This window comes from Acidovorax sp. GW823-FHT05D11 (assembly GCF_058795695.1).
This window is the reverse complement of record NZ_CM179502.1, coordinates 5357108-5469927: the sequence shown is the minus strand read 5'-3', so window position 1 is coordinate 5469927 and position 112820 is coordinate 5357108. Positions and strand designations below refer to the sequence as shown.

The window sequence follows — 112820 nt, the reverse complement described above, 5'->3', positions numbered from 1 at the left end:
TCCCGCGACGGACAGCCCGGCGGTCAGGATGCGCAGGCCGACCACGTTGCCGTTGGCGTCGAACTGCGCAGCCGCTGAACCGGACTGCGGCGGGCCGGACGACAGGCCGCAGGTGATGGGGGCATTCGGGCTGTTGAGGTAGCCGAACGCCTCCACGCGGTACAGGTTCAGGCCGCTGCCGAGTTCGCCCAGGAGCTTGCCCGCGACCTCGCAGCCGCTGGTGGTCAGGCCCGTGATCGCGCCATCGGCGAAGACCGTGAGCGTCGTGGTGTCACCGCCAAAGCCGGTGCCTGCCATCTTGTAGGTGCCGACGATCAGGGCCGTGGTGGGCACCTTGCCGGCGGGCAGCGCATACAGGGGGTCGGGCTGGACGCTGAAGCGGGTCGGGGCGCCGCCGGGCTGGGTGGGGTAGCTGAAGGTGCCGGTGAACAGGCTGGCGGTGCTGGAGCCCGTGGCGCTCTGCAGCGTGCCGTCGATCAGCACGGACTCGTTGTAGGCGCCCGTGTTGGCCAGCAGCCGGTTGAAGAACACCCCGTCGTTCGCGGTCACGAAGCGGTTGTTCGTCGCATTGTTCGCGTAGCGGATGAGCCGGCCGTACAGCGCATTGTGGTCCAGGCTGCTGTTGGTGTAGAAGAACAGGCCGCCATCCGGGAGCACGCTGCCCCAGACGGACGTGTCGCCAATCACGCCTGTGGGCAGCGTGAAGGCGCCCTGCCAGTTGCCCGCCACGGACAGCGGCGTGGCCGAGGGCGGCGTCGTGGTGCGCGGGTCGGCGATGCCGTTGAGGGTGTAGGTGTTGTCGGGGCCCGTTGCGTTGCGCGTGAACGCCCAGATGCCGTTGGGTACGCCCGCCGCGTCGAAGCGCAGCACGGCGATGCCGGACTGCTGGGTGCCGCTGGCCCCGCAGGAGGTCGTGTCGCCGGAGAGGTTCAGCGTGAGCGAGTACAGGGGCGAGCCCGCGGCGCGGGGCGTTGCCGAGCCCGTGACCAGGCAGCCGCCAATGCGGCCCGAGAGCTGGCCCTGGGGAGTGACGGTGAGCACCCATCCGCCGCCAAACAGGCCCGTGCCCCGGTAGGTGCCCTCGATCAGCGTGGCGGTCGCGGTGTGGAAATTGAGGCTGCTGTACGAGAGCTTCAACGGCACCACGGCGCCGGAGGCGGCCGCCGTCTGCACCGGATCGCTGTAGTTGCCGCTGATGCCGTCGGTGCGGCCGATCTTGCCGCTGTTCGATGCCGTGCCGCGCAGCGTCAGGCCGGTGGCGAATTTGCCGTCCTGCACCGAGAAATACGTCACGCCGGTGGCCAGCACCGCGGTGACGTTGACATTCAGGCGCCCGTAGAGCGCATCGAAGCCCGCCGCGCCAGGAGCTTCGCGCGCCAGGTAGAACTCCCCGCCGGTACCCATCGGACCCGGATCGATGTAGCCCACGACCTGGCGCTGCGCCGCGCCCGTGCCCACCGTGCCTTCCCACACGCCGCCAGGGAACTGCTGAACCCCCGGGGCGGGGCCCACATCCGCTCCATCGGAGGAGCCGCCGCCGCAACTGGCGAGCAAGGCCGCACAGGACAAAGAAAGCCAAAGAGATTTGCGCATGATGGACAGAAAGAAAGATCAGTGGGTGGCAGGTGGGTGGCGCGGGTGCGCAAGCACGGCACCTGCCGCAGTGCTGGAGACCTCCGCACCGGGGCATGGCGCAAGGCGCACTCGGCGCGCCAGCCGGCGCGCATGCGCGGCATGCAGGCTGGCTGGCGGTGTCCAATTGTGCCAGCAGCAGGCCCAAAGGACGATGGAAAATGGGGCACCGCAAGGGGCTGCGGGCTTGCTGGGCGGGGCGCGGCGGCCCGGCGCATCCCGCTGCCGGCAGTGTCCTGGCGTCCCGGCCGGCAGGGGCACGGCGTGGCGCGCACTGGTTTGCTATTATTTTTGTAGCTTCTTGCGCTTTGCCACCAAGGGGTAGAGCGGTTTTCTTGCCCCATCTGTGGCCGCTCAACAAAAAAGGCCGGACTCCGGGCGGGAGTCCGGCCTTGCGGGCCGCGCGGGCGGCTCGGCTCAGTCGTCGTTGGTCGCCAGGCTGATCAGGATGCGCAGCACGTACCAGAGCATCAGCGCGATCGAGGCGAACAGGTGCAGCGCGGCGCCCGCAGGGCGGTCGGCGGGGTAGTCGTGGATGATGCGCGAGGTGTCGTACAGCACGCAGGCGCCCGCGAACAGCACCATGATCCCGGAGAACCAGATGCCCAGCTTGAAGCCGAAGATGGCGCCGGCAATGATGGTGCCCAGGGCCACCAGGCCCCCCACCTTCAGGATGCCGCCCAGGAACGAGAAGTCGGTCTTGGTGGTGAACGCCGTCCAGGTGAGCGCGCCCACCAGCAACAGCGTGATGAAGGCCGCCGCCCCGATGGCGCCGGGGGCCACGATCTGCGCGATGCCGAACATCGGCGCGAAGATTAGGCCTTCGGCCAGCACGTACAGGCCCAGGCCCATCAGCTGTGTTTGCGGGTTTTCAGAGTTGTCGGCCATGTACGAGGCCAGCCAGCCCACGAGCATGAACGCGCCCATGACGCCCAGCCACAGGAACTTGTTGCCGCTGCCCAGCAGCATCTTGGCCGTTGCGCCGGAAAAGCCGGTCGCCATCAGCACGGCGGAAAGCACCACGAAGGCCAGCATGGCGGCGCCCAGGTGCTTGTAGGTGGAGACGATGAAGTCGCGCCGTTCAAACGGCGCGCCCTCGGGCGTCGAAGGGGTCAGTGCATTGGGGTTCATGGCGCATTCCTCCATTGGATCGTTGTGAAAACAGGGGAAGGGCATGGCCACAGCGCCCCTCCCTCCCTCTCTGTGAAAAATTCTCAGGCAGCGCTGAGCTGCTGCTCCTGGTCGGCGGCGCGCAGCTTGCGGTTGCACCACACGCCCAAGGCGCCCAGCAGGGTGAGCACAATCGCGAAGATCCAGGTGCCCGCGCCGCTGAAGGACCGTGCGGAGGAGGCCGCCTCGGCCTGCAGGCGCTGCCGGGTCGCCTCGTAGCTGATCACGGGCTTGCCATCGACCGCCACTTCGTACACCAGGTCGCTGTCGCTCTTGTCCACCAGGGCGGTGATCTTCTCGTCAATGAGGTTGCCAACCAGCTGCTGGGGCGTGCTGTAGTCGATGCGCAGCTTGCGCTCCTCGGCGCCCGCGGCATCGGGCTTCACGCTGATTTCGTAGTACTTCTTGGTGGAGCGGCGCTTGCGCTTGATCGTCACCTCGGACGCCTGCGTCACGGTGCCTGCCACGGACTGCAGGCTCTCGCGCGCCGCGTAGGCATGGTCGCCCTCGGCCTTCCAGCCGCTGTACAGCGACAGGCCGATCAGGCCCGGGCCGGCCAGCAGCAGCAGCCATGCGTAGCCGGTGATGAAAATCAGAATCTTGCGGACGAATCCTGGCATGACGTTCCCTCTCTCTCGTTCTTGCTTGAATGTTGTGGATACAGGCTGAAATTGCCGCCGCTGCTGGATGCAGCGGCCGGCAAGGACGAGATGATCTTCGAGTTGGGCGCGCCGGATGTAAAAAAGTGTTGGCCCCGTTGCGGCGGTGCCGCACTGGACAAAGTGGCGGGGTGGGCGGCGCCGCGGCCGGTGTAAAAGCGCCGCGCGGCGCCCGCCGGGGCAAAAAAAAGGGCCCGCAGCGTCCGTGCTGCGGGCCCCTGGCCGGGTCATTGCAAGAGGGGTGGGTCCATCAGAACGGGATGTCGTCATCCATGTCGTCAAAGCCCGAGGCCGCGCGCGGTGCCTGGGCCGCGGGTGCGGGGGCAGGGCGCTGGGCGGGTGCCGCCATGGGGCGCGGCGCGGGCGCGGCGCGGCGGGGGGCCTGGTCATAGCCGCCGCCCTGGTCGCCGCCGCCGTAGCCGCCATCGTCATAGCCGCCGCCCTGCTGGCCACCACCACCCTGGCCGCCCATGCCCTGGCGGCTGCCCAGCATCTGCATCTGGTCGGCGCGGATTTCGGTGCTGTACTTTTCCACGCCGCTCTGGTCGGTCCACTTGCGCGTGCGCAGGGAGCCTTCGACGTACACCTGCGAGCCCTTGCGCAGGTACTGGCCGGCGATCTCGGCGAGGCGGCCGTTGAAGACCACGCGGTGCCATTCCGTGGCTTCCCGCATTTCGCCAGACTGCTTGTCTTTCCACTTGTCGGTGGTGGCGATCGTCACGTTGGCCACCTGGTCGCCACTGGGGAAAGTGCGCATTTCAGGGTCGCGGCCCAGGTTGCCGACGATGATGACTTTGTTTACGGATGCCATGGTGCTGTCTTTGCCTTAAGGAAGTAACAAAGCGCCGGATTTGGAGAGAGTTTCCGGGCGCCAAACGCGCCATTGTGCCGCAAGCGGGGGGCAATGGAAGCCCCCACCCGGCAGCGCCCGGCCGTGCCCAGGCCCGCCGCCGCTTGTTGTGCTCAATGGCCGCCGCGGCCCACGGGCCGCAGCGGCCAGGTCAGCGCCAGCCACAGGGCCGTGAGTGCGGCGGTCGCCGCGAACAGGCCCGGAGCCCCGGCCCATTTCACCAGCGCGCCGCCCAGCGCGCCGCCGGCGAACAGCCCCAGCGACTGCAGCGTGTTGTAGCTGCCCAGCGCGGCGCCACGCAGCTGGGGCGGCGCCATGCGCGAGACCAGGCTGGGCTGGCTGGCCTCCAGCGCGTTGAACCCGCAGAAGAAGACGAACAGCAGCGGCCCCAGCACCCACAGCGTCGGCGGCGCGGCGCTGGACGCCAGCGTGCCCAGGCCCACCTGCACGAGCAGCACCAGCGCGATGGCGCCCAGCAGCGCCGCGCGCAGCCTGCCGGCGCGTTCCAGCGCGAAGAGCCCGCCCATGGCCCCGAACGACAGCACCACGGCGGGCAGGTAGACCTGCCAGTGGTGGTCCTTGGCGAGGCCGGCCTGCACCAGCAGGGCCGGCACGGCCACCCACATCGACAGCTGCACGGTGTGCAGAACGAACACGCCCAGGTTCAGGCGCAGCAGATCCGGGTGGCTCCACACGTCGGCCAGGCGGCCCCGCGCGGCATCGCCGTGCCGCGCGGGCTCCGCAGGCACCCACCAGATCACCACCGCCACCCCGGCCAGTGCGAGGGCGCAGGTCAGGCCGAACAGGCCCGCCAGCCCGATGTGGGCCGCCAGCACGGGGGCCGCCACCAGCGCCACGGCGAACATCAGGCCGATGCTGCCGCCCACCAGCGCCATGGCCTTGGTGCGCACGGCGTCGCGCGTCTGGTCGGCCAGCAGGGCGGTCACGGCGGCCGACACGGCCCCCGCGCCCTGGAGCGCGCGGCCCGCGAGCAGGCCCGTGAGCGAATCGGCCAGCGCCGCCAGCAGGCTGCCGGCGGCGAACACCAAAAGCCCCAGCACGATCACGCGCTTGCGCCCGAACCGGTCGGAGGCCATGCCCAGCGGCAGCTGCAGCAGCGCCTGCGTGAGACCGTAGATGCCCATGGCCAGTCCCACCAGCGCCGGATCGTCCCCGCCGGGGTACTTGCGTGCCTCCAGCGCGAAAACCGGCAGGACCAGGAACAGGCCCAGCATGCGCAGCGCGAAGATCAGCGCCAGACTCACGCTGGAGCGGCGCTCCAGCGGTGTCATTGCGTTGTCGGAAGGCGGCGGGGACGGGGGCTGCGGGGCGGCGCCCAAAAAAGAAGGGGAAGAGGATTCCGGCACGGTGGTGCCCTATGGGGCGGGTAAAGCGGGGATTTTCGCCCATTGCGCGCAAGCGCCTGTCCGCGGGGGCGAGCGAAGGGGGCCGAAGGCCTCTGCGGGGGCGGCGCCTGGCGGCAGGCCCCTGCCGGTGCGCGGGCGGCGCGGTGCCGGTTCAGCGGACCATGGCGGTGCCCTGCCGGACGGCGGCGGCAGGCTCACAGCAGGCCGCAGATCCGCTGCACGCACTCGCGGGGCGTGAGCTCGGCGGTGGGCAGCACCAGCTCCGGGGCCAGCGGCGCCTCGTACGGGGAATCAATGCCGGTGAACTGGCGCAGCTCGCCCGTGCGGGCCTTCCGGTACAGGCCTTTGGGGTCCCGCTGCTCCGCGAGCGCGAGTGGAACGTCGACGAAGATCTCCACGAAATCCCCCGCCGCGAACAGGTCCCGGGCCGCCTGGCGTTCGGCGCGAAAGGGCGAGATGAAGGCCACCACGACGATCACCCCCGCATCCACGAACAGCCGGGCCACCTGCGCGATGCGGCGGATGTTCTCCGCCCGGTCCGCGTCGGAGAAGCCCAGGTCCCGGTTCAGGCCCTGCCGGATGTTGTCGCCATCCAGGATGTAGGTGCGTTTGCCCTGGCGATGGAGTTCGCCTTCCAGCGCGTTGGCGATGGTCGACTTGCCGGCCCCGGACAGGCCGGTGAGCCAGATGACCCGTCCGGGGTGGCCGCCGAGCTGTTCGCGCTCCTTGCGGGTGACGGTGAGCGCCTGGGCATGGATATGGGGGGTGGGATCGGACACTGGGGTGGAATGTGCGGATGAACTTGGCGCCATGTTAATGGCATGACGGCCGCCACCCACCGGCGCGGCGGGCCTGGCCTATCATGGTGGGTTTCCCTGCACAGAGCCGCGCCCACCGTGAACCCCCCTTCCGCCCCGCTCCCCGAGCCCGCTGCCCCGTCCGACGCTGGCCGTTACCTCGCCCATGCCCTGCGCGAGCAGCGCATCAGCATCCGCGGCGCGCGCACGCACAACCTCAAGAACATCGACCTGGACATCCCGCGCAACCAGCTCGTGGTGATCACGGGGCTGTCGGGCTCGGGCAAGTCGAGCCTGGCGTTCGACACGCTGTATGCAGAGGGCCAGCGGCGGTATGTGGAGAGCCTGTCGGCCTATGCGCGGCAGTTCCTCGGGCGGCTGGACAAGCCCGACGTGGACCTGATCGAGGGCCTGTCGCCCGCCATCAGCATCGAGCAGAAGGCCACCAGCCACAACCCGCGCTCCACCGTGGGCACGGTGACCGAGATCCACGACTACCTGCGCCTTCTGTACGCCCGCGCGGGCACGCCCTACTGCCCCGACCACGGCCTGCCGCTGGCCGCGCAGACCGTGAGCCAGATGGTGGACGCCGTGCTGGCGCTGCCCGAGGACACGCGCCTCATGCTGCTGGCCCCCGTGGCACGCGAGAAGAAGGGCGAGTTCACCGAGCTCTTCACGCAGATGCAGGCGCTGGGCTACATCCGCTTTCGCGTGGACGGCACCATCTACGAATACGAGAGCCTGCCCGCGCTCAAGAAGACCGAGAAGCACAGCATCGACGTGGTGATCGACCGCCTGAAGGTGCGCCCCGAGATGCAGCAGCGCCTGGCCGAGAGCATCGAGGCCGTGCTGCGCGTGGGCGGCAACGACGGCAACGGCCGCGTGCTCGCGCTGGAGATGGACACGGGCCGGGAGCACCTGTTCAGCAGCAAGTTCGCCTGCCCGGTGTGCAGCTACTCGCTGGCCGAGCTGGAGCCGCGCCTGTTCTCGTTCAACTCGCCCATGGGCGCCTGCCCGGCGTGCGACGGCATCGGCCAGCGCGAGGTGTTCGATGCGGCGCGCGTGGTGGCCTTCCCCGGCTTGAGCCTGGCCAGCGGCGCCATCAAGGGCTGGGACCGGCGCAACGGCTACTACTTCGCGATGCTGGAGAGTCTGGGGCGGCACTACGGTTTCGACGTGGAGGCGCCGTTCGAGTCGCTGCCCGCCGCCGTGCAGCATGCCGTGCTGCACGGCTCGGGCGAGGACGAGATCGCGTTCAGCTACATCCTGGACAGTGGCGCCAACAAGGGCAAGGTCTACACCAAGAAGCACCCGTTCGAAGGCATCCTGCCCAACATGGCGCGGCGCTACCGCGAGACCGATTCGGTCGTGGTGCGCGAGGACCTGGCCCGCTACCGCAGCAGCCAGCCCTGCCCGGAATGCCACGGCACCCGCCTGCGCCGCGAGGCGCGCCACGTGAAGGTGGGCGAGGGCGCGCAGGCCCGCGCGATCTTCGAGGTGAGCCACGCCACGCTCAGCGCCGCGCACGGCTGGTTCCAGGCGCTCACGCTCACGGGCGCCAAGGCCGAGATCGCCGACAAGGTGGTGCGCGAGATCACCACGCGGCTGCAGTTCCTCAACGATGTGGGCCTGAACTATCTGAGCCTGGACCGCAGCGCCGAGACGCTGTCGGGCGGCGAGGCGCAGCGCATCCGCCTCGCGTCGCAGATCGGCTCGGGCCTCACCGGCGTGATGTACGTGCTCGACGAGCCCAGCATCGGCCTGCACCAGCGCGACAACGACCGGCTCATCGCCACCTTGCAGCACCTGCGCGACATCGGCAACAGCGTGATCGTGGTCGAGCACGACGAGGACATGATGCGCGCGGCCGACCACGTGATCGACATGGGCCCGGGCGCCGGCGTGCACGGCGGCCGCGTGATGGCGCAGGGCACGTACGACGCGGTGCGCAGCCACCCTGAATCGCTGACCGGCAAGTACCTGTCGGGCACGTTGTCCATCGCCGTGCCGAAGCGGCGCACGCCCTGGCTGCCGGTGGTGGAGCAGGCGGCGCCGGTGGTGGAGGCCAAGGGCAAGTCGCGCTTTCCGCAGACCGAGGCCAGCAAGCGCCGCGCCGAGCGCATGGCCGAACACCACGCGCGCCAGGGCGCGGTGCAGGCGCTGCGCGTGGCGGGCGCCACGGGCAACAACCTCCAGAACGTGACCGTGGACTTCCCCGTGGGCCTGCTCACCTGCGTGACGGGCGTCTCGGGCTCGGGCAAGAGCACCCTGGTCAACGACACGCTGTACGCCGCCGTGGCGCGCCAGATCTACCGCGCCCACGAAGAGCCCGCCGCGCACGAAGAGATCGTGGGCATCGAGTACTTCGACAAGGTCATCAACGTCGACCAGAGCCCCATCGGCCGCACGCCGCGCAGCAACCCGGCCACCTACACTGGCCTGTTCACCCCCATCCGCGAGCTGATGGCCGAGGTGAACACCGCCAAGGAGCGCGGCTATGGCCCCGGGCGTTTCAGCTTCAACGTGGCCGGGGGCCGCTGCGAGGCCTGCCAGGGCGATGGCGTGGTGAAGGTGGAGATGCACTTCCTGCCCGACGTGTACGTGCCCTGCGACGTGTGCCACGGCCAGCGCTACAACCGCGAGACGCTGGAAGTTCTGTGGAAGGGCAAGAACATCGCGCAGATCCTGGAGCTCACCGTGGAGGACGCGCACGCGTTCTTCAAGGACGTGCCGGCCATCGCGCGCAAGCTGCAGACGCTGCTGGACGTGGGGCTCTCCTACATCCGCCTGGGCCAGGCCGCCACCACGCTCTCGGGCGGCGAGGCGCAGCGCGTGAAGCTGGCGCAGGAACTCTCCAAGCGCGACACGGGCCGCACGCTCTACATCCTGGACGAGCCCACCACCGGCCTGCACTTCGCGGACATCGACCTGCTGCTCAAGGTGCTGCACCAGCTGCGCGACGCGGGCAACACCATCGTCATCATCGAGCACAACCTGGACGTCATCAAGACCGCCGACTGGCTCATCGACATGGGGCCTGAAGGTGGCGCCGGCGGCGGCACCGTGGTGGGGGTGGGCACGCCCGAGGACCTGGCGGCCAACCCGGCAAGCCATACGGGGCGGTATCTGGCGCCCTACCTGCGGGCGAAATCTGAGTGAAAATGGCTGCTAGCGCTTATCTATCAAGCGCTAGCAGCTATTGATTTGGTAGCAAATTGCCGCTGCATCACTGCAGGCGGCGGGCCACCTCGGCGTCCAGCGATCCCATGAAGGTCTCCACGGCCCGGGTGTAGTCGCTGTCCAGGCCCAGTTGGGCGTTGATTTCGCCATGGTCCAGGTCCTGCGGCAGCACCTCGGCGCGGCCGCCCTGGTGGCGCACATGGCGGGCCATGGCATCGGATTGCCGGCAGGGGTCGTCCGCACGCTGGGCCGAGCACACCATCTGCATCGGCGGGGCGCCCGCCGTCCATTGGTGCAAGGGCGACATGGCCACCCAATACGCAGGGTCAGCGCCGAATGCGTCGTCATACAGCGGCAGGTGCGGGGCGCGCATGCGGGCGGGCACGTTCATCATGGCGCTGTCGAGTGACACCGTGCCCAGCCACGGCCAGGCGCCTTCGCGCAGTGCCTGCGGGGCGCGGGCATTGAGCAGGGCAACCAAGTGCGCCCCGGCCGAGTGGCCCATGAGGATGAAGCGGCTCGGGTCTCCGCCCCAGGTGCCCGCGCGCTGCTGCGCGGCCATGAGGGCGGCCTGCACATCGCGCTCCTGCACGGCCACGGGGGCATCGGGCAGCATGCGGTAGTTGATGGAGATGAGGAGGAAGCCCTTGGGCACCCAGCGGTTCACCTTCTCCTGCACCACGCGGCCCATGGCCTTGTCGCCATGCCGCCAGCCGCCGCCGTGCACCATGAAGATGACCGGCGCGCGCACCGCGCTGGCCACCAGGCTGTTGGTTCCTGTGGTGGGGCTGGTGGGTACATACACGTCCATGCGCTGCGCCGGGTCGGCGCCGTAGGGCACATCGGCGATGCGCTGCACGCCGGTGGCCAGCGTGGCCGGTGCGGCGGCGGCCTGCTTCTGCGCGATGAGGGCGCGCAGGCGGCCGCCGTTCTGCGCGGTGGTCTGGGCCTGCACGCTGGCGGTGGCCAGCGTGAGGGCAGCCAGCGCGGTCATGGTCAGAAGATGGCGCGGGGACATGGCGAGGCTCCTGAGGTCAGAGGGCGTCAAGGCCGCGTTGGACAAGCCAAGGCCGTGCCGCTCGCGTCGTAGCAGGTGGCGCTGCGGCTCCAGCCGTTGTCCTTGCTGTAGCTGCTTTGCGCCTGCACGCTGTTGCCGGTCGTCGCGCTGGTGGCGGTGGTGCTGCGGGCCTGCGTCACGGTGCCGTCGGCGTTGCGGCTCGCCCCGCCGCTGCTCTGCAGGCTGCCCTGGGCATTCTGGGCGGACACGGTGCCGCTGTGGCTGGCGCTGCCGTCTGCACGTCGGGTGGTGCTGCCCTGGCGCTCGGCCACTCCGCCCTGCGCACCCACGGCGGCGCCCCGGCTCGTCACGCTCGCGTTGCCCTGCCCATCGGTGGTGGCTGTGCGCCCGCGCAGCACCGCGCCATTCGGGCCGCTGCGGGCCACACCGGTGCGGGCGGTGGTGCTGCCATCGGCGTTGTGTTCCACGCTGCGGCGGGTGCGGGCCTGCGCTTCGGTGGGGGCGGCCAGCGCCAGCACGGCGCTCAGCCCCAGGGTGGTGAGGGTGGAGAACACCACCACACCCGCTGCCAGTGCGGGGCGTTGCAGCAGGTCGTTGTCAGCGGGGCGTGTCGGCAAAGGCATGGTGGTCAACTCCTTGGGGTTTGCCTGGGGGCGTGGCATGGCTGTACTGTGGGTCCCAGGTGTGAGCCATTGATGGCAGGAATCCGCCGATGTATGACAAACCATGACAAACGCCTGCGGCCCCGTCATGCCTTGTCATGGCTGGGGGTGCGTGGCCCGCGCCAGCGCCTACCATTGCCACCACGCCGCCTTCACCTGCCACGTTGCTCCCTGCCCATGACCGACACCCTGGCCAAGATCCTGGTCGCCGATGACGAGCCCGACCTGCGCGCCCTGCTGCAGCGCTACCTGAGCGACCAGGGCTACGCCGTGCGCACGGTGGAGGGCGCGGGCCCGCTCGACGTGCTGCTGCAGCGCGAGAGGTTTGATGTGCTGGTGCTGGACGTGATGATGCCGGGCGAAGACGGCCTGGCCATCTGCCGCCGCCTGCGTGCGCAGGGCGAGACCATTCCCATCCTGATGCTCACCGCGCGTGGCGACCCGGTGGACCGCATCGTGGGCCTGGAAATGGGGGCGGACGACTACCTGCCCAAGCCCTTCAACCCGCGCGAGCTGCTGGCCCGCATCCAGGCCATGGTGCGCCGCCAGCGCATGCTGGGCGCGCACACCGGGCCGCAGGGAACGCACGGGCGCCTGACGTTCGGCGACTTCGTGTTGCTGCCGACTGAACGGCGGCTGGAGCGGGCGGGCGCGAGGGCCGGCGAGGACGTGCCCCTCACCACCGGTGAATTCGCCCTGCTGCTGGCCCTGGCCCAGAACCCTCAGCGCCCGCTGGGCCGCGACCGGCTCATGGCCCTGGCCTATGGCCCCGACCACACGGCCACCGACCGCAGCATTGACGTGCAGATCATGCGGCTGCGCAAACTCATCGAGGCCGACCCGGCCCAGCCGCGCCACATCCGCACCGTGTGGGGCGTGGGCTATGTGTTCGTGCCCGATGGCGCCGCGCCCGCCGGAGGGCGGCAGCCATGACGGCACCCGCAACCCCCGCCCGCCGCCACGGGGGGCTCTGGCCGCGCAGCCTGCTCGGGCGCAACCTGCTGCTGATGGCCGTGCTCATCGTGCTGGGCCAGCTGGTGGCGGCGGTGCTGGTGCGGCAGATGATCTTCCAGCCCCGCGTGGCGCAGGTGGCCGATGGCGTGGCGCGCAATGTGGCTGCGCTGCGGGCGGGGCTGCAGGCGCTGCCCCCGGCGCAGCGTGGGGCGTTTGTCGAGGCGTTCAACCGGCAGGCCGCATTGGCCACACCGCCTGTGGCGCCAGAGAGCGCAGCGCGGCGTGCGCTGTTGTCGCCCATGGAGCGGCAGTTTGTGTTGGCCGTGTCGCGCCGTCTGGGTGCGGACGGTGCGGCAACACAAAGCCCGGAGCCGCCGCAACCGTTATGGCGCCGCGACAGCACCGGCGTGTTGGCCCTGCGTGTGGTGCACGAGGGCGCGGATGGGCCGGAGAGTTATTGGCTGAACCTGCCCAGCGTGTTCCCCACGCGCGAGTTCACCGGGGCCTGGCTGGTGGCCACGCTGGCCAGCATGCTGCTGGCGCTGCTGGGCGCGTGGTGGCTGCAGCGCCACATCCACCAGCCGCTGGCCCAGGTGGTGGCGGCGGCGCGGCAGCTCGCGCAGGGCCAGACACCCGCGGTGCTGCCCGAGGCCGGGCCCGAAGAAATCGCCACCGTGGGCCGCAGTTTCAACCAGATGGCGCAGAGCCTGGCCGCCGCCGACCACGAGCGCGCGCTGATGCTGGCCGGTGTGTCGCACGACCTGCGCACGCCGCTGACCAAGCTGCGCCTGGGCGTGGAGATCGCCGGGGCACAGGTGGATGCGCCGCTGGCGGCCAGCATGGCGCGCAGCATCGACGAGATGGATGCGATCGTGGGCCAGTTCCTGGACTTTGCGCGGGTGGGCGCTGACGCGGGCGAGGCCGAGGCGCCCGCCACCGCATCGCTCAACGACCTGGCCCAGGCCGTGGCCGAAGCGCAGGCCGACCACGGCCGTGTGCTGGCGCTGGAACTGGGCGGCCTGCCCAACCTGCCCGTGCGCCCGCAGGCGCTGCGCCGTGCGCTGGACAACCTCGTGGAAAACGCCTGGCGCCACGGCGCCGCCCCGGTGGTGCTGCGCACGGGCGGCAGCGCGCAGCAGGCGTGGATCGAGGTGGCCGACCACGGCACCGGCATGGACGCCAAAGAGCTGGACCACATGCGCCAGCCTTTCGCGCGGGGCGGCGGCGCGGCGCGCGCGGGTGTTCCCGGGGCCGGGCTGGGCCTGGCGATTGCCGAGCGCGTGGCGCGCGCCCATGGGGGAGCGCTGGAGCTGCACAGCGCACCCGGCCAGGGCCTGCGCGCGCGGCTGGTGCTGCCGCTGGCGGGGCCGGCCGCTGCGGCTCAGCCCCCAGGGGAATAGGGGCGCAGAATCTGAATGAAATTGGCCGCCAGCGATGGGTGGATAAGCGCCAATAGCTACTGAATTTGTAGCGAGTTTGCCGGGCGCAGCGCCCTGTGCTGGCCCTGGCCTTCGTCGCCCAGCCGGAACACCGACACCACGTGCACCAGGTCTTCGGCCTGCACCTTGAGGCTGCCGGCGGCGGCGGCCATTTCTTCCACCAGCGCGGCGTTCTGCTGCGTGACCTGGTCCATCTGCGTCACGGCCTCGCCCACCTGGGCCACGCCCAGCGACTGTTCATGGCTGGCCGTGCTGATTTCGCCCACGATGTCCGTCACGCGGCGGATGGCGGTCACCACCTCGTTCATCGTGGTGCCCGCGCGGTCCACCAGGGCCGTGCCCTGCTCCACGCGCTCCACGCTGGCGCTGATGAGGGCCTTGATCTCGCGCGCCGCCTCGGCGCTGCGCCCGGCCAGCGAGCGCACCTCCGACGCGACCACCGCGAAGCCCCGGCCCTGTTCGCCCGCGCGGGCCGCCTCGACGGCGGCGTTGAGCGCGAGGATATTGGTCTGGAACGCGATGGAGTCGATCACGCCGATGATGTCCGAGATCTTCTGCGACGAGGCGTTGATGCCCTGCATGGTGTCCACCACCTGGGCCACCACCTCGCCGCCCTGCACGGCCACGGTGCTCGCGCTGTGGGCCAGCGTGCTGGCCTGGCGCGCGCTGTCGGCGTTCTGGCGCACGGTGGAGCTGAGCTGCTCCATCGACGCGGCGGTTTCCTCCAGCGCGCTGGCCTGGCTTTCGGTGCGGGCCGACAGGTCGCTGTTGCCCTGCGCGATCTGCACGCTGGCCGTGGCCACGCTCTCCGATCCGTTGCGCACCTGGCGCACCACCTGCGTGAGCTGGGCGCGCATCTGCATCAGGGCCTCCAGCAGCTGGCCGACCTCGTTGGTGCCGTGGGCCAGCGCGCTGCCGCTCAGGTCGCCCTGGGCCACGGCGCGCGACAGCGCCACGGCCTGCGAAAGCGGCCCCGTCATGGAGCGCACGAACACCAGGGCCATGGCGCTGGTGGCCGAGAGCGTGACGGCGAGGGCGAGCGCCACCCACAGCAGCCGGCGCTGCAGGTCGGACACCCGGGCCTGCAGGGCCTGGTCCAGGCTGGCCATGGACAGGTTGTTGAGTGCGTTCAGCGCTTCGATGGTGCGGGTGAACGCGTCGAAATAGTCCTTGGAGGGCAGCTGGAGTTCGCTGGCGTTGATCACGTCGCGCTCGGCCATCTGCAGCGACTGCTGGATCTGGCCCTGCACCGCCTGCGCGTTGCTGCCCAGGGCGCGTTGCAGATCGGGGTTGCCCTGCAGGGCGCGGTCCAGTCCCCGGAAAGTGTCAGCCTGCAGCTCGGCCACACGCTGCTGCAGCACCAGCAGCTGGCCCTTGCCCTGGGGCGTCAGCTCGTGCTTGCCCAGTGCGCTGGCGCCTTGGGCGCGCAGCATGCCCAGCTTTTCGCCCAGCATGGGCGCCTGCACCAGCGAGGCCTGGATCAGCGCGTGTGTGTCGGCGTCAGGGTCGATCTGCAGGCCATAGGCATGCAGCAAGGATTCGTTGAGCTGCAGCAGCGATGCGATGAGCTGCGTGTGCTGCGCCGTGCTCTGGGCCTGCTCGATGCTGCGTGCGGCCACGGCCTGCTCCAGCGTGCGCCAGGTCTGCTGGGCCTGGGTCCAGGTGGCCATCTGGGGGGCGGGCACCTTGGCAGCCGCAAAGCGGGCGGTGACATCGTCCAGGGCCGTGTTGACGGCATCGCGCGCGGCGGGGCGGCGCGCTGCCAGGGCTTCGTCGCCACCGAGCATGCCCACGGACAGACCCCGGTGCACCTGCATCTGCTGCACCAGCCGGGTCAGCGCCTGTGCGGGGACCACGCCCTGCGCCTCGTGGCGCGCGTGGCCAATGGCGTGCAGCGAATCGCGCACCGTCAGGTAGGTGGGCAGCGCGCTCATCATGAGCCCGAGTGTTCCCAGGATGAGGAATTTTTCGAGCAGGTTTAACCGGTGCAGAAGTGACATGGCAGTAGGCGCACGTCAATGTGTGCGCAAAAAGATAGACCTCAGGGGCGGGGTGTCGGCACCCGCCGACTGGGATGCGGCCCTCCATCAGACCGCGCGGAATGTAACGCAATGTAGGGGTCTGTCTTCAGTAGGGTTTTGACTCAGGTCAATTTTTTGCGGCACCGCGTGTGTGCCCGCTGGGCGTCCCGCACCGCCCCTCGGTCGGCTGGAGCAGGGCCGCAGCAAATGGTGCGCTGGAGAATAATGAACTCCTCCCGTCCTTTGGAGCACCCCGGCATGCAATCCATCACCCTGCGTTTCCTGGCGTCTCAAAGCACCTTGCCGCAGGCGGGGCGGGTGCCCGGCGGCACCGTGCTGCGCTGGGTGGACGAGGCGGGTTTTGCCTGTGCGAGCGCCTGGGCCAAGGGCCCCTGCATCACCGAGTTCGTGGGCGGCGCGCATTTCGTGCGCCCCATCCGCCCCGGAGACCTGGTGGAAGTGCATGCGCGCCTGGCCTTCACCACCGAGACCGGCATGCACCTGGCCGTGGAGGTGCGCAGCGGCGGCATCCATGGCGAGCCGCAGCACGAGGTGCTGCATTGCGTGGCGGTGTACACCGCCGTGGACGCCGATGAACAGCCCCGCGCCATCGACAGGTGGAGCCCCGAAACCCCGGGCGACATGGCCCTGGCGCAGCGGGTGAAGGCGCATGTGGAGGCCGCGCGCGCGGCGCAGTGACGAGGGCGGGCGGCGTTGTTCCGCCCGCCGGTGGCCTTCGGGCCCTGGCAACGCGCGGCAGGCCCCTGCCCCTGGAGGGCGGCGGGTGGGGACACGGCGTGCCTCACCTCACGCCGGGGCTGGGGCCTGGATCGTTGCCCGCAACGGCCCGCCCGCGCTGCCATGCCTGCGCGCGGTCGCGTGCGTCCACCTCCGCGGTCGCCTCGGTCAGCACCGTGAAGCTGGCCGCATCCGCCCGCGCCAGCGGCTCGCCCTGGTACCACACCCGCCGCGCATCGGCCGCGTAGCCCCGCCCCAGGGCGCGCAGCGTGGCCATGTCGGCGCCCTGCAAGGGGCGCAGCACCAGGTGCGGGCCCCGGTTCGGCTGGTTGACCTCGATGTGGCCGTGCCAGGCGTGCGCGAGGTCGCGGGCGTAGCCGGGATCGTCTTCGTCCATCAGCGCAAAGCTTGCGCCGTGGCTGCCGGGGATGTCGGCATGCTCGAAATAACCGCGCTGCGCATCGCGCGCGAAGCGGGGGCTGAGCGGCTCGAAGCTGGCCGCATCGCGCACTGCGAAGGGCTGGCCCCGGTCGTAGGCGCGGTGCCGGTCGCGGGCATGGCGGTGGGCCAGCACGCGGTAGCTGGCCGCGTCGGCGCCGGGAATGGTGGCGATGCGCAGGTGCTGGTAGGCCCAGTACTCCTGCGCCTTGCGGTAGGTGCTGCAGTAGTAGACCGCGCGGCCGTCGCGCGCCTCGTGCTCCGACAGCGCCTCGAACGTGGCGCCCTCGCTGCCCTCCACGGCACTGCCCCGGCAGTAGCCTTGCCGCGCGTCGCGCCCGAAGTGCGGCGAGAGCGGCTGGAACGTGGCCGGGTCGGCCGGGGCGAAGGCCGCGCCGCCGTAGGTCCAGGCGCCCGCCCAGCCGCGCTGGTAGCCCGTGGCACTGCCGTCGCAGCCGCACAGCGCGGCCAGCGCCCCGAGCGCCAGCGCGCAGGCGCGGGTGAGCCCGGTGGCAGCCGACCCTGTCAGCGCAGGCGTGCGGACCCGCATGGGGAACGTGGACAGGCACTCACGGCGCGGTGCGCGGCGGGCCTATGGCACCGGCACGACCCGCAGCGCGGGCGGGTACGGCTCCACGCGCAGGCTGTCGTGCGCCAGCACGCTGATCCTGGCGCGGGGGGCCAGCTCCAGCGCGCCGTCGGTGCCCTTGCGCGGGGCGTATTGCCAGAGGCTGAGCGCGCCCTTGGCGGCCAGGGCCTGGCCGATGGCGGCCGCCTCGGGGCGCGGAGCCCCGGCCTCGTCCGGCGGCACGGCGACAAGGATCTCGTCGCGCACCGTGACGATCTTGAACAGCAGGGGCGTTGCGGTCTGGGCCATGGCAGTGACGCAAGAGATGGCCAGTGCGGCCGCCAGGCAGGCGGCGGCGCGGGCGCGAAGGCGGGGCGTGGTGGGGGTCATGGGGCTTTCTGGCTAGTGCTGCAGTTGTGCCTGCGCCTGCATCGTACGCGCCACGTGGGCATACATGGCGCCCCAGGCCTCGCGCGTGGCGGGGGTGAAGGCACCGCCCAGCGCGTCGGACAGCGTCTCCAGCAGGGCGGCGCCCACCGTGTCGTAGTGCGCGGCCTGCACGCCGTAGCCCGTGTGGCGCTGGCCCAGGGCGCGCAGCGCGGCGTCCAGCCGCTCGGGGTGGTCAAGCAGGCGCACGGCATCGCCGATCATGTCCAGCAGCTTGCGTGCCTGCACGTGCATGTCGGACGACCCGAACAGCCCCTGGATGGCCGGGTCGCGCGCGAACAGCTTCGAGTAGAAAAGCGCGCCTGCCTGCGCAGCGACGGGCGCAACCTGCGCAAAGCTCTGGCGCACGAGGTGGATCTGTTCGGGGGACATGGGGAAACTCCTTGAAACGGAAAGATGTCGATAGGTAAAGTCTGCGAGGCCCCTTGCGGCGTGGCCGGCCTCTTTCAAAAGTCGCGAGGCGCCTTGCGTCGCATCACCATGCCGGTGCCCGCCATGAAGGCGGCCAGCAGCAGAAGGCCCCCTTCGCCCAGCGTGGGCACCGCGCTGACGCCTGCGCCCGGCGCTGCAGGCAGGACGGTCACGAGCCAGGAGCCTGTGGTGTGGGGATGGCTGTCGATGTAGCTGCCCGAAGTGCCTGCCACCGCCGTCGTGCACACGCCGCTGTAGGGAGCGGGAACTTGCTGGCATTCGTAGTTGTGATTGACGAATTCATGCAGGCCCATGAGGTTCACGCGGTCGCCCACGGCATGGGGAGCCGGTGTCTCCCAGTGGAAGAAGGTGAGGCTGGCGTCGGTGAATGCGCCGTTGGCATCGGTGTCCGCGGAGGCGGAATACAGCGTGTCACCCGCCGCGCTGGAATAGCCGGTCAGCCCGTCTGAAAACGCAAAGCCTGTCACCAGGGCGGAGATGTCGGCATTGCCCAGGCCAGGTGGCAAGGGCGCCGCCGTGGTGAACCAGCCCGACTGGAACATCGCCGTGGTGAAGCTGCCGCAGTTGCCCACTGTGCAGTGGGTGAAGTTGTACAGGGTGGGCGCGGTGTAGGGGTTGCCGGTATAGGTATACGTGTAGGTGGCGGCCCAGGCGCCCGCGTGGGTACCTGCGGCCAGCGCGAGCAGCGCAAGGTGCTTCTTCATGGGGCTTTTTGGGGAGTAAAGAAATGCCTCAAGCGTTCAGAACTAAAGCGATGCAGCTATTTCTTTAGAAGCAGCCTGTGCCTGCCGCGCAGTGCGAGGCCCAGCAGACCCAAGGCAGACAGCGCCAGGGCGATGGGGCTGTCCACGGGCACGGCCTGCACGCCGCCCCCATTCCCCGGCCCGGCGCCTGGGGCCAGGGCGGATTCATAGGCGCCGATGTCAGCGCGCCCCATCTGCACCCGTGGGGTGCCACGCTCGTCGGTGGCGGGCAGGTCGGTGGTGGGGCCGGCGTTGATGGCGGGGCTGCCCGGCAGCAGTGCGTGGGTCTGGTTGGGCAGGCTGTTGGCGTAGGCCAGCGGCGCCAGCAGGGGGTTGGCGCTGGCGATATCGCCCACCGCGCCAAAGCCGCAGGTGGTGCCGCTGTCGAGGTTGTTGCCACCGGACACCAGGGCGCCCGCCTGGAGCCGGCAATTGAGGCCCGTCACCGGGTTGGCGACGATGCTGCCGCTGATGTGGGCCGTGGCGCCAAAGACGCTCAGTTGCCCATTGCCTGCACCGGTGGTGTTGTGGGCGATGGTGCTGAAGCGGATGGTGGTGGTGCCGCCGCTGCCCCCCGAGATGCCGCCCCCGGCCCCCACCGCCGTGTTGCCCGAGACGGTGGAGTTGGTGAGGTTCAGCGTGCCGTTGTTGGCGATGCCGCCGCCACTGCCCCCAGGATGGGGCATGGTATTGCCCGTGATGGTGCTGCGCGTGATGTTGGCAATGCCGGTCTGGCGCACCGCGATGCCGCCCCCGCCACTGGGGGCGGTGTTGCCCGAGACTTCGCTGTCGATCAGGTGGAGCGTGGCCGTCTCATACACGTAGATGCCGCCGCCCTGCTGGGTGGAGGACCCGGCCGCGCTGTTGCCGTGCACCACCACATGGTCGAGCGTGGCCGTGCCGCCCCCGATGAACAGCCCACCCCCATACGACGCGCCCGCGCCGGTGCCGCCGGTGATGGCCAGGTTGTTGAGGTTGACGGTGGGGCTGCCCAGGATCTGGAGGACGATGCGGTCGCCGCCGCTGCCGCTGCTGGCCACGATGAAGGAGTCGCCCGCGCCCGCGCCGTTGATGGTGAGGTCGCTGGTGATCTGCAGGAGGTTGCTGGGGGCGGGCACGCGCGTCAGTGTGAAGGTGCCCGCGGGCAGCGTGATGGTGTCGGCGCCCGCCAGCGCGTTGGCTTCCATGATGGCGGCGCGCAGCGAGCAGGTGCCCGCAGCACCCGTGCCGCAGATGTTGTCACCGGGGGTGGGGTCGATCAGGTCTGCCGTGGCATCGACCACAAAAGTGGCGGCCTGCGCCCCGGCGTGGGTGAATGCAGCCAGCGCGAGCAGCGCAATGTGTTTTTTCATGGGGTGTGGCGTTTCCGAAATGAAAAGCGCCTTCAGTGGTGGTGGATCAATCGCTGCGCGCTATTTTTTGGGGAGCAATTTGCGACGCCTTCGCAGCGTCTGCCCGGAGAGGCCGAGCAGGCCGGCGGCAGTGATGGCCAAGGCAAAGGGGTTGTCTACGGGCACGCTCTGCACGGCTGCTGCGGGCGCCGTGCCCACATTGGCCCAACTGGTATTGCCGTCGATGCTGCCGGGCGCTTCCCAGACGGTGCATCGGTCTTCGACATCGATGGCCTGGCATATCACGTTGTGGTACGCGCCGCCCTCGGTGTTGACCGAGTCCAGCCGCATGTTGGCGCCGCTGTGCGGGCCGGGGTTCTGCCAGCGCAGGACGATCATCGACAGTGCCGTCAGCTGGCCCGCGGCATCGGTGGAGACATTCACCTGGTACAACCCCGCCACCTGCGGGTCCCCCAGGGTATAGGTGGTAACCCCGTCGAACACCGTGAATGCCAGGATGTTGCCGCCCGGAAAAAGGACATCGGCGTTGACCAGGTTGGGCGCCAGCGGCACGGCCGTGGTGAAGGTGGCCGCCGGGGCCATGGCGGCGGTGAAGTTGGCGCAGTTGCCCGCGCCGCACGGCGCCGTGTAGTTGTGCAGGCTGGCGGCGGCGTAGCCGTTGTTGGTGTAGCTGTAGGTGGCGGCCCAGGCGCCCGCGTGGGCGAAGGCGGCGAGGGCCAGCAGGGCAAGGTGTTTTCGCATGGGCGGTGTGTGGATGTGGTGGGCGAAAAGTGGCAAAAAACTGCCCCAGCGCTTGCCCATCAAGCGCAAAACGCTATGTTTTTAGGAGCAATTTCGCGCCTGCCGCCCAGTTTATGGATTCCCCCGCCGCTGCGCCCCACCCCCAGGGGCGGGATGGCGAAGGGCTCGCTTTGCGCGCCACCACAGCCATCCACTGGCTTGCACCCGGTTGATCCGGGATGCCGGATTGTTTGTGGATGCGCCTATCCCCAGGGGTGGGGCGCCGGGGGACTTGGCTTCCTAAACTGATTTCCAGTGAAACAGTCGGATTCAAGAGCCATGAAAACTCCCAAAACAGCAACCAGATGGATAAAAAGAGCGAAAGGCGTTGCCATGGGCATTGCAGCCGCCGCCGCGTTCTGCGTGGCAGCGCTGCCAGCGCAAGCGGCCAATATCTATGGCCCGCCAGATTTGCAGGCCAATAGCGCCAGCAACGCCCCTAATGTTTCGACAGCGGCCGTGAGTGCTGACTTCAATAACGATGGCTATCCCGATCTGGCGGTTCTCAATGCTCAGACTGACCAGCTTCTCATCTATCTTGGCACTCCCATTGGCGGCCTGGCGCTCAAGCATGATTTCAATAACCTGGTGTTCGGCCTGCAAACACCCAACGGCATTTCTGCGGGCGACATGGATGGGGACGGCAAGATGGACCTGGTCATTACAGACCGTCTGGGTGTATCCATATTGAAAGGGTCGGGCAACAACAATGGGGATTTCAGTGCCCTGGCCCGGCCCGGGCTGGCGGATGCGAGTGATTATGGTGCTCAAAACCCCATGCTTGCCGATCTGAACCATGACGGGAAATTGGACATTGTTGTCGGCGTCTATGAACCAGGCGATCTTGGCGGAAATCACTATTTTGAGGTTTTGCAGAACGTCGGCTTGGGATTTTTCATATTGACGGGTCAATATGAGGTGTCCTACAGCGGTCTGGCCTCCTATAACACTATACGTGAAACACAGCTGGCCGACATTGACGGCGATGGGGAAGCAGACCTGGTTTTTGTCGACGATGTTAATAGCCCAACGGTTTCATGGCTGAAAGGTACGGGCAACGGAGCATTTGCACCGCAAGCGCAACTTCTTGGTGTAGGCGCCGGCGTCGGTAATATTGAAGATATTGAAATCGCTGACGTCGATGGAGATGGCAAGCTGGATTTGCTCTTGCAGAACCAGTACGGCGAAGGTGTCTGGCTGGCCAAGGGCGTGGGCAACGGTATCTTTTTACCGAGCACCAAGCTTTTCGCCACGGGGGTTTCCAGCGGAGGCGGCCGTGACATGGGGCGAGTCATCGTCGCCGATGTGAATGGCGATGGCCGGCTGGACGTGATCTCCGATGGCTATGTGGGATTGCAGCAGGCCAACCACAGCTTTGTATTGAATGAGCATATTGGCTATTCGGTCACGCGCATGCTCGCCGCCATTGATCTGAATCGCGATGGCCGCGCCGATCTCGTGGCGTCAGGCCCGGGGGCCGGAACAATTGCGGTTTTCAAGACCATTGCCCTTGCTGCTTCGTCCATCGTGACGACCGGCACGCCGCAGAGCACCGTTTTCAGTACCCCTTTTGTGCAACCCCTGTCGATCAAGGTGCTCGACAGCAATGGCGTGGGCGTGCCGGGCTTGGCGGTGAGCATGACCCCGGTGAACCCGGGGCCCAGCCTGCCCATCGCGTCCACGGGCTCGGGCACCACCAATGCGCAAGGTGTCTTCAGCTATACCCCGGTGGCCAATGGCGTGATGGGTTGCTATCAGATGAAGGGATTCATCACCGGCCTGGGCAATGTGCCGCTCTTCAATTTGTGCAATACCAACACGGACAGTCTGGCGGTCACGGCGGGCAACAACCAGACCACGCTGGTCAACACGGCCTTTGGCACGCCATTGCAGGTGCGGGTGACCGACGCCTCGAACAACCCGAAGGCCGGCGTCACGGTGACGTTCGGCGGCCCCAGCGTACCGTCGCGTGTGGTGCTGTCGTCGTCCACGGCCGTGACGGATGCGAACGGGTTCGCGGCGGTCACGGCCACCGCCACGGGCAAGTCTGGCGCCTACAGCGTCAGTGCCACGGCGCCTGGCACCACCGGTGCCTCTATCAAGCTGTCGAACTCCGCACCGGCCGGCGCCGCCGCCGCCATTGCCTTTGACGTGTCCACGCCGCAATGGACGTATGTCACCAAGCCGTTCTCGGCACCCGTCACGGCGCACGTGCAGGACTTTTTTGGCAACCCGGTGCAAGGCGCAACGGTTGTTTTTGCCATCACGACCGATCCGGTCTCGGGTGCCACGGCGAGTTTCTCGGCACTGACGGCGGTGACCGATGCCGCAGGCAACGCGCAGGTGAGCGGGACGGCCAACGGGCTTGTCGGCACCTACTCGGTGAAGGCCAGCGTGCAGGGCAGTGCGCTGGTCAGCCCCCAAACCCGTCTGCTGAGAAACGTGGCCGATCTGCCCAAGTTCATGACCACGGTGAGCGGCACGCCCCAAAGCACGCCGATCAATACCACCTTTGCCCAGAAACTGCGCGTGAAAGTCACTGGCTGGGACGGCAGCAACACGCCGCAGGTGCGTGTCTATTTCATCACCTCCGGCGGGGTGGTGCTGTCTGCGGAAAGCGCGCTGGCCGATGCCGGTGGGTTCGCGGAAGTCACGGCCACCGCTGATGCCACGGTGGGCCTGCACCAGGTCAGCGCCATTGTGTACGACACCGTGCTGGAGCAACCCATCACGCAGATGTTTACCTTGACGAACATCGCGGGATCCATCCCGCCCGGCGGTGGCGGCGGCCCTGTGTCGGTGCCCGCGAACAGTCCGCTGGCACTGATGGGACTGTCCCTGGCCATGCTGGCCCTGGTCCGGCGCCGCATGGGGCGGTAACGCGCCCACGGGGGCCGAGGGCCTGCTTTCCTCCTGCGGCAACGTTGGCAGGCATGCCATCCCGGCGGGCCGCAGGCGAACAGGGTGGCGTGCTCCTCGCTGGTCTTCCAGGCGGGCCGTCGCTCGCGCCCATGTGGACGCCGGTGGCCGGGGCCAGGAACGCGGGGAGTTTTTTCGTGGCGTGTCCGGGCCAGCCCCTGCCACTGACACGGCAGGAGTTCCCATCGCCCCCGGTCCCCCACCCCTGGGGGCGGGGCGCAGGGGCGGTGCGATGCGTTACGCTCCCGCCAGGTGCCGCATGGATGCGGCGCACCTGCCACGCGCCCTATGTCCATGTCCCTTTCCCGCACGCAGCAGCAGGCCCTGGCGCGCCTGCGGCAGATGGCCTGCCTGGATTTCAGCGGGCTGCAGCTCATCGAGCCTGTGCTGCACGAACTGCACCGCCTCATCGGCTTCGATAGCGGGGTTTTTTTCTATCCGGATGCCCAGGGGACGCTGGACGCCTACATCGAGCCCTCGCCCGCACGCGAGTGGATGCACCTGTACTTCGACCCGCGGATGAAGGCGCAGGAGCTGAAGCTGGTGCGCTACAGCCTGCACGACTTCGACGCGGCCGTGCGCCATGAGCATGGGGTGCTGTTGATGGAGCAGATCCTCCAGGTCACTCACCACGAATTCATCCGCAGCGATTTCTACAACGAGCTGGCGCGGCCGTCGGAGTGGCAGGATTTTCTGAGCCTGGTGCTGCGCACGCCGCAAGGCCGGGGCGTGGGCTCGCTCAAGTTGTGCCGCAGGCCTGGCGCGCCGCGCTTTGCGTCTGAAGACATCGCCCTGCTTGAACGGACCTCGCCCTGGCTGGCGCGTGCCCTGCAGCCCGGCGAGCTGGATGCGCAGGACAGTGTGGTGCATGACAGCGCCATGCTGGTCGCCACGCCGCAGGGCAGGCTGCTGTGGACATCGCCCCAGGCAGACCAGCTGATGGCGCTGGCCTTTGGCATGCGCTGGTACCGCCGCAACGAGCTGCCACCCGCGCTGTGCGTGCTGCTGGAGCGCCTGCGCTGGGTGGAGGAGGGCGGCACCGGCCGGGGCCGGGCGCCAGCGCTGCCGCAACTGGACCTGCACAACGCCAGCGGCTGGTTTTCGCTGCGCGCCACGCAGATGGCGGCCGCGGCGGGGGCCGGTGAAGGCGACTTCGACGGCGGCCGGGCGGTGGGCATCCACATCACGCAGCGGGTGGCGCGCGTGGCGCGGCTGCTGCCCACGCTGCGCGCGCTGGGCCTGCCGCAGCGCCAGCACGAGCTGGCGTACTGGCTGGCGCGCGGAGTGCCCGGGGAGCAGATCGCCACGCGCATGGGCATCAGCGCCAACACGGCCACGTACCACCGGCGGCAGATCTACACGCGGCTGGGGGTCCAGAGCCGCAAGGAGCTGCAGGCCTATCTGATGAAATAGCCGCCAATGGCCTGCTGGCGCTTGCTCATCAAGCGCAGAATGCTATCAAATTAGAAGCATCTTGATGATCTGGCCACCGCCTACAGCAGGTGCCGCCGCGCGTAGCGCACCACCGTCACGCCCGCCCGCGCCTGCCGCACCGAGGGCATCACCAGCACGCAGTCGTCGTAGGGCGTGGTCACGGGCACGCCGTCGTTGTCCCCAATCAGGGTGCCGGCTTTCTCGAACACCTCCAGCCCGGTGTAAGGCGCCACGAAGCGGAAGGCGCTGCTGGTGGCGACCACCGGGCCGGTCACCTCCAGCGCCCACTGGCGCGGGGCGTCGGGCAGGCGCCAGCCGGGCAGTTGCCGTGCGAGTGCCTCGTCGCCGAGCGCGCCGGACTGCGCGAGGAAACGCACGCACTGGTCCTGCGCCACGGCGCGGCTGGCGGGGTCGCCGTGGAAGCCGCATTCGATGAGCAGCGAACGGGTGCCGTTGTCCTCCAGCTCGCCAAAGCGGCCGTAGTCGCGCATGCGCACGCCGTCCTTGTGGCCCGCGTCCACCACGATGTGCTCGGGCGAGCGCATGGCGCGCGCCAAGTCCAGGTTGCGCGGCTGGATGCCGGTGAGCAGCAGCGGCGCCGAGGGCTCGTGCATGGAGTGGATGTCGAGCAGCCAGTCCGCGCGCGCCACGAAGGGCCGCAACGCGGCGGCGCGGCGGCGCTCGGCCGTGTCGGCCGCGTCGATGCGCTCGTCCAGCCACTGGCGGTTGAGGTCTTCATCGGTGAAGCGCGAGGCGTCGTGCTGGCGGGCGTCGAACCGGTCGAATGCATCGAGATTGCAGAACGCGAGTGTGAGGGTGCCGCGTTCGGGGCGCACGCCCGCTTCGAGCAGCCCCTTGAGGGCCCACGCGCCGCACAGCTCGTTGCCATGCACCAGGGCACTGACCATCACGTGGCGCCCGGGCTGCCCCGAGTCGAAATGCCACACGCCCTCGGTGCCGGTGTTGCCCGCGCGCCAGGCGCCGAGGTCGGGTGCGGGCAGTTCAAAACGCAGCGGCTGGGCCGCGTTGCTGTGGTCGTGTTGGGCGTTCATTCTTCGATCTTGGCGAATTCAACAATCTTCTTGTACTTGGCCACTTCGGCGGACAGGAACTGGTCGATGTTCACGTTGGTGGCGGCCACGGTGGAGCCGGTGGCTTCCATCTTCTTCTTGAAGTCGGGCGACTGCAGGCTGTCGTTCAGGGCCTTCTTCACCTTGTCGAACACCGGCTTGGGCAGGTTCGCGGGTGCCATGAGGGCAAACCACACGCCGATGTCCACGTTCTTGTACTGCGGTGTTTCGGCCAGCGCCGGGATCTCGGGCGTGGTGGCCGAACGCTTGGCCTCGGTGGTGCCCAGGGCGATCACCTTACCGCTTCGGATGTGCGGCAGGCCGCTGGAGAGCACGAACACGCCGTACTCCAGGTTGTTGCCCATGAGGTCGTTGGTCAGCGGCGCCACGCCGCGGTAGGGGATGTGCGTCATGAACAGCTTGCCCTGCTCCTTGACCATCTCGCCCGCCAGGTGCAGCGAGGTGCCCACGCCCGAGCTGCCGTAGCTGAACTTGCCGGGGTTCTTCGAGACCTTCTGCGTGAATTCGGCCAGGTTCTTCACGCCCGCGCCGGTGGACGCCACGAGCACCAGGGGCTGCGAGGCGATCAGGCCGATGGCGGTGAAGTCCTTCACGTCGTATTTCACCTTCTTGGTCACGAGCTTGTTGATGGCGATCTCGTTGCTCGCGCCCACCAGCAGGGTGTAGCCGTCCGGGGCCGCGCTGGCCACCTTCTGCGCGCCAATGGCGCCGCCCGCGCCGCCGACGTTCTCGATCACCACGGGCACGCCGAGCTTGTTGCCCAGCTCCGTGGCCACGGTGCGCGCCGTCAGGTCGGTGCTGCCGCCCGGCGGGTAGCCCACGACGATGGTGATGGGCTTGGAGGGGTAGGCGTCCTGCGCCAGCGCGGACGCGGCGGGCAAGCACAGGCCGCACAGCAGGGCGGTGGCGGCGGCCGTGGCACGGCGGCGGGAAAAGGTGTGGGGCATGGTTCGGGCTCCTGGGTCGTCGTGGGTACTGGGCACCGCGCGCCCCGGGCCGGCGGTGCATGCATGCATGCAGGCCGGCCCCGGCGGCACGCGCGGTGGGTGGCACGATTGTGAAAAGGCGCGCCCCCCAGCGTGGTGCCGAAACGGCACGGTCTGTTGCCAAATGGGTTGCAGGCCCTGGTGGAAACCCCTGGGCTTCAGCGCTGGGAGAGGGCTTTCCACAGCGCCTCGGCCAGGGGCCCCAGGCGGCGCTTGGGCCGGTACAGGCGCACGTCGAAGCGCACTTCCATGCGCGCGTCGCCCGCGGGCGCCAGGCGCCGGGCCTTGCAGTCGGCATGCACCATGGACCAGGGCAGCCAGGCCACGCCCAGGCCCTTTTGCACGTATTCGTAGTGGGCGTCGGCGGAGTCGCACTCCACCACGCGCTGCAGGCGCGGCGCGTGGGGGTTCTGCGTGAGGTGGTCTTCCACCAGCCGGCCCAGGGCCAGCTGGGGCGCGTAGGCCAGGTAGGGCACCAGTGCCGTGCCCTGCCCGAACCGGTGCAGCGCCTGGCCCTGCGCGGTGGCGCGCGACACGGGCACCAGCCGGTCGGAGGCCACGGTGACGTGCGTGAACTGGCGCGCGTCCAGCCGGATCGCCAGTGCCGGATGGTGGTAGACCAGCGAGAAGTCGGCCTCGTTGCGCTCGAGCATCGCCACGGTGTCGGCCAGGGCGCGGGTGCGGATGCACAGTTCGCCGTTCTGCAGGAGGGGCTGCAGCCGCACGAGCCAGTCGGCCACTACGGTGCGTGCCAGCGTGCGGCCCGTGGCGAGCGTCACGGTGCGGGCCTGCCGGCCGGCCAGGCTCTGCAGTTCCTCGTGCGATTGCGCCAGGCTGCGCGCCATGTGGCCTGCGGTCTCCAGAAAGCTCTGCCCCGCGGGCGTGAGCGAGACGGGGCCGCCACCCCGCTCCACCAGCGGCGTTCCCGCCCAGGCCTCCAGCGCGCGGATGCGCCGGCCAAATGCGGGGTGCGTCACATGCCGCAGTTCGGCCGCGCGCGTGAAGCTGCGCTCCTGCGCGAGAACGATGAAGTCTTCAAGCCACTTGAGCTGCATGGGCCGATCCGGGGTGCGGCGGCGGCGCGGGGCTGGGGGCCGTGCGCGGGCGGATCAGCGCGCGCGCGCCGCTTCGAGCACCGCGCGGGTGCGCTGGGCCTCGGTACGGGCGGCGGCCGCAAAGTCGCCGCCCTTGGATGCGTACAGGATCGAGCGCGACGAGTTCACGATGATCGGCCCTCCGTCGCGCAGCCCCGCCCGCACCGTGGCCACGGCATCGCCCCCCTGGGCTCCCACGCCGGGAATCAGCAGCGGCAGCGTGGGCGCGATGCCGCGCACGCGTTCGATCTCCTGCGGGTAGGTGGCGCCAACCACCAGCCCCAGCTGGCCGTTCTTGTTCCAGGGGCCCTGCGCCAGACGCGCCACGTGCTCGTACATCAGCGGCTGGCCTTCGACGCTGGCCAGGCGCTGGGTCTGCAGGTCGTCGCCGCCCGGGTTGGAGGTGCGGCACAGCAGGAAGGCCCCCTTGCCGTGGTAGGCCAGGTAGGGCTCGATGGAGTCGAACCCCATGAAGGGCGACAGCGTGACCGCATCGGCGCCATAGCGCTCGAAGGCTTCCTTGGCGTACTGCTCGGCCGTGGAGCCGATGTCGCCCCGCTTGGCGTCCAGGATCACCGGCACGTGCGGCGCGTTGGCGCGCATGTGCTGCATCAGGCGCTCAAGCTGGTCTTCGGCGCCATGCGCGGCGAAGTAGGCGATCTGGGGCTTGAACGCACAGACCAGGTCGGCCGTGGCGTCCACGATGGCCGCGCAGAAGTCGTAGATCCTGTGCGTTTCGCCCTGCATTCCCGCAGGAAACCGAGTGGGTTCCGGGTCCAGGCCCACGCACAGCAGGGAGTTGTTCTGCGCCGTGGCGTCGCGCAGCATGTCGGTGAAAGTCATGGGGCGTGATTTTAGGTGGGGGCATCCGCCGCGGCGGGGTTTTCTGGCGGCCGGGACGGCTGCCGTGGCACCGGCATGGCCTGGTGGCCGCCGGCGGGCAACAAAAAAGGCCGTCTCGACGGCCTTTTTTGTTGCTCTTGTGCGGGACCGGCTTGCGGGCGGCCGCTCAGCGCTGTACGGCCAGCAGGCGCTGCACGTCGCGATCGTTGGGCAGTGCGTAGTCGTAGCCGCGGATGATGCGGCTGTCTTCGGTGCGCACGAGTTTCAGGCTCACGTAGGTGTAGTTGGCCGCGGCCGAGTACGTACCGACGAGCACCAGCGACGCATTGTGGCTGCGCGCGATGTCCTTGATCTCGCGCGACAGCAGCAGCTCGCCGGCGCCTTCGCGCACGAACACGTCGCCACGCAGCTTGATTTCCTTGACGTTGAAGCCGCTGGACGCCATGTGCGAGGCGTACTGCTCGGACAGCGTGCGGCCCAGGGGGGCCGAGCGGCTCAGGTCGTTCACGTTCACGACGGTGGCCACCAGGACCGGGCCGCTGCCTGCAGCGCTCAGGTCAAAGCCCGCGGTGAGCTTGGCGACGGCATCGCGGCTGTTGGCCAGGAACTGGTTGTTGGCGGCTTCCTGGTACGTGGGCTCCGTGCGCACGGGCGTGCCGTTGTTGGCGCAACCTGCCAGCAGGGCTGCGGCGGCCAGCGCGGTCAGAAGTGCTGTGGATTTCATTGCGAGACCACCTTCATGTTGACGTTCTTGTAGTACGAGGGGCGCAGGAACAACGGCGTGTCCGCGTTTTCCAGGTAGTACACATCGGTCTTGCGTGCCACGTACTGGCCGCCCCGCGTCACGGTGGTGGTCAGGATCATTTCGGTGTTGGTGGGGCCGCCCGAGTTGATGCTGGCGCCGTAGTCGGCCAGCGAGGTCAGGCCCAGCGTGGCCAGCATCTGCGCGTCCAGGTGTTCGTGGCGCAGGCCATAGGCGGCCATCAGGCCCGCGGCGATCATGGTGAACTGGCCGGGAATGAAATGGGGGCGCGGGCTGTTGTGGCGAACGACCTGCGTGTTGTAGGTCACGTTGAGCGTCTGGCCGGGGTCTTGCAGCACGGGGGCGCCGCTCTGGACCAGCTTGGTGATCAGGAAGTCGCGGAACGCCAGGTCGAACGGGCTGGGGTTGGGCGGCAAGGCCACATGCAGCGGCGTGCCCGGAGCCATGCCAGACTTGTCGAGCGTGCTGAGCGTTTGCGCCACCACGTCGTTGGAAACCAGTTCCCAGTGACCGGCGGAGCGGACCTTGGGTTGTACCGTGAGCTCAAAGTTTTCCGCCAGGGGAATGGGCGAACGATAAGCACATCCCGCCAAAGTAGCCACAGCGCCGGCGAGCACCGCCAAGCTGACTGCCTTTGAAAATTTCATGATTCCCTCCTACGGACTTTGAGAGGCGGGGACATGAACAGATACATCCCACGCGATTGAAAAATAATTCTGGGCGCGATACTCAACAAAAACAAGAAAAAATTGAGGTAACTACGCCCAGACACACGCAATTCGTTGTTTTTGGTCACAGATTGGCGTGCTTGCTTACGCGCGGCTGCATTTGCTTGTGCGTCCGCGTGTAACAAATTTCAAACACTGGTAACGGCGCGTTTTTCGAGGATTTCAAACGCGGGCAGCGTCTTGCCTTCCAGCACTTCCAGGAAGGCCCCACCTCCCGTGGAGATGTAGCCCACCTGCTTGTCGATGCCGTATTTGGCGATGGCCGCCAGGGTGTCGCCACCACCGGCGATGCTGAACGCGGGCGAGTCGGCGATGGCCTTGGCGATCTCGCGCGTGCCGTTCTCAAAGGCGGCGAATTCGAAGACGCCCACGGGGCCGTTCCAGACGATGGTGCCCGCCGACTTGAGCTGGGCGGCCAGGCGGGCGGCGGTGTCGGGGCCGATGTCCAGGATCAGGTCGTCCTCTGCCACATCGGCCGCGGCCTTGACGGTGGCGGGGGCGTCGGCGGCAAAGCTCTTGGCGGTGACCACGTCGGTAGGGATCGGCACTTCCGCGCCCCGCGCCTTCATGGCGGCGATCACGGCGCGCGCTTCTTCCAGCAGGTCGGGCTCGGCCAGGCTCTTGCCGATGGGCAGGCCCGCCGCCAGCATGAAGGTGTTGGCAATGCCGCCCCCCACGATGAGCTGGTCCACCTTGTCGGCCAGGCTCTTGAGGATGGTGAGCTTGGTCGATACCTTGGAGCCCGCCACGATGGCCGCCAGCGGGCGCTGGGGATGGGCCAGGGCCTTGGTCAGGGCATCGATCTCGGCCGACAGCAGCGGGCCGGCGCAGGCGATCGGTGCGAACTGGGCGATGCCGTAGGTCGTGCCTTCGGCGCGGTGGGCGGTGCCAAAGGCATCGTTCACGAAGATGTCGCACAGCGCGGCCAGCTTGCGGGCCAGGTCTTCCTTGTTCTTCTTCTCGCCCACGTTCAGGCGGCAGTTCTCCAGCAGCACGACCTGGCCGGGGGCGACGGCGACGCCGTCCACCCAGTTCGAGACCAGGGGCACCTCGCGGCCCAGCAGCTCGGCCAGGCGCGCGGCCACGGGGGCCAGGGAATCCTCGGGTTTGAATTCGCCTTCGGTCGGACGGCCCAGGTGGCTGGTCACCATCACCGCGGCGCCGGCGTCCAGCGCCATGCGGATGCAGGGAATGGATGCGCGGATGCGGGTGTCTTCGGTGATGCGGCCGGCGTCGTCCTGTGGAACGTTCAGGTCGGCGCGGATGAAGACGCGCTGGCCTTGGGCCTTGCCCTGGGCACAGAGATCGGAAAAGCGGAGGATGTTCATGGGAGGGAGGCTTCCTGGTGGGGGCACGTGGATCAGGGCCGCCATTTTAGGCGGCCCCACCCGCAGCCCCATCCCGCGGCCCCGCCCCGCCACCGATCCCTACCAGCCCCATCCGATGTGCAGCGGCAGGTACACGGCCATGCCGACCACGATGGTCCCCAGGATGCCCCGCCGCCAGAAGTAGTACGCGCTCGCGCACAGGACGGCGGGGAGCCGGGCGTCCATGAGCGTATCGATGAGCTCGCCCCGGGTGATGAGGATCTCGGGCGCGATCACGGCCGTCAGGGCGGCCAGTGGCGCGTACTTGAGGCCGCGCTTGAGCCAGTCGGGCAGGGGCAGCTCGCGCTCGGGAATCATGAAGAAGGAGCGCGAGACCACCGTGATGACGGCCAGCCCCGCCACGGCGATGAAGGGTTCCAGCAGATCCCACCAGGACGACCAGGGCGCATTCATGGGTGGCGCTCCTCGCGCAGCGGCACGATGTCGCCCGCCTCGACGTGTTCGCGTTCCTCGGGCGGCATCACGCTGTCGGTGGGCACCAGCAGCAGTTCCGGCTTGTGGCGGCGGCGGTCCACGGCCTCCATGAGCAACCCCGCGGCCACGGCGGCGGCCAGGGCCACCAGGATGTTGAGCTTGAGCGGCAGCGCGAAGGCAGCGATCGCGGCCGTCGCGGCGACACCCGTGGCGAGCCAGGTGGCCCGGTCGAACAGCAGCGACAGCAGCACGCCCAGCAGCGCCAGCACGCCCGCGAACCCCAGGCCCCAGGACAGCGGCACGGCATTGGCCAGGAAGATGCCCGCGATGGACGGCACCTGCCAGGCCAGCCAGTTGGTGGCCGCCGCGCCCCAGAAGTACGGCAACTGCTCGGGCTGCGGACGCGGTTCGGGAAAGCGTTTCATGAAGGCCACATAGATCACGTCGCCGCTGAAATAGCCCACGGCCAGCCGCTGCCGCACGGGCAAGTGCGCGAAGTAGCTGCGCCACATGCTGCTGAAGATCACGAAGCGCAGGTTCACGCAACTGGCCGTGAGCCAGACCACCCACAGCGGCGCGCCCGCCGCCATCAGCGGGATGACCGCCAGCTGCGCGCTGCCGGCATACACCACCAGGGACATGAAGACGGCCATGCCGATGGGCAGGCCGCTCTTGACCATGACCACCCCGGTGACCAGGCCCCACGCGCCAATGCCCACGGCCGTGCCCACCATGTCGGTGGCGGCCATGCGAAAGGAGGGGTGGCGCAGCGTGCGGCCGATGAGGTCCCTGCGGCTCATGCCGGCGCCACCGCCGCGGCGGGCGCGGCGCCCAGCACCATGCCGGGCTGCAGGTCGAACCCCCGCAGGAAATCCGCTGCCGCCAGCCGCTTGCCGCCGGCGCGCTGCAAGGTGGTCAGGCGCAGCGCGCCTTCGCCGCAGGCCACCGCCACGCCCTGGCCGTCCACCGAGAGTATCTGGCCGTGGCGCTTGCCGTTAGCGGGTATATTGCTATCTATTTCATAGCTCCATACCTTGATCGTTTCTCCTGCGCATTCGGTGCTGGCGCCAGGAAAGGGATCGAAGGCCCGGATGCGCTGCCCGATCAGCGTGGCAGGCAAAGACCAGTCGATGGTGCTTTCGGTTTTTTCGATCTTGTGGGCATAGGTGATGCCTTCGGCTGGCTGGGGCTCTGCCCGCAGGCCCCCGCAGGCGGCCAGTTCGAGCGCTTCCACGATCATGCGGCCGCCCAGGGAGGCCAGCCGGCCGTGCAGGGAGGCGGTCGTGTCCGTCGGCGCGATGGCCAGCCGCTCCGTGAGCAGCATGGGCCCGGTATCGAGGCCAGCGTCCATCTGCATGATCGTGATGCCGGTTTCCGCGTCCCCGGCCTCGATGGCGCGGTGGATGGGCGCCGCGCCGCGCCAGCGCGGCAGAAGGCTGGCATGGATGTTCAGGCATCCCCGTGGCGGGAGGTCCAGCACCCACTGCGGCAGGATGAGCCCATAGGCGGCCACCACCATCACATCGGCCTGGGCGGCCAGCAGGGCGTCGCGCGCTGCGGCGGCATCGTCCGGGTATTTGCCTTCCAGGCGCAGGCTGCGCGGCTGGGCGACGGGAATGCGGTGGTCCAGCGCGCACTGCTTGACGGGAGACGCCTGGAGCTTCATGCCGCGGCCCGCGGGGCGATCGGGCTGGGTGAGGACCAGCGGGACGGTGAAGCCTGCGGCCAGAAGCTGTTCCAGCGCCGCGCGGGCGAATTCGGGCGTGCCGGCAAAAATGACTCTCATGGAAACCAATGGGGTGGTGCGCGGCAGGTCAGTCGCGCGTGTTGTCGAAGTTGGGCTGTTCGTCCGTGAACATCACGAGCCGCACCACGCCCTGGCGGTCCAGGTGGACATGGGCCAGGCGCGGGTCGGAATTCTGGCGGAAGCGGTAGGTCCAGATGTCGCCATCAAAACGCGCCACCCGTTCCACGCGCAAGGGTGCGCCGAAGGTGCGCTGCACATCGGCGAGGGTCCAGGCTCCGACGGGGATGTTCTCAAAGCGCGTCTGCGTCAGCACCTGTTCGTTGCGCACCAGCTTGCCGCTGGCGTCGAAATCCAGGTTGTAGGCCGCAAACCCCGCGGGAAGCTCGGAGTACAGCAGCCGCTCGCCGCCCGGTAGGGAGAAGGTGGCGGTGGGCGGTCCCAGCCTGGCGATGACATCGGCGCGCAGCGCGCCGGGCGTTTCACGGGCGGGTAGCGCGCAGCCCGCGAGCTGGACCACCAGCGCCGACAGCGCCAGCACTCCGCCACCCCTGAGGGTGCAGAGCGCCGGGCGGGTCACTCGCGCGCCCCCCGCTGCTGCTTGATCATCTTGGTCTTGATGCGGTTGCGCTTGAGCGGCGAGAGGTATTCCACGAACACCTTGCCCATCAGATGGTCCATCTCGTGCTGGATGCAGACTGCCAGCAGGCCATCGGCCTCGATGACGCGCGACTGTCCCTGCGCATCCAGTGCCCGCACATGCACGGCATCGAAGCGCTCCACGCCGTCATAGATACCGGGCACCGAGAGGCAGCCCTCGTCGTTGAGGTGTTTTTCCGCACTGGTCCAGACAAGTTCCGGATTGATCAGCACCAAGGGCGCGTCGCGCTCCTCGGACACGTCGATGACGACCAGCCGCTCATGCACGTCCACCTGGGTGGCGGCCAAGCCGATGCCGTGGGCGTCGTACATGGTGGCGAGCATGTCGGCCGCCAGCTTTTGGACGCGGTCATCCACCGCCTCGATGGGGCGGGCGACCTTGTGGAGCCGGGGGTCCGGGTAACAGAGAATGGGAAGGATTGCCATGGATGCTGCCGAGAGATGTCGCTATTTTCGCCACTTTTGAGGTTCGCCGCAGCGTTGCAGGCCAATAATCGTTGCCGAATCAAGGGCTTGAGCAGAGAATCTAAGAGGGTTTGTAACGTATTTGCCCGGTCGCCCGCATGCTGCTGGCACCGAGGCGCCAGTGAGGGGGCGTTTCACAATGCATGAGAAGAGGAACAACATGACGGCATTCACCAGCGTTCGGCGGACCGCCCTGGGCGCGCTCACCATGATCGCTGGCGCTTTGCTGATCGCCCCGGCCCAGGCGCAGAACCACCCCATCTCCAGCGGCCAGCGCGCGACCGCACAGCAGGTATCGGAGCGTGGCGTTCCCCTTTCGGAGCTGGCGCCCAACGCACCGGATACCTATACCGTCAAGCGCGGCGACACGCTGTGGGGCATTTCGGGCATGTACCTCAAGCGTCCCTGGCGCTGGCCCGAGCTGTGGGGCATGAACCTCCAGTCCATTCCGAACCCCCACCTGATCTACCCGGGCCAGACGCTGTATCTGGACAAGGATGGAGGCTACGCACGCCTGCGGACCACGCCCCCGGGCGTGGCGGAACCCGAGACGCAGACGGTGCGCGTGTCTCCGCGCACCCGCAGCGACAGCCTGGCCAGCACCGCGCTGCCCACCCTCAAGCCCCACCTGATCGAGCCTTTCCTCGTGGAGCCCCTGGTGGTGGATGCCCAGGTGCTGCAGCGCGCTCCCCGCATCATCGCTACCACCGAAGACCGGGTGCTGATGGCCAGTGGCGACCGGGCCTATGTGCGCGGGGATGCTTCCGCACCCGTTCGAGCCGAGGCGGGCGAGCCCCGTTTCTTCCGTGTCTTTCGCGATGCCGTGGCCATGAAGGATCCCGTGACGGGTGAAATCCTGGGGTACGAAGCGCAGTATCTGGGCAAGGCCGAGCTGGTGCGGGGAGAGTCTTTCGAGGATATCCCCAACGGCAAGGGCGGCTATATTTCCGAGTATGTGCCTGCCACGGTGGATCTGTCGGGCACCAAGGAGGAGATCCGCGCGGGGGACCGCATCCTGCCTGCGCCCGCCCGGGTCTTTACCAGCTACACACCCCGTGCGCCCCATATCGACGTCGACGCGCGGGTCGTCTCCATCTACGGTAGCTTCTCGGCGGCCTACGCCGCCCAGAACCAGGTGGTTGCGATCAACCTGGGCTCGCAGGACGGCATCGAGCCGGGCCATGTGCTGTCGTTGCTGACCAAGGGCGATCGCATCAAGGATGTGACCGGCGATGCGAAGACCATGGTCAAGCTGCCCAGTGAGAACAACGGAACCGCCATGGTGTTCCGGACCTTCGACCGGGTTTCGTATGCCCTGATCCTGGAGATTCGCAGTGGCGTGCGGGTTGGCGACCGCCTGGTGAATCCCCAGGAGTAACTGCGCGGACCTGCCGGGGCCGCGAAGCCGCCCAGGGGCGGCACGGGCCCTGGCCTGTTTTGCTGCTGTTTGCCTTCTACAACCGCCATCATGGACCGCGACGAGCTGGGAGCATGGTTGCGCCTCACCCTCTCCGCGGGGGTGGGCAATGGCGCCGCACGGCGCCTGCTGGCGCGCTTTGGCCTGCCCGAGGCGGTCTTCCAGCAATCGGAGTCTGCGCTGCAGCAATGTGTGACCTTGGCCCAGGCCAAGGCGCTGTGCGCCGTGCCCACCGAATGGGAAGCGCTGCTCGATACCACCTGGCAATGGCTGGAGAGCGCCGATCCCCAGGGGCCTGCGCGCGCGGTGGTCACGCTGGGTGACCACCGGTATCCACAGTCTCTGCTGGATACCGAAGACCCGCCGCTGCTGATGTACCTGATGGGCCCGGCCCGGCTGGTCACGCAGGCCCCGTTTCCCGTTGGCCGGTGCCTCGCGGTGGTCGGAAGCCGCAATCCCACCGCCCAAGGCGCGGACAACGCGCGGCTTTTTTCCCGGACACTGCGCGGGGCGGGCCTCACCATTGTCTCGGGGCTTGCGCTGGGGGTGGATGCTGCGGCCCATGAAGGGGCGCTGGACGTTGACACTGAAGCCGCGGCGCAGGTTGCACCTGCCACCATTGCCGTGGTGGGCACGGGGCTCGACCGTGTCTATCCGCGCAAGAACCTGGACCTCGCGCACCGCATCGCCACGCACGGGCTTCTGGTCAGCGAGTACCCCCTGGGCACGCCACCGCTGGCCGCCAATTTTCCCAAGCGCAACCGCATCATTTCCGGCCTCTCCCAGGGGACTCTGGTGGTCGAGGCGGCACTGGCCTCGGGGTCGCTGATCACTGCCCGAATGGCGGCCGAACAGGGCCGCGAAGTGTTTGCGATTCCCGGCTCCATCCACGCACCGCAATCACGGGGCTGCCATGCGCTGATACGCCAGGGGGCCAAGCTGGTGGAGTCCGCGCAGGACGTGCTGGAAGAGTTGCGCCTGCCTTCCGCCCCGGCGGTGGACAGGCAGCTCGTTGACTTCGGGTCAGCATGCAGCAACACCGACCCGGGCATCCACGGAGGGGCAGACAGCCCTGTGCTGAAGGCCCTGGGTTTTGACCCCATGGGCGTGGATGCCCTGGTGGCCCGCACCGGCATGGATGCGGCGTCGCTGCAGGTGGCGTTGCTGGAGCTGGAGCTCGAGGGCCGCGTTGCCCGTTTGCCGGGCGGCCTGTTCCAGCGGCTGGGGACCGCCTGAGGCGCCCCCTCTGGACGGTGGTGGTTCGGGCGCGCGCCGCTTCGTTCGGTGCGCCCGGGCCTGGTCAGTCCAGAAGCCGCTCGGGGTTGGCGTCCAGCTTGGCCAGCGCATCGCGCGTGGCGCGCAAGGTCAGGCCCTCTTCTTCCTGGGCCACGAGCAAGCCGGCCTGCAGATAGGCTGCGAGCCTTCGCAACTGGATCAGGTAGCTGCTGCCGTCGACAGCGGCGAACAAATGCAGCTGCTTGCGCTGGCTTTGCCAAGCATATTGCACCTGGGCCGATGCCCCGTTGTGGTCCAGCGTGTACCAGGTGCCAGGCTGCAGTTCCTGGGCCCAGGCGACCATGTCGTCCTGAACGGGCGCGCCGTTGTCGGCGACCACATGGATGGAGGAGGCATCGATGCCCAGCATCATCTCGATGTTGTCGGCGTTGAGCGGCATGTCGCCCAGCGTCGCGTCGTTGATGAAATCCTCAAGGTTGGCCAGGCGCTTGGCCATGGCGTCGATGTGTGCCTGCGGAATGGATGCCGTCTTGGACAGGAAGGCGTCGGCCAGCGTGTCGGTGAGGACCTTGATCTGCGCATCCTGCGCCGGGCCGTTCACCCCCATCAGGGCCAATCCCTGGCGCAGGCGCTGCAGCAGGCCCGGAAGATTCTGGATGACCTGCGCGCGGTCGCTGCGGTTGGGCTTGGCGCTGGCCGCCCAGACCAGGTCCGCGGCCGTGCGCTTGAGCGATACGGTGTCTGCGTGCTGCGGGCCGTCGCGCACGGCCGACAGGGCCAGCACCTCGGCCCAGGTCTTGAAGAGAAACTCGCGGATCTCGTCGCGCACCGGCATGTCGCGCAGCATCGTGCGCAGCTCGATGGTGTACTGGATCGCGAGGGTTTCTTTCTGCTCGACCTGCTGGGCCACCGTGACCAGGCGCGAGGTGGCCTGCTTTTCGGTGAGGAACTTGGACAGGAATTTCTCGAACTCGTCGTAGACCAGCTGGAACACACGCCGGCCGGTCTCGGGGTACTGCTCGATCACCTGGACCACGCGGCGGATTTCTGCCTCCAGCGCGCTGCCATTGATGCTGGTGGCATCAAAGCCCATCACGCACGCCCCCATGCGGTCGATCAACTGGCGCGCGGGGTGGTTGAGGTTGCTGAAGAACTCTGGCTCGGCCAGCGCCACGCGCAGCACGGGCACCTGAAGCCGGGCAAACCAGACACGCACGGCCGGCGGGATGCGGTCTTCGGCCAGGATGCTCTGGAACATCAGGGCCACCACTTCGATGATGGCTTTTTCCCCGGCGGTGGAGGCCTTCTTCTTGAGCTCGGTCGAGCGTTCGCGCACCGCGCCCGCCAACTGCACCACGGCCGCGGGACTGTAGTCTTCCATCAGGGTGGCAACGCCACTGTAGTAGGTGTCGGCGTGCACGCGGTGGGCGGTGAGGGCATGGGCGAGCGCGGCCGAAGCCGGCGGGGCATTGACCATGTCGAACCCGGTCGCCGGTTGCGTCAGCAGCCTGCGCAGTTGCCCCATCACGCCCTGCGCCCGCTGGCGGGCCCGCGCCAGCGGGGTCATGCCCGTGGCAAACCCCGTGGGCAGGCCATGCCGCGGATAGCCCGCCGGCGGCCTGCCGCCGGGCAGGTGATGCTGGGGCATGGGGTGGCCGCCGCCCGGCTGGGGGATGCCGCCGCCGCGCGCCGCAGCCATGGCTTCCCGCGTCTGGGCCAGCGCCTGGGACGCCAGGCCCCCGGCACCAGAGTTGCTGGCGCCACCGGCAACCGTGCCGCCCGAAGTGCGCCGCACGCGCGACTTGAGGTCGGCCTGGGGCGTGACGCCCTGCTCCACATAGAACACATTGACGGCCTGGTACTGCTTCTGGAGCAGGTTGGCCAGTTCCCGCTGCAACGGGTCCACCACGGTCTGCAGGTCGGTGCGGGGCAGGCCGGCCTCGACCCACTGCTCGACCAGCAGCAGGCACACGGCATCGGGCCGGAGGATGTCGCTGCTGTCGAGCTCCTGCCCTTCCAGCGACTGGGTGCGCTGGCGCAAGGTGTCGAACTGGTGGCTGACCTGTTCGCTGACCGTGAGGGCCATGCGGGAAGCCAGGATCTTGTTTTCCACCACGTCGTCGCTCAGCAGCTCGAACTGGGGGCTCGCGCCGCCGGTGGCGAGGGTGCCGCGGGTGGTGCTGCTGTGCGGCGCCAGCGCATCGCGCCAGGCCTTGCCGGTGCGTTCGGTCCAGGCGGCATGGTGCTGCTGGTACAACATCCAGGCATCGCGGTGCGCCTGCATTTCGCGCGCTGTGCCCGTTTGGGACATCAGCGTTGTCAGGAAATCCAGGACCGTCTTGTCCAGGTCCGGGAGTCCGCCGCACAGCCCCTCTACGAACCGCTGGCGCGCCTGGCGGGCCAGGCGGCGCTGTGGAACGGAAGGGGGCGTGGCTTGCATGGAGACCGATATTAGCGGTTCAGACGGTGGCCCCGGCATGGGGATCGTTCGGATCCCCATCCTTCTTCACGGGCTTGACAAGGTCTTCGCGCTTCACACCGAGCCACATGGCGATGGCCGCGGCCACGAACACGGAGGAGTAGATGCCGAACAGGATGCCGATGGTGAGCGCCAGGGCAAAGTAGTGCAGGCTCGGGCCGCCAAAGAAGAACATCGACAGCACCATGGCCTCGGTGGATGCGTGGGTGATGATCGTGCGGCTCATCGTGCTCGTGATGGCGTGGTCGATCACCTCGTGCGTCGTCATCTTGCGGTATTTGCGGAAGGCCTCGCGGATCCGGTCGAAGATCACGACCGATTCGTTGACCGAATACCCCAGCACGGCCAGCACGGCCGCCAGCACCGACAGCGAGAACTCCCACTGGAAGAACGCGAAGAAGCCCAGGATGATCACCACGTCGTGCAGGTTGGCGATGATGGCCGCCACGCCGAACTTCCACTCGAAGCGGAAGGCCAGGTAGATCACGATGCCCACCACGACCATGGCCAGCGCCATCAAGCCGCCGTGCACCAGTTCCTCGCCCACCTGCGGGCCCACGAACTCGGTGCGCCGCAGCGTGACCTCGGGGTTGGCGGCCTTGAGCGCGCCCAGTACCTGTTCGCTTTGCTGCGCCGACGTCACGCCCTTTTGCACGGGCAGCCGGATCATCACGTCGCGGGCCGTGCCGAAGTTCTGCACCTGCACGTCGGGATAGCCCAGGCCGGAGACCGTCTCGCGGACCTTGGCCAGCTCGGCCGGCTGGCTGTAGGCCACTTCCATGACCGTGCCGCCCGTGAACTCCACCGACAGGTGCAGCCCGCGCGTGAGCAGGAAGAACACGGCCAGCGCGAACGTGATGAAGGAGATCGCGTTGAAGATCAACGCGTGCTTCATGAACGGGATGTCTTTTCGAATGCGGAAAAACTCCATGATCTTTGTTCCTTGCTTGGAGTTTCTTAGTTCGTCTTGGCCACGGCGGCATCGGCGTCCGGCTTCCAGACCTGGCCGATCGACACGCTCTTGAGCTTCTTCTGGCGGCCATACCATAGGTTCACCAGGCCGCGCGAGAAGAACACGGCCGAGAACATGCTGGTCAGGATGCCGATGCAGTGCACCACGGCAAAGCCGCGCACCGGGCCGGAGCCGAAGGCCAGCAGCGCCAGGCCCGCGATCAGCGTCGTCACGTTCGAGTCCAGGATGGTCGCCCAGGCGCGCTCGTAGCCCGCATGGATGGCCGCCTGCGGCGACATGCCGGAGCGCAGTTCCTCGCGGATGCGTTCGTTGATCAGCACGTTCGAGTCGATGGCCACGCCGATGGCCAGCGCCATGGCGGCAATGCCCGGCAAGGTCAGGGTGGCCTGGAGCATCGACAGGATGGCCACCAGCAGCAGCACGTTCACGGCGAGCGCGATGCTGGAGAACACGCCGAACAGCGTATAGTAGAAACACATGAAGACCGCGATGGCCGCCAGGCCCCAGACCACGCTGTGGATGCCGCGTTCGATGTTGTCTGCGCCCAGCGTCGGGCCGATGGTGAATTCCTCGATGATTTCCATCGGTGCGGCCAGCGAGCCCGCGCGCAGCAGCAGCGCGGTGTCGTTGGCTTCCGCCGTGGTCATGCGGCCGGAGATCTGCACCCGGCCGCCGCCGATTTCGCTGCGGATCACGGGGGCCGTCACCACCTCGCCCTTGCCCTTTTCAAACAGCACGATGGCCATGCGCTTGCCCACGTTCTCGCGCGTGATGTCGCGGAAGATGCGCGAGCCCTTGGCATCCAGCGTGAGGTTGACGGTCGGCTCCTGCGTCTGGCCGTCGAAGCCGGGCTGCGCGTCGGTCAGGTTCTCGCCGGTCAGGATGACCTGCTTCTTGACGATCACGGGCTGGCCGCTGCGCTCCAGGTAGCGTTCGGAGCCGAACGGCACGGGGCCGCGGCCAGTCTCGGCGGTGCGGGCCTCGGTGCCCTCGTCCACCATGCGCACTTCCAGCGTGGCCGTGCGGCCCAGGATGTCCTTGGCCTTGGCGGTGTCCTGCACGCCGGGCAGCTGCACCACGATGCGGTCCAGGCCCTGCTGCTGGATCACGGGCTCGGCCACGCCCAGCTCATTGATCCGGTTGTGCAGCGTGACGATGTTCTGCTTGAGGGCCTGCTCCTGCACGCGGCGCGTGGCTTCGGGCTTGATGGAGGCGCGCAGCTTGAATTCGCTGCCTTCGGGCGTGCTGGCGACCTGCAGGTCGGTGAACTGGTCCGCGATCAGGTTGCGGGCCGCCGTCAGCATGGCCTCGTCGCGCACCTTGATGTCGATGTTCTGGCCTTCGCGGCTGATGCCGCCGTGGCGGATGCTCTTGTCGCGCAGCGCGGTGCGGATGTCGCCCGCATAGGACTCGGCCTTCTTGGTCAGGGCCGCCTGCATGTCCACCTGCAGCATGAAGTGCACGCCACCGCGCAAGTCCAGGCCCAGGTACATGGGGTTGGCATGCAGGGATTTGAGCCAGACGGGCGAGCGGGACACGAGGTTCAGCGCCACGATGTACGACGGATCGCTGGCATCGGGCACCAGGGCCTTCTGGATCGCGTCCTTGGCTTTGAGCTGGGTGTCGGGCGTGTCAAAGCGCGCGCGCACCGAGTTGCCCTCCAGCGCCACGAAGTCGGGCGTGACGCCCGCGGCCTTGAGCGCTTCTTCCACCCGCTGCTGCACGGCGGTGTCCACCTTGACGGTGGCCTTGGCCGACGAAACCTGCACCGCAGGCGCTTCGCCAAAGAAATTGGGCAGGGTGTACAGGACCCCCACCAGCAGCACGATCACCAGGATCGCGTACTTCCAGACCGGATAACGGTTCATGATCGCGCTCTTATCTCAGTTGTGCATGGCGCCATGCGCCCACCCCTGCCAGGGACGCCGTGGATCTGGCTCTGCCAGTCCGGGGGCGTCGTCCCCCTCCCGCGCGGCGCGGGGGCAAGGGGAAGGCGCGCAGCGCCTCAGGGGAATGTTCATTGATTACTTGACCGAACCCTTGGGCAGGACCTGAACCACGGCGCTGCGCTGCAGCTGCACTTCGACGCCGTTGGCGATCTCGATGTGCAGGAAACCTTCGGACAGGCGCGTGACCTTGCCGACGATGCCTCCGGAGGTGGCCACTTCATCACCCTTGGCGATGGCGTCGATCATGGCGCGGTGTTCCTTCTGGCGCTTCATCTGGGGGCGGATCATGACGAAGTAGAGCACCACAAACATGAGCACCAGGGGCAGCATGCCGGTCAGCGAGGACATGATGTCGGTACCACCAGCGGCTGCGGCGGGTGCGGTTTGGGCAAAAGCGGAAGAAATAAACACGGACTGGACTCCACAACGGATGGTCAAAATTCACAAAACCCGCCAGGGGCCGGCGCGAGGGCGCCTTCCAGGGCGGAACAGGGCATTGTATGCGGCCCCCTGTGCGCGGCCCAAGGGGGAAGACCCAAGCCGCTGGCGGGTGTTTGCCGCGGGCGGGCGGTGCGCCGCGATGGCGGGAAAAAATCAGATCAAAATGGCCATGGACGCCGGCCTGTCAATCATTTGATGCTCCTGACTTGATAGTAAAAAGCCCGCGCGGTGCGCGGGCTCTTCACGGCAGGGCTGCCACGGCAGCCGGCTTCACGCCGCCTGGCGCTGCGGCTGGGCGGTGGTGCCGCCGGCGCGCCACTGCGCCATCAGGCCGTCCCACTTGGGGCGTGCGGCCGACAGGTGGCGCTCCTTCACGTGGCCATAGCCCCGGATTTCCTCGGGGATGCGGGCGATCTCCACGGCCAGGGCCAGGTTGTCCGCGTTCAGGCGGGCCAGCAGCTCCTCGATGCAGGCGCGGTATTCCACGATCAGCGCGCGCTCCATGCGGCGCTCCTCGGTCTTGCCGAACACATCCAGTGCCGTGCCACGCAACCCCTTCATCTTGGCCAGCAGACCAAAGGCGCTGCGCATCCAGGGGCCGAACGGCTGCTTGACGAGTTCGCCCTTGTCGTTCTTCTTGGCCGTCATCGGAGGGGCCAGGTGGTGCACCAGCTTGTAGTCGCCTTCGAACATGTTCGCGATCTTGTCCGTGAAGGCCTTGTCGGTGTGCAGGCGCGCGACCTCGTACTCGTCCTTGTAGGCCATCAGCTTGAACAGGTAGCGGGCCACGGCCTCCGACAGGCGGGTGGTGGTGCCCAGCTTGCTTTCGGCGGCGCGCACCTTCTCTACGAAGGCCGTGTACTCGGACGCGTAGGCGGCATTCTGGTAGCCCGTGAGGAACTCCACGCGCTTGGCGATCATTTCGGCCAGCGAAGGCTTCTTGACGAACTGGATCACCTGCGCGGCGGCAAACAGCGCCTGCACCGAGGCCAGGTCATGGGCGCAGCGGCGGCCCCATTCGAAGGCCGCCTTGTTGTTGTCCACCTGCACGCCGTTCAATTCCATGGCGCGCATCAGCGACGCGTAGGTCAAGGGCACGCGGCCCTTTTGCCAGGCGTAGCCCAGCATCAGCGGGTTGGTGTAGATGCTGTCGCCCAGCAGCTGGGTGGCCACCTGTTCGGCATCGAAGCTCCCCACGCCACCCGCGCCGACCGCCGCCGCGATGGCGCTGTCGCAGTTGGCCCCCGGGAACTGCCAGTCCGGGTTGGTCACGAAGGCCGCCGTGGGCGTGCCATGCGTGTTCAGCGCCACGAAGGTGCGGCCCGGCTGCATCACGGCCAGTGTGTACTTGTGCGCGGCGACGATGGAATCGCAGCCGATCACCAGGTCGGCCTTGGCGGTGTCGACCTTGGTGGTGTAGATGGCCTCGGGGCGGTTGGCGATCTGGATGTGGCTCCAGGTGGCGCCGCCCTTCTGGGCCAGACCACCGGCGTCCTGGGTGATGACGCCCTTGCCGTCCAGGTGCGCCGCCATGCCCAGCAGCGAGCCGATGGTGATCACGCCCGTGCCGCCCACGCCGCCGACCACGATGCCCCAGGCCGCTTCGGCCACGGGCAGCACCGGCTCAGGGATGGCCGGCAGGCTGGCCAGGTCGCCCTTCTTTTCCTTCTTGGGCTTCTTGAGCTTGCCGCCTTCCACCGTGACGAAGCTCGGGCAGAAGCCGTTCACGCACGAGTAGTCCTTGTTGCAGGTGCTCTGGTTGATGCGGCGCTTGCGGCCGAATTCCGTCTCCACCGGCTCCACGCTCAGGCAGTTGGACTTGGTGGAGCAGTCGCCGCAGCCCTCGCACACCAGCTCGTTGATGACGACGGTCTTGTCGGGCGTGGCCAGGGTGCCGCGCTTCCTGCGGCGGCGCTTTTCGGTCGCGCAGGTCTGGTCGTAGATGATGACCGTGCAGCCCTTGATCTCGCGGAACTGGCGCTGCAGCGTGTCGAGCTCGTCGCGGTGGTGCACCGTCACGCCCTCGGCCAGCGCCACGCCGTCGTACTTCTGCGGCTCATCGGTCACGATGATGAGCTTGGCCACGCCCTCGGACTTCAGGCTGTTCATGATCTGCAGCACCGAGTGGCCCTCGGGCCGTTCGCCCACCTGCTGGCCGCCGGTCATGGCCACGGCGTCGTTGTAGAGCACTTTGTAGGTGATGCTGGTGCCCGCCGCGATGCTCTGGCGGATGGCCAGCAGACCGCTGTGGAAGTATGTGCCGTCGCCCAGGTTGGCGAACACGTGCTGGTCGGTGGTGAACGGGGCCTGGCCCACCCAGGTCACGCCCTCGCCGCCCATCTGCGTGAAGGTGGACGTGTTGCGGTCGGGCATCCAGTTGGCCATGTAGTGGCAGCCGATGCCGGCCACGGCGCGCGAGCCTTCGGGCACGCGGGTGCTGGTGTTGTGCGGGCAGCCGCTGCAGAACCAGGGGGCGCGCTCGCCCGTGTCCACCTTGAGCTCGGCCATGCCGCGCTCGCTCGCCTCGATGATGGCGATGCGCGAATCCATGCGCGCGATGATGTCGCTGGAGACGCCCAGCTTCTTCAGGCGCTTGGCGATCGCCTTGGCGATGATGGCCGGCGTCAGGTCGGCCTTGGCGCGCAGCAGCCAGTTCTGGCTGGGGTTGGGCATGGACCATTCGCCGCCCGTGGCATCGCCCTCGGGCTCGTCGAACTTGCCCAGCACGTTGGGGCGCACGTCGGCGCGCCAGTTGTAGAGCTCTTCCTTGAGCTGGTATTCGATGACCTGGCGCTTTTCCTCCACCACCAGGATCTCCTGCAGGCCCTGGGCGAAGTCGCGCGTGATGGTGGCTTCGAGCGGCCAGACCACGTTGACCTTGTGCACGCGGATGCCCAGCTGGCGGCAGGTGTCGTCGTCCAGGCCCAGGTCCACCAGGGCCTGGCGCGTGTCGTTGTAGGCCTTGCCGCTGGCGATGATGCCGAAGCGGTCGTTTTGGCCTTCGATCACGTTGTAGTTGAGCTTGTTGGCGCGGATGTACGCCAGGGCCGCGTACCACTTGTAGTCCATGAGGCGCGCTTCCTGCTCCAGCGGCGCGTCGGGCCAGCGGATGTGCAGGCCGCCGGGCGGCATCACGAAGTCCTCGGGCATCACGATCTTCACGCGGTCCGGGTCCACCGAGATGCTGCTCGACGACTCCACCACCTCCTGGATGGTCTTCATGCCCGACCATACGCCCGAGAAGCGGCTCATGGCGAAGGCGTGCAGGCCCATGTCCAGGATTTCCTGCACGCTGCTCGGGAAAAACACCGGCGTGCCGCAGGCCTTGAAGATGTGGTCGCTCTGGTGCGCGGCCGTGCTGCTCTTGCTGATGTGGTCGTCGCCCGCAATCGCGATCACGCCGCCGTGCTTGGCGGTGCCCGCCATGTTGGCGTGCTTGAACACGTCCGAGCAGCGGTCCACGCCCGGACCCTTGCCGTACCAGATGCCGAAGACGCCGTCGAATTTCTTGGATTGGGGATACAGGTCGAGCTGCTGCGTGCCCCAGACGGCCGTCGCGCCGAGTTCCTCGTTCACGCCGGGCTGGAAGACGATGTTGTTGGCCGCCAGATGCTTCTTGGCCGCCCACAGCGCCTGGTCGTACGTGCCCAGGGGCGAGCCCCGGTAGCCGCTGATGAAGCCGGCGGTGTTCAGGCCGGCCACGGCGTCGCGCTGGCGTTGCAGCATGGGCAGGCGCACGAGGGCCTGGACCCCGCTCATGAACGCCCGGCCGTGGTCCAAAGAGTATTTGTCGTCGAGGGTGACGGTTTCGAGGGCCTTGCGGATGTGCTCGGGCAGTGGGGCGTTCATGGCTATGTCTCCAATGGCTTTTTTGTGGGGCCGGGCCTTGTGGGCCCGGTCGGGGCGCAGTCCTTCCGCCCGTTTAGGGCAGCGACTCCAGTGTGCAGAGAAGTGTATGTCTGCATTGCTGATATGTCTTTGCGTTCTGTGCCGTGTTTGGGCTATTCTGAGAAAGGATCTTTCTCGGCACGGCCATTTTGTGAACACTCTCGACAAATTCGACATCGCCATCCTCAATGAGCTGCAGGCTGACGCACGCCTGACGAACGCCGAACTGGCCCAGCGCGTGGGCCTTTCGGCCGCGCCCTGCTGGCGGCGGGTGCGGGCGCTGGAGGAGCAGGGCTTCATCAAGGGCTACCGCGCCGAGATCGACCGGCACAAGATCGGCCTGGGGGTGCTGGCGTTCGTGCGGCTGGATGCCGACCGCAGCACCGGCGACCTCACGCGCGAGATGGAGGCGGCGATCGCGCGCATCCCCGAGGTGGTGGCCTGCCACTACATCAGCGGCACGGGCACCTTCGAGCTGCAGGTGGTGGCGCGCGACCTGGACAGCTTTTCGCAGTTCGCGCGCGACGTGCTGCTCAACCTGCCCAACGTGAAAGACATGCACACCAGCTTTTCGCTGGGCGAGGTCAAGGCCAGCAGCGCGCTGCCGCTCACGCACCTGGCGCGCGCCAAATCCTGATTGCTATCATTTCAATAGCTTGTGGCGCTTGCTGGGAAAGCGCCAGGTGCCCAAAAGGCATCGGGCCGCCGGCCCGGGCCATGCCCCTGCACCGGCGTCGGACGCGCCGCCGGGCGCTGCGCGGCGGCAGAACCCGTCGCACAATGCGCGGACATGCCACCTTTGCCGTCCCACGAAAGCACGCGCAGCGTTGCGCCCCCGCCCCCTCCTGAACTGAGCCCGGCCCCCGAAGCGCCCGCCGACCTCGCGGCGCGTGAAGCGGCCGCGGACCGCGCGGCCCTCGCCCAGGACACGGAAGAATCCGTGGCTGCGCGGCTCGACCACTCCGCCTCGCTCTCGCCCCTGGCGCCGCTGTCGGTGCCAGTGTTCCGCATGCTCTGGCTCACCTGGGTGGCGGCCAACACCTGCATGTGGATGAACGACGTGGCGGCCGCCTGGCTCATGACCACGCTGACCACCTCGCCCATCCTGGTGGCCCTGGTGCAGTCGGCCTCGACGCTGCCCGTGTTCCTGCTGGGCCTGCCCAGCGGTGCGCTGGCCGACATCCTGGACCGGCGGCGCTACTTCATCGCCACGCAGTTCTGGGTGGCCGCCGTGGCGCTGGTGCTGTGCGTGGCCATCATGGCGGGCGGCATGACGGCGCCGCTGCTGCTCGCGCTCACGTTCGCCAACGGCATCGGCCTGGCCATGCGCTGGCCGGTGTTCGCGGCCATCGTGCCCGAGCTGGTCAGCCGCCCGCAGCTGCCCGCGGCGCTGGCGCTCAACGGCGTGGCCATGAACGCCTCGCGCATCATCGGCCCGCTGCTGGCCGGTGCCATCATCGCCAGCGCGGGCAGCGCCTGGGTGTTCGTGCTCAACGCCGTGCTGTCCGTCATCTCGGGCCTGGTCATCATGCGCTGGAAGCGCACCCACGTGCCCAGCCCGCTCGGCCGCGAGAAGCTGCCCAGCGCCATGCGCGTGGGCCTGCAGTTCGTGCGGCAGTCGCCCAGCATGCGGGCCGTGCTGTGGCGCATTTCCATCTTCTTCCTGCACGCCACCGCGCTGCTGGCCCTGCTGCCGCTGCTGGCCCGGGGCCTGGAAGGCGGCGGCGCGGGCACCTTCACCCTGCTGCTCGCGTCCATGGGCGCGGGGGCCATCACCGCCGCCATGTTCCTGCCGCGCCTGCGCCAGGCCATGGCGCGCGACGTGCTGGTGATCCGGGGCACGCTGCTGCAGGCGGCGGCCACCGGCGTGATGGCCGTGGCCCCCAACGTGTATGTGGCCGTGCCCGCGATGTTCGTGGCCGGCATGGCGTGGATCACCACGGCCAATTCACTGAGCGTGTCGGCCCAGCTGGCGCTGCCCAACTGGGTGCGCGCGCGCGGCATGTCGATCTACCAGATGGCCATCATGGGCTCCACGGCCCTGGGTGCCGCCGTGTGGGGCCAGGTGGCCACGGTAAGCGACGTGCACGCGAGCCTGGGAATCGCCGCAGGCACCGGCGTGGTGGCCATGCTGCTGGTGCAGCGCCTGGTGGCCGACCGCAGCATGGAGGAGGACCTGAGCCCCTCGCGCGCCTTCCAGGCGCCCGTGGCCGACGTGCCGCCGGGGGCGGGGCACCTCGTGGTCACGATCGAGTACTTCATCGACCCGGCCCGCGCGGCCGAATTCCGCGCCGCCATGCAGGAAAGCCGCCGCAGCCGCCTGCGCCAGGGTGCCCTGGGCTGGCAGCTGCTGCACGACATCAGCCAGCCCGCGCGGTATGTGGAGCGCATCGAGGACGAGTCGTGGACCGAGCACCTGCGGCGCTTCGACCGGGTGACGGCCTCGGACGTGGCCCTGCGCGACCGCAAGCTGGCCTTCCACGTGGGCGATGCGCCGCCGCGTGTGACGCGGTGGACGGTGGAGCCGTAGGGCGCCAGGGCCCCGGGGGTTGGGCAGCCCTGCAGCGCGGGGCGCCAGGGACGATGCCTCTACCATCGCGGGATGCCCTGCAAAGGCCCGCCCCAGCCCCTGACCTTGCACGTTGACCTCCCTATGAAGTGCTTCACGCGTTCCAGCTTCCTCTCCCTTGCGCTCGCGGCCTCCTGGGCCTGCGCGGCGGCCCCCGACCCCTCCCTGCTCGGCTGCTGGCGCGCCGCCAGGATCGTGCTGACCGCCCCGGATGGCGAAAAGGCCGAAGACACCTCCGGCCGCTGCACCCTGCAATTCAAGGCGGACCAGTTCGAATCCACCTGCAAGACCACCAGCGGGACGGCCACCACAACGTACCGGTATCAGGTCGTCCGCCCCCGGGTGTATGCGGCCACCATGGCGGGCAGCACCTTCAGGACGGAGATGGTGGGCTCGACGCGCGAGTACGAGTACCGCATCGAAGGCGATCAACTGCACACCGTGACCGTGCCGCCGGCCATGGCGTTCGCGGCGGCCGCTGCGGCCCAGCGGGTGGAAACCGATGCGGCGCGGGTGCCGTGCCCGTGAACGGGGCCGCCAGCCGCGGGGTGTTGGGGCACAGGGACACTTGAAGAAAATGCTCCTGATTCAATAGCTTTCAGCGCTTGTCCAATAAGGACTGGAAGCCAAAATGACCTAAAAAATCACCGGGGCCACAGCGCCCACAGCCGCAGGTTCTGCTTCAGGCGCCCGGCGATGTCGCCCGCCTCCGGTCCCCAGCCCGTGAAGAAGTCCGCGCGCACCGCGCCCAGGATGGCGCTGCCGGTGTCCTGGGCCATCACCATGCGGTTGAGCTGCACCTGCGGCCCGCTGGACGCGAGCCACACGGGCGTGCCGTAGGGAATGCTCTGGCGGTCCACGGCGATGGAGCGGCCGGGGGTGAGCGGCACGCCCTGCGCGCCGCGCGGGCCAAAGCCCGCGTCCAGCGGGCTCAGCGGCTCCTCGCGGAAGAACACGTAGCGCGGGTTGGTCCACATCAGCTCATTCGTGCGCTGGGGGTTGGCGGCCAGCCAGGCGCGGATGCCGGGCCAGGTGGCGTCGCGGGTGTAGCCCTGGTCCAGCAGCCAGCGGCCGATGCTCTGGTAGGGCTGGTCGTTGGTGCCCGCGTAGGCCACGCGCACCAGCGACACCGTGCCGTCCGCCTCGGCGATGCGCAAGCGGCCCGAGCCCTGGATGTGCAGCACCATCGATTCGACCGGGTCGCGCAGCCAGGCGATGGCCCGGCCGGCCAGCGCGGCCTGGGCCTCGGGCAGTGTCTCGATCTGCTGGCGCGTGTACCAGGGCTTGCGCGTCCCGAGCCCGGCGGGCACGCGGTAGACCGGCACGTTGAAACCGTTGCCGGGCTGGCGGGAGCCCTCCATCATCGGCTCGTAGTAGGCCGTTAGCAGGCCCTCCGTGTTGCCGTCCGCCGCCTCGATGCGGTAGGGCTGCAGGCGGGCGACGAGCCACGCGCGCTGCTCGTCGGCGGTGGCGATGCTCATCTGGCGCACCTCGCTGCACAGCGCGGCGAACGGCGCCACGGGGCGCTCGCAGCTCTTGATCCACGCGTTCCAGGCCTCGTGCAGTGCGTCGTCGGCAAAACCCGGCAGCTCGGCCCAGCGCACGGGCACCCAGCGGCTCTTGGGCTGGGACATCGGCGGGGGCAGCGGGCCGGTGTCGCCCGGCAGAACCACCGCGCCGGGCGGCAGGGGCGCCGGGATGGCCGGGGGGCGGGAGGGGCTTGCGGGCGGTGGGCTCGAGCAGGCGGCCAGCGTTCCTACAATCAGTGCCGTCAATACAAGGCCTAGAAGGTGTTTGCGATCACGCCGTGGCCGTGTTGGAGTGCCATCGGGATGAGTGGATGGCTCGGGTGCGCCGCAGGGGCTCGCGCTTGTGCAAGCAGCCGGGGCGTCCCATCGCCCGTTTTCACTCCAGCCCGAAGGGCCGAGGGCTTTGCGGTCGGTCTGCTGCGTTGCGGCGCTTGCCAATAGCGGGGCCATGGGCCGCACACCACGCCTTGTATCCCATCCCGCAATGGCCTCTGCGCGGCCACGGGGTGACCGTAAATACGTTCTTGGGAGTGTCAATTTCATGGGGCTGATTTTGCTTGAAGCGCTGCTCGCGCTGGTGCTGCTGGTCGCCATCGTCTGGTGGACCATGTTCTCAGGCCGCAAGGGTGGTGAGCTGCAGCAGCCCCCGAAGGATTCCCCGCCGCCGCCCCCCGCCCCCGCCCCTCCACCGCCCCCGGCGCAGTGACTTGGCATGCGCGCGGGGCGCGGGCGCCAGGCGGTGCCGTCCTACAGCCAGGGTGCCGCTGTGCCGATGGCGCCCATGCCAGCCCGCGGCCACGATGGCGTTGAGCTGGGCGCACCCGAGGCCGGGGCCAAGGACAGGCCACACGGCACGCGAACGGAACTCCCGAAGCGCCCAGCTCCAACGAATCTTTCAAGGAGCACCACCATGCGCAAACACATTCTTCTCGGCGCCACCGCCGTCATCGTCCTGGCCACGGGCTGCGCCAGCATGGACGACACCCAGCGCCGTACCGCCACAGGGGCCGGCGTGGGCGCGCTGGCCGGCGCCGTCATCGGCTCCGCCACCGGCGGCAGCGCCGGCACGGGGGCGGTCGTGGGCGCGGGCGTGGGGGCGCTGGGCACCTACATCTGGTCGCAGAACATGGAGCGGCAAAAGCGCGAGATGGAGCGTGCGACCCAGGGCACCGGCATCGCCGTGACGCAGACGGCCGACAACCAGCTCATGCTCAACATCCCGAGCGACATCTCGTTCGCCGTGGGCCGCTCGGACATCCAGCCCAACTTCGCGCCGGTGCTCGACCAGTTCGCTGCCGGCCTGCGCAACAACCCCAACACCGATGTGCGCATCGTGGGCCACACGGACAACACCGGCAGCGACGCCATCAACAACCCGCTCTCGGTGGACCGCGCCGCCAGCACGCGCAGCTACCTCACGGCACGGGGCGTGGACGGGCGCCGCATCGCCATCGATGGCATGGGCGAGCGCTACCCGATCGCCACCAACGACTCGGCCGACGGCCGCGCCCGCAACCGGCGGGTGGAAATCTTCGTGGGTGAGCGCCCGCGCGGCTAGCGGCTAGCCGCCGCACCCCGGCGCGCGGGCGCGGGGGCCGGCCTACTGCCCCGTGCGCAGCAGGTTGGCCAGCTCCACCGCCGACTTGACCTGCATCTTGTCGAACACCCGCGAGCGGTGCACTTCCACCGTGCGCACGCTGATGTCCAGCTGGTCGGCGATCAGTTTGTTGGGCAGGCCCGCCACCACCAGGTCCATCACATCGCGCTCGCGCTCCGTCAGGTCCGCGAGCCGCACCTGCAGGTCACTGCGCTCGCGCAGCTGCGCCAGCCGCTCCGCCGACTGCGCCAGCGCCTGCTCGATCCGGTCCACCAGGGCATTGTCGGAAAAGGGCTTCTCGCAAAAATCGAAGGCGCCCCGCTTGACCGTGTCCACGGCCGTGGGCACGTCGGCGTGGCCCGTGAGGAAGATCACCGGCATGGTGGCCAGGTCGCCACGCACGGCGAGCAGGTCGAACAGCGCCAGGCCGCTCATGCCGGGCATGCGCACGTCCAGCAGCAGGCAGCAGGGCTGGCGCTGCGCCGGGCGGCTTTGCAGCATGGCATCAAAGGCCTCGGCGCTGTCGAACGATTCGCTCGGGAGCCGGCGCGAGCGCAGCAGCCAGGCCAGCGCCTCGCGCACGCTGGCGTCGTCGTCCACGATGTACACGGTGGCGTTGGATACGGGTTCCATCAGGTGTCAGGCGAAGGTTGGGGAACGGGCAGCGTGAAGGTAAAGACCGTACCACGCGGCTCGTGGGGGGCAAATCCGAGAAAACCGCCGTGCTGCTCGATCACCGTGCGGCACATCGAGAGGCCCAGGCCCATGCCTTCGGCGCGGGTGGTGAAGAAGGGCGTGAAGAGTTTTTTCGCCACGTCCGCCGCGATGCCGGTTCCGAGGTCCGTCACCGCGAACTCGATCCATCCGCTGTGCTGGTTCGAGGCGGCGCGCCGCACGCGGATGTCGAGCACGCGCGTGGGAATGGCGGGGTCGTCCATGGCCTGCATGGCGTTGCGCGCCAGGTTGAGCAGCACCTGCTCGACCATGGTGCGGTCGCACAGGACGGGGGGCAGGTTCGGCTCCACCGTGGTGTTCACCCGCACGGCCAGCTTGCGCGCCTGCAGGATCACCAGCGGGAGGATGGCGTCGAGCAGCTGGCGCGCCTGCACGGCCTCCCGCGCCTGATCGCGGCGGCGCACGAAGTCGTGCACGCTCTTGATCACCTTGCCGGCGCGCTCGGCCTGCCGCGCGATGTGCTGCATGGCCATGCGCACGTCCTGCAGCTGCTCCGCGTTGGGTGCGGCGCCCGCCGGGCTTCCCGCCTGGGGCGCCGGCGCCTCCAGCAGGTTGATGGAGCCCGTGGCGTAGCTGGAGATGGCGGCCAGGGGCTGGTTGAGTTCGTGGCTCAGCAGCGAGGCCATCTCGCCCACGGTGGCCAGCCGGGCGGTGGCCTGCAGCCGCTCTTGCGAGGCACGCGAAAGCTCCTCCACCCGCCGCTGTTCGCTGATGTCGAGGAACGCGCTCATCCATCCCGTGTGCAGGCCCTGGGCGTTGATGAGCGGGGCCTCGATGATGAGCACCGGAAAGCGCGTGCCGTCCTTGCGCATGAATTCGGACTCGAACCCCTCGCGCGGCGGCATGGTGCCCGCGAAGCGGATGGCCTGGCGCTGGCGGTACTCCTCCACGCGCTCGGGCGGCCAGTAGGGTGCGGTCACGCTCTGGCCCAGCAGTTCCGGGGCGCTGAACCCCACCATGGCGCAGAACGCCGGGTTCACATAGGTGATGCGGCCTTCCAGGTCGCGGGCGCGCAGGCCCGTGACCAGCGAGTCCTCCATCGCCTTGCGGAATGCCAGCGCGTCGGCCAGGTCGCGCTCGGCGCGCAGGCGCCGGCGGTTGTCGCGCACCAGCACCACCATCACGGTGACCAGCGCGATCGACATGGCGGTGACCAGCGCGGTCAATACATTGGGGAACAGGCTGGGCGCGCTGTGCCAGGTGTCCATGCGCAGCACCAGCGTGCTGCCGGGCAGATCCAGCAGGTGCGTGGCCGTGAACATGCGCGAGCCCCGGCGCGCGGCGCCCAGCACGGCCAGCCGGGTGCCGTCGGCCTCGGTGAAGGAGGCCTCCTGGCTGCGCGTGAGGTTGTGCGCCACCAGGTTGATCAGCACGTCCTGCAGGGCGTAGGTGGCCACGAGGAAGCCCGTGCTGCGCCCCCCCGAGCTCAGGGGCAGGCACAGCTCCATCATTTCCGAGCCCAGCCCGTCGCCGTGCGGCTGGAAGTAGCTGCTGGAATAGGCGGGGCTGCTCAGGCGGCGCGCGTTGGCGCAGGCAATGGCGGCGTCGGACTGGTTGCCTTCGCGCAGCCGCGCGTCCCAGGCCACGGGGCGGTAGGGCGACTGGGCATGCGTGCGCACCCGCAGGCTGGTATCCCGCCACTCGATGCGCACCAGCTCGCGCCGGTTGCGCAGCAGCTCCGAGGCATCCACTTCCCAGGCGAGCTGGCCCGGGTCGCCCGCGTGCAGTGCCTGCAGGCTCTGCAGGTTGCGCGTGAGCGCCACGCGGATGTCGGACACCGCGTCGGCCGTGTCGCGCTCCAGGCGGGACTGCACCTGGCTGGCCTCGTACCGCCCCGCAAGCCACACCATGGTGGCGAGCATGGAGATCACGAGCAGCACCAGCAGGGTCCACAGCGACCAGCGCCGCCATGCGCCCCGCCAGCGCCTGAAAAGTGTGCGCTGCTGCGGGATCTTCACAGGACGCGGTGCGACAGGGAGGGAAGCTGCAGGCGCACGTCGCGCAGGCGCTGCGCGTCGACCACGCCCGACACCACGCCCGCCTGCTGGTCCTGCTCGGCCAGGATGGTGCCCCAGGGGTCCACCAGCATGCTGTGGCCCCAGGTGTGCCGGCCGTTCTCGTGCACGCCGCCCTGGGCGGGGGCCAGCACGTACGCCAGGTTCTCCACGGCGCGGGCGCGCAGCAGCACCTCCCAGTGCGCCTGGCCGGTGGTGTGGGTGAACGCGCTGGGCACCAGCAGGAGGTCCGCTCCGGCGCTGGCATGCAGGCGGTACAGCTCGGGGAAGCGCAGGTCATAGCACACGGAAAGGCCCACCCGCCAGCGGTGGCCGTCGCGCGATGGCAGCTCGAACTGCACGGGCGTGCCACCGGCCTCGATGACCCGGCCTTCGTGGTACTGCTCGCGGCCGTTGTCGAAGTAAAAGAGGTGGATCTTGTCGTAGCGTGCCACGCAGCCGCCCGTGGGGTCGAACACCAGAGTGGTGTTGCGCACCCGGTCCGGCGCGGCGGTCTGCAGCGGCAAGGTGCCGCCCACCACCCACATCCGCAGGTCGCGCGCCGCGCTGGCCAGGAAATCCTGAATCCGGCCTTCGCCCAGGGTCTCGCGCAGCGCGAGCTTGTCGGTGTCCTTGTGCCCCATCGCGCAGAAGTACTCGGGCAGCACCGCCAGCTCGGCGCCGGTGCCGGCCGCCTGCTCCAGCAGCGTGCGCGCGGCGCGCAGGTTGTCTTCCAGGCGGGTGCCCGACACCATCTGGATCGCGGCGACTTTCATCATGAGGCTTCTCCGGTTCTGGCGGGGCTGGTGCGGGGCGCTGCGTCGCTGGCGGGGCCGGGCTCGCGCCCGCGGCGGGGGACGCGCACGACGCGCGGGTCTGTCCAGGTGCCGTCGATGCGGAACTCCTGCGTGGCGGCCTCGATGAGCGGTCCGCGCAGGAACACCTGGGCCAGGAAGCTGCCCAGGCCGATCACGGGGTTGATGGCGGTGGCCACCAGCGATGCCGTCATGGCATTGATCTCGGGCACCACCACCACGCGCAGATCCTGGGTCTCGTGGTCGATGTTGGCGCTGCCCTCCATCAGCACGGCGGCATTCACGCCCTTCATCTGCAGGTTGTTCGTGGTGGCCACGCCCTGCTCGATGCGCACGTCGCCGCGCACGAAGTCGAACGCGAAGCCTTCGCTGAACACGTCGCGAAAATCGAGCGTGAGGCGCCGCGGCAGCGACTGCAGGCTGAGCACGCTGAGCAGCTTGGCCAGGCCCGGCTCGGCCTTGAGGAACTGGCCTGCTTCGATGTTCACGTTGATCTGGCCCGTCATGGACCGGTAGTCCGGGCTGAAGGGCGCGCCCATCCAGGCCACCTGGCCCTCCATGCGTCCCTTGCCGCGCCGCACCACGCCCGGCATGCCCATGCGCCCCAGCAGGTCGCCGGAGTCGCGGATGTCCAGCCTGAAATTGAGCACCGTGCGCCGGTCGGGGGTGCGCGGCCCGCCTCCCGCGGCATTCATCACCGCCCAGTTGCCGTTGGCGGTGAAATTCGCCTCGGGGGCGGTGATGTTGAATTTGGAGAGGCGCCATTCGCGCTGCGCGCCATCGCCGCCGCGGTTCTGCGCTTCGATCTCCACGCGCCCCAGCCGCTTGCCGCGCAACTCGAAGTCGTCCACCACGATGTCCAGCGCGGGCAGGGCTCCGGGCTGTTCGTCCAGCAGCGCTTCGACCTGGTTCACATCGCTTTGCGGCATGTTCACGCGGGACAGCCGTGCGAACAGGCGCCCGTTGGGCTGGTCGGCGGCGCCGGGCTGGCGGTATTCCAGGTAGCCGTTGAGTTCGGTGGCATCGAGGTTGGCGCGCCAGGTGGTGCCGTCGCGCAGGGCCCCGGCCACGATGTTGTGCAGCGTCCGGCCCTGGAGGGTGAGCTCGCGCGCGCGCAGGGCCAGCGTGGTGGGCAGGTAGTCCTGCGCCAGGCTGTGCGCGCTGGCCGGGGCCGCGGCGGCCGGCGCGCGCGCGGCGGTTTCCACGCGGGAGGTGGCCTGCGTCAGCACGTCCTCCCAGGCATCCACATCCAGCTTGCCCTGGTTGATGTTGGCGGCCACGCCCTGGGCGGGCATGGGGGCCGATTCGCCACCCGACAGGCCGACGCCGATGGTGCCCCGCAGCACCCGGGCCTGGGGCCCGCTGATATCGCGCACGTACACGGCCGAACCCAGCGCGCCCAGGTCCACCGTGACCTGGTCGCGCAGGGGCGGGGCGTCGGCACCGCTCCCGTGCCCGGCCTGGGTCACGCCGGCCAGGGATTCGCGCGCCACCTGGGTTTCAAAGCGCAGGGGCAGGCTGGTCTCCGCGGTCTTGCCCAGCGGCGGCGGGAGCGCCAGCGCCAGCCCCTGCAGGCTGGTCGTCACCTGCACCTCCGGCACGCCCCGGCGAAACGCCAGCGTCATGGCGTACGGCGTGCTGCCCGTGGCGTGGCGCGCCAGCTGCGAGAGCATGCCCAGCTGCGGCGCCTGCTGCAGCCCTTCGGCCGTCGCAGTGCCCTGGGCGCGCACCTGCACGGCCGACTCGGCCGCCGGCGCGTGGGCCGGCAGCGCGCGCATGCCACCTTCCAGCTTGACGCTGCCACCCAGCGCCTGCGCCTGCACGGCGTTGAGCGAGAAGCCGCCCTCGGTGAACTGCACCACGCCCCGCACGCGGCTCAGCGCAGGGGTGTCGGGCGTGATGCGCAGTTCGTTGCCGGCCAGCGTGACGCTGCCCTGGACCTTGGACTTGTTGATGTCGCTGATGGGCAGGGACAGGCGCAGCTGGAAGTCCGCATTGCCCGTGCCGCTGGCCTGGTCGAGCGCGTTGCCGGTCATGCGGCCCAGGGGCGACGTGCCCATGAGCGCGAGCAGTTCGGGCAGCGGCCCCCGGGCGTCGGCGCTGACGCTGACCACGGTGTGGGCCAGGTCGGGGATGCGGGCATCCACCTTGGACAGGCGCAGGCCCTGGCGCCCCGCGAAGCTGCCGGTGGCGCCGCGCACCTGCATGGACGAGCGCTCGAAGATCAGCTCGCCGCCCAGTTCCGTCAGCGCGGGCCAGGGCAGGGTGCCCGCCGGCTGCAGGCTGGGGGGCACGTAGGCGTAGGTCACGTCCTTGACGCGCGCGGCGATGCGGAATTCGCCCTGCCTGGGGTCGTTGAACGGCAGGTGGTGCAGGTCGCCCTTCACGCGGAACTGCACGTTGCTGGCGCTGCCCGCGACGACCGCGTCGCGCACATAGTGGCGCGAATCCGCCGGAATGGACAGCGGCAGGTAGCGGTGCACGCGGGTGCCGTCGGCGCGGTGCAGCGTGCCGGTGAGATCCAGCACGCCGGGAAACCGCGACTGGTGCGGCACCTTGGCCGCATCGCTCGTGTGCCAGGTCGCCCGTGCCTCGCCCTGCGCGTCGGCGTTGGCGAACTGCACGTCGTTGGCCTGCACCGCGATGCGGCTGCCCTCGAGCTGCCAGCGCACGTCGGCGCTGAGCCGGTCCAGGGGCAGCACGGGGTCCTCGAACACGCCGGGCAGCACCAGGGCGCCCGAGGCGATGGTCAGGGCCGCCTTGCCTCCTCCCTGGGTCATGTCCACGTCCACCGTGGCCCCGCGCAGGCCCAGGTGGGCGGTGGCCCCGGCGGAGGTATCGCCGGCCAGCGCGAGGCCGCGGATGCGCCCGCGCAGCTGGTACTGCTGCAGGTTGTCCAGGGGGCCTTTCCAGGTGGCCTGGATCTCATCCACCAGGCCTTGCGGCGCGTAGGTGCGGACCGCATCGTGCGCCGTGGCCCCCAGCGGCAGGCGGCTCGCGATCTGCGCGAGCGCGGCCAGGTCCAGGCGGTCCGCGCGGAACTCGCCCTGGGCGGGCACCTTGCCCGCGGCGGCCGTGTGGAGCAGCCGCAAATTGCCGCCCGGCCAGGTCAGTCCGTCATCGGTCTGGAACAGCAGGCCCTGGGTTGAAAACTCGAAACCCCCGTTCAGCCGGCGGCCGCCGAGACGCCCCTGGATCGAGGGCAGCACCAGCGCCTGCAAATCGGGGCCCAGCTTCGCGTTGACGTCGGCCAGCGCCAGGTCGGCCGTGCCGCCCACGATCTGCCCGCGCTGCACGTCGGCCCAGGCGCGCAGCGCGCCACGGCCGTGGGCCACCTCCACGCCCACGTCGGCGTGGTGGCGCAGCCGCGAGACGTCCACCCGCGCGAAATCGGCAAACACCTGCCCGTTCCAGTGCTTCCAGTTGCCGTCGCGTGCGCTCAGCAGAGGCGCGCGGAACAGCCCCACCACCGTGAAGCGGTCGCCCCAGGCCTCCGGCGGGGTGGCGTCCAGCCGCAGGTGGTGGTGCCAGTTGCCATTGCGCAGCAGAAGGTCCACCTTCTCCAGGGCAAGCTCGGGGGCACCCCGCTGCTCGTCGGTCCAGCGCACCGTGCCATTGCGGATGAACACTTCGCCCTGCGAGAACAGCCAGTCGGCCGCGGCGTTGTCCTCGCCCTGCTGCTGGGAAAAGTCCAGGCCCGCCACCTGGATGCGCCCGTCGGCGGTGCGCCGCGCCTCCAGCTCGGGCCCTTCAATGTAGAGCTGCTCGAAACCCCCGTTGAGCAAGGAGCGGGGCGACAGCGCCACGACCACGCGCGGCAGGCGCAGCGCGGAACGGCCCGCGGCGTCCAGCAGCGCGACATCCGAGAGTTCGACCGATGGGATCAGGCCCTCCGTGTGCGCCGCGATGGCCCCGATCCGCACCGGAACCCCCAGGGCCCGTGCGGCATGTGCCTCCAGCTGCGGGCGGAAATCGCCGATTCGCGGCACAATCCAGCCATGAAGTGCCCCCCACGCGATGGCCAGCAGCAGCCAGAAGGCCAGCAGCAAACCCAGCGACCACCGCGCGAGACCTGCCACGAATTTCAGCAGGCGGGTGGGGTGCGTGGTGGGAGCGATCATGGTGGGATTGAATGTGGCAGGAATTATGACCCGCGGCCTTAGCGCGGGTTCACTACAAACCAGTGTCCTTATGTATGTGGCCCCTTGCCATGTCTGCCATGCCCGCGTCTCCCGCTGATCCCCGCTGCCACCAGCCCCGTCCCGAGGGCCCGCTGGCCGCGCATTCGCGCTTCTACCAGCGCCTGCACCGCCGCTATGCGGACGATCTGTCCCTGCTGCCCGCAGGGGCGCCGGTCCTGGCCACCATGGAGACGGCCTACGATGCGCTGCGCTCGCGCGGCTGCGACACGGGCACGGCCCTGCGCGTGCTGCGCCAGCTCGTCATGGAGCGGCTCATCCAGCTGGACTGCGACGCGCAGGCGCCGCTCGCCGACATCACCCGCGCCGTCACCGAACTGGCCGAGCTGGCGCTGGACCGCGCCAGCCGCCAGGCGCGGCAGGAGCTGGACGAACGCCACGGCGCGCCGCGCGGACCGGACGGCCAGCCCGTGCAGCTGTGGATCATCGGCATGGGCAAGCTGGGTGCGCGCGAGCTCAATGTCTCCAGCGACATCGACCTGATCTACGTGTACGAACACGATGGCGAGACCGCGGGCACGGCCGACGGCCGGGGGCGCATCTCCAACCACGAATACTTCGCGCGGGCGGTCAAGGCCATCTACAGCCTGGTGGGGGATACCACCGAGCACGGCTTTGTGTTCCGCGTGGACCTGGCGCTGCGCCCCAATGGCAACTCCGGCCCGCCGTCGGTCTCGTTGTCGGCGCTGGAGGAGTACCTGCAGCTGCATGGCCGCGAATGGGAGCGTTTTGCCTGGCTCAAGAGCCGGGTGGTGGCGCCCCACGACTGCATTGGCAGCCCCGAGGTGCAGGCGCTGCGGGGCGTGGTGCTGCCCTTCGTGTTCCGCCGCTACCTGGACTACAGCGTGTTCGATGCGCTGCGTTCCCTGCACCGCCAGATCCGCGACCATGCGGCCAAGCGCAGCGCGGGCCACCCCGAGCGCGCCAACGACGTCAAGCTCTCGCGCGGCGGCATCCGCGAGATCGAGTTCACGGTGCAGCTGCTGCAGGTGGTGCGCGGCGGCCAGTTCCCCGAGCTGCGCCGCCGGCCCACGCTCGATGCGCTCACGCGCCTGGCCCAGGCGGGCCTCATGCCGCAGGAAACCGCCGATGCCCTGGCGCGCGCCTATGTCTTCTTGCGCCGGGTGGAGCACCGCATCCAGTACCTGGACGACCAGCAGACCCACGTGCTGCCCACGCGCGACGACGACCTCGCCTGGATCGCCTACACCCTGGGCTACCCTGACTGCTGCGCCTTCCTGCACGAGCTGGACGCGCACCGCGAACTCGTGGCCCAGGAGTTCGACACCTTGCTGGGTGGCGCGGGCAAGAAGCAGTGCAATGGGGGCGGCTGCGGCGGTCCCCGCGCCTCGGCGCCCCCACCCCCCGAATTCGACACCCTGCTGGAACAGCTGCCGCCCGGATTCCGCGAGCGCGTGGCCGAGTGGCGCAGCCACCCGCGCGTGGCGGGCCTGCGCGACGAAGCCCGCGCCCGCCTGTTCCGGCTGGTGCAGCGCACCGCGCAGTGGCTCAAGGAGGGCCGCGTCACCGAAGAGGCCGCGCTGCGCCTGGCCAACTGGCTGGAGCCGCTGCTGCGCCGCGAGAGCTATCTGGCGCTGCTGCTGGAGCGCCCCTCCGTGCACGAACAACTGCTGCACCTGCTGGGCGCGGCCAAATGGCCCGCCCGCTACCTGCTGCAGCACCCGGGCGTGATCGATGAACTGGTGGGGGATTCGCTGCTGGCCGAGCGCTTCGTGGTGGCGGACTTCGAACGGGAGCTGGCCGTGCGGCTCGCGTCGCTGCAGTCCACGGGCGAGGACGATGACGAAACCCTGCTGAACCTGCTGCGCCGCGCCCAGCACGCGGAAACCTTCCGCACCCTCGCGCGCGACGTGGAGCGGCGCATCACCGTCGAGCAGGTGGCGGATGACCTGTCCGCCCTGGCCGACAGCGTGCTGCGCATCACGGCCCAATGGTGCTGGAGCCGGCTCAAGACGCGCCACCGCGACAGCCCGCAGTTCGCCATCATTGGCTACGGCAAGCTGGGCGGCAAGGAGCTGGGCTACGGCAGCGACCTGGACATCGTCTTCGTGTTCGACGACGACGATGAACGCGCGCCCGAGGTCTACGCCGCTTTCGTGCGCAAGCTCATCAACTGGCTCACCGTGAAGACGGGCGAGGGCGACCTGTACGAGATCGACACCGCACTGCGGCCCAATGGCAGCTCGGGCCTGCTGGTCACGAGCTTCGAGGCCTACGCCAACTACCAGCAACGCCGAGGCAGCAACACCGCCTGGACCTGGGAGCACCAGGCCATGACGCGCGCGCGCTTCGTGATGGGCAGCGATGCCCTGCAGGCGCGCTTCGATGCCGTGCGCGAGGCCGTGATCACCTCCGAGCGCGACCCCGCCGCCCTGCGCGAGGAGATCGTGCTCATGCGCGAGCGCGTGCGCTCGGCACACCCCACGCGCGCCGGGCAGTTCGATGTGAAACACAGCCCGGGCGGCATGGTGGATGCGGAGTTCGCGGTGCAGTACCTCGTGCTCTCGCAATCCGCGAACCACCCGGAGCTGGTGGGCAACGTGGGCAACATCGCGCTGCTGCAGCGCGCCGAGCAGGTGGGCCTGCTGCCGCCCGGCGTGGGCATGGCGGCGGCCGACGCCTACCGCGAACTGCGGCGCGTGCAGCACGTGGCGCGCCTGGACGAGGCGCCCACCCAGGTTGCTCCGCCCGCGCTGCAGGCCGAGCGGAATGCGGTGCTGGCGCTGTGGAGGGCGGTGTTCGGCTGAGGCCGGTCCCGGCGTGACGTTTCGTTGCATTTTTGGCGGGCGAATTTTCCGCTGGCCTTCGCCAATTCAAACAACTGTTTGAATTCTGGTGTTTAATCCGGTGCCATGAGTTTTGGCGCCCATTTCATTCCCGCAGCCCAGCGCACCGCCCGCAGTGATGGCGAGGACACGCGCGCGCGCCTGCTGCACGCGGCGCTGCAGCTGTTCTCCGAGCGGGGCTTCGCACAGACCTCGGTGCGTGCCATCGCCGAGGCCGCTGGCACCAATGTCGCCGCGATCGCCTACCACTTTGGCGACAAGGCCCGGCTGTACACGGCCACGTTCTATGAACCCTTTGGCAGCGGCAGCGACCTCATCGCCGTGTTCGCCGATCCCGCACTGACCCTGCCGCAGGCGCTCGCCTCCTATTTCGGGGGGTTTCTGGAGCCGCTCAAGCACGATGACCTCGTGACCCAGTCGCTGCGCCTGCATGTGCGCGAGCTGCTGGACCCGACCCACGTGTGGCCCGAGCTCATCGAGCGCGAGTGCCGGGCCCCCCACCTGGCCCTGGTCCAGGTGCTGTGCCGCCACATGGGCGTGCAGGAGGTGGACGACGACATGCACCGCCTCGCCTTTTCCCTGGCCGGGCTGATCATGCAGATGTGGACCCAGCGCGACCCGCTGCAGGTCATTGCGCCGCAGCTGGCAGGGTCGGGGGCTGTGGATGAGTGGGTGGACCGGCTGACCGGCTACGCCCTGAGCATGGTGCAGGGCGAGATCGCCCGGCGGCAGGCCGCACAACGGCCCGCGCGCCGCAGTACTTCACGGAATTCGCACAAGGAATCCAACGCATGACTTTGAGCAAGACCCGATTCTTCTGGGCCGCCTGCCTGCCGCTGGCCCTGGGCGCCTGTGCCGTCACGGCGCCCCCCGCGCAGGTGCCCGCGCCGCCGCCGGTGGCGTGGCAGGCGCCCTTGCCGCACCAGGGCTCGCTGGGGGATCTGGCGCGGTGGTGGACGCAGCTGGGCGACCCGCTGCTCGTCGAGCTGATCGATGCCGCGCAAGCCATCAGCCCTGGCGTGGCGCAGGCCCAGGCCCGCATCGCGCAGGCGCGTGCCACGCAGGTGAGCAGCCGCGCCGCGCTGCTGCCGTCGCTCGATGCGCAGGCCAGCGCCAGCCGGGGTTTCAACGAGCAGCTCGCGGGCATCGCCACCACGGCGCAGGCCGGGCTGCAGGCGAGCTGGGAGATCGACCTCTTCGGCGCCAACCGGGCCACCAAGACGGCGGCCGACGAGCGGCTGGCGGGCGCGCAGGCGCTGTGGCACGAGGCGCGCGTGAGCGTGGCCGCCGAGGTGGCGCAGCAGACGAGCAGCCTGCGCACCTGCCTGGAGCAGCTGCGCGTGGCCGAGCGCGATGCGCAGTCGCGCGGCGAGACCTCGCGGCTGTCCGACCTCAGCGAACGCGCCGGTTTCACGGCGCCCGCCACCGCCGCCCTGGCGCGTGCCAGCGCCGCCGAAGCCCAGGCGCGCGCATCGCAGCAGCGCATGCAATGCGATGTCGAAGTCAAGACCATGGTGGCGCTGACCGGGTGGGAAGAGCCCGCGCTGCGCGCGCGCCTGTCCACGCCGGCATCCGCCGCGCCCGACACCCTGTTCGCCATCGCCGCCCTGCCCGCCCAGGTGCTGGCCCAGCGCCCCGACGTGTACAACGCCGAGCGCGAAGTCGCCGCCGCCAGCGCCGACGTGGGCAGCGCGCAGGCCCAGCGCTACCCGCGCCTGTCGCTCAGCGGCTCGGTGGGCACGGCCTGGGTGCGCAGCGGCGGCGTGACGACCGACCTGAACACCTGGACCATCGGCCCGCTGGCGCTCAGCGTGCCCCTGTTCGACGGCGGCCGCCGTGGCGCCCAGGTGGAGGCGGCGCAGGCACGCTACGACGAGGCCGCCGCGCTCTACCGCGCCAAGGTGCGCCAGGCCGTGAGCGAGGTCGAGCAGGCGCTGGTGCGGCTGCAGAGCACGGCCGAGCGCAATGCCAGTGCGCGGGTGGCGGCGGCGGGCTACCGCACCTCGTTCGATGCCACGGAGGCGCGCTGGCGCGGCGGGCTGGCGAGCCTGGTGGAGCTGGAAGACGCGCGCCGCACCTCCCTGGCGGCCGAGAACGCGCTGATCGCGCTGCAGCACGAACGCCAGGCCGCCTGGGTTTCGCTGTACCGCGCCGCGGGCGGTGGCTGGAAAGAGTGAAACACCCCCTGAGTCGCTTCGCGCCTTCCCCCCTCCCGACTCGCTGCGCGAGTCGGGAGGGGGACGCCCCCGGCGCGGCGGGGCGGCCCTTGCGCGGGGGCACTGGCCTGCGCCGCGCCAGTTTCATCCCGTGCGAGTGGCGCGTAGCGCCGTGGATAGTTGATATGAATTCTTCAGGACGAAAGCAAATGCAAAATTTCTCTTCCTTCAAGTTCTCTCCGACGGCCTTCGCCGTGATTGCTGCCTGCGTGCTGGCCACCGGCGGCGCCCTGGTTTTCTCCAGCGCATCGCGCGCCGCCGACGAGCCCAAGGCGGGCCAGCCCCGCCCCGCGCTCACGGTGAGCACGGCCCAGCCCCAGCGGACGTCGGTGCCCTTGCGCCTGGCGGCCAACGGCAATGTGGCCGCCTGGCAGGAGGCCAGCATCGGCGCCGAAAGCAATGGACTGCGACTGACCGATGTGCGGGTGAATGTCGGTGACGTGGTCAAGGCCGGCCAGGTGCTCGCCACCTTCTCGGCCGAAACGGTGCAGGCCGACGTGGCGCAGATGCGCGCCAGCCTGCTCGAAGCCCAGGCCAACGCGGCCGAGGCGGCGGCCAATGCCGACCGCGCCCGCTCGCTGCAGGCCACGGGTGCCTTGAGCCAGCAGCAGATCCAGCAATACACGACGGCCGAGAAGACCGCGCAGGCCCGCGTCGAGGCCGCCAAGGCCACGCTGAACGCACAGCAGCTGCGCCTGAAGTACACGCAGGTGGTGGCGCCCGACAGCGGCGTGATCTCGGCCCGCACGGCCACGGTGGGCGCGGTGGTGGGCGCGGGCACGGAGCTGTTCCGCATGGTGCGCAAGGGGCGCCTCGAATGGCGCGCCGAAGTCACGTCCACCGAGCTGCGCCGCATCGCGCCGGGCGCCAAGGTCAGCGTGACCGCGGCCAGCGGCGCGGCGGCCGAAGGCACCGTGCGCATGGTGGCCCCCACGGTGGACCCGCAAACCCGCAATGCGCTGGTGTATGTCGATTTGCCGGCGAACAGCGATTTCCGCGCCGGGATGTTCGCGCGCGGCGAGTTCGCGCTGGGCAGCAGCGATGCGCTCACGGTGCCGCAAGAGGCGCTGGTGGTGCGCGACGGGTTCTCGTACGTGTTCGTGGTGGGCGCCGAGCAGCGCGTGCAGCAGCGCAAGGTGCAGACGGGGCGCCGCGTGGCCGACCGGGTGGAAGTGCTCTCGGGCCTGGACGCGAATGCCTCCGTCGCCGTGCGCGGCGCGGGCTTCCTGAATGACGGGGACCTGGTGCGTGTGGTCGGCGCGCCGCCGGCGAGCGGCAGCACCTCCTCCCTGCAGGAATTCAAACAAAAAGTGCCTGTAGCGCAGGTTGATCAAGCGCTGGTAGCTATCAAATAAGGAGCGTTCTCCATGAATGTATCCACCTGGTCCATCAAGAACCCAATACCGGCCTTGATGCTGTTTGTGCTGCTGACCTTCGGCGGCCTGCTGTCCTTCAACGCCATGAAGGTGCAGAACTTCCCGGACATCGACCTGCCCACGATCTCCGTGACCGTGGCGCTGCCGGGCGCATCGCCCGCGCAGCTTGAAAACGACGTGGCGCGCAAGATCGAGAACAGCATCGCCACGCTGCAGGACTTGAAGCACATCTACACCAAGGTGCAGGACGGCGGCGCCACCATCACGGCCGAGTTCCGCCTGGAAAAGCCCACGCAGGAGGCGCTCGACGATGTGCGCTCGGCCGTGGCGCGGGTGCGCGGCGACCTGCCCGGCGACGTGCGCGACCCCATCGTGACCAAGATGGACCTGGCCGCGCAGCCCGTGCTGGCCTTCACCATCGCCTCGAGCCGCATGGACAGCGAGGCGCTGTCGTGGTTCGTGGACGATGCCGTGGCCAAGAAGCTGCTCACCGTGCGCGGCGTGGGCGCGGTCAACCGCGTGGGCGGTGTTCAGCGCGAGGTGCATGTGGCGCTGGACCCGGTGAAGCTGCAGGCGCTCAACGCCTCGGCGGCCGACGTGTCGCGCCAGCTGCGCCTGGTGCAGACCGAGAGCGCCGGCGGCCGCACCGACCTGGGCGGCAGCGAGCAGCCCGTGCGCACGCTGGCCACGGTGCAGTCGGCCCAGGAGCTTTCCAGCCTCACGCTGTCGCTGTCGGACGGCCGCCACGTGCGGCTCGATCAGGTCGCCACGGTGTCGGACACGATTGCCGAGCCGCGCGCGCTGGCCCTGCTCAACGGCAAGCCCGTGGTGGGCTTCGAGGTGGCGCGCAGCAAGGGCGCGAGCGAGATCGAGGTGGGCGGGGCCGTGCAGGCCGCGCTCAAGGAGATGCGCGCGCAGCACCCCGACCTGGAGATCACCGAGGCCTTCAACTTCGTGCAGCCCGTGCAGGAGGAATACGACGGCTCCATGCACCTGCTGTACGAAGGCGCGCTGCTGGCCGTGCTGGTGGTGTGGCTGTTCCTGCGCGACTGGCGCGCCACGTTCGTCTCGGCCGTGGCGCTGCCGCTGTCGGTCATCCCGGCGTTCATCGGCATGCACCTGCTGGGCTTTTCCATCAACGTGATCACGCTGCTGGCGATGTCGCTGGTGGTGGGCATCCTGGTGGACGATGCCATCGTGGAGGTGGAGAACATCGTGCGCCACCTGCGCATGGGCAAGACGCCCTACCAGGCGGCCATGGAGGCGGCCGACGAGATCGGTTTGGCGGTGGTGGCCACCACCTTCACGCTGATCGCGGTGTTCCTGCCCACGGCCTTCATGAGCGGCATCGCGGGCAAGTTCTTCAAGCAGTTCGGCTGGACCGCGTCGCTGGCCGTGTTCGCCAGCCTGGTGGTGGCCCGCGTGCTCACGCCCATGATGGCGGCCTACATCCTCAAACCCATCGTGGACAAGCACCAGGACCCGCGCTGGATGACCGTGTACCTGCGCTGGGCGGCCTGGTGCATCAGGCACCGCTGGATCACCTTCATCGCCACGGCGGCGTTCTTCATCGGCTCGCTCGCGCTGATCCCGCTGCTGCCCACCGGCTTCATCCCGCCGGACGACAACTCGCAGACCCAGGTGTACCTGGAGCTGCCGCCCGGCGCCACGCTCGCGCAGACCCGCGCCGTGGCCGAGGATGCGCGCGAGCGCATCGCCAAGGTGGAGCACGTGCAGAGCGTGTACACCACCATCGGCGGTGGCTCCGCGGGGGCGGACCCCTTCATGGGCGGGGCCAATGCCGAGACCCGCAAGGCCACGCTGACCATCCTGCTGGCCGAGCGCGGCGAGCGGCCGCGCAAGCAGGGCATCGAGAACAAGATCCGCACGGCCCTCGAAACCCTGCCCGGCGTGCGCAGCAAGGTGGGCCTGGGCGGATCGGGCGAGAAGTACGTGCTGGTGCTCTCCGGCGACGATCCGCAGGCGCTGACCACGGCCGCGCTGGCGGTCGAGAAGGACCTGCGCACCATCCCGGGCCTGGGCAGCATCTCGTCCACCGCCAGCCTGGTGCGCTCCGAGATCGCGGTGCGTCCAGACTTCGCCCGGGCCGCCGACCTGGGGGTGACCAGCAGCGCCATCGCCGAGACCCTGCGCATCGCCACCATGGGCGACTACGACGTGTCGCTGCCCAAGCTCAACCTCGCGTCGCGGCAGGTGCCCATCGTCGTGAAGCTGCAGGACGACGCCCGCAAGGACCTGTCGCTGCTGGAGCGCCTGGCGGTGCCGGGCGCCAAGGGCCCGGTGATGCTGGGCCAGGTGGCCACGCTCGAATTCAGCGGCGGCCCGGCCGTGGTGGACCGCTACGACCGCGCGCGCAACGTGAACTTCGAGATCGAGCTGTCGGGCCAGCCGCTGGGTGACGTGACCAAGGCCGTGGAGGCGCTGCCCTCCATCAAGAACCTGCCGCCGGGCGTGCGCCAGATCACCATCGGCGACGCGGAGATGATGGGCGAGCTGTTCGCCAGCTTTGGCTTGGCCATGCTTACGGGCGTGCTGTGCATCTACATCGTGCTGGTGCTGCTGTTCAAGGACTTCCTGCACCCGGTGACCATCCTGGCGGCGCTGCCGCTGTCGCTGGGCGGCGCGTTCGTGGGCCTCTTGATCGCGCAAAAGAGCTTCTCGATGCCCTCGCTCATCGGGCTCATCATGCTCATGGGCATCGCCACCAAGAATTCCATCCTGCTGGTCGAGTACGCCATCCTGGCGCGGCGCGAGCACGGCATGACGCGCTTCGAGGCGCTGATCGACGCGTGCCACAAGCGCGCGCGCCCCATCATCATGACCACGCTGGCCATGGGCGCGGGCATGCTGCCCATTGCCATCGGCATCGGCGCGGCCGACGCGAGCTTCCGCTCGCCGATGGCGGTGGCGGTGATCGGGGGGCTCATCACGTCCACGCTGCTGAGCCTGCTGGTCATCCCCGCCGTCTTCACCGGGGTGGATGATCTGGGCCAGCGGTTCGGGCGCCTGGTGCGCCGGCTGCGGGGTGCGCACCACGCGCCCGCCGCCCCGGCGCTGCCCCCGGTGCCCGCCTCGCCGCCCGCACCGTGATGGCCCGGTGGTGGTTGCCCGAACAACCGGGCAATCACCCGGGTTGACCAGGGTTTGGTGGCGCGCCAGTCGTTAGATAATGTAACGAGCACCATGAACCTCGTCAGCCTGAACATCGAATCCATTCAGCTTGGCCACCCGCTGCCCTTCGTGCTGCGGGGGGCCGATGGCGTGCTGCTGGCGCAAAAGGGCTATGTCATCCGCACCCGGGACGAGCTGGCCAAGATGGTGGCGCGGGGCCGCCAGCTGTGCGTGGACACCGATGAATCCGGCGACAGCCACCGCGCCTACCTGGCGCAGCTGCAGCGCATGCTGATCGCGGACACCAACCTGGGCGAGATCGCCGCCATGCAGATGACGGCGGCCGACGACCCGGCGGGGCGCGGGCGCGGAGGCCGGGCCCTGCCCGACTGGCCCGAGCTGCAGCTGCGCGCCACGCAACTGCTGCGCGCGCCGTCCCCGTCGGACTTTGGCGGGCGCTTCCAGGCGCTGCACGACGAACTCTCGCGCCACTGTGAGCAGACGCCCGATATCACCCTGCTGGCCCTGATCTACCTGTCGGCCCAGGAAACCCGCATGTACAGCGCCACCCACTCCATGCTGGTGGCCTGCGTGTGCATGGTGGTCGCGCGCGAGATGCTGCGCTGGCCCGAGGGCCGGGTGCAGCAGCTCGGGCATGCGGCCTTGTCCATGAACATCGCCATGACCGAACTGCAGGACCAGCTGGCCCAGCAGACCCACCCCCTGACTGCCCAGCAGATCGCGGCCGTGGAAGACCACGCATCACGGTCCGAGGCGCTGCTGCGCTCGCTGGGCGTGGCCGACACCGCATGGCTGGAGGCCGTGCGCTGCCACCACCACCGCACGCCTGGCCCGCTGGCCAAGAAGACGGAAGCCCAGCAGATGGCCCGGCTGATCCAGCGCGCCGATATCTTTGGCGCCCGCATGGCGCCCCGCGCCGCCCGCTGGCCCATGCCGGTCACGGCGGCCATGCAGGCGAGCTACTACGATGAGGAGCACCAGGTGGACGAGGCCGGTGCAGCGCTCGTCAAGACGCTGGGCGTGTATCCGCCAGGGGCCTTTGTGCGGTTGGCCAGCCAGGAGGTGGGTGTCGTCATCCGCCGGGGTACGACGGCCACCACGCCCAAGGTAGCGGTTGTGACCAACCGGGACGGCATGCCCACGGGCGAGCCGATTCCCCGCGACACCGGCATGCCGCCCTGGAAAGTCACGGGCGTGGTCGCCTTCAAGGACGTGCGGGTCAAGCTCCCGCTCGACCGCCTGCTCAACCTGGGCTGATCTTTTCGGCCCCGCAGCGGGGCCGCACCCGATGCGGGTGAACGCCCCCTCGCCCGGTGCGGCCGCCATGGGCACTCCCTGGCCCGTTTTTCAACGCTCCCACGGGGCTGATGCCCGGCATCCGGCTTGCATCCGATGCCCGTCTGGCCGTGCGCCACGCAATACCCCCTTCCCGCTGCCGGGAATCTGAATCCAGTGGTCATCCATCGGCGTATACCAATGAGTACAAATAAAAACTCATGTGGACAAAAAATGATGGAATGGTTAAATTGCCCACACCACTGCGCTATGACTCCTATGAAAACCTCTTCCAGACGCCTTTTTCCGGCCACGGGCCTTCTTGTCCTCGCGATGGCCGCCGGGCTTGCCCCTCGCGCGTGGGCGGCGGACGCGGAAAGCTGCCCGGCCACCTTGCAGCACACCTTTGCACGGCTGCAGGACGAAAAGCCGCAGTCGCTGTGCCAGTACAGCGGAAAGGTCGTGCTGGTGGTCAATACCGCCAGCTTCTGCGGCTTCACCGGCCAGTACAAGGGGCTCGAGGAGCTGTATGCCCGGTACAAGGACAAGGGCCTCGTCGTGCTGGGCTTTCCGTCCAACGACTTTTCGCAGGAGAGCGGCAGCAACCAGCAGATCGCGGACTTCTGCGAGAACACCTTCGGCGTGAAATTCCCGATGTTCGCCAAGAGCAGCGTGAAGGGCGCGGACGCCTCGCCGCTGTTTCGCCAGCTGGCACAGCTGTCGGGCACCGCGCCGCGCTGGAACTTCCACAAATACCTGCTGGGCCGCGACGGCAAGCTGGTCGACCAGTACTCCAGCCTCACCGCCCCTGACAACAAGGGCCTGGTGCGCGCCATCGAACAGCAACTCGCTGTTGCCGCTCCACGGTGATTGCAATGTTTTCTTTACGTTTCTTTAAAAAAAACCGGCGCGGGGCCTGGAACTTCCGCGCGAGGGCCCCACTCTATTCCCTGCACGCTGCGATTGCGTGGCGTACAGTTTTAGTGTTGCGAAGCCTTTCGGGCCCCCGGGTTCCGACTGACCTCCTGGAGCGCTTCTCCTCCCTCCCTCTCTTATTCGTTTCGGGACGCTTCGCAACCTTTTTATTCCAGGCACCGGCCAGAGGGGGCCGGCCATGAAAATCGCCATCATCGGCTCCGGCATCTCCGGACTGGCGGCCGCGCACCGGCTGCGTGGCCAGGCGCACATCACCCTGTATGAGGCCGGCGACCACTTTGGCGGCCACACCCACACCGTGGATGTCACGCTGCGGGATGCCAGCGGCCGGCTGGTCACGCAGGGCGTGGACACCGGCTTTCTCGTCTTCAACGAACGCACCTATCCGCAGCTGATCCGCCTGCTGGCCGAACTGGGCGTGCAGACGTGCCGGTCCGACATGTCGTTCTCGGTGCAGGTGCCCGGGGCCCGGGGCGGCCGGCCGCTGGAGTGGAGCGGCACGAACCTGGGCACCGTCTTCGCGCAGCGCGCCAACCTGGTCAGCCCGCGCTTTCTGGGCATGCTGGCGGACCTGCTGCGGTTCAACCGCCTGTGCACCCGCATCGCCGAGGCCGGGGCCGATGCGGCGCTCATGCAGCCCCTGGGCGACTTCCTGCGCGAGCACCGCTTTGGCGATGCCTTCCGCGACTGGTACTTCCTGCCCATGCTGGGCTGCATCTGGAGCTGCCCGACCGACCAGATGCTGCAGTTTCCGGTGGCCACCCTGATCCGGTTCTGCCACAACCATGGCCTCCTCCAGGTGAGCGACCGCCCGCAGTGGTGGACGGTCGCGGGGGGCGCGCGCCACTATGTGGACAAGATCGTGGCCGGTATCGCGGACACGCGCCTGTCGACCCCCGTGCGCCGCATCGAGCGCGATGCGGCCGGCGTGCGGGTGGTGACCGACGGCGGCACCGGGCATTTCGACCAGGTCGTCGTGGCCACGCATTCCGACCAGGCGCTGGCGCTGCTCGCGCGGCCCACGCCGCAGGAACGCGCCGTGCTGGGCGCCATCCGCTACCAGGCCAACCGCGCGGTGCTGCATACCGACACCGCGGTGCTGCCCGCGCGCCGCGCCGCCTGGGCCGCGTGGAACTATGAGCGCGCCGCGCAGCCCGGCCGCGAATCGGCGCGCGTGTGCCTGCACTACCTCATCAACCAGCTGCAGCCCGTGCCCTTCGCGCAGCCCGTGGTCGTCTCGCTCAACCCCGTGCGCGAGATCGCGCCCGACCAGGTGATCGGCAGCTACGACTACGCCCACCCGGTGTTCGACCTGGCCGCCATTCGCGCGCAGCGGCAGGTGGCCGAGATCCAGGGCCATGGGCACACCTGGTTCTGCGGGGCGTGGACGGGCTACGGGTTCCACGAAGACGGACTGAAGTCCGGGCTCGCCGTGGCCGAACAGGTGCTGGCCCGCCAGCCCGCTCCCCTGGCGGAGGCCGCATGAACATCGGCATGGGCACCGCTCCCGAGGCCCCGCAGCCGCTGATCGGCTTTGGCCAGGTGCGCCATGCGCGGCTGCGGCCCCGGCGGCATGCGTTTGCCTACCCCACGTTCTTTCTCCTGCTGCCCCTGCGCACCATGGGCGCCGCAGCGCCGGGCCCGCTGGCCGTGAACCGGCGCGGCGCCATCAGCTTTCACGACACGGACCATGGCGACGGCCGCAGCGCCGCGCAGGGCGGGGCGCTGGCCTGGCTGGACGAGCTGCTGCGCGCCGAAGGCATTGCCGACGCCACCGGCGAAGTCTGGCTGCACTGCTACCCGCGCGTGCTGGGCTACACCTTCAAACCCGTGAGCTTCTGGTACTGCCACCGCGCCGACGCCAGCCTGCGCGCCATCGTGGTGGAAGTGAACAACACCTTTGGCGAGCGGCACTGCTACTTGCTGGACGCGCCCCGCTACGGCGTGGAACTGCGGGCGCGCAAGGTGTTCCATGTCTCGCCCTTCTGCGAGGTGGGCGGGGGCTACCGCTTTCGCTTCCTGCGCACGGCGGGCGGGCCCGCCGATGCGGGCCGCACCGTGGCGCGCATCGACTACGACGACGACGCCGGACCGCTGATCGAGACCAGCGTGAGCGGCACCCTGCACCCCATCACGGGGCAGACGCTGCGCCGGGCCCTGTGGGGCTACCCGGCCATGACGCTGGCCGTCATCGCGCGCATCCACTGGCAGGCCTTGCGGCTGTGGCTCAAGCGCGTGCGCTTTCACCGCAAGCCCGAGGCCCCTGCCTCCATCGTGACCCGTTGACCCCACAGCCCGACGAGACCGCCATGAACACGACCACGACCACCGGCGCCGCCCTGCACGCCACCCTGCCCGCCGGCACGCCGGCCGCCGCGCGCACGGCCCTTCGGCTCCTGCAGGGGCTGCAGCATGGCAACCTCACGGTGCAACTGCCGGACGGCACGCTGCAGCACTTCGGCCAGGGGGGCGGCCTCTCGGCGGCCATCACGCTCAGGAACTGGAACGTGTGCAGCGCGGCGCTCAGGTCGGGGGACATCGGCTTCGCCGAGAGCTACATCGCGGGGGACTGGACCACGCCGCACCTCACCGACCTGATCAAGCTCTTCATCGCCAACCGCCAGCAGGTGGAAGGCGTGATCTATGGAAGCTGGGCCGGACGCCTGCTGTACCGCATCAAGCACCTGCTCAACCGCAACACGCGCGCCAACAGCCAGAAGAACATCCACGCGCACTACGACCTGGGCAATGCGTTCTACGCGCTGTGGCTGGACGACACGATGAATTACTCGTCCGCCTGGTTCGAAGGCGATGCGGGCGGCGACATGCGCAAGGCCCAGCATGCCAAGGTGCGCCGCGCCCTGAGCCAGGCGGGGGTGCGGCCGGGGCACCGCGTGCTCGAGATCGGCTGCGGCTGGGGGGCGCTCGCCGAGATGGCGGCCACCGAGTTCGGCGCATCGCTGACCGGTGTGACCCTGTCCACCGAGCAACTGGCCTTCGCGCAAGGGCGCATGGCGGGGCAGGGGGTGGAGCACCGGGCCGATTTGCGGCTGCAGGACTACCGCGACATCCACGATGGCCCCTACGACGCCATCTGCTCCATCGAGATGGTCGAGGCCGTGGGCCGCGAGTACTGGCCCACCTACTTCCAGTCGGTGAACCGCCTGCTCAAGCCCGGTGGCAAGGCCTGCATCCAGAGCATCGTCATCGACGACAGCCTGTTCGAGCGCTACATCAGCTCCACGGACTTCATCCAGCAGTACATCTTCCCGGGCGGCTGCCTGCCGTGCCCGCGCGAGTTCCGCCGCGAGGCCGAGGCCGCGGGCCTGCGCGTGGTGGACGAGTTCGCCTTTGGCCAGGACTATGCCGAAACGCTCAGGCGCTGGCGTGACCGCTTCGTGGCCCAGCGCACGCAGATCCTGCAGCTGGGGTTCGACCAGCGCTTCCTGCACATCTGGGAGTTCTACCTGGCGTATTGCGAGGCGGCGTTTGCGATGAGCAACATCGACCTGGTGCAGTACACGCTGGCCAAGGATTGAGATTGCTATGAAAAATATAGCTGCCACCGCGTGTTTTATCTGCGCTGCAGCCGTTTTTCATCCCAGCATGGCTGTGGCGCAAGGGGCAGGGGCGGCCCAGGCCACGGCGGCGCCGCTGTCCGGCGTGCGCCTGGCGGGCCAGGGCGTGCTCCGGTTCCTGGGTTTCGAGGTCTACCGCGCACGCCTGTGGGTGCAGCCGGGCTTTGACGCCGAGAACTACGGCGCCCAGCCGCTGGCGCTGGAGCTGACCTACCACCGCGACTTCACGGCGGAGGCCATCGCCAGGCGCTCCATCGAGGAAATGCGCCGCGTGGGCAGCTTCACGCCCCAGCAGGCCGCGCGCTGGCAGCAGGCGCTGCAGGCGGCGCTGCCGGACGTGAAGGCGGGCGACCGCCTTCTGGGCATTCACCAGCCGGGCGTGGGGGCGGTGTTCAGGATGGCCGGGCGCGTGGTGGGCGAGGTGCCCGATGCCGAGTTCTCGCGCCTGTTCTTCGGCATCTGGCTCTCGCCCCAGACTTCCGAACCCAGGCTGCGCCAGGAACTGCTGGGCGCGACCCGCGCCATGGGGCAGCCATGACCCGCACCACCCAGCCCCTGCGCGCCCGCCACGGCCTGGCCTATGGGCTGCTGGGCCTGCCCCTGGCGTTTGTGGCGCTGCCGCTGTACGTGCTGCTGCCCAACCACTATGCCCGCGAGTTCGGCATGCCGCTGGCCACGCTGGGCTCGGTGCTGCTGGCGGCGCGGTTGTTCGATGCGGTGTCGGACCCGCTGCTGGGCCGCCTCTGCGACCACCTGTTCGGCCGCTCGGTGCGTGCCGTGCTGGCGGCGGGTGCGGTGTCGGCCATGGTGCTCGCACTGGGGCTGACCGGCCTGTTCTTTCCGCTGGTGCGCGGGGCCGATGGGCTGACCGCCTGGGCCCTGGTGGCGCTGCTCATCACCTACACGGCCTACAGCCAGCTGGGCATTGCGCACCAGGCGTGGGGCGCGCGCCTGGGCGGCGACGAACTGCAGCGCGGCCGCATCGTGGCATGGCGCGAAGGCGCCGCGCTGGCGGGCGTGGTGCTGGCCTCGGTGCTGCCCGCGCTGCTGGGGCTGCCGGTCATGCTCGGCGTGTTTGCCATGGCCTTGCTGCTGGGCTGGTGGGCCTGGACGCGCGCGCCGCGCCCCCCGGCGCATGCGGGTGGCGCCGTGGCGGGCGGGTATCGCCCGTCGCGGCGCGCCAGCCTGTGGCGGCCGTGGGGGCGCCCAGCGTTCCGCCGCCTGCTGGCGGTGTTCATGCTCAACGGCATTGCCAGCGCCATCCCGGCCACGCTGGTGCTGTTCTTCATCCAGGACCGCCTGCAGGCTCCACCCGCCCAGGAGCCCCTGTTCCTCGCGGCCTACTTCGTCTGCGCCGCGCTGTCGATCCCGTTGTGGCTGCGCGCCGTGGCGCGCTGGGGCCTGGCGCGCACCTGGCTGGCGGGCATGCTGCTGGCGGTCGCAGTGTTTGTGTGGGCCGCGTTCGTGGGGGTGGGCGATGTGCTGCCCTTCCTCGCGGTCTGCGCGCTGTCGGGCGTGGCGCTGGGCACCGACCTGGCCCTGCCCGGCGCCCTGCTGGCCGGCGTGATCGCGGCCGAGGGCGACAGCGGCCAGCACGAAGGCGCGTACTTCGGCTGGTGGAACTTCGCCACCAAGCTCAACCTGGCGCTGGCCGCGGGCCTGGCGCTGCCCCTGCTGGGCTGGCTGGGCTACACCCCCGGCACGCGCGGCGACGGCGGCTTGCAGACCCTGGGCATCGCCTATGCGGTGCTGCCCTGCGTGCTCAAGCTGATGGCGGCGGCGGCGCTCTATGCCCTGCTCCTGCGGGGTCCCCGCAGCGCAGCGATTGTTTGAATCAACCTGTCCGAACCGACCCCAGGGCCCACCCCATGATGCAACGACGCCTCCTCCTTTCCGCCGTGGCGGCTGCGCCCGTGGCCCTGTCCGGCTGCGCCAGCCCGGGCATCGAAGGCTATGCCAGCGAGAAGCCCGTGCTGGACCTGGCCCGGTATTTCAACGGCAAGATCGACGCCTGGGGCATCTTCCAGGACCGCAGCGGCCAGATCGTCAAACGCTTCACCGTGGTCATGGATTGCCAGTGGCAGGGCAACGAGGGCGTGCTCGACGAGGCCTTCACCTATTCGGACGGCACCACCCAGCGCCGCATCTGGCGCCTGACCCAGCACGCCGACGGCCGTACCACCGGCACCGCCGACGACGTGGTGGGCACGGCCCACGGGCAGGCGCGGGGCAACGTCTTCCGCTGGAACTACACGCTGGCCCTGCCGGTGGATGGCACGGTCTACCACGTCGACCTGGACGACTGGATGGTTCTCATCGACGACCGCGTGATGCTCAACCGCGCCACCATGAGCAAGTTTGGCGTGCGCCTGGGCGAGATCACGCTGTCGTTCACCAGGCGCGCGCCATGAGCCTGAACCCACCGCTGCGCGACTGGCAGGGCCGCAGGGCCTGGGTGATCGGTGCGTCCAGCGGCATCGGGCGCGCCACGGCGTCGGCCCTGCATGCGCGCGGTGCGCAGGTCACGGTGTCGGCCCGCAGCGGCGATGCGCTCGATGCCTTTGCCGCCCAGCACCCCGGCAGCCTGGCCCTGCCCCTGGACATAGCGCAGCCCGAGCAGGTGCAGGCCGCCGCCGCACGGGTGCTGTCCGGGGGCGCGCCCGACCTGGTGTGCTACTGCGCCGGCACCTACCGCGACATGCGCGCCACCGACCTGGATCTGGCCGACATGCTGCGCCACGGGCAGATCAACTACAGCGGTGTGCTGCACGTGCTGGCGGCCGTGCTGCCCGCCATGCTGGCCGCGGCGCACGCGGGGCGCCCCGGGCATGTGAGCGTGGTCAGCAGCGTGGCGGGGTTCCGGGGGCTGCCCAGGAGCCTGGCCTACGGGCCGACCAAGGCTGCGCTCATCAACCTGGCCGAGTCGCTGTACCTGGATCTGCACGGCTTGGGGCTTGGCGTGAGCGTGATCAACCCCGGGTTCGTGGCCACGCCGCTCACGGCGGGCAACGACTTCACGATGCCCGCGCTGATCTCGCCCGAGGCGGCGGCGGCGGCCATCTTGCAGGGCTGGGAGCGGGGGCATTTCGACATCCACTTCCCCAAGCGCTTCACGCGGGTGATGAAACTGCTGCGCGTGTTGCCGTATCGGTGGTACTTTCCTGCGGTCCGCAAGTTCACGGGACTCTGAGCGCCATGCTGCAGCCACCTCGCACCACAACCTCCACCGAAGAAGCCGTCACCCGCGTGGTGGCCTTCTTCGAGACCCTGGCTCCGGCCGACGTGGCGGCACTGGGCCGCCTGTACGCGGCCGATGCGCGCTTCAAGGACCCGTTCAACGAAGTGCGGGGCCTGCCCGCCATCCAGGCCATCTTCGACCACATGTTCGATGCGCTGGAGCAGCCGCGTTTCGTGGTCACCGGCCGCGTGGTGCAGGGCCCGCAGTGTTTCCTGACCTGGGAGTTCCTGTTCGCCTTCAAGGGCTTTGACAAGGGCGTGACGCAGACCGTGCGCGGCGCCTCGCACCTGGTGTTCGATGACCAGGACCTGGTGGCGCTACACCGCGACTACTGGGACGCCGCCGAAGAACTGTACGAAAAGCTGCCGGTGGTGGGCGCGCTGATGCGCTGGCTCAAGAAACGCGCCAACAGTTGATTGTTGGCCGTTGACGCATTGATCACGCCAGCGTTTTGATGCGTGGGTGCCCCGGCAGCGGCACGGCGCGCTGCAGCACGCCCTCGGCCAGCCACAGCGCACTGTTCCATGCGCGTTGTGCCGCATAAGGCAGCGGCAGCTGCTGGTAGTCGTCGTTGAAGACTTCGAAGCTGTAGTCGCCCTGGTAGCCCATCCCATCGAGTGTGCGCACCAGTTCGGCCAGCGCCTGGCTGTGCACGCCCTCGCCGGGGAACACGCGGAAGTGCCGTGCAGTGTCGATGCGCTCCTGCACCGTGCGGGTCTCCTGCCACATGAAGTCCGAGAGCTGCACCAGATAGATCTTGGCGGGGTCCACGTCGGCCAGCGCCGTGAGCGGCGTGCTGGTGGCGAACTGGTGGTACGAGTCGATGGCCAGGCCGAGGTTGGGGCAATCCGCCTGCTCGACCGCCGCCCACGCCTGGTGCACCTCGTTGATGTGCCGTCCCCAGGAGAGGCCTTCGAAGGCCACGCGGATGCCGTGCGGCAGCGCCAGCAGGGCGAGCTTGCGCAGGTCGCGGGCAATCGCGTCGGCATCGGCGGTGGCATGCGACGAGGTGGAGCTGCAGGCCAGCAGCACCGGCGCGCCCAGGTCGCGCGCCATCAGGATCATCTGCTTGGCGATGTCCACCTTGTAGCTGTGCAGGTGGCCCGACAGGCCCTCGAAGTCGCGCAGCACCTGGAAGCCCGTCACGCGCAGGCCGCTGCTGCGCACGGCGTGCACGGCCGCCTCGATGCCCTGCGGATGGCCCACGATGTCGCGGGCCGCCAGCATGATCTGGCCGAAACCCGCCGCCTTGACGGCGGCCAGCTTGGCCTCCAGCGGGCCGGCCAAACTGATGGTGTCCATGCCGAAGTCGGCGACGTTGCGTTGCATGGTCGAAGTGCGCATCGAGGTCTCCGGGCGGTGGTCAGCGGGCGTCGAGAACCAGCTCGAAGCTGGGCGAGCCGGCATCGGCCCGCGTGAGCGCGCCGCGCGTGCCCGTGTGCACCCCCGTGGGGGATTCCACGAAGTCCACGCCCCGGGCGCGCAGCGCGTTCACCGTGGCCAGCACGTCCGGCGTGCCGAACGCCACGCGCTGCAGCAGTTCCTCGGGGTCGGCATCGAGCGCATCCACGAGCGGCTCGATCAGCTGCCAGTGCAGGGTGCCGCAGGGGCTGGCCAGGATGCGGCCATGCGTGAGCACGCCGAACGACTGGTCGGGCGCCAGCTCGGCGAAGCCGAACAGTTCGCCGTAGAAATGGATCCAGTCAGGCGCCCTGCCCAGGCCGATGTATTGCACCACGCCGAACAGATGCAGGCCCTGCAGCGCGGGCGGGCGCGGATTCACGGTGGGGATGGGGATGAAATCCACCTCGTAGATCGAGAATTCCTTCCAGCGGTCCACGAAGTAGATGCGGCTCGCGCCCACGCCGTGGATGGCGGGAATGTTCAGCTCCATCACCTGGACCTCGGTGTGCACGGCCCAGGCGCCCAGCTCCAGCACGCGGCGGTAGGCGGCGGCTGCGTTGCCCACACGGAAGGCGATGGCGGCGAGCACGGGGGTTTCCGCCAGGGCCGACGGCGCGTGCGGCCCGGTGCGCTCTTCGTCCTGGTGCGCGTTCACGATGATGTTCATGTCGCCCTGCCGGTACAGCAGGACCTCGCGCGAGCGGTGGCGCGCCACCGGCTGGAAGCCCATGCGCTCCAGCGCCTGCCCCAGGGCCTGCGGGCGGCTGGTGGCGTATTCGATGAACTCCACCCCCTGCAGTCCCAGGGGGTTGGGAAGGTCTCCGAGCGCCTCGCGGGCGGCCATCATCGGGGTGCTCATGCGTTGGACTCCTTGCGTGTGGTTGCGGTGGTGTCAGCGCGGGCTGACGAGCCGGCGAAAGTGGGCGTCCATCCGGTCCGCGTCGGGCGCCACGCCGGTGAACAGTTCAAAGGCACCCACCGCCTGGCCCACGGCCATGCCGCCCCCGTCCGAGACGCGGCAGCCCAGTGCGCGCGCGGCCTGGACCAGGGCGGTGTCGAGCGGGAAGTACACGACCTCGGACACCCACAGCGCGGGGCGCAGCAGGCCCGTATCGAGGGGCAGGCCGGGCAGCTTGTCCATGCCCGTGGGCGTGGCGTGGATCAGCCCGGTGGCCCGCGCCATGGCCGCGTGGATCTCGCCGGCCTCGGCCCGGGGGCCATAGAGCGCATTCACGTCGGCGGCCAGTTGCGCGGCCCGTTCGGGCTGCGCATCGACGATGGTCAGGTGCCGTGCACCCAGGCGCAGCACGGCATGCGCGATGGCGGCGCCCGCACCGCCCGCGCCCAGCAGCACGACGCGGCCGAGGTCGGCGCCCGGCAGCGCACGGGTGAAGCCCCGGGCCCAGCCTGACCCGTCCGTGTTGTGCCCCACGAGCTTGCCATCGTGGACCACGACCGTGTTCACGGCCCCCATGGCTTGCGCTTCTTCCGACAGGCTGTCGAGGTAGGGGATCACGGCCTGCTTGCACGGGTAGGTCACGTTGCAGCCGGCATAGCCCATGATGCGTGCAGCCGACAGCAGCGTGGGCAGCTGTGCGGGAGAAGACGCCGAGCGGTCCAGGTCGATCAGCTGGTAGTGCAGGCGCATGCCGTGTTGCCGCGCCTCCTCTTCGTGCAGGGCGGGAGACAGCGACTTCTGGATGCCGGCACCGATCAGCCCGATCAGCACCTTGCGGGGGCTTGTGGAAGACATGGCGGATGCGGTGGATGACACCGGGGGATCAAGGAGCTGGGTGCTCATGGGCGGGTTGCGTGGAGGACGCGCTGGCGTGTGGGCGTTGGTGCCCGCACCGCAGCGCGGGGGTGGCTGCTGCGTTGCGATGGCCTACTTGCCGCCGCGCAGCTTGGCCAGCGTGGCATAGACCTCTTGCACGGTCTCGGCGCCCACCTTGTCGCTGTGCTTTTCCACCACGGGCTTGACCTTGGCGCGCAGCTTGTCGACTTCCGCCGGCGAGAACTCGGTGACCTGCATGCCGGCCTTCTTGAGCTCTTCGAGCGCCACGTCGGCCTGCGAGCGCGAGACGCTGCGCTGGAACGCGGTGGCCTCGGCCATGGCTTCGGTCACGGCCTTCTGGTCGGCGGGGTTCAGGCTGTCCCAGAACTTCTTGCTCACGATGACCGCCTGCGGGTTGTACATGTGGCGCGTGATGGTCAGGTGCTTTTGCACCTCGGCGAACTTGGACGACAGGATGGTGGAGAACGGGTTCTCCTGGCCGTCCACGGCCTTTTGCTCCATGGCCGTGTACAGCTCGGGGAACGGCATGGGCACGGCGTTGGCGCCCAGCGCGTTGAACATGTCGATGTAGATGGGCGACTGGATCACGCGGATCTTGAGGCCCGCGATGTCCTCGGCCTTGGTGATGGGGCGCTTGCTGTTGGTCAGGTTGCGAAAGCCCAGTTCCCAGTAGCCCAGGCCCACCAGGTTCTTGGCCGCGAGCTTGTCGAGCAGCTTCTTGCCGAAGGGGCCGTCGGTCACGGCATCGGCCTCCTGGGGTGAGGCGAACAGGAACGGGAAGTCGTAGATGCCGAATTCCTTGGCCTGCGCGGACAGGATGCCGGCGTTGAGCACCGTCATCTCCACGGTGCCGCCTTGCAGCGCCGAGACGGTCTGCAGGTCGCCGCCCAGCGTGCCGCCGGGAAAAAGCTTGACCGCGATGCGGCCGCTGGTCTTGGCCGCGACGAGGTCGGCGAATTTCTGCGCGCCCTGGGCCTGCGGGTGCTCCTTCTGGTTCTGGAACGCGAACTTGATGGTGCGTTCCTGGGCATGCGCACCGGGCAGCAGCGAAGCCGCGACGAGGGCGGTGGCGAGCAGGGTCTTCAAGAGTTTCATGGATGTCTCCTTGGGTTTTGGGCGGGGCAGAAACAGGAAGGAACGGAAGGCGGGAGGGGCACGGGAATCAGCCGCCGAGCCAGCGCAGGGGCACGGTGACGAGCGAGGGGAACGCGACCAGCAGGAACATCACCACGAACTGCGTCAGCATGAAGGGCATCACGCCGCGCGTGACCTGGCCCATGGAGATGCGCCCGACGCCCGCCACCACGTTGAGCACGGTGCCCACGGGCGGCGTGATGAGGCCGATGGAGTTGTTGATGATGAACAACACGCCGAAGTAGACGGGGTCGATGCCTGCGGCCTTGACCACCGGCATGAGCACGGGCGTCATGATGAGGATGGTGGGCGTCATGTCCATGGCCGTGCCGACCACCATGACCAGCACCATGATCGCCACCAGCAGCAGGGTGGGGTTGCCCATGAAGGGCTCGAGCATGCTGATGACCTTGGACGGCAGGTCGGCCACGGTGATCAGCCAGGCCGACACCATGGCGGCGGCCACCAGGAACATGATCACGGCGCTGGTTCGCGCGGCCGCCTGGAAGATGTCGACCAGCTGGCGCCACGAGAGCTCGCGGTACACCGCCATGGAGACGACGAGCGCATACATCGCGGCCACCACGGCGGCCTCTGTGGGCGTGAAGACACCCATGCGCAGGCCCACCAGGATGATGATGGGCAGGCCCAGCGCCCACGCGGCCTCGCGCAGCGCCACCTTCAGTTCGGCGCGGGTGGCGCGCGGTGGAGGCATGACGTTTTCACGGCGGCCGAGCCACCACCACGTGACCGCCAGCGAGACGGCCAGCAGCAGACCGGGGAAGATGCCCGCGAGGAACAGCTTGCTGATGGACACATTGGCCGCCACGCCAAAGATCACGAAGCCGATGGACGGCGGAATGATGGGGCCAATGACGCCCGCCGAGGCGATGAGCCCGGCCGAGCGCTCCTTGCTGTGGCCCGCGACCACCATCATGGGCAGCAGCAGCGAGGTCAGCGCGGCCGCGTCCGCCACCGCAGAACCCGACACCGCCGACAGGATCACCGCCGCCATGATGACCACATAGCCCAGCCCGCCAGGGATGTGGCCGACCAGGGCCAGCGCCAGCTTGACGATGCGCCTGGACAGGCCGCCCACGTTCATGATCTCGCCCGCGAGCATGAAGAAGGGCACGGCCAGCAGCGGAAAGCTGTCCGCGCCGTTGATGACGTTCTGCGCCAGGATCTGCGCGTCGAACAGATCGAGGTGCCACATCAGCGCCACGCCGCTGAGCAGCAGCGCGTAGGCGATGGGAATGCCGATGGCCATGGCCAGCAGCAGGGAGCCGAGGAAGATCGCGACGGTCATGGGAGGTGTTCCGGGCTGGTTGTCTGTCGTCAGGGCCTGTTCGCGCCCGGGGTGTCGGCGGCCGCTTGCGCGTCCCGCTGGATCTGCTCCAGCGCGGCGGCCTCCTCGCTCTCCTGCACCATGATCAGCTCATGGTCGGCCAGGGGGACGAACAGGGTGCGCAGCAGGTCGCGCAGCAGGATGGCGATGGCCGAGGCGCCCATGAGCACGCCGCTGGCGTAGAAGATGCCCACGGAGGCGCCGGTCACGGGGGCTTCGGTTTCCCAGTTGATGACCGTCTGCGACCAGCTGCCCGTGAGCAGCAGCCACGACACATAGAGCATGGCCACCTGCGCCACCAGGAGGCAGATCTTCTTGCCCAGCGTGGGCAGGCGCGAGACCAGGGCGTCCACGCCCAGGTGGCCATGTTCGCGCAGCGCCACCACGGCACCCATGAAGGTCAGCCACACGAACAGCCAGCGCGACAGCTCTTCGGAGATGGTGATGCCGGAGTTGAAGGTGTAGCGCAGCACCACATTGCCAAAAACGAGCACCACCATGATGGCCAGGCACAGGCCCGCCAATGCATCCAGCACGCGGGTGTATCCCCGCAGCACGCGGTCGGCCAGTGCGAACATGGTGTCTCCAGTCGTTGTGGTTGAAAGGCTGGAAGAATTTTGTACGAACTGGTTAGTATTTGATCTAGGTGCAAACCCTGAACGCCGTTTTGCCGTAGCGGCCGCAGCCGCGTGGGGACGCAATGCTCCCCGGCGCGGTGCTGCATCGCGCTGCGGCGTGTTCAGAGGGAGAGGGCGTGGTGGCGCGCGCCGGCGCCGGTGGTTCAGGGGCGCAGGAAGCGCACGATCATCTCGATGATCGATTCCCGGCGTTGCGCCGTGGCGGCCGGGGTGTCGAGCGAGCGCTTGAAGATCGCGCCGAACGTATGGCGGTTGGCCACGTTGAAGAAGCACAGCGCCGAGATCGACATGTGCAGGTCCACCGGGTCCACGTCGGGGCGGAAGACGCCGGCAGCCACGCCGCGCTGGTACACGTTGTGCACCGCGTGGATGACGGGAATGTTGAGTTCCTGGATGGTCGTGGAGCGGCTGATGAACTCGCCCCGGTGCATGTTTTCATTCATCACCAGGCGGATGAAATCGGGGTTGGCGAGCTGGTAGTCCACCGTGAACCCGACCAGCGTGCGCAGCGCCTGCTCGGGCGCCAGGTCTTCCAGGTGCAGTTCCGATTCGATGCGGCGGATGCGCCGGTAGGCATCCTCCAGCACAGCGACATACAAGCCTTCCTTGCTACCGAAGTAGTAGTAGATCATGCGCTTGCTGGTGCTGGTCAGCGCCGCGATCTCATCGATGCGCGCCCCCGCCAGGCCCTTGTCGGCAAACTCCGCCGTGGCCACCTGCAGGATGTTGGCCATGGTGCGGTCGGGGTCGTTGACGCGCACCCGGTCCGCGCCCGGCGTGGCGGCGGCGTCGCGCGCCGCGCGTTGCCGGCTGGCGCGCGCGCCAAGGGCCTTGGGGATGTTTTGAACCATTTCGTTCATAAGCTGCGTAGCATACGGCATGCCCGCCACGCCGTGCCGTGCCGCAAGCCCGTGCGCGGCGTCCGGCCGTGCGGCCCCGCGCCGCTGGCGGGCGGCTCAGCTGGGCCTGGTGTCCGCGAAGCTCGGGCGCAGCATCAGCTTGTCCAGCAGCTTGCCCAGGTTGGGGTATTCATTGCGCCAGGCGATCTCCGGAAAGCGGAATTCCAGCCAGCCCAGCGCACAGCCCACGGCGATGTCGGACAGGCTCAGGTGGATGCCGCTGCAAAACGGCTTGTCGCCCAGGCCCTGGCTCATGGACTTGAGGCTGTCGTGCACCTTGCGCAGCTGGCGGTCGATCCAGGCCTGGCTGCGTTCGCTGTCCTTGCGGTGGGCCCAGGTGGCTTCCAGCCGCGCGAGGATGGCGGCGTCCACCACGCCATCGGCCAGGGCTTCCCAGGTCTTGACCTCGGCGCGTTCGCGGCCCTGGGTGGGGATGAGCTTGCCCACCGGGGACAGGGTGTCCAGGTATTCCACGATCACGCGCGAATCAAACACGGCTTCGCCGCCCTCCATCACCAGGCAGGGCACCTTGCCCAGCGGGTTGGAGGTGGAGATATGGGTGTCGTCCGCCCAGACGTTTTCCTGTACGAACTGGTAGTCGAGCTTTTTTTCAGCCATCACGATCCGCACCTTGCGGACGTAGGGACTGGCAGAGGCTCCGATCAATTTCATGGTTTGTCTTCCAGTGCGCGGGTAAGCAGAACAATTCGAGTTTGATTCTATCGGCAGCGGCCTGCGCGGGGCTGACTGATGCGCGGCGCCTACAATTGCGCGCCATGAGCCTGTCCACCATCACCGCCCTGTCGCCGCTTGACGGCCGTTACGCCAGCAAACTTGCCGCCCTGCGCCCGATCATGAGCGAACATGGCTACATGCACCGCCGCGTGCAGGTGGAAGTGGCCTGGTTCATTGCCCTCTCGGACGCTGGTTTTGCCGAATTCAAGCCTCTCACGACCGGCGCCCGCGCCTACCTGCTGGGCCTCATCAAGAACTTCTCCGAGGCTGACGCCGCGGCCATCAAGGAGATCGAAAAAACAACAAACCACGACGTGAAGGCCGTGGAGTACTGGATCAAGAGCAAGTTCGAAGCGCGCCCCGAGCTGGAAAAAGCCTCGGAGTTCGTCCACTTTGCCTGCACCAGCGAAGACATCAACAACACCAGCCACGCGCTGCAACTGCGCTCGGGCCGCGACCAGGTCGTGCTGCCGGGCCTGGACCGCATCGTGCTCAAGCTGCGCGAAATGGCGCACGCCTACGCCGACGTGCCCATGCTCAGCCGCACCCACGGCCAGACCGCCAGCCCGACCACCGTGGGCAAGGAGATGGCCAACGTGGTCATTCGCCTGCAGACGGCGTGCGAGCGCGTGGCCGCCGTCAAGATCATGGGCAAGATGAACGGCGCCGTGGGCAACTACAACGCCCACCTGTCCGCCTGGCCCGATTTCGACTGGGAAGCCTTCAGCAAGAAGGTCATCGAAACCCCCGAGCCGCTGGGCCTGGGCCTGACCTTCCAGCCCTACAGCATCCAGATCGAGCCGCACGACTACATGGCCGAGCTGTTCGACGCGGTGGCCCGCGCCAACACCATCCTCATCGACCTGTCGCGCGACATCTGGGGCTATGTGAGCCTGGGCTACTTCAAGCAGCGCCTGAAGGCTGGCGAGATCGGTTCCAGCACCATGCCGCACAAGGTCAACCCCATCGACTTTGAAAACGCCGAGGGCAACCTGGGCCTGGCCAATGCGCTGCTCAAGCACCTGTCTGAAAAGCTGCCGATCAGCCGCTGGCAGCGTGACCTGACCGACAGCACCGTGCTGCGCAACATGGGCGTGGCGCTGGGGTACGCGGCGCTGGCCTATGCCTCGCTGTTGACCGGCCTGAACAAGCTGGAGCTGAATGAAGAAGCGCTGGCCGAAGACCTGGACGCTTCGTGGGAAGTGCTGGCCGAGCCCATCCAGACGGTGATGCGCCGCTTTGGTGTGCAGGGTGCTTACGAAAAGCTCAAGGAAGTGACGCGCGGCAAGACCGTGACGGCCGAGGCGCTGCACGGGCTGATCCATTCGCTGGAAATCCCCCAGGCCGAAAAGGACCGGCTGCTGGCGATGACGCCGGGCAGCTACGTCGGCAAAGCGGCCGAGCTGGCTCGCCGGGTCTGACCTCAGGTTTTTCAGCCTTTTTGGCCTCTGGCGCTTGCCTGTCAAGCGCTGGCAGCTATCTATTTAGTAGTGAGGCTGCATGGCCATCAAATCCACCATCTTCAAGGCGAATCTCCAGATCGCCGACATCGACCACGGCTACTACGCCGACCATGCGCTCACGCTCGCCCGCCATCCCAGCGAGACGGACGAGCGCATGATGGTCCGCTTGGCCGCCCTGGCCATTGCCGCGCACCAGCTCAACGACCTGTGCAATGGCGACGCCACGCTGGCGTTTGGCGCGGGCCTGTCGGACCCCGATGACCCGGATGCGTCGCTGACCGACTTCACGGGCCGCAAGCGCGTCTGGATCGAGGTGGGCCAGCCGGAAGACAAGCCGCTCACCAAGGCCTGCAGCAAGGCCGATTCCGTGATCGTCTACTGCTTCAACCACGCCGCGGAAATCTGGTGGAAGGGCATCGAGACCAAGCTGTCGCGGCTGGAAAAGCTGCAGGTGTGGCGCATTCCCACCGAGGCCTCCCAGGCGCTCGCCCAGCTGGCCGAGCGCAGCATGCAGCTGCAGGCCACGGTGCAGGAGGGCGCGATCACCCTGAGCAGCACCCGGGGCAGCGTGCATGTGGAGCCCGTGCGCTGGAAGTGACTGGAGCGCTAGTCAGAATAACCTCTGGCGCTTGCTAGATAGGCGTCAGTAGCTATCAATTTCGTAGCTTTCGAATCAATCCCGTGGCATGAGCGTGCCACATTGCCAGCACTGCTCGAACCCGCCTTCGACCGTCTCCCCACACTGGCATGCCCAGCGGCGCTGCGGCAAATCTTGCAGTTCCTGCAGCAGAGTACGAGCGCGGGCGGCGTGTTCGTCGTAGTCCAGCCAGATTTCGGGCAGGCACTGGTCGGGCGGCAGGTGCCCCGCCGCAGCGCCCAGATACTGGCGCTGCACGGACGCCGCCATGCCCGCCTCGCACAACAAGTCCGCCCACAGCGTGGCGATGGCGATGTTCGGGGCTTGGGTGAGGCGCAGCATGGGACCACCATAGCGGTTTGAACGCCTGGCGTACAGTCCCCGCGGGGCGCGGGCCCCAGCCGCTAAGGTGCCTCGGCCGGTGTCCGGGATGCGCCTTCGGCGGCACGCTCCGCATAGCGGTTGAACCGCCACGCGGAATGCTCCAGCGTGATGCGCCGCCACACCGTGCGTTTCTCGACAGGTGTCATCGCCGGCCAGAACTGCACCTCGTCAAAAGTCCGTCCGCAGCCCTTGCACAGGTCATCGCCCTGGCTGGTGGAGCAGATGGCGATACAGGGCGTGTCGGGGGTCGTGTCATACCAGGCCTGCCAGGCGGCCAGCGCGTCGAGGGGGAAGCTGTCCTCGTCCACGGCATCCTCGCGCCGGTACACCATCAGCGCATACACCTCCCCCAGGGCGCGGATCTGCGGCGCCAGGGTGACTCCATCGGGCGACGGCGCGCGGCCGCGCCAGTGGTTGATGGCGGCTTCGATGTCGGTGATGTGAATGGCGGCCATGGGCGATTGCGCGAAGGGGGCTGGATCATAGCCGCGCGGGCAAGGCAATCCTGGCAAAGGTGTTATGCCCCGGTCACCCCGCCATCGCGTCGCATACGCAATAACCACAATCGCGCCGCACTTGCGCGTCCGTGCTGGCGATGTTCCAATCGACGCTTCGAAGGGGAGTAGCTCCCGACTTGCATTCCGGCACGGCCAGGCGCTGGCGATTGGGAAGCGAGGCATCGGAACCGTCGTCAATACGAAGCGAAACATCGCTTCCGGCGGTCCGGGTTCAGCGCACCACCAGGGCGCCGGACTGAGCAAGACCTTTGATGGGCCCGCCAGGGCTGATCAAGGCCGCCCTTCGCATTCACGCCCCAGCCCCGGGGCCGTCCTGATCCTCCTGCCGCAGGCCCTCTATCCCTTGGGCGGACTCGGCGCTACAGTGGCGGCGAGACCCTCCTTCGCGCACATTGATACTGAGGACTTTATGGACTTTTTGGCTTCGCCCGAATTCTGGCTCGCACTCGGCCAGATCATCATCATCGACATCCTGCTGGGCGGCGACAACGCGGTGGTCATCGCGCTGGCCTGCCGCAAGCTGCCTCCCGCACAGCGGACCAAGGGCATCATCTGGGGCACAGCCGGCGCCATCGTGCTGCGCGTGATCCTGATCGCCTTCGCGATGACCTTGCTGGCGCTGCCGTTCCTCAAGTTCGTGGGCGCGCTGCTGCTGGTGTGGATCGGCGTCAAGCTGCTGGCCCCCGATGAAGAAGGCCACGGCGACGTGCAGGGCAGCGACAAGCTGCTGGCCGCCATCAAGACCATCATCGTCGCCGACCTCGTGATGAGCGTGGACAACGTGATCGCCATCGCGGGCGCGGCACAGAATGCGGGCGACCACTCGTTCCTGCTGGTGGTGCTGGGCCTGCTGATCTCCATCCCGATCATCGTCTGGGGCAGCCAGCTGGTCATCAAGCTCATGGAGCGCTTCCCCATGATCATCACGCTCGGCGGCATGCTGCTGGGCTGGATCGCTGGCGGCATGCTGGTGACGGACCCCGCCTTCTCCAACCCCGACAAATGGCAATGGATGCTGAAGCTGCCGCAGACGGATGTGATCAAGTACGGCGCCAGCGTGGCCGGTGCCCTGCTCGTCTTGCTGGCGGGCAAGATCATCCTGGCACGCCGTGCGGCCGCGGCACCTGCCGAGCAGCAGGGCTGAGGAATAGAGGCAACAATCTGAACCGGCCAGGAGAAAAAGGGGGGCGTTCAGCCCCCCTTTGTTCTTGGCACCAACAGGAGAGGCGGTATGGACAGAGTCATCGTGTATGTGGACGACGCGGCATATGCGCAGCAGGTGCTGGCACCCTTGTTCGCCCGTGACGCGGCTGCCCAGACGCAGTGGGTGCTGGTGGCATGCGCGCCGCGAATGACCCACCGCATCAGCAAATGGGTGAGCCACAGCGCGCGGGAGAACTGGCGGCTCAAGTGGGCAGACAAGCTGTTCGCCCAGATTCTTCCCGTGCTGCGGGTGCCTGCGGGCAGGGTGACCACGGTGCTGGCCAAGGGGCCGCTGGCCGAACTCACGGACCAGCTCCAGGCTGCGGGGGCGTCTGTCGCCCAGGTGGTGGATGCCCGCCGGCCGAAGACCGACATGCCCCAGGAGCCCGCCCGTCCCGACAACAACAAGCGCTGGTCGCCGCTGCCCGGAACGCTGGGCAGCCTGCTCACGGGCTTCGGGGCGTTGTGGGTGCTTGCACTCGAGTAGACCGGCGGCGGGCCTGCATGGGCGCCTTCTTCCCGGCGTCGGGGGGCGAGGGGCCTGCTTCGCGCATTTCCTTTTCGCGCCGGGCCGGTGCTATTCTCCGGCCATGAAACTCCTTCTGAAATGGCTGCTCAGCGCCGCGTCGCTGCTGTTCGTGGCCTATGTCTACAGCGGCGTGGAAGTGCAAAGCTTCACGTCCGCGTTGATCGCGGCCTTTGTGATTGGCCTGTTCAACGTGGTGTTGCGGCCGGTGCTGGTGGTGCTGACACTGCCGGTCACGATCGTCACCGTGGGCCTCTTTCTCTTCGTCATCAATGCGCTGATGTTCTGGGCGGCGGCCAGCGTGCTGGACGGTTTTCACGTCAATGGCTTCGGCGCCGCGTTGCTGGGATCGCTGATCTACTCCCTGCTCGGCGTGGTGATCGAATCAGCGCTCGGCGGCCTGTTCACGAAGAAGTGACTCCACGGCCCGCAGCCGCGTGTCGATGATGGATGCCTCGATGTGGTCCACCTGCGGTCCGCCACGCCGTGCGAGATCCTGGCCTGCCTTGAAACGGTCCACCGCCGCCGCGTAGTCATAGCGCGCGGCGTGCGCCTCCGCTTCCGCACGCACGGCCCGCAGCGGCTGGCCTTGGGCCTGCCAAGTCGATGCCAGGAGTTGCCACGCCGTGGCGTCCCTGGGGTTTGTGGCAACCCAGCTTTGCAGTGGCCCGCCGCCCTCGGCCGCACGCCCGGCACGCAGGAGGGCCTGTGAACGCAGAACCAGTTCAGGGCGGCGGTTGCCGCCATGGCTGTCGCCGCCGCCCACATCGCTGGAAAGCATGTTCACAGCGGCGCCTGCCTCGCCAGCCGCCAGTTCAATTTCGGCCTCCAGCAGCCTTGCCAATCGGTGGGCCGGGGCGTCGCTGCGAACCAGATCTTCCAGTTTTTTTGCGGTCGCGCGCGCGCCTGTGGCATCCCGCAGTTGGCTGCTGCCCAGGGCTGCCGCGTACAGCACGGCGGCGCGCCGGGTGGCGGGCTGGGAGGTAAACCCCGTGCCCTGGGGCTCGGCGATCCACTGGCGCAGGGTGTCGACCCCCGGATTGGACAGCACCCTGGCACGCGCCGCGACCATCGCGTGTTCCAGCGTGGAAGGCGCTGCCGCCGTGGTGGTGGCACCCGGGGGAATGCGCGAGTGCATGTCCGCCATGCGCTCGGTGGTCAGCGGGTGGCTGCGCAGATAGGGCCAGGAGCCGTTGTCGTTAAGACGGTTGGCCTGCTGGAGCTTGTCGAACATGCTCACGAATCCTTGCGGCGCGAACCCCGCGGGCGCCATCAGGCCGTAGCCGATGCGGTCTGCCTCCCGCTCCATGTCGCGCGAGAAATTGAGCTGGTTCTGCATCGCCAGCGCCTGGCCTCCCACCACCAGCGCCTGTGTGGCACCCGGGTTCTTGCTGGCCGCCAGGGCACCCAGAATCATCGTGCCCAGCAGCAGGGGCGTCTGTTTGCTTTGCTGGGTGACCAGGCGGGAGATATGGCGCTGGGTGACATGGCTGAGTTCATGGGCCAGCACAGAGGCCAGTTCGTCGCGGCTGGTCACGACGCCGACGAGCCCCAGGTGCAGGCCCAGATAGCCCCCAGGCAGCGCGAAGGCATTGACGGTGCGGTCCCGGCCCAGAAGGATTTCCCAGGCAAAGCGCTCATCCAGCTCGGAAGAGAGTTCCCCGCGTGCCTTGGCGGCAGCCATCAGCGGGCGCCATATGCCTTGTACATAGTCCGCGATCACAGGATCGTCGATGTAGTCGGGATCCCGGTAGAGTTCGCGGATGATGCGGTCACCCAGGCGGCGCTCGGCGCTGGTGGTGAGGTCGCTGGAGTCGCCGAGGGTGGGGAGATCGGTCTGGGCCACCGCCAACGGCATATGCAACGCCTCATGAGCTACAAGAAATATAGCTGCTACCGCTTTATGCATAGGCACTCGAAGCCATTTTCGCTGAAATTTCCGCACGAAGGTCCTTCCCATCCGCAGGGCGATGCACATGCCTTGCCCTGTACTAACGCCGTATGATGCCTTCGCCTTCTAAATGTTTCGCTCCATTCGCATGTCCATCTTCACCTCGCCTCTCACCCACTTCGACGCCCAAGGCAAAGCCCATATGGTGGACGTTGGTGCCAAACCCGCTACTCGCCGAATCGCAGTGGCCAGGGGCCGGATTGAAATGCTGCCTGCCACTCTGGCGTTGATCCAATCCGGTACTACCCACAAGGGAGATGTGCTTGGCATTGCGCGTGTCGCAGGCATCATGGCAGCGAAGAAAACCAGTGACTTAATCCCTCTGTGTCATCCTCTGGCACTCACCCGCGTTGCCCTTGAATTCGAAGATTCTGGTGCGCGGCAGCCGGGAACGATTGGCATAGTTTGCTCTGCAACAGTGGAAACGGTTGGCCCTACTGGTGTGGAAATGGAAGCACTCACCGCCGTTCAGATAACCCTACTTACTATTTACGACATGTGCAAGGCCGTTGACAGGGGAATGTCTATCCACGATGTGTGCATAGTGGAAAAGCATGGGGGCAAGTCAGGGAGTTTTGTGACCGAGAGGCTCGCCGAGCTGGGAGGTGAGACTAGGCTGTCAGAAAAAACCATCAATACGGGCGTAAGACACAGGCAAGGCAGTTGATTTGTGAAGAAAAACTACCCAATCAAATCTACGTCCAGCTGTCAGTGGTAGCCAGATTAGATCGGATTCAGGAGTTTTTGCAGCTCGTACCGCAGTGTTTATTCGTTCTGCATCCGCTGGGCGATTAGCTCTCAAGACGGCTATTGACCGCCCCGCCTTCAACACCTGAGGAATCGACAGATCATATGTTTGCCACCAGTCCGGCCGCAGTGACGGCTCCAGCCCTTCCAGTGACATGTCGATGCTTTCCAGCATTTCTTGATTATCTTTGGGTTGCCGGATGCCAACGAGCACTGGCCCCATCCATGGGAGCTGTTGAAGTCCCTTTACCGCATGCGCTAAATGGGCGGAGTTGACTTCTGCCGCCGAAACCAGACGAATACGGTCCACCTCAAATACCAAGCGTACAGGACGAGTATCTGTCACGGTGCTCATTCCGTAGGCCAGCGCTGCAGCTTGGATTAAACCGACGAGCGACATGTCGAGGGTTAGTTCTCTTGCAGACTTAGCGGGATTCCACAACACCAAGGTCAGCAGCGGCCCGCATACCACATCAACCCCAATTACCAACCAAAACAATTCACGGCCAGAAACGAGTTCATAGAACGGCCAGGGATACCAAACATAAAAAACCAGAATCGCGGCCAACGTGGCGATCATGACGGTCACGAGCAAGTGAGTGGTCGAGGCCTTTAGGGCGGCACGGTGGCGAATACGCATGGGACAAAGTAAGTCAAAAAACGTTAAAAACACCAACTCCTATAAACCACGATTTCCCCTTAAAGTGGATGGCGGCAATTGGCTGGTACATAGCGGAAGGCGGTCATCAAGGCCACTCCACAGCCCCATACTACAGGAGCTCTGGCGGCGAGCGGTGACCCGGGGACCGCGGTGTTGGTCACAATGCCGCTGCCGGGGGTCAGAACCAATGGAGTCCCCAATACAGAACCTACCCCACCTCCGTAGTTGATCGTGATGCGGCCTTCTGGCAATACAGGTGCAGAGACGTCTGCAATGGCGCCAATAGCAATCGAGGTGACATGCGTTCCTGGGACGTACTGATATCCATAGCTGCCCGCCACCGGGGCACCCGTGCCAGCATAGGGCAAGATACCGCCGCTTTGCGTTGCAAAGAATGAATCCACCACCGCTGTTTTGGCAGTGCCAGCTAGGCTAAGGCCCTCTGTAACTCGGGCACGGATGGTGTAATCTTGATACATGGGCAGTGCCACCGCTGCCAAGATTCCGATGATGGCCACTACGATCATTAATTCGATCAAAGTGAATCCCGATTGAAAGTGCTGTTTCATGCCTTCTTCCTCTCTTTCATACAACTGAAGTGGCACTTGAATTGAATGAGTGACGAATGAAAGCACAGCAACATTCAAATGTGATTCACCAAAAAAAAGGCCGCACAAGGCGGCCTTTCTCCAATCGCCTTTATTAGACGTTGTTAAAGCGGCAGTTGGCCGGAACATACTTGAAAGAGGCGGTGGCAGCAATGCCGCAACCCCAGACAACAGGAGCGCCTGCTGTCAAAGGACCACTTGGTACGGCGGAATTGGTTACCGTGCCAGCGCCGGGAGTGAGCAACAACGGATTGCCCAAAGTGGTTCCAAGGGAACCGGCATAGGTAACGGTGATTCGACCAGAATTAGCTGCGACGGGAACAGCAATGGTAGTCGCTGCAATCGCAATAGAAGCTACATTGGTGCCGGCGGTATATTCATATCCATACGTGGTGTTTCCAAGCGCGGGAGCGACAATCGCACCGGTGCCAGCATAGGCTTCAATCGTGCCTTGCGTGGTATTCGCAAATGTTTCTGCAACTGCCGTCTTCGCGGCCGATGCCAAGCTCAGGCCTTCAGATACCTTGGCGCGGATGGTGTAGTCTTGGTAAGCAGGCAGTGCCACAGCAGCCAGAATACCGATGATGGCCACTACGATCATCAGTTCGATGAGTGTGAAACCCTTTTGCAGATTGCGCTTCATAAGAAACTCCTTGGAGGTCGATTGCAATTAACAACCTGCAGAAGAATTCTCCAGGTCTGATCATGATGCAGCATTTCTCATGCCAGCTTGGTGTCTGCCAAAGGCAGTGAGTCCACTCTGCACGATCCCAGCTCGCTGGCGCAGCCTAATATGCGGCTACGGAGGATGGAGTGACATTTTTGTTCCGTCACGACTGTCATCGATTCCATGTTTTGTTGCCAGTTGTGCAGGATTTGTCATTGAAGCTGCGCAGCCGACGAGGGGGCGCGTGCGTGAACAACGCTGGTCTACAAGGTGAATTCCTGTCCTGCCTGTAACCACTGGATGCTAAATGGGGTCCCCTCATCCGAAAGATTGACAGTCTTGTCGGCAAGCAGCTCCCGTATCTCGCCCATGATGACTTCCGTTTCAGCCGGCTTGGTGTGGGTGATGTACACCGGACAGCCACGCTGTTCGCACAGGCGCAATTCTGCCAACAACGACCGAGGCGACAGGTGCAAGCTACGGCGGGCCAGGGCTCTCTCGCGTTCGCTAAATGCGGTCTCCATGACGAGCATGGCAACAGGCAACTGGTTCACCCGGTCCCAGAAGGCCGAGTTCCGTTCGGTATCACCGCTGAAGACCCACCATCCTTGCAGTCCTTGAATGGCATAGCCCACCGCGGGCACGGTGTGGACTGCTGGAAGGACCTCCACGACCACACCAGCGGAAGTACATTGTTCGCCCACATTGAGCGGACAAAACCGCATGAATGGACTGTCTGTCGAAGGGATACGTGCGAAGTCAGGCCAAATGATATCGTTGAAGATGTGTTTGCGCAGCACCTCAATTGTCGGCCGCAAAGCGTGAATTTGCACAGGGGCTTGGCGAAGCGACGACACGGCGTCGAGCATCAGCGGCAACGCCGCGATGTGATCCAGATGGGAATGCGTCAGAAACACATGGTCGATCTTGCGCATCTCGTCCAGTGTCAGGTCGCCCACCCCCGTACCCGCATCGACCAGAATGCTATCGTCGATGAGGAAGGAAGTAGTCCGGCAATCTTTGGCGATGGCCCCGGAGCAGCCCAATACACGAACCTTCATGGGCCAACCTGTCTATTTAGTGTCGAAATTGGTGGCGTCGTCCCATTCTGGGTCGAAGAGCTGCCCTTGTAAGGTTTGCACGCGGGACGCATACATGTCATAGATGGCAGAGGGCACGGTAGTTTGCTGCAAGCTCACCAGCAGTTTGTCGCATTGTGCCCAGTCCTGGGCGCGATAGGCGTCCAGAAAGTGCTTCCATATGGATAATTCTTCCGCTTTCTGAGGCATCGTGGCGTGCAGTGCGGCAACCGGCGAATAGATAGCCACTGCCTGAGCCTTGCCCTTGACGCGCACCCGATCCAACTCTTGCCAGACAAAACCTGGTGCCTGGGCTTGGGTGGATTCACTCGCCACGGTGCGAACGCCATAGTGCTTGGACAGGCCCTCTAGGCGAGATCCCAAGTTGACCGCGTCGCCGATGACCGTGTAACTGCGCCTCATTTCCGAGCCCATGTCGCCCACACACATGGTGCCGGTGTTGAGTCCTATGCCGATACCAATCTCCGGTAGCTTGCGCTCCCGATGCGACAGATTGATCTGTTCCACTGTCTGCTCCATGTCCAGCGCTGCCCGCACCGCCAGTTGCGCATGGTCTGGCGTAGCCACCGGCGCTCCCCAGAACGCCATCACGCAGTCCCCCATGTACTTGTCGATGGTGCCGCGATGACTGCGAATGATGTGGGTGAGCCGGCTGAACACCTCGTTGAGCAGGGCTTGGAGTTGCAGCGGTTCCATCTGTTCCGACATGGCCGTAAACCCCCGCATATCGCAGAACATGACGGTCAGTTCCTGGTTGCTGGCCTGCATGCTGTATTTGTCGGGCTGCTTGACCATCTCGTCCACCAGTTCCGGCGGCACATACGTGCCAAACAGCGCAGCCAGTTCCCGCTTGGAGCGGCTTTCCACAAAGTAGCCGTAGACCATGTTCAGGGCGAATGCGAACACCGCCATCACCACCACGGTAGCCAATGGCATGGCCAGGCCATGGGCGAGGTAGAGCCAGAGATTGAGCACGGCAAGGACTGAGACGGTCCCAAGGCTGAGCAAGACCGCGGAGGTCGCCGAAAGCGCTGGCAGCGCCACCGCCAGCAAAAGGCCTGCGATGAGCAGCTGCACGGCATCAAAGCCCACGGCGTAGTCTGGCCGCACGATGCTTTTCCCGTCCAGAAAGGCCGAGAGCATGTTGGCGTGCGTCTCCACGCCTGGGTAGGTGCGGCCCACCGGGGTCACGCGCAGGTCCAGCAAGCCGGGCGTGGTCGAGCCCACCAGCACCAGCTGGTTCTGAAGGCTATGGGAAGGGAGCTTGCCCTCCAGGACGTCGGACGCGGAGATGTACCGGAACGACCCACCGCCGACATCCCCGGGGCCGCGAAAGGGGATGAGGGTTGCGAGCTGGGCGTCCACGGGCAATGCCAGCGCGCGGCCATCCTGGCGCAGCACGACGCTCTGCAGCGTGTCATATCCGCCTTCAGGAAGGGGGCTGGCAAAGCCGGGGTGCACTTCCGGCATGCCAAGCACCGTGCGAAACATCGCCAGCGCGAGGGATTCGTAGTACTTCCCCTGGTGCTCCGCAAGCAGGGGGAGGGAGCGGACGACGCCATCGTCATCGGTGATGGAGTTGAAAAAGCCTGCGGCGGGCACGGCGCTGGCAAGCTCTTCGATGTTGCTGCCATAACCGCCCCAGGAAGTGGTTTTCAGCGGCAGCCCGCGCAGCCGCTCCGGGGAGAGCGCTGGCGCGGGCAACACGCCTTTTGTCCTTCCGTCCCGGTCGCTGGTGAGGTAGTAGCCCAGAACCGCCGGCCGCCCCTGGAGCGACCGGGCGAAGAGCGCGTCATAGTCGAGCGCCGGGGCCAGGCGCACGAGTTGTTCCTTGAACCCTGCCTGGGCCCGCAAGGGGCCCCGGGCCAGCTGCTCGAGGCTCGAGAGTCCCGAGCTTCCGTCGGCTTCCGCAAAGAGGACGTCGAAGCCCACGACCGCCACCTGCTGGCGCTCGAACAATTCACGGCTTAGGGTGGCGAGCTTGTCTCGCCCCCAGGGCCAATGCCCCACCCGCTCCAGGCTTTTCTCGTCGATGTCGACGATGACGATGCGCTCGTCCAGCGTGCGCGGCATGGTGGCGCGCAGCCGGGTGTCGTAGATGATGTTTTCCAGCCGCTCCAGGACCTGGAGATGAAGAACGCCTGCAATGTGCAGCAGCGCAAATACCAGCGGAATCAACGTGACCGCCATGCGCCGCCCATGGCGCCAGAACAGGTGCAAGACGGGATTGCGCACGAATTCCAGGGGCAGTGGGCCGGAATGAGCCGCCTATGGGGCTGCTGCAGTCCGGCGGTGGCGGTCAGCTCTGTTCGAACTGCATTTCCGTGCCGGCCAGTTCGAGCCGGTCACCGTTCTTGAGCGGCACGGGCGATGTTCCGATGGAGGCGCCGTTGAGCAACGGCATGTCGGGACCTTCCACGTGGGCCAGCACGAATCCTTGATGGCGCTTGGTGATGGATGCAACCGCCACGCCGGGCTTGCCAATGGTGGTGACCACCTTCTGCAGCGACACTTCACGCCCGGCGGCGGCTCCCGACATGACCCGGATGACCGCGGAAATGGGAACAGGAGCCGGCGCCGGAACTGCGGGGCGCGCGGCTGCGCCGACGGGCGGGACCATGCCGGGCTTGAAGATCATGGTCTTCTCGAAGTTCTGCCCCTCGGCCTCGTGCAGGAAGCGGATCTTGTACTTGCCCACCTCGACCGTGTCGCCGTTGCGCAGTTCCTGCCGCTTGACGGCCTTGGCATTGACGTAGGTGCCGTTGGTGCTGCCCAGGTCTTCAATCTCCACATCCTGGCCCGCCATGTGGATAACGGCATGCTCGCCGCTCACCGCGAGGTTGTCGATCACGATGTCGTTGTAGGGGCGCCGGCCCAGCGTGGTCCGCTCCTTGGTCAGTTGCACTTCCTTGATGACAACCCCGTCGATTGAAACGATCATTCTGGGCATGATCCACTCCTGATGTGATGAGTAATTGTTGTAGTAGTGGCCACTCACGCGGCCCCTAGCAATCGGGACATAAGGCCGCGCTTCTTGCCTCCCGCGGCCGCTTGCACCAGCAGTACGCTCACGTTATCACGGCCACCATTCGCATTGGCGGTGTCGATGAGCAGTGTGGCTTTTTCCTCCAGGGGAACAGGTGCCCGCACCAGTTCCGCCAGGTCCGCGTCCGCGACCATGTCCGTGAGCCCGTCCGAACACATCAGGAACAAGTCATTTGGCGCGACCTGGAATTCGTTGACTTCCATCATGACGTTGGGCTCCACGCCCAGCGCGCGGGTGACCAGGTTGCGGTTGGACGACAGGGCCGCTTGCTGTGCGGTGAGCAAGCCGGCATCCACCTGTTCCTGAAGCCAGGAGTGGTCGCGCGTGATCTGCTGCAGGACGCCGTCCCGCACGCGGTAGCAGCGGGAGTCGCCGATGTGCCCGAGGATGAGGCGGCTGCCGTGGAAGACCCCCACCACCAGCGTGGTGCCCATCCCTGCGTACTGGGGGTTGGACAACGACGCTCCAAGGATCGCGTGGTTGGCGTTCTCCACGCAGATTTCCAGGGCGCGGCGTACGTCGGTGGATTGCGGCGTGCCGCCTGCCTGCCCCAGCCAGCGGGCCATCTCGGTGCGGATGAAGGTGGTGGCCATGCCGCTTGCCACTTCGCCGGCGTTGTATCCGCCCATGCCATCGGCCAGGATGGCGACCTGCGCATCCCGGTCGACCGCCACCGCGTCTTCATTGTTGGTGCGCACGCGGCCTTTGTCGGTCCGCGCGAAAAATTCGTAGGTCATGGATGTGGAGGCGTGCGTCATCGGGCGCCTGGAATCGGCGGGGATGCCGCACCCCGCCCGGCGGGTGGCTCCATCACGGTTTCCTGAAAATCCGCCATTTCATGCCCTGTTGCATCGCGGTCCGCATCATAGACGACTGCTTCCGGGCTCGGTAACACTTCCGGCGCCGAGGATGCTGCGCCTGCCTGGCGCAGGTCGGAAGCGAATTGCCGCCCCGTCTGGTAGCGCGCCTGCGGGCGCTTCTGGAGGGCCAGGGCCACCACGCGGGCCACCGCGGATGAAAGCTCCGGCCGCAGCTGGCGGATGTCGGGTGCGTCCACGCTGGCGATCTTGTGCATGAGCTCGGTCATCGACTCGCCGCGCAGCGGCAAGGACCCGGTCAGCAGCTGGAACAGCGTGACGCCCAAGGAATACAGGTCCGATCGGCCATCCACCTTCTTGCCCGCGAGCTGCTCGGGCGACATGAAGCTGGGGGTGCCCAGGACCATCCCCGTGCGCGTCTTGCTGGAGTCCGTGATGCGCGCGATGCCAAAGTCCGTCACCTTCACGGCGTCCGTGGCGGCGTCGAACATGATGTTGGCCGGCTTGATATCGCGGTGCACCACGTTGTGCGCATGGGCATAGTCCAGTGCCTCGGCGACGCGGGCCGCAATGGACAGCACGGTGTCCACGGGCAGGAGCTGCCCGGCCCGGCATGCCTGCGTCAGGTCGGAGCCCTTGAGGAATTCCATGGCGATGTAGGCGAGGTCGTGTTCTTCGCCGGCATCGAATATCGTCACGATGTAGGGATGCTGCAGGCGTCCCGCGGTTTCCGCCTCGCGGAAGAAGCGGGCCCTCGCGTCGATCAGCGCGTCCCCTTCGAATTCCTCTTCCAGGGCCAGCGTCTTGATGGCGACCACGCGCCCGATCTTCGGATCCCGTCCCAGGTAGACGACGCCCATCGCTCCTTTGCCGATCTCCTTGTCGATCCGGTAGCGACCGAGCATCGGGATACCGGCTGTGGCATCGCCCGGCAGGCGCGGCGAGGCCGGCGGGACCGACGCGGGCGTGCTGGAGGGCGGGCCATCCACGTCCTTCTGCAGCTGGGCCCGCACGCGCTTGTAGCGGGCATATGCATCCTTGTAGGCGCGGTTGTGCTGCAGGATGTGCTTGTAGACGGATTTGGCCTTGGCAAAGTTGCGCTTGCGCTCGAAGTCCTGCGCCAGGTGGTACAGGTTGTCCATCAAGGCATCACTGGGAGGTACCTTGCGCAGGCGCTCGAATGCCATGTCGAGCTGCCCCTGCCCTTGCAGGGCCAGCCCCATCATGCGGTCGGTTTCGGCGGCTTCCCCGGACGATTCCTGGGTGCTGCCTCCCCCCATGCGCAGCGCGGTGAATGCCACCACCCCCACGAGCAAGGCCAGGGTGCCGGGTGCCAACGATATCCACTGCCCGGCATGGCGCAGCAAGCCCCATTCGGTGCCTGCCAGGAGCAACAGCAGCACTGCGCTCAGCGCCCATCCCGCGGCACGCGAAAGCCGGGGAAGGACCAAGGCCACGAAGAGCCAGGCCCCCAGCACCGCTCCCCATGCAGCCGCGGGCGCCCAGGAGGGCCTTTGCACACCGAGGCCCTGCCGCATGGCGGAGACGGTGTGCGCGAGCATCTCGACCGGGTACATCGTCCGTGCGCCCGGCTGAACCCAGGGGGCCGCCAGTGCCTCGCTGGTGTCCCCCACCAAGACGACCTTGTCCTTGAAGGTGTGAAGGGGCACCTTGCCGCTGAGCGCCTGGGCAAAGGACACCGTGGGAAACGGTGTCGCGCCATCCTGCGCGGCATGAAAGCGCGGATGCATGGCGGCGGCCTCGTCCGTGGCAATGTGCAGTCCCCCCACACGCACACCGCGCGGCTCGTCCTGGGTGCGGATCTCGTTCGGGCCCAGATGCAGGCTGTGCCGCGTTGCCAGCAATGCCAGCGAGGGCACCGCGACTCCGTCATACCGCAGCAGCAGGGGGATGCGGCGCACGCGGCCGTCGTCATCCGCTTCCATGGACAGGTGGCCGATGCCTGCCGCCACGGAGCCGAGTTCCGCGATGGGGTGCCGGGCCGACGTGGCGGGCGTGGCGAAGGACCCGGAGTCGGGCAGGACGCTGCGGTGCGCATAGGGGGGCAGCGGCGTGGCCTTTCCTCCGGCCAGGGCATAGCTTGAGGCCAGGAACACATTGCCGGCGCGCTGGATGCTGGCCGCGAGGCGGCCATCGGTGTCGAGCGCCTGCTCCGCCTCGGCGGTGGCACGGCCCAACTCGGCGGCCAGCGGAGATGTTTCCCCGGCGCGCGCAAGCGTCTCCCGCACCGTGCGGACGTAGGCAAGGCCGCGGTCGGATTCAGGGGTGGCGAAGGAAGGGGTCAAGACAATGGTCTTGGCGCCCGCGGCCGCCAGCTGGTCGACGAGCCGGGCGTAGACATCGCGGGACCAGGGTGCGCTTCCCAGCGCTGCCAGGCTGGCATCGTCCATGCCGACGATGACAATTTCAGGCAAGGGGGGTGGCGTGGCGACACTGCTCGCTGCGTCATACACGCGGTATTCCAGGGACTGGAAGACACCAGCGGCCGCACACAGCGCAATGACCACCGCCGAGGCCACTGCGCCCCGAAACCCATCGGTCCGCCACATGCCCAGCCACCGACCCGAGGTTGTTCGTCCCACTTGCTATTGGTTCCACACTGTATTTGTGTGGGTAAAAGCAATATCTGCGCCCGGGCGGGCGGGGTGCGCGGCCGTCGCCGCTACCGCGGCGCCGCTGGGCCCCTGCAGGCACGGATGCCCTTCTTGTCGTGGCGGGGCGGCCGCCACGCTGTCAGGGTGCCACTTTTGTCACATGGTGCAACAATTTGTTGCACCATGTGATGGGGCGTAATCAGGCCGCCGATTCCCGCCGGGCCCTGTGGGGCCAGAATTTCCCGGCGCCCACCACCAGCAGCGCGCCAAGCGTCGCGGCCACATAGTGCAGCGAAGGATGCGCCACCACATAGCCATGCAGCGCTGCGTCATTGGCAATGGTTTCGCCCCCCACCCATCCAATCAAGGCGGCCCCCATCAGCACGATGGCGGGGAAGCGCTCCATGAGCTTGATCATCAGCGTGCTGCCAAAGATCACGAGCGGAATGCTGATGGCCAGGCCGAGCACCAGCAGCAGCACGTTGCCGTGCGCCGCAGCGGCAACGGCGATCACGTTGTCCAGGCTCATCACGAGGTCCGCAATGAGAATGGTGCGCACCGCCGCCATGAGGCTGCCATAGGCCTTCGACTCGCCTTCCTCTTCCTCATCGTCACTGAGCAGCTGGAAGCCGATCCACAGCAGCAGGCAGCCGCCGACGATCTGCAGGAACGAGAGCTCCAGCAGCTTGGCTGCCACCACGGTGAGCAGGATGCGCAGCACCACTGCCGCGCCAGACCCCCAGAAAACGGCCTTGCGCTGCTGATGGGGAGGGAGGGACCGGGCCGCCAGGGCGATGACGACGGCGTTGTCGCCCGAAAGAATGATGTTGATCCAGACGATCTTCATCAGGCCGATCCAGAAATCGGCACTTTGCACAAACTCCATACTGAACTCCACTGTTATGAATGCAAGAAGCGCCGGGAACCAGGGTTCCGAGCGCTTCTCTTTTTATTGGAGCGGCCAGTTTATCGGGCCTTGCGGCTGCGGGCGTCCGTAATTGTGCTTACGAATGCCCGTGCCGGTGTAGGGCCGGCAGCTTACTTGAGCTGGGCCTTGAGCAGCTTGCCCAGCTCCGACGGGTTGCGGGTGATGATGAAGCCCGACTCTTCCATGATGGCGAGCTTGGCATCGGCCGTGTCGGCGCCGCCGGAGATCAGCGCGCCGGCATGGCCCATGCGCTTGCCGGGAGGCGCGGTCACGCCAGCGATGAAGCCCACGATAGGCTTCTTCATGTTGGCCTTGCACCACTGGGCGGCTTCGGCTTCGTCAGGGCCGCCGATTTCGCCGATCATGATCACGGCGTCGGTGTCCGGATCGTCGTTGAACGCCTTCATCACGTCGATGTGCTTCAGGCCATTGATGGGGTCGCCACCAATGCCCACGGCGCTCGACTGGCCCAGGCCCACCTCGGTCAGCATGGCCACGGCTTCGTACGTCAGCGTGCCGGAGCGGCTCACGACGCCGATGCGGCCCTTGCGGTGGATGTGGCCGGGCATGATGCCGATCTTGATTTCGTCGGGCGTGATGAGGCCGGGGCAGTTCGGGCCCAGCAGCAGGGTCTTCTTGCCGCCGGCGGCTTCCTTGGCCTTCATCTTGTTGCGCACCATCAGCATGTCCTTGACCGGAATGCCTTCGGTGATGCAGATGGCCATGTCCAGGTCGGCTTCCACAGCTTCCCAGATCGCATCAGCAGCGCCTGCGGGCGGCACGTAGATCACCGACACGGTGGCGCCGGTCTGTGATGCGGCTTCCTTGACGGAGGCGTAGATCGGGATGTTGAAGATCGACTCGCCGGCCTTCTTGGGGTTCACGCCTGCCACGAAGCAGTTCTTGCCGTTCGCGTATTCCTGGCACTTTTCGGTGTGGAACTGGCCGGTCTTGCCCGTGATGCCCTGGGTGATGACCTTGGTGTCTTTGTTGATGTAGATCGACATGTGTGTTCTCCGGGCTTACTTGACGGCAGCAACGATCTTGGTCGCAGCTTCGGCCATGGTGTCTGCGGCGATGATGGGCAGGCCGGACTCGGCCAGCATCTTCTTGCCCAGCTCTTCGTTCGTGCCCTTCATGCGCACGACCAGCGGCACGTTCAGGTTCACGGCCTTGCAGGCGGTGATCACGCCGGTGGCGATGGTGTCGCACTTCATGATGCCGCCGAAGATGTTGACCAGGATGCCTTCGACCTTGGGGTTCTTGAGCATGATCTTGAAGGCTTCGGTGACCTTCTCGGGGGTGGCGCCGCCGCCCACGTCCAGGAAGTTGGCCGGCTCGCCGCCGAACAGCTTGATGGTGTCCATGGTCGCCATGGCCAGGCCGGCACCGTTGACCAGGCAGCCGATGTTGCCGTCCAGGCTGATGTAGGCCAGGTCGAACTTGGATGCTTCCACTTCGGCTGGATCTTCTTCGTCCAGATCGCGGAAAGCCACGATGTCAGGGTGGCGGAACAGCGCATTGGCGTCGAAGTTGAACTTCGCGTCCAGGGCCATCAGGTTGCCCTTGGAGTCGCAGTTCAGCGGGTTGATTTCCACCAGCGACGCATCGGTGTCCATGTAGCACTTGTAGATCTTGGCGAAGATGTCCACGGCCTGGTCAATGGAAGCACCGGTCAGGCCGATGGCGGCTGCGACCTTCTTGCTCTGCTCGGTGGTGATACCGGCAATCGGATCGATCATCTCGGTGATGATCTTCTCGGGCGTGGAGTGCGCCACTTCCTCGATGTCCATGCCGCCTTCGCTCGAAGCGATCAGGGCCACCTTCTGCGTGGCGCGGTCGGTGACCAGCGAGACGTACAGTTCGTTCTTGATGTCGGCGCCGTCTTCGATGTACAGGCGGCGGACCTTCTGGCCTTCGGGGCCGGTCTGGTGCGTCTTGAGCTGCATGCCCAGGATCTCGCCAGCGATGCGCTTGACGTCGTCGATGGTCTTGGCAACCTTCACGCCGCCGCCCTTGCCACGGCCACCGGCGTGGATCTGGGCCTTGACGACCCACACGGGGCCGCCCAGTTTCTGGGCTGCTTCCACGGCTTCTTGCACCGTGAATGCGGGAATGCCGCGCGGAACGGGCACACCAAAATTGCGCAAGATTTCCTTGCCTTGGTATTCGTGAATCTTCATGAGGTCTCTCTCAGGGAAGGATGGTGGTTACCCGTTTGCCATGAACAACAAAATGTCTGGCCGCGGGCTGGGGACATGGCAACCAGCGACTGTATCATGTTGCAATGCACCATCCTTGTGCGTGGCTGACGGCTTCGCCGCGCCTGCCGGGTGGCAGTTTCTTGGCTTTTCTCGTGGTTTCTTGGCAGACTTTGCTGCCCATTTTTTGCAGGAGCACCCTTATGTCCAGAGTCTTTATCGATGGCGAAGCCGGCACCACGGGCCTGCAGATCCGTGAGCGCCTGCAGGCCATGCCGCAGATCGAGCTGGTCAGCATCGCGCCCGAGTTGCGCAAGGACCCTGCCGCGAAACGCGACCTGATTGCCGGCGTGGATCTGGTGATCCTGTGCCTGCACGACGATGCTGCGCGTGACACCGTGGCGACGGTGGACGAGATTGCCCGGAGCACGGGCCGCAAGGTCAAGGTGATCGACGCCAGCACGGCCCACCGCACGGCGCCCGGCTGGGTGTTCGGCTTTCCCGAGCTGGCCGCCGGCCAGCGCGGAGCGGTCGCGCAGGCGGACCGCGTGGCCAATCCCGGCTGCTATGCCACCGGTGCGATTGCGCTGCTGCGCCCGCTGGTGGATGCGGGCCTGGTGCCCCCGGACTTCCCGCTCGCCCTGCCCTCGGTCAGCGGCTACTCGGGCGGCGGCCGGACCATGATCGAGGCCTATGAGGCCGGCACGGCGCCGTTGTTCGAGGCCTATGCGCTCACGCTGCAGCACAAGCACCTGCCCGAAATCATGCGTTACACGGGCATCACCCGCCGGCCCATCTTCGTGCCGTCGGTAGGCAACTTCCGCCAGGGCATGCTGGTGCAGCTGCCGCTGCATCTGGACCTGCTGCCCGGCGCGCCCAATGCGGCCGATTTGCACGACGCGCTGGCGGCGCATTACGCCAGGAGCAATACGCCCGAGCAGTGGGTCAGCGTGCTGCCCGCCACGGCCGACGGCAAGCTGGATGCGACCGCGCTGAACGACACCAACAAGCTGGAGCTGCGCGTGTTCGCCAACGAAGAGTACCGGCACGCCGTGCTGATCGCGCGCCTGGACAACCTGGGCAAAGGCGCCAGCGGCGCGGCCGTGCAGAACCTGCAGCTGATGCTGGGCCTCTGACGGCGGAGATAGGTGTGGGGACAACAGGCGGCTCTGGAGCGTGGCCGCCTGTGCTGTCTTCTGGGTCCCGGGGCCTTGGGGCGCCGCCCCTGCCCGCGTGACCGGCCCTAGATCTCGCCCTGGATTTCCGGCGCTTCGCCACGCACGACGCGCCGGGTGATCTCGCCCGAAAACCCGCGTGCGGTCAGAAAGCGGACTTGCCGCGCACGTTGCTGCGCATCGTCCGCCACGGCGCCAAACTTGCGCAGCCACAGTGCATGGGCGCGTGCCCATTCGCTGCCTTTGAGTTGGTTGAGGGCGTGCTGAACCGCCTCGGGGCCGATGCCCTTGGCGTGCAGCTCCTGCCGTATGCGCTGGGAACCCAGGCGGCCCGCGCGCTGGTGCAGCACGGATTCCACCACCCGGGCCTCGCTGATGAAGTCGCGCGCCTGCAGGTCTTCCAGCAGGGCCTGCAGGTCGTCGCCCTCCTGCACATGCGGCGCGAGCTTGCGCTGCAGTTCAGCGAGCGAGTGCTCGCGCTGGCTCAGCAGCCGCAGCGCCCGCCCCTTGAGCGAGAGCGTGGTGAACCCCATGGCCTCTTCTTTGCTTTCAATTCAATAGCTGCCAGCGCTTGTCAATCAAGCGCTGGAAGGCAATCTGGCTTGAATTGTGGCGGTCATTCGGCCGCGGCGGCAGGGGCCTGCAGCGCGTCGGGCAGCAGCGCAATGCCCAGGCCCTCGCGCACCTTGTTCTCGATCTCGCGGGCCAGGTCGGGGTTCTCGCGCAGGAACTCGCGCGCGTTGTCGCGGCCCTGGCCGATCTTCTCGCCGTTGTAGGCGTACCAGGCGCCCGACTTCTCCACGATCTTGGCGGTCACGCCCATGTCGATGATCTCGCCCTCGCGGCTGATGCCCTCGCCGAACAGGATGTCGAACTCGGCCGTCTTGAACGGCGGCGACACCTTGTTCTTGACCACCTTGACCTTGGTTTCGTTGCCGATGGCCTCGTCGCCCTTCTTGATGGTGCCGGTGCGGCGGATGTCCAGGCGCACCGAGGCGTAGAACTTGAGCGCGTTGCCGCCGGTGGTGGTTTCGGGGCTGCCGAACATCACGCCGATCTTCATGCGGATCTGGTTGATGAAGATGACCATGCAATTGGTCTTCTTGATCGTGGCCGTGAGCTTGCGCAGCGCCTGGCTCATGAGACGGGCCTGCAGGCCGGGCAGGGCGTCGCCCATCTCGCCTTCGATTTCGGCCTTGGGCGTGAGCGCGGCCACCGAGTCGATGACGATCAGGTCCACGGCGCCCGAGCGCACCAGACTGTCCACGATTTCAAGGGCCTGCTCGCCGGTGTCGGGCTGGCTGATCAGCAGGTCGGACAGCTGCACGCCGAGCTTCTGGGCGTATTGCACATCCAGGGCATGTTCCGCGTCCACGAACGCGCAGGTGCCGCCCTGTTTTTGCATCTCGGCAATCACCTGCAGCGTGAGCGTGGTCTTGCCCGAGGATTCCGGGCCGTAGATCTCGACCACGCGGCCGCGCGGCAAGCCGCCCACGCCCAGGGCGATGTCCAGGCCCAGCGAGCCGGTGGAGACCACCTGGATGTCCTCGATCACCTCGCCTTCGCCCAGGCGCATGATCGTGCCCTTGCCGAATTGCTTCTCGATCTGGGCGAGCGCGGCGGCCAGGGCCTTGGCCTTTTCGGTGTTCACGGGCAATGCGGGGTTGGTGCCTTTGACTGCGACGTCCATGAGAAAACTCCTTGAGAAACAATGGGTTGGGTGCCTGCACCGCTCTGCGGTTAATCACAGGCTGGATGCTTGAACAGTAGTTTATGCGAGCCGTCGCGGGGCATTCAAGCACAATTTAGTCAGTTTGCCTGACAATGTGTGAATGCCTGATATGCCTCTTCCTTCACCCGCCGAAGACGGCTGGCGCCAGACCCACCTGGGCCGCCTGTTCGGCCACGCCATGCGGCGCTTCGACGCGCGCGTGCTGCAGCTCATGGCGCACAACGTGGAGGTGCCGCTGGCGCTGTCCAACCTCGCGGCGCGCGACCAGGTGAGCGCCGCCCACGTGCACATCACGCGCCACCTGGCGCTGCAGGGCGACCGGCTGACCGACCTGGCCCAGCGCGCGGGCATGACCAAGCAGGCGATGGCCAACCTGGTGGACCAGTGCGAGGCCTGGGGCCTGGTCACGCGCGAGGCCGATCCGCTGGATGCGCGTGCGCGCCGCGTGTGCTTCACGCCCACGGGCCTGGCTTGGCTGCAGGCGTTTCGCGATGCCGTCGCGCAGGCCGAGGCGGAGTTCCGGGCGGAGGTGGGCAACGACGTGGCCACCGTGGTGGCGATCGGGCTGGAGGCCTATGCGGGCGGCTAGGCCGCCGCACGGTCATCCTGGCGCCCAAGGGGGGGCTTCAGACGCGCGGGGCGCTCTCCTGCCGCGCGGCGTGGCTCAGCGCGTGGGGGTCCAGCCGCAGCGCGCGCAATGCCCGCGCCGCCACGCCCTGCGGCGTGGCCGCGATCAGTGCCACCACGTGCGCACCCAGCAAGGGGCCGGGCTGGCCCTTGCGGGCCTCCGCCAGTGCCTGGATGAGGCCCTCACCGGAGGGCTGCGCGCGGTAGATCCCGGCCTGCGGCGCACAGGGTGCGGCGGGCGGCATTTCGGCATCAATACCGATCTGCGCCAGCGCATCGCGGTACTGCTGTTCGATCGCGGCGGGCAGGGCGTCCGGGTCCGCGCCAACGCGCGCGAAAGCGCGGCGCGCGGAGCCGTCGGGCAGCTCGATGGCGGCCAGCAGGAAGTGCTCAGCGCCCGGTTGCGGCTGGCCCCGTGCGCGGGCGTGGTGCTCGGCGCGCGTGCACAGCCGGCGCAGAGTGCGCATGTCGTTAGGCGCTGGCGGATGTGTTGCAGCATGGGGAGGAGTCCTTCCATCATCCAGGGGGGGCGGGGCGCGTGGCCTGGGGAGAGAGCCGCTTGTGCGCCGCCTGCTTGCTGACGCCCAGGGCCTGGGCAATCTGCGCCCACGACCAGCCCTGCTTCAGGGCTGTGGCCACGGCCGCCGCCTCCAGCCGGTCGGCCATCAGGCGCAAGGCCACCACGGCGGCCAGCGCGGCTTCGGGGTCGTCGTGCGGGGGCAGCTGCAGGGGCGGTGGGGTCGGCATTCGTCAACTGTAGTTGACGGAACTCATATCGTCAACAAGGGTTGACGACAGGGCCGGGAGCCTGGCCCGGGGGCGGGCCCTCAGGGCGCCGGCCCGGTGCCAGCCGCGGCGCCCGTGGGCGGGGGCGCCGCGCCTGCGGGCTCCGCGCAGGCCAGCAACCACTGCCGGAAGCACTGCAGCGCATGCAGCTGCGTGCGGCCTTCGGGGTAGCAGAGCCAGTAGCCCACCTCGCTCTGGTAGCCCCCGCGCTGGACGGCGGCGGCCAGCGGCTCGCGCACCAGGCCGGCGGTGATCTCGTCCTGCACCAGGCAGCGCGGCACCAGGGCCAGGCCCATGC

100 protein-coding genes (2 of these 100 running past the window's edge) are annotated in these 112820 nt (G+C 67.9%); 36 read left to right on the top strand and 64 right to left on the bottom strand.

Annotated features, from left to right (window positions below; all coding sequences use genetic code 11):
* From AC3RCE_RS25225 to cysC, 6 genes are all read right to left on the bottom strand, one after another.
* Positions 1-1593 carry the 5' portion of a hypothetical protein gene (locus AC3RCE_RS25225; protein ID WP_492254208.1) on the bottom strand. Its footprint begins 48 nt before the window's first position, so only the first 1593 of its 1641 coding nucleotides appear in the window; it begins with the start codon at positions 1591-1593; its stop codon lies beyond the left edge, outside the window.
* Between the two features lie 456 nt (positions 1594-2049).
* Complete coding sequence (locus AC3RCE_RS25220; RefSeq protein ID WP_218339407.1) at positions 2050-2763, bottom strand: Bax inhibitor-1/YccA family protein; 714 nt, start codon at positions 2761-2763, stop codon at positions 2050-2052.
* 83 nt (positions 2764-2846) lie between these two features.
* Positions 2847-3422, bottom strand: a complete 576-nt coding sequence (locus tag AC3RCE_RS25215; protein WP_492254207.1) for a hypothetical protein — start codon at positions 3420-3422, stop codon at positions 2847-2849.
* A 289-nt stretch (positions 3423-3711) separates the two neighbouring features.
* Positions 3712-4272, bottom strand: a complete 561-nt coding sequence (gene ssb, locus AC3RCE_RS25210; protein ID WP_369643757.1) for a single-stranded DNA-binding protein — start codon at positions 4270-4272, stop codon at positions 3712-3714.
* A 152-nt stretch (positions 4273-4424) separates the two neighbouring features.
* Complete coding sequence (locus tag AC3RCE_RS25205; protein ID WP_218339409.1) at positions 4425-5603, bottom strand: MFS transporter; 1179 nt, start codon at positions 5601-5603, stop codon at positions 4425-4427.
* A 269-nt stretch (positions 5604-5872) separates the two neighbouring features.
* Entirely contained in the window at positions 5873-6457 is a 585-nt protein-coding gene (cysC, locus tag AC3RCE_RS25200; RefSeq protein ID WP_369643755.1) for an adenylyl-sulfate kinase, read from the bottom strand.
* Between the two features lie 117 nt (positions 6458-6574).
* On the opposite strand from cysC, the gene uvrA reads away from it, so the two are divergent.
* Entirely contained in the window at positions 6575-9634 is a 3060-nt protein-coding gene (gene uvrA, locus AC3RCE_RS25195) for an excinuclease ABC subunit UvrA (protein ID WP_218297095.1), read from the top strand.
* Between the two features lie 67 nt (positions 9635-9701).
* On the opposite strand, the gene AC3RCE_RS25190 is transcribed toward uvrA, so the two are convergent.
* Together AC3RCE_RS25190 and AC3RCE_RS25185 are read right to left on the bottom strand one after the other, a co-directional pair.
* Positions 9702-10673, bottom strand: coding sequence for an alpha/beta hydrolase (locus tag AC3RCE_RS25190; protein ID WP_492254206.1), 972 nt, complete (start codon positions 10671-10673; stop codon positions 9702-9704).
* A 26-nt stretch (positions 10674-10699) separates the two neighbouring features.
* Positions 10700-11296 carry a hypothetical protein gene (locus AC3RCE_RS25185; RefSeq protein ID WP_492254205.1) on the bottom strand — a complete coding sequence of 199 codons (597 nt, stop codon included), beginning with the start codon at positions 11294-11296 and terminating at the stop codon, positions 10700-10702.
* A 216-nt stretch (positions 11297-11512) separates the two neighbouring features.
* On the opposite strand from AC3RCE_RS25185, the gene ompR reads away from it, so the two are divergent.
* Together ompR and AC3RCE_RS25175 are read left to right on the top strand one after the other, a co-directional pair.
* Positions 11513-12268, top strand: a complete 756-nt coding sequence (ompR, locus tag AC3RCE_RS25180) for an osmolarity response regulator transcription factor OmpR (protein WP_492245156.1) — start codon at positions 11513-11515, stop codon at positions 12266-12268.
* A complete protein-coding gene (locus tag AC3RCE_RS25175) occupies positions 12265-13689 on the top strand; it encodes an ATP-binding protein (RefSeq protein WP_492254204.1) in 1425 nt (474 codons plus the stop codon). The genes ompR and AC3RCE_RS25175 overlap by 4 nt, the downstream gene beginning before the upstream one ends.
* Positions 13690-13745: 56 nt before the next feature.
* Here the strand turns inward: AC3RCE_RS25175 and AC3RCE_RS25170 are convergent, their stop codons facing one another.
* The gene (locus AC3RCE_RS25170; protein WP_492254203.1) at positions 13746-15728 is read right to left on the bottom strand and encodes a methyl-accepting chemotaxis protein; all 1983 of its coding nucleotides are present in this window, start codon (positions 15726-15728) and stop codon (positions 13746-13748) included.
* A 279-nt stretch (positions 15729-16007) separates the two neighbouring features.
* Here AC3RCE_RS25170 and AC3RCE_RS25165 point away from each other — a divergent pair, with 279 nt between their 5' ends.
* Positions 16008-16448, top strand: coding sequence for an acyl-CoA thioesterase (locus AC3RCE_RS25165; RefSeq protein ID WP_492254202.1), 441 nt, complete (start codon positions 16008-16010; stop codon positions 16446-16448).
* Positions 16449-16551: 103 nt separating this feature from the next.
* Here AC3RCE_RS25165 and AC3RCE_RS25160 read toward each other — a convergent pair whose 3' ends face one another.
* The 6 genes from AC3RCE_RS25160 to AC3RCE_RS25135 form a co-directional block, all read right to left on the bottom strand.
* The gene (locus tag AC3RCE_RS25160) at positions 16552-17475 is read right to left on the bottom strand and encodes a DKNYY domain-containing protein (RefSeq protein WP_492254201.1); all 924 of its coding nucleotides are present in this window, start codon (positions 17473-17475) and stop codon (positions 16552-16554) included.
* Positions 17476-17517: 42 nt separating this feature from the next.
* Positions 17518-17883, bottom strand: a complete 366-nt coding sequence (locus AC3RCE_RS25155) for a hypothetical protein (protein ID WP_218297103.1) — start codon at positions 17881-17883, stop codon at positions 17518-17520.
* Positions 17884-17895: 12 nt separating this feature from the next.
* Positions 17896-18312, bottom strand: coding sequence for a globin domain-containing protein (locus tag AC3RCE_RS25150; RefSeq protein WP_218297104.1), 417 nt, complete (start codon positions 18310-18312; stop codon positions 17896-17898).
* A 74-nt stretch (positions 18313-18386) separates the two neighbouring features.
* Entirely contained in the window at positions 18387-19076 is a 690-nt protein-coding gene (locus tag AC3RCE_RS25145) for an IPTL-CTERM sorting domain-containing protein (protein ID WP_218339413.1), read from the bottom strand.
* Between the two features lie 56 nt (positions 19077-19132).
* A complete protein-coding gene (locus AC3RCE_RS25140; RefSeq protein ID WP_218339414.1) occupies positions 19133-20467 on the bottom strand; it encodes a right-handed parallel beta-helix repeat-containing protein in 1335 nt (444 codons plus the stop codon).
* A 60-nt stretch (positions 20468-20527) separates the two neighbouring features.
* Complete coding sequence (locus AC3RCE_RS25135) at positions 20528-21208, bottom strand: hypothetical protein (RefSeq protein ID WP_218339415.1); 681 nt, start codon at positions 21206-21208, stop codon at positions 20528-20530.
* A 318-nt stretch (positions 21209-21526) separates the two neighbouring features.
* On the opposite strand from AC3RCE_RS25135, the gene AC3RCE_RS25130 reads away from it, so the two are divergent.
* Together AC3RCE_RS25130 and AC3RCE_RS25125 are read left to right on the top strand one after the other, a co-directional pair.
* Positions 21527-24127 (top strand): FG-GAP-like repeat-containing protein, encoded by a 2601-nt coding sequence (locus AC3RCE_RS25130; protein WP_218339416.1) that lies wholly within the window; start codon positions 21527-21529, stop codon positions 24125-24127.
* A 333-nt stretch (positions 24128-24460) separates the two neighbouring features.
* The gene (locus AC3RCE_RS25125; RefSeq protein WP_255590976.1) at positions 24461-25579 is read left to right on the top strand and encodes a helix-turn-helix transcriptional regulator; all 1119 of its coding nucleotides are present in this window, start codon (positions 24461-24463) and stop codon (positions 25577-25579) included.
* 80 nt (positions 25580-25659) lie between these two features.
* On the opposite strand, the gene AC3RCE_RS25120 is transcribed toward AC3RCE_RS25125, so the two are convergent.
* The 12 genes from AC3RCE_RS25120 to def all read right to left on the bottom strand — a co-directional run bounded on the left by AC3RCE_RS25120 (position 25660) and on the right by def (position 35737).
* Positions 25660-26652, bottom strand: coding sequence for a M14 family metallopeptidase (locus AC3RCE_RS25120; RefSeq protein WP_218339417.1), 993 nt, complete (start codon positions 26650-26652; stop codon positions 25660-25662).
* The gene (locus tag AC3RCE_RS25115) at positions 26649-27638 is read right to left on the bottom strand and encodes a Bug family tripartite tricarboxylate transporter substrate binding protein (protein ID WP_218339418.1); all 990 of its coding nucleotides are present in this window, start codon (positions 27636-27638) and stop codon (positions 26649-26651) included. The genes AC3RCE_RS25120 and AC3RCE_RS25115 overlap by 4 nt, the downstream gene beginning before the upstream one ends.
* Before the next feature lie 197 nt (positions 27639-27835).
* Complete coding sequence (locus AC3RCE_RS25110; protein WP_218339419.1) at positions 27836-28732, bottom strand: LysR family transcriptional regulator; 897 nt, start codon at positions 28730-28732, stop codon at positions 27836-27838.
* A 54-nt stretch (positions 28733-28786) separates the two neighbouring features.
* A complete protein-coding gene (gene pyrF / locus AC3RCE_RS25105; RefSeq protein ID WP_218339420.1) occupies positions 28787-29614 on the bottom strand; it encodes an orotidine-5'-phosphate decarboxylase in 828 nt (275 codons plus the stop codon).
* Between the two features lie 166 nt (positions 29615-29780).
* Positions 29781-30338: a FlgO family outer membrane protein gene (locus AC3RCE_RS25100; RefSeq protein ID WP_218297113.1), complete on the bottom strand. Its 558-nt coding sequence runs from the start codon at positions 30336-30338 to the stop codon at positions 29781-29783.
* On the bottom strand, positions 30335-31024 hold the full coding sequence (locus tag AC3RCE_RS25095; protein WP_218297114.1) for a hypothetical protein: 690 nt from the start codon (positions 31022-31024) through the stop codon (positions 30335-30337). Before AC3RCE_RS25095 ends, AC3RCE_RS25100 begins: the two co-directional genes overlap by 4 nt.
* A gap of 209 nt (positions 31025-31233) precedes the next feature.
* A complete protein-coding gene (locus AC3RCE_RS25090; protein ID WP_218297115.1) occupies positions 31234-32433 on the bottom strand; it encodes a phosphoglycerate kinase in 1200 nt (399 codons plus the stop codon).
* Positions 32434-32532: 99 nt separating this feature from the next.
* A complete protein-coding gene (locus tag AC3RCE_RS25085; RefSeq protein WP_218297116.1) occupies positions 32533-32886 on the bottom strand; it encodes an AzlD domain-containing protein in 354 nt (117 codons plus the stop codon).
* Positions 32883-33656 (bottom strand): AzlC family ABC transporter permease, encoded by a 774-nt coding sequence (locus AC3RCE_RS25080; RefSeq protein ID WP_370627766.1) that lies wholly within the window; start codon positions 33654-33656, stop codon positions 32883-32885. The genes AC3RCE_RS25085 and AC3RCE_RS25080 overlap by 4 nt, the downstream gene beginning before the upstream one ends.
* Before the next feature lie 47 nt (positions 33657-33703).
* Entirely contained in the window at positions 33704-34693 is a 990-nt protein-coding gene (fmt, locus tag AC3RCE_RS25075; protein ID WP_218339422.1) for a methionyl-tRNA formyltransferase, read from the bottom strand.
* 28 nt (positions 34694-34721) lie between these two features.
* Complete coding sequence (locus AC3RCE_RS25070) at positions 34722-35192, bottom strand: hypothetical protein (RefSeq protein WP_370627759.1); 471 nt, start codon at positions 35190-35192, stop codon at positions 34722-34724.
* Between the two features lie 35 nt (positions 35193-35227).
* On the bottom strand, positions 35228-35737 hold the full coding sequence (gene def, locus AC3RCE_RS25065; RefSeq protein ID WP_218297120.1) for a peptide deformylase: 510 nt from the start codon (positions 35735-35737) through the stop codon (positions 35228-35230).
* A 199-nt stretch (positions 35738-35936) separates the two neighbouring features.
* Here def and AC3RCE_RS25060 point away from each other — a divergent pair, with 199 nt between their 5' ends.
* Together AC3RCE_RS25060 and dprA are read left to right on the top strand one after the other, a co-directional pair.
* Positions 35937-37154 (top strand): LysM peptidoglycan-binding domain-containing protein, encoded by a 1218-nt coding sequence (locus AC3RCE_RS25060; protein ID WP_218297121.1) that lies wholly within the window; start codon positions 35937-35939, stop codon positions 37152-37154.
* A 90-nt stretch (positions 37155-37244) separates the two neighbouring features.
* Positions 37245-38429 carry a DNA-processing protein DprA gene (gene dprA / locus AC3RCE_RS25055; RefSeq protein ID WP_218339504.1) on the top strand — a complete coding sequence of 395 codons (1185 nt, stop codon included), beginning with the start codon at positions 37245-37247 and terminating at the stop codon, positions 38427-38429.
* Positions 38430-38493: 64 nt separating this feature from the next.
* Here dprA and AC3RCE_RS25050 read toward each other — a convergent pair whose 3' ends face one another.
* The 5 genes from AC3RCE_RS25050 to AC3RCE_RS25030 all read right to left on the bottom strand — a co-directional run bounded on the left by AC3RCE_RS25050 (position 38494) and on the right by AC3RCE_RS25030 (position 48120).
* On the bottom strand, positions 38494-40869 hold the full coding sequence (locus AC3RCE_RS25050) for a DUF1631 domain-containing protein (protein ID WP_492254200.1): 2376 nt from the start codon (positions 40867-40869) through the stop codon (positions 38494-38496).
* Between the two features lie 19 nt (positions 40870-40888).
* Positions 40889-41839, bottom strand: a complete 951-nt coding sequence (secF, locus tag AC3RCE_RS25045) for a protein translocase subunit SecF (RefSeq protein ID WP_218297124.1) — start codon at positions 41837-41839, stop codon at positions 40889-40891.
* 26 nt (positions 41840-41865) lie between these two features.
* Entirely contained in the window at positions 41866-43749 is a 1884-nt protein-coding gene (gene secD, locus AC3RCE_RS25040; RefSeq protein ID WP_218297125.1) for a protein translocase subunit SecD, read from the bottom strand.
* A gap of 156 nt (positions 43750-43905) precedes the next feature.
* Positions 43906-44241: a preprotein translocase subunit YajC gene (gene yajC, locus AC3RCE_RS25035; RefSeq protein WP_218297126.1), complete on the bottom strand. Its 336-nt coding sequence runs from the start codon at positions 44239-44241 to the stop codon at positions 43906-43908.
* A gap of 300 nt (positions 44242-44541) precedes the next feature.
* Positions 44542-48120, bottom strand: coding sequence for an indolepyruvate ferredoxin oxidoreductase family protein (locus AC3RCE_RS25030; RefSeq protein ID WP_492254199.1), 3579 nt, complete (start codon positions 48118-48120; stop codon positions 44542-44544).
* Positions 48121-48310: 190 nt separating this feature from the next.
* Here AC3RCE_RS25030 and AC3RCE_RS25025 point away from each other — a divergent pair, with 190 nt between their 5' ends.
* From AC3RCE_RS25025 to AC3RCE_RS25015, 3 genes are all read left to right on the top strand, one after another.
* Positions 48311-48796 (top strand): Lrp/AsnC family transcriptional regulator, encoded by a 486-nt coding sequence (locus AC3RCE_RS25025; RefSeq protein WP_218297128.1) that lies wholly within the window; start codon positions 48311-48313, stop codon positions 48794-48796.
* A 153-nt stretch (positions 48797-48949) separates the two neighbouring features.
* Entirely contained in the window at positions 48950-50689 is a 1740-nt protein-coding gene (locus AC3RCE_RS25020; RefSeq protein WP_492254198.1) for an MFS transporter, read from the top strand.
* Positions 50690-50794: 105 nt separating this feature from the next.
* Entirely contained in the window at positions 50795-51256 is a 462-nt protein-coding gene (locus tag AC3RCE_RS25015; RefSeq protein ID WP_369643733.1) for a hypothetical protein, read from the top strand.
* Positions 51257-51372: 116 nt separating this feature from the next.
* Here the strand turns inward: AC3RCE_RS25015 and mltA are convergent, their stop codons facing one another.
* A complete protein-coding gene (gene mltA, locus AC3RCE_RS25010) occupies positions 51373-52503 on the bottom strand; it encodes a murein transglycosylase A (protein ID WP_492254197.1) in 1131 nt (376 codons plus the stop codon).
* A gap of 295 nt (positions 52504-52798) precedes the next feature.
* On the opposite strand from mltA, the gene AC3RCE_RS25005 reads away from it, so the two are divergent.
* Positions 52799-52963 carry a hypothetical protein gene (locus tag AC3RCE_RS25005; RefSeq protein ID WP_369643731.1) on the top strand — a complete coding sequence of 55 codons (165 nt, stop codon included), beginning with the start codon at positions 52799-52801 and terminating at the stop codon, positions 52961-52963.
* Between the two features lie 204 nt (positions 52964-53167).
* Positions 53168-53815, top strand: a complete 648-nt coding sequence (locus tag AC3RCE_RS25000; RefSeq protein ID WP_218297132.1) for a YiaD family glycine zipper/OmpA-like lipoprotein — start codon at positions 53168-53170, stop codon at positions 53813-53815.
* A 42-nt stretch (positions 53816-53857) separates the two neighbouring features.
* Here the strand turns inward: AC3RCE_RS25000 and AC3RCE_RS24995 are convergent, their stop codons facing one another.
* Genes AC3RCE_RS24995 through AC3RCE_RS24980 form a run of 4 tightly spaced genes read right to left on the bottom strand, consistent with a single transcriptional unit; the run spans position 53858 to position 61519 of the window.
* The gene (locus tag AC3RCE_RS24995) at positions 53858-54487 is read right to left on the bottom strand and encodes a response regulator transcription factor (RefSeq protein WP_218297133.1); all 630 of its coding nucleotides are present in this window, start codon (positions 54485-54487) and stop codon (positions 53858-53860) included.
* Entirely contained in the window at positions 54487-56547 is a 2061-nt protein-coding gene (locus AC3RCE_RS24990) for a two-component system sensor histidine kinase NtrB (RefSeq protein ID WP_492254196.1), read from the bottom strand. Before AC3RCE_RS24990 ends, AC3RCE_RS24995 begins: the two co-directional genes overlap by 1 nt.
* Entirely contained in the window at positions 56544-57359 is an 816-nt protein-coding gene (locus tag AC3RCE_RS24985; protein ID WP_218297221.1) for a carbon-nitrogen hydrolase family protein, read from the bottom strand. Before AC3RCE_RS24985 ends, AC3RCE_RS24990 begins: the two co-directional genes overlap by 4 nt.
* Positions 57359-61519, bottom strand: coding sequence for a YhdP family protein (locus tag AC3RCE_RS24980; RefSeq protein WP_492254195.1), 4161 nt, complete (start codon positions 61517-61519; stop codon positions 57359-57361). The genes AC3RCE_RS24985 and AC3RCE_RS24980 overlap by 1 nt, the downstream gene beginning before the upstream one ends.
* A gap of 98 nt (positions 61520-61617) precedes the next feature.
* Between AC3RCE_RS24980 and glnE the strand changes: the two genes are divergently transcribed.
* The 15 genes from glnE to AC3RCE_RS24905 all read left to right on the top strand — a co-directional run bounded on the left by glnE (position 61618) and on the right by AC3RCE_RS24905 (position 80592).
* A complete protein-coding gene (glnE, locus tag AC3RCE_RS24975) occupies positions 61618-64365 on the top strand; it encodes a bifunctional [glutamate--ammonia ligase]-adenylyl-L-tyrosine phosphorylase/[glutamate--ammonia-ligase] adenylyltransferase (RefSeq protein WP_492255438.1) in 2748 nt (915 codons plus the stop codon).
* A 105-nt stretch (positions 64366-64470) separates the two neighbouring features.
* Positions 64471-65199, top strand: coding sequence for a TetR/AcrR family transcriptional regulator (locus AC3RCE_RS24970; protein WP_218339431.1), 729 nt, complete (start codon positions 64471-64473; stop codon positions 65197-65199).
* Positions 65196-66581 carry an efflux transporter outer membrane subunit gene (locus AC3RCE_RS24965; protein WP_492245170.1) on the top strand — a complete coding sequence of 462 codons (1386 nt, stop codon included), beginning with the start codon at positions 65196-65198 and terminating at the stop codon, positions 66579-66581. The genes AC3RCE_RS24970 and AC3RCE_RS24965 overlap by 4 nt, the downstream gene beginning before the upstream one ends.
* Positions 66582-66769: 188 nt before the next feature.
* Positions 66770-67975: an efflux RND transporter periplasmic adaptor subunit gene (locus tag AC3RCE_RS24960; RefSeq protein ID WP_369643728.1), complete on the top strand. Its 1206-nt coding sequence runs from the start codon at positions 66770-66772 to the stop codon at positions 67973-67975.
* A 12-nt stretch (positions 67976-67987) separates the two neighbouring features.
* The gene (locus AC3RCE_RS24955) at positions 67988-71107 is read left to right on the top strand and encodes an efflux RND transporter permease subunit (RefSeq protein ID WP_218297138.1); all 3120 of its coding nucleotides are present in this window, start codon (positions 67988-67990) and stop codon (positions 71105-71107) included.
* A 93-nt stretch (positions 71108-71200) separates the two neighbouring features.
* Positions 71201-72406 carry an HD-GYP domain-containing protein gene (locus AC3RCE_RS24950; RefSeq protein ID WP_218339433.1) on the top strand — a complete coding sequence of 402 codons (1206 nt, stop codon included), beginning with the start codon at positions 71201-71203 and terminating at the stop codon, positions 72404-72406.
* A gap of 297 nt (positions 72407-72703) precedes the next feature.
* Positions 72704-73294, top strand: a complete 591-nt coding sequence (locus AC3RCE_RS24945; RefSeq protein WP_492245173.1) for a glutathione peroxidase — start codon at positions 72704-72706, stop codon at positions 73292-73294.
* A gap of 244 nt (positions 73295-73538) precedes the next feature.
* Positions 73539-74846, top strand: coding sequence for an NAD(P)/FAD-dependent oxidoreductase (locus AC3RCE_RS24940; RefSeq protein WP_218339434.1), 1308 nt, complete (start codon positions 73539-73541; stop codon positions 74844-74846).
* Between the two features lie 8 nt (positions 74847-74854).
* Positions 74855-75646 carry a DUF1365 domain-containing protein gene (locus AC3RCE_RS24935; protein ID WP_492255437.1) on the top strand — a complete coding sequence of 264 codons (792 nt, stop codon included), beginning with the start codon at positions 74855-74857 and terminating at the stop codon, positions 75644-75646.
* A gap of 23 nt (positions 75647-75669) precedes the next feature.
* The gene (locus AC3RCE_RS24930; RefSeq protein WP_218297141.1) at positions 75670-76899 is read left to right on the top strand and encodes an SAM-dependent methyltransferase; all 1230 of its coding nucleotides are present in this window, start codon (positions 75670-75672) and stop codon (positions 76897-76899) included.
* Positions 76900-76966: 67 nt separating this feature from the next.
* A complete protein-coding gene (locus AC3RCE_RS24925) occupies positions 76967-77476 on the top strand; it encodes a chalcone isomerase family protein (protein ID WP_492254194.1) in 510 nt (169 codons plus the stop codon).
* Positions 77473-78771 (top strand): MFS transporter, encoded by a 1299-nt coding sequence (locus tag AC3RCE_RS24920; protein WP_492254193.1) that lies wholly within the window; start codon positions 77473-77475, stop codon positions 78769-78771. Before AC3RCE_RS24925 ends, AC3RCE_RS24920 begins: the two co-directional genes overlap by 4 nt.
* A gap of 35 nt (positions 78772-78806) precedes the next feature.
* Positions 78807-79349 (top strand): DUF3833 domain-containing protein, encoded by a 543-nt coding sequence (locus AC3RCE_RS24915; protein ID WP_218297143.1) that lies wholly within the window; start codon positions 78807-78809, stop codon positions 79347-79349.
* Positions 79346-80128, top strand: coding sequence for an SDR family NAD(P)-dependent oxidoreductase (locus AC3RCE_RS24910; RefSeq protein WP_218339438.1), 783 nt, complete (start codon positions 79346-79348; stop codon positions 80126-80128). The genes AC3RCE_RS24915 and AC3RCE_RS24910 overlap by 4 nt, the downstream gene beginning before the upstream one ends.
* Before the next feature lie 5 nt (positions 80129-80133).
* Complete coding sequence (locus AC3RCE_RS24905; RefSeq protein ID WP_218339439.1) at positions 80134-80592, top strand: nuclear transport factor 2 family protein; 459 nt, start codon at positions 80134-80136, stop codon at positions 80590-80592.
* 22 nt (positions 80593-80614) lie between these two features.
* On the opposite strand, the gene AC3RCE_RS24900 is transcribed toward AC3RCE_RS24905, so the two are convergent.
* The 8 genes from AC3RCE_RS24900 to AC3RCE_RS24865 form a co-directional block, all read right to left on the bottom strand.
* Entirely contained in the window at positions 80615-81520 is a 906-nt protein-coding gene (locus AC3RCE_RS24900) for a sugar phosphate isomerase/epimerase family protein (RefSeq protein WP_492254192.1), read from the bottom strand.
* A 19-nt stretch (positions 81521-81539) separates the two neighbouring features.
* Positions 81540-82439, bottom strand: a complete 900-nt coding sequence (locus AC3RCE_RS24895) for a VOC family protein (protein WP_218297147.1) — start codon at positions 82437-82439, stop codon at positions 81540-81542.
* 33 nt (positions 82440-82472) lie between these two features.
* Positions 82473-83333: a shikimate dehydrogenase gene (locus tag AC3RCE_RS24890; RefSeq protein ID WP_369643721.1), complete on the bottom strand. Its 861-nt coding sequence runs from the start codon at positions 83331-83333 to the stop codon at positions 82473-82475.
* Between the two features lie 132 nt (positions 83334-83465).
* Positions 83466-84470: a TRAP transporter substrate-binding protein gene (locus tag AC3RCE_RS24885; protein ID WP_218297149.1), complete on the bottom strand. Its 1005-nt coding sequence runs from the start codon at positions 84468-84470 to the stop codon at positions 83466-83468.
* A gap of 67 nt (positions 84471-84537) precedes the next feature.
* Positions 84538-85818 (bottom strand): TRAP transporter large permease, encoded by a 1281-nt coding sequence (locus AC3RCE_RS24880; protein WP_369643720.1) that lies wholly within the window; start codon positions 85816-85818, stop codon positions 84538-84540.
* Between the two features lie 29 nt (positions 85819-85847).
* The gene (locus AC3RCE_RS24875; RefSeq protein ID WP_218297151.1) at positions 85848-86435 is read right to left on the bottom strand and encodes a TRAP transporter small permease; all 588 of its coding nucleotides are present in this window, start codon (positions 86433-86435) and stop codon (positions 85848-85850) included.
* Between the two features lie 203 nt (positions 86436-86638).
* Entirely contained in the window at positions 86639-87355 is a 717-nt protein-coding gene (locus tag AC3RCE_RS24870; RefSeq protein WP_218297152.1) for a TetR/AcrR family transcriptional regulator, read from the bottom strand.
* A gap of 96 nt (positions 87356-87451) precedes the next feature.
* On the bottom strand, positions 87452-88066 hold the full coding sequence (locus AC3RCE_RS24865) for a glutathione S-transferase N-terminal domain-containing protein (protein WP_218339443.1): 615 nt from the start codon (positions 88064-88066) through the stop codon (positions 87452-87454).
* Positions 88067-88170: 104 nt separating this feature from the next.
* Here AC3RCE_RS24865 and purB point away from each other — a divergent pair, with 104 nt between their 5' ends.
* Together purB and AC3RCE_RS24855 are read left to right on the top strand one after the other, a co-directional pair.
* Complete coding sequence (gene purB, locus AC3RCE_RS24860; protein ID WP_492254191.1) at positions 88171-89550, top strand: adenylosuccinate lyase; 1380 nt, start codon at positions 88171-88173, stop codon at positions 89548-89550.
* A 79-nt stretch (positions 89551-89629) separates the two neighbouring features.
* Positions 89630-90190: a YaeQ family protein gene (locus tag AC3RCE_RS24855; RefSeq protein ID WP_369643719.1), complete on the top strand. Its 561-nt coding sequence runs from the start codon at positions 89630-89632 to the stop codon at positions 90188-90190.
* 75 nt (positions 90191-90265) lie between these two features.
* Here AC3RCE_RS24855 and AC3RCE_RS24850 read toward each other — a convergent pair whose 3' ends face one another.
* Both AC3RCE_RS24850 and AC3RCE_RS24845 read right to left on the bottom strand, forming a co-directional pair.
* Positions 90266-90571, bottom strand: coding sequence for a putative signal transducing protein (locus AC3RCE_RS24850; RefSeq protein ID WP_010464546.1), 306 nt, complete (start codon positions 90569-90571; stop codon positions 90266-90268).
* Positions 90572-90633: 62 nt separating this feature from the next.
* Positions 90634-91068, bottom strand: coding sequence for a DUF3717 domain-containing protein (locus AC3RCE_RS24845; RefSeq protein ID WP_218297155.1), 435 nt, complete (start codon positions 91066-91068; stop codon positions 90634-90636).
* 472 nt (positions 91069-91540) lie between these two features.
* Between AC3RCE_RS24845 and AC3RCE_RS24840 the strand changes: the two genes are divergently transcribed.
* The 3 genes from AC3RCE_RS24840 to AC3RCE_RS24830 all read left to right on the top strand — a co-directional run bounded on the left by AC3RCE_RS24840 (position 91541) and on the right by AC3RCE_RS24830 (position 93278).
* The gene (locus tag AC3RCE_RS24840) at positions 91541-92275 is read left to right on the top strand and encodes a TerC family protein (protein ID WP_218297156.1); all 735 of its coding nucleotides are present in this window, start codon (positions 91541-91543) and stop codon (positions 92273-92275) included.
* An 87-nt stretch (positions 92276-92362) separates the two neighbouring features.
* Positions 92363-92821 (top strand): hypothetical protein, encoded by a 459-nt coding sequence (locus AC3RCE_RS24835; protein WP_218339445.1) that lies wholly within the window; start codon positions 92363-92365, stop codon positions 92819-92821.
* 103 nt (positions 92822-92924) lie between these two features.
* A complete protein-coding gene (locus AC3RCE_RS24830; protein WP_218297158.1) occupies positions 92925-93278 on the top strand; it encodes a phage holin family protein in 354 nt (117 codons plus the stop codon).
* Here the strand turns inward: AC3RCE_RS24830 and AC3RCE_RS24825 are convergent.
* Positions 93246-94769, bottom strand: a complete 1524-nt coding sequence (locus tag AC3RCE_RS24825; protein ID WP_492254190.1) for a M48 family metalloprotease — start codon at positions 94767-94769, stop codon at positions 93246-93248. The two genes, AC3RCE_RS24830 and AC3RCE_RS24825, sit on opposite strands and share 33 nt — an antisense overlap.
* Positions 94770-94899: 130 nt before the next feature.
* On the opposite strand from AC3RCE_RS24825, the gene moaC reads away from it, so the two are divergent.
* On the top strand, positions 94900-95478 hold the full coding sequence (moaC, locus tag AC3RCE_RS24820; protein ID WP_218297160.1) for a cyclic pyranopterin monophosphate synthase MoaC: 579 nt from the start codon (positions 94900-94902) through the stop codon (positions 95476-95478).
* Here moaC and tfpZ read toward each other — a convergent pair.
* The 11 genes from tfpZ to sucC all read right to left on the bottom strand — a co-directional run bounded on the left by tfpZ (position 95431) and on the right by sucC (position 108184).
* Entirely contained in the window at positions 95431-96198 is a 768-nt protein-coding gene (tfpZ, locus tag AC3RCE_RS24815; RefSeq protein ID WP_218297161.1) for a TfpX/TfpZ family type IV pilin accessory protein, read from the bottom strand. The genes moaC and tfpZ overlap by 48 nt on opposite strands.
* A gap of 59 nt (positions 96199-96257) precedes the next feature.
* A complete protein-coding gene (locus AC3RCE_RS24810) occupies positions 96258-96788 on the bottom strand; it encodes a pilin (RefSeq protein ID WP_218297162.1) in 531 nt (176 codons plus the stop codon).
* Between the two features lie 133 nt (positions 96789-96921).
* A complete protein-coding gene (locus AC3RCE_RS24805; RefSeq protein ID WP_218297163.1) occupies positions 96922-97470 on the bottom strand; it encodes a pilin in 549 nt (182 codons plus the stop codon).
* A 287-nt stretch (positions 97471-97757) separates the two neighbouring features.
* A complete protein-coding gene (locus AC3RCE_RS24800; RefSeq protein ID WP_218297164.1) occupies positions 97758-98555 on the bottom strand; it encodes a 3',5'-cyclic-nucleotide phosphodiesterase in 798 nt (265 codons plus the stop codon).
* Positions 98556-98567: 12 nt separating this feature from the next.
* Entirely contained in the window at positions 98568-100784 is a 2217-nt protein-coding gene (locus AC3RCE_RS24795) for a CHASE2 domain-containing protein (RefSeq protein ID WP_218297226.1), read from the bottom strand.
* Between the two features lie 109 nt (positions 100785-100893).
* The gene (locus AC3RCE_RS24790; RefSeq protein WP_218297165.1) at positions 100894-101544 is read right to left on the bottom strand and encodes an FHA domain-containing protein; all 651 of its coding nucleotides are present in this window, start codon (positions 101542-101544) and stop codon (positions 100894-100896) included.
* A 44-nt stretch (positions 101545-101588) separates the two neighbouring features.
* Positions 101589-102377, bottom strand: coding sequence for a Stp1/IreP family PP2C-type Ser/Thr phosphatase (locus AC3RCE_RS24785; RefSeq protein ID WP_218297166.1), 789 nt, complete (start codon positions 102375-102377; stop codon positions 101589-101591).
* Between the two features lie 17 nt (positions 102378-102394).
* On the bottom strand, positions 102395-105028 hold the full coding sequence (locus AC3RCE_RS24780; RefSeq protein ID WP_492254189.1) for a CHASE2 domain-containing serine/threonine-protein kinase: 2634 nt from the start codon (positions 105026-105028) through the stop codon (positions 102395-102397).
* A gap of 244 nt (positions 105029-105272) precedes the next feature.
* Positions 105273-105959: a TerC family protein gene (locus AC3RCE_RS24775; protein ID WP_492254188.1), complete on the bottom strand. Its 687-nt coding sequence runs from the start codon at positions 105957-105959 to the stop codon at positions 105273-105275.
* A gap of 152 nt (positions 105960-106111) precedes the next feature.
* On the bottom strand, positions 106112-107008 hold the full coding sequence (gene sucD, locus AC3RCE_RS24770; protein WP_218297169.1) for a succinate--CoA ligase subunit alpha: 897 nt from the start codon (positions 107006-107008) through the stop codon (positions 106112-106114).
* A 15-nt stretch (positions 107009-107023) separates the two neighbouring features.
* Entirely contained in the window at positions 107024-108184 is a 1161-nt protein-coding gene (gene sucC / locus AC3RCE_RS24765; protein WP_218339453.1) for an ADP-forming succinate--CoA ligase subunit beta, read from the bottom strand.
* A 221-nt stretch (positions 108185-108405) separates the two neighbouring features.
* On the opposite strand from sucC, the gene argC reads away from it, so the two are divergent.
* Entirely contained in the window at positions 108406-109338 is a 933-nt protein-coding gene (gene argC / locus AC3RCE_RS24760) for an N-acetyl-gamma-glutamyl-phosphate reductase (RefSeq protein WP_492254187.1), read from the top strand.
* Between the two features lie 107 nt (positions 109339-109445).
* On the opposite strand, the gene recX is transcribed toward argC, so the two are convergent.
* Both recX and recA read right to left on the bottom strand, forming a co-directional pair.
* Positions 109446-109910 (bottom strand): recombination regulator RecX, encoded by a 465-nt coding sequence (gene recX, locus AC3RCE_RS24755; protein ID WP_492254186.1) that lies wholly within the window; start codon positions 109908-109910, stop codon positions 109446-109448.
* An 83-nt stretch (positions 109911-109993) separates the two neighbouring features.
* Positions 109994-111067, bottom strand: coding sequence for a recombinase RecA (recA, locus tag AC3RCE_RS24750; protein WP_218297173.1), 1074 nt, complete (start codon positions 111065-111067; stop codon positions 109994-109996).
* Between the two features lie 142 nt (positions 111068-111209).
* On the opposite strand from recA, the gene AC3RCE_RS24745 reads away from it, so the two are divergent.
* Complete coding sequence (locus AC3RCE_RS24745; RefSeq protein WP_218339455.1) at positions 111210-111698, top strand: MarR family winged helix-turn-helix transcriptional regulator; 489 nt, start codon at positions 111210-111212, stop codon at positions 111696-111698.
* 37 nt (positions 111699-111735) lie between these two features.
* Here AC3RCE_RS24745 and AC3RCE_RS24740 read toward each other — a convergent pair whose 3' ends face one another.
* From AC3RCE_RS24740 to AC3RCE_RS24730, 3 genes are all read right to left on the bottom strand, one after another.
* The gene (locus AC3RCE_RS24740) at positions 111736-112203 is read right to left on the bottom strand and encodes a Clp protease N-terminal domain-containing protein (protein ID WP_492254185.1); all 468 of its coding nucleotides are present in this window, start codon (positions 112201-112203) and stop codon (positions 111736-111738) included.
* A gap of 49 nt (positions 112204-112252) precedes the next feature.
* Entirely contained in the window at positions 112253-112483 is a 231-nt protein-coding gene (locus AC3RCE_RS24735; protein WP_492254184.1) for a helix-turn-helix domain-containing protein, read from the bottom strand.
* A gap of 80 nt (positions 112484-112563) precedes the next feature.
* On the bottom strand, positions 112564-112820 hold the 3' end of the coding sequence (locus AC3RCE_RS24730; RefSeq protein ID WP_369643709.1) for a LysR substrate-binding domain-containing protein. 712 nt of this gene lie beyond the right edge of the window; only the last 257 of its 969 coding nucleotides appear in the window; its start codon lies off the right edge, out of view; its stop codon occupies positions 112564-112566.

Excerpts from the sequence above, each read along its gene's own strand:
- AC3RCE_RS25220 (WP_218339407.1), bottom strand. The coding sequence starts at position 2,763 with ATGAACCCCAATGCACTGACCCCTTCGACGCCCGAGGGCGCGCCGTTT.
- AC3RCE_RS25215 (WP_492254207.1), bottom strand. The coding sequence starts at position 3,422 with ATGCCAGGATTCGTCCGCAAGATTCTGATTTTCATCACCGGCTACGCA.
- ssb (WP_369643757.1), bottom strand. The coding sequence starts at position 4,272 with ATGGCATCCGTAAACAAAGTCATCATCGTCGGCAACCTGGGCCGCGAC.
- AC3RCE_RS25205 (WP_218339409.1), bottom strand. The coding sequence starts at position 5,603 with ATGACACCGCTGGAGCGCCGCTCCAGCGTGAGTCTGGCGCTGATCTTC.
- AC3RCE_RS25190 (WP_492254206.1), bottom strand. The coding sequence starts at position 10,673 with ATGTCCCCGCGCCATCTTCTGACCATGACCGCGCTGGCTGCCCTCACG.
- AC3RCE_RS25185 (WP_492254205.1), bottom strand. The coding sequence starts at position 11,296 with ATGCCTTTGCCGACACGCCCCGCTGACAACGACCTGCTGCAACGCCCC.
- ompR (WP_492245156.1), top strand. The coding sequence starts at position 11,513 with ATGACCGACACCCTGGCCAAGATCCTGGTCGCCGATGACGAGCCCGAC.
- AC3RCE_RS25175 (WP_492254204.1), top strand. The coding sequence starts at position 12,265 with ATGACGGCACCCGCAACCCCCGCCCGCCGCCACGGGGGGCTCTGGCCG.
- AC3RCE_RS25170 (WP_492254203.1), bottom strand. The coding sequence starts at position 15,728 with ATGTCACTTCTGCACCGGTTAAACCTGCTCGAAAAATTCCTCATCCTG.
- AC3RCE_RS25165 (WP_492254202.1), top strand. The coding sequence starts at position 16,008 with ATGCAATCCATCACCCTGCGTTTCCTGGCGTCTCAAAGCACCTTGCCG.
- AC3RCE_RS25160 (WP_492254201.1), bottom strand. The coding sequence starts at position 17,475 with ATGCGGGTCCGCACGCCTGCGCTGACAGGGTCGGCTGCCACCGGGCTC.
- AC3RCE_RS25155 (WP_218297103.1), bottom strand. The coding sequence starts at position 17,883 with ATGACCCCCACCACGCCCCGCCTTCGCGCCCGCGCCGCCGCCTGCCTG.
- AC3RCE_RS25150 (WP_218297104.1), bottom strand. The coding sequence starts at position 18,312 with ATGTCCCCCGAACAGATCCACCTCGTGCGCCAGAGCTTTGCGCAGGTT.
- AC3RCE_RS25145 (WP_218339413.1), bottom strand. The coding sequence starts at position 19,076 with ATGAAGAAGCACCTTGCGCTGCTCGCGCTGGCCGCAGGTACCCACGCG.
- AC3RCE_RS25140 (WP_218339414.1), bottom strand. The coding sequence starts at position 20,467 with ATGAAAAAACACATTGCGCTGCTCGCGCTGGCTGCATTCACCCACGCC.
- AC3RCE_RS25135 (WP_218339415.1), bottom strand. The coding sequence starts at position 21,208 with ATGCGAAAACACCTTGCCCTGCTGGCCCTCGCCGCCTTCGCCCACGCG.
- AC3RCE_RS25130 (WP_218339416.1), top strand. The coding sequence starts at position 21,527 with ATGAAAACTCCCAAAACAGCAACCAGATGGATAAAAAGAGCGAAAGGC.
- AC3RCE_RS25125 (WP_255590976.1), top strand. The coding sequence starts at position 24,461 with ATGTCCCTTTCCCGCACGCAGCAGCAGGCCCTGGCGCGCCTGCGGCAG.
- AC3RCE_RS25120 (WP_218339417.1), bottom strand. The coding sequence starts at position 26,652 with ATGAACGCCCAACACGACCACAGCAACGCGGCCCAGCCGCTGCGTTTT.
- AC3RCE_RS25115 (WP_218339418.1), bottom strand. The coding sequence starts at position 27,638 with ATGCCCCACACCTTTTCCCGCCGCCGTGCCACGGCCGCCGCCACCGCC.
- AC3RCE_RS25110 (WP_218339419.1), bottom strand. The coding sequence starts at position 28,732 with ATGCAGCTCAAGTGGCTTGAAGACTTCATCGTTCTCGCGCAGGAGCGC.
- pyrF (WP_218339420.1), bottom strand. The coding sequence starts at position 29,614 with ATGACTTTCACCGACATGCTGCGCGACGCCACGGCGCAGAACAACTCC.
- AC3RCE_RS25100 (WP_218297113.1), bottom strand. The coding sequence starts at position 30,338 with ATGAAATCCACAGCACTTCTGACCGCGCTGGCCGCCGCAGCCCTGCTG.
- AC3RCE_RS25095 (WP_218297114.1), bottom strand. The coding sequence starts at position 31,024 with ATGAAATTTTCAAAGGCAGTCAGCTTGGCGGTGCTCGCCGGCGCTGTG.
- AC3RCE_RS25090 (WP_218297115.1), bottom strand. The coding sequence starts at position 32,433 with ATGAACATCCTCCGCTTTTCCGATCTCTGTGCCCAGGGCAAGGCCCAA.
- AC3RCE_RS25085 (WP_218297116.1), bottom strand. The coding sequence starts at position 32,886 with ATGAATGCGCCCTGGTCGTCCTGGTGGGATCTGCTGGAACCCTTCATC.
- AC3RCE_RS25080 (WP_370627766.1), bottom strand. The coding sequence starts at position 33,656 with ATGGCCGCCACCGACATGGTGGGCACGGCCGTGGGCATTGGCGCGTGG.
- fmt (WP_218339422.1), bottom strand. The coding sequence starts at position 34,693 with ATGAGAGTCATTTTTGCCGGCACGCCCGAATTCGCCCGCGCGGCGCTG.
- def (WP_218297120.1), bottom strand. The coding sequence starts at position 35,737 with ATGGCAATCCTTCCCATTCTCTGTTACCCGGACCCCCGGCTCCACAAG.
- AC3RCE_RS25060 (WP_218297121.1), top strand. The coding sequence starts at position 35,937 with ATGACGGCATTCACCAGCGTTCGGCGGACCGCCCTGGGCGCGCTCACC.
- dprA (WP_218339504.1), top strand. The coding sequence starts at position 37,245 with ATGGACCGCGACGAGCTGGGAGCATGGTTGCGCCTCACCCTCTCCGCG.
- AC3RCE_RS25050 (WP_492254200.1), bottom strand. The coding sequence starts at position 40,869 with ATGCAAGCCACGCCCCCTTCCGTTCCACAGCGCCGCCTGGCCCGCCAG.
- secF (WP_218297124.1), bottom strand. The coding sequence starts at position 41,839 with ATGGAGTTTTTCCGCATTCGAAAAGACATCCCGTTCATGAAGCACGCG.
- secD (WP_218297125.1), bottom strand. The coding sequence starts at position 43,749 with ATGAACCGTTATCCGGTCTGGAAGTACGCGATCCTGGTGATCGTGCTG.
- AC3RCE_RS25030 (WP_492254199.1), bottom strand. The coding sequence starts at position 48,120 with ATGAACGCCCCACTGCCCGAGCACATCCGCAAGGCCCTCGAAACCGTC.
- AC3RCE_RS25020 (WP_492254198.1), top strand. The coding sequence starts at position 48,950 with ATGCCACCTTTGCCGTCCCACGAAAGCACGCGCAGCGTTGCGCCCCCG.
- AC3RCE_RS25005 (WP_369643731.1), top strand. The coding sequence starts at position 52,799 with ATGGGGCTGATTTTGCTTGAAGCGCTGCTCGCGCTGGTGCTGCTGGTC.
- AC3RCE_RS25000 (WP_218297132.1), top strand. The coding sequence starts at position 53,168 with ATGCGCAAACACATTCTTCTCGGCGCCACCGCCGTCATCGTCCTGGCC.
- AC3RCE_RS24995 (WP_218297133.1), bottom strand. The coding sequence starts at position 54,487 with ATGGAACCCGTATCCAACGCCACCGTGTACATCGTGGACGACGACGCC.
- AC3RCE_RS24985 (WP_218297221.1), bottom strand. The coding sequence starts at position 57,359 with ATGAAAGTCGCCGCGATCCAGATGGTGTCGGGCACCCGCCTGGAAGAC.
- AC3RCE_RS24980 (WP_492254195.1), bottom strand. The coding sequence starts at position 61,519 with ATGATCGCTCCCACCACGCACCCCACCCGCCTGCTGAAATTCGTGGCA.
- glnE (WP_492255438.1), top strand. The coding sequence starts at position 61,618 with ATGCCCGCGTCTCCCGCTGATCCCCGCTGCCACCAGCCCCGTCCCGAG.
- AC3RCE_RS24970 (WP_218339431.1), top strand. The coding sequence starts at position 64,471 with ATGAGTTTTGGCGCCCATTTCATTCCCGCAGCCCAGCGCACCGCCCGC.
- AC3RCE_RS24965 (WP_492245170.1), top strand. The coding sequence starts at position 65,196 with ATGACTTTGAGCAAGACCCGATTCTTCTGGGCCGCCTGCCTGCCGCTG.
- AC3RCE_RS24960 (WP_369643728.1), top strand. The coding sequence starts at position 66,770 with ATGCAAAATTTCTCTTCCTTCAAGTTCTCTCCGACGGCCTTCGCCGTG.
- AC3RCE_RS24955 (WP_218297138.1), top strand. The coding sequence starts at position 67,988 with ATGAATGTATCCACCTGGTCCATCAAGAACCCAATACCGGCCTTGATG.
- AC3RCE_RS24950 (WP_218339433.1), top strand. The coding sequence starts at position 71,201 with ATGAACCTCGTCAGCCTGAACATCGAATCCATTCAGCTTGGCCACCCG.
- AC3RCE_RS24945 (WP_492245173.1), top strand. The coding sequence starts at position 72,704 with ATGAAAACCTCTTCCAGACGCCTTTTTCCGGCCACGGGCCTTCTTGTC.
- AC3RCE_RS24940 (WP_218339434.1), top strand. The coding sequence starts at position 73,539 with ATGAAAATCGCCATCATCGGCTCCGGCATCTCCGGACTGGCGGCCGCG.
- AC3RCE_RS24935 (WP_492255437.1), top strand. The coding sequence starts at position 74,855 with ATGGGCACCGCTCCCGAGGCCCCGCAGCCGCTGATCGGCTTTGGCCAG.
- AC3RCE_RS24930 (WP_218297141.1), top strand. The coding sequence starts at position 75,670 with ATGAACACGACCACGACCACCGGCGCCGCCCTGCACGCCACCCTGCCC.
- AC3RCE_RS24925 (WP_492254194.1), top strand. The coding sequence starts at position 76,967 with ATGGCTGTGGCGCAAGGGGCAGGGGCGGCCCAGGCCACGGCGGCGCCG.
- AC3RCE_RS24920 (WP_492254193.1), top strand. The coding sequence starts at position 77,473 with ATGACCCGCACCACCCAGCCCCTGCGCGCCCGCCACGGCCTGGCCTAT.
- AC3RCE_RS24915 (WP_218297143.1), top strand. The coding sequence starts at position 78,807 with ATGATGCAACGACGCCTCCTCCTTTCCGCCGTGGCGGCTGCGCCCGTG.
- AC3RCE_RS24910 (WP_218339438.1), top strand. The coding sequence starts at position 79,346 with ATGAGCCTGAACCCACCGCTGCGCGACTGGCAGGGCCGCAGGGCCTGG.
- AC3RCE_RS24905 (WP_218339439.1), top strand. The coding sequence starts at position 80,134 with ATGCTGCAGCCACCTCGCACCACAACCTCCACCGAAGAAGCCGTCACC.
- AC3RCE_RS24900 (WP_492254192.1), bottom strand. The coding sequence starts at position 81,520 with ATGCGCACTTCGACCATGCAACGCAACGTCGCCGACTTCGGCATGGAC.
- AC3RCE_RS24895 (WP_218297147.1), bottom strand. The coding sequence starts at position 82,439 with ATGAGCACCCCGATGATGGCCGCCCGCGAGGCGCTCGGAGACCTTCCC.
- AC3RCE_RS24890 (WP_369643721.1), bottom strand. The coding sequence starts at position 83,333 with ATGTCTTCCACAAGCCCCCGCAAGGTGCTGATCGGGCTGATCGGTGCC.
- AC3RCE_RS24885 (WP_218297149.1), bottom strand. The coding sequence starts at position 84,470 with ATGAAACTCTTGAAGACCCTGCTCGCCACCGCCCTCGTCGCGGCTTCG.
- AC3RCE_RS24880 (WP_369643720.1), bottom strand. The coding sequence starts at position 85,818 with ATGACCGTCGCGATCTTCCTCGGCTCCCTGCTGCTGGCCATGGCCATC.
- AC3RCE_RS24875 (WP_218297151.1), bottom strand. The coding sequence starts at position 86,435 with ATGTTCGCACTGGCCGACCGCGTGCTGCGGGGATACACCCGCGTGCTG.
- AC3RCE_RS24870 (WP_218297152.1), bottom strand. The coding sequence starts at position 87,355 with ATGAACGAAATGGTTCAAAACATCCCCAAGGCCCTTGGCGCGCGCGCC.
- AC3RCE_RS24865 (WP_218339443.1), bottom strand. The coding sequence starts at position 88,066 with ATGAAATTGATCGGAGCCTCTGCCAGTCCCTACGTCCGCAAGGTGCGG.
- purB (WP_492254191.1), top strand. The coding sequence starts at position 88,171 with ATGAGCCTGTCCACCATCACCGCCCTGTCGCCGCTTGACGGCCGTTAC.
- AC3RCE_RS24855 (WP_369643719.1), top strand. The coding sequence starts at position 89,630 with ATGGCCATCAAATCCACCATCTTCAAGGCGAATCTCCAGATCGCCGAC.
- AC3RCE_RS24850 (WP_010464546.1), bottom strand. The coding sequence starts at position 90,571 with ATGCTGCGCCTCACCCAAGCCCCGAACATCGCCATCGCCACGCTGTGG.
- AC3RCE_RS24845 (WP_218297155.1), bottom strand. The coding sequence starts at position 91,068 with ATGGCCGCCATTCACATCACCGACATCGAAGCCGCCATCAACCACTGG.
- AC3RCE_RS24840 (WP_218297156.1), top strand. The coding sequence starts at position 91,541 with ATGGACTTTTTGGCTTCGCCCGAATTCTGGCTCGCACTCGGCCAGATC.
- AC3RCE_RS24835 (WP_218339445.1), top strand. The coding sequence starts at position 92,363 with ATGGACAGAGTCATCGTGTATGTGGACGACGCGGCATATGCGCAGCAG.
- AC3RCE_RS24830 (WP_218297158.1), top strand. The coding sequence starts at position 92,925 with ATGAAACTCCTTCTGAAATGGCTGCTCAGCGCCGCGTCGCTGCTGTTC.
- AC3RCE_RS24825 (WP_492254190.1), bottom strand. The coding sequence starts at position 94,769 with ATGCATAAAGCGGTAGCAGCTATATTTCTTGTAGCTCATGAGGCGTTG.
- moaC (WP_218297160.1), top strand. The coding sequence starts at position 94,900 with ATGTCCATCTTCACCTCGCCTCTCACCCACTTCGACGCCCAAGGCAAA.
- tfpZ (WP_218297161.1), bottom strand. The coding sequence starts at position 96,198 with ATGCGTATTCGCCACCGTGCCGCCCTAAAGGCCTCGACCACTCACTTG.
- AC3RCE_RS24810 (WP_218297162.1), bottom strand. The coding sequence starts at position 96,788 with ATGAAACAGCACTTTCAATCGGGATTCACTTTGATCGAATTAATGATC.
- AC3RCE_RS24805 (WP_218297163.1), bottom strand. The coding sequence starts at position 97,470 with ATGAAGCGCAATCTGCAAAAGGGTTTCACACTCATCGAACTGATGATC.
- AC3RCE_RS24800 (WP_218297164.1), bottom strand. The coding sequence starts at position 98,555 with ATGAAGGTTCGTGTATTGGGCTGCTCCGGGGCCATCGCCAAAGATTGC.
- AC3RCE_RS24795 (WP_218297226.1), bottom strand. The coding sequence starts at position 100,784 with ATGGCGGTCACGTTGATTCCGCTGGTATTTGCGCTGCTGCACATTGCA.
- AC3RCE_RS24790 (WP_218297165.1), bottom strand. The coding sequence starts at position 101,544 with ATGCCCAGAATGATCGTTTCAATCGACGGGGTTGTCATCAAGGAAGTG.
- AC3RCE_RS24785 (WP_218297166.1), bottom strand. The coding sequence starts at position 102,377 with ATGACCTACGAATTTTTCGCGCGGACCGACAAAGGCCGCGTGCGCACC.
- AC3RCE_RS24780 (WP_492254189.1), bottom strand. The coding sequence starts at position 105,028 with ATGTGGCGGACCGATGGGTTTCGGGGCGCAGTGGCCTCGGCGGTGGTC.
- AC3RCE_RS24775 (WP_492254188.1), bottom strand. The coding sequence starts at position 105,959 with ATGGAGTTTGTGCAAAGTGCCGATTTCTGGATCGGCCTGATGAAGATC.
- sucD (WP_218297169.1), bottom strand. The coding sequence starts at position 107,008 with ATGTCGATCTACATCAACAAAGACACCAAGGTCATCACCCAGGGCATC.
- sucC (WP_218339453.1), bottom strand. The coding sequence starts at position 108,184 with ATGAAGATTCACGAATACCAAGGCAAGGAAATCTTGCGCAATTTTGGT.
- argC (WP_492254187.1), top strand. The coding sequence starts at position 108,406 with ATGTCCAGAGTCTTTATCGATGGCGAAGCCGGCACCACGGGCCTGCAG.
- recX (WP_492254186.1), bottom strand. The coding sequence starts at position 109,910 with ATGGGGTTCACCACGCTCTCGCTCAAGGGGCGGGCGCTGCGGCTGCTG.
- recA (WP_218297173.1), bottom strand. The coding sequence starts at position 111,067 with ATGGACGTCGCAGTCAAAGGCACCAACCCCGCATTGCCCGTGAACACC.
- AC3RCE_RS24745 (WP_218339455.1), top strand. The coding sequence starts at position 111,210 with ATGCCTGATATGCCTCTTCCTTCACCCGCCGAAGACGGCTGGCGCCAG.
- AC3RCE_RS24740 (WP_492254185.1), bottom strand. The coding sequence starts at position 112,203 with ATGCGCACTCTGCGCCGGCTGTGCACGCGCGCCGAGCACCACGCCCGC.
- AC3RCE_RS24735 (WP_492254184.1), bottom strand. The coding sequence starts at position 112,483 with ATGCCGACCCCACCGCCCCTGCAGCTGCCCCCGCACGACGACCCCGAA.